At 60.8% G+C, this 114,858-nt stretch carries 101 protein-coding genes (2 of these 101 cut by a window edge); 57 read left to right on the top strand and 44 right to left on the bottom strand.

Translation table 11 applies throughout. The annotated features are described in order from the left end of the window. Nucleotides 1–358, bottom strand: the 5' portion of a protein-coding gene (locus Q1B40_RS15425; protein WP_299816301.1) for a DUF1134 domain-containing protein. 248 nt of this gene lie to the left of the window's left edge; the window shows 358 of its 606 coding nt (coding positions 1–358); it begins with the start codon at nt 356–358; its stop codon lies beyond the left edge, outside the window. A 126-nt stretch (nt 359–484) separates the two neighbouring features. On the opposite strand from Q1B40_RS15425, the gene Q1B40_RS15420 reads away from it, so the two are divergent. The 8 genes from Q1B40_RS15420 to Q1B40_RS15385 all read left to right on the top strand — a co-directional run bounded on the left by Q1B40_RS15420 (nt 485) and on the right by Q1B40_RS15385 (nt 8,960). Further along, nucleotides 485–970 (top strand): YHS domain-containing (seleno)protein, encoded by a 486-nt coding sequence (locus Q1B40_RS15420; protein ID WP_299816299.1) that lies wholly within the window; start codon nt 485–487, stop codon nt 968–970. Nucleotides 971–1,151: 181 nt separating this feature from the next. After that, a complete protein-coding gene (chpT, locus tag Q1B40_RS15415; RefSeq protein ID WP_299816555.1) occupies nt 1,152–1,796 on the top strand; it encodes a histidine phosphotransferase ChpT in 645 nt (214 codons plus the stop codon). Between the two features lie 133 nt (nt 1,797–1,929). Then, entirely contained in the window at nt 1,930–4,701 is a 2,772-nt protein-coding gene (locus tag Q1B40_RS15410; protein ID WP_299816297.1) for a hybrid sensor histidine kinase/response regulator, read from the top strand. Further along, nucleotides 4,698–5,189 (top strand): chemotaxis protein CheW, encoded by a 492-nt coding sequence (locus Q1B40_RS15405; protein WP_299816295.1) that lies wholly within the window; start codon nt 4,698–4,700, stop codon nt 5,187–5,189. Before Q1B40_RS15410 ends, Q1B40_RS15405 begins: the two co-directional genes overlap by 4 nt. 37 nt (nt 5,190–5,226) lie before the next feature. Beyond that, on the top strand, nt 5,227–5,592 hold the full coding sequence (locus Q1B40_RS15400) for a response regulator (RefSeq protein ID WP_299816293.1): 366 nt from the start codon (nt 5,227–5,229) through the stop codon (nt 5,590–5,592). 20 nt (nt 5,593–5,612) lie between these two features. Further along, complete coding sequence (locus tag Q1B40_RS15395; RefSeq protein WP_299816291.1) at nt 5,613–6,827, top strand: chemotaxis response regulator protein-glutamate methylesterase; 1,215 nt, start codon at nt 5,613–5,615, stop codon at nt 6,825–6,827. Continuing rightward, nucleotides 6,824–7,708: a protein-glutamate O-methyltransferase CheR gene (locus Q1B40_RS15390; RefSeq protein WP_299816289.1), complete on the top strand. Its 885-nt coding sequence runs from the start codon at nt 6,824–6,826 to the stop codon at nt 7,706–7,708. Before Q1B40_RS15395 ends, Q1B40_RS15390 begins: the two co-directional genes overlap by 4 nt. A gap of 280 nt (nt 7,709–7,988) precedes the next feature. After that, the gene (locus Q1B40_RS15385) at nt 7,989–8,960 is read left to right on the top strand and encodes an MBL fold metallo-hydrolase (RefSeq protein WP_299816287.1); all 972 of its coding nucleotides are present in this window, start codon (nt 7,989–7,991) and stop codon (nt 8,958–8,960) included. A gap of 102 nt (nt 8,961–9,062) precedes the next feature. Here Q1B40_RS15385 and ctrA read toward each other — a convergent pair whose 3' ends face one another. Then, on the bottom strand, nt 9,063–9,755 hold the full coding sequence (gene ctrA, locus Q1B40_RS15380; RefSeq protein WP_068406317.1) for a response regulator transcription factor CtrA: 693 nt from the start codon (nt 9,753–9,755) through the stop codon (nt 9,063–9,065). A 374-nt stretch (nt 9,756–10,129) separates the two neighbouring features. On the opposite strand from ctrA, the gene fliI reads away from it, so the two are divergent. The 3 genes from fliI (at nt 10,130) to Q1B40_RS15365 (ending at nt 12,608) form a co-directional block, all read left to right on the top strand. After that, entirely contained in the window at nt 10,130–11,455 is a 1,326-nt protein-coding gene (fliI, locus tag Q1B40_RS15375) for a flagellar protein export ATPase FliI (RefSeq protein ID WP_299816284.1), read from the top strand. A gap of 28 nt (nt 11,456–11,483) precedes the next feature. Next, nucleotides 11,484–11,885 (top strand): flagellar export protein FliJ, encoded by a 402-nt coding sequence (gene fliJ / locus Q1B40_RS15370; protein WP_299816281.1) that lies wholly within the window; start codon nt 11,484–11,486, stop codon nt 11,883–11,885. Nucleotides 11,886–12,161: 276 nt separating this feature from the next. After that, complete coding sequence (locus Q1B40_RS15365) at nt 12,162–12,608, top strand: paraquat-inducible protein A (protein ID WP_299816279.1); 447 nt, start codon at nt 12,162–12,164, stop codon at nt 12,606–12,608. 33 nt (nt 12,609–12,641) lie between these two features. Here Q1B40_RS15365 and Q1B40_RS15360 read toward each other — a convergent pair whose 3' ends face one another. Then, entirely contained in the window at nt 12,642–13,760 is a 1,119-nt protein-coding gene (locus Q1B40_RS15360) for a DUF2336 domain-containing protein (protein ID WP_299816278.1), read from the bottom strand. Between the two features lie 450 nt (nt 13,761–14,210). Between Q1B40_RS15360 and Q1B40_RS15355 the strand changes: the two genes are divergently transcribed. From Q1B40_RS15355 to Q1B40_RS15305, 11 genes are all read left to right on the top strand, one after another. Further along, a complete protein-coding gene (locus Q1B40_RS15355) occupies nt 14,211–16,538 on the top strand; it encodes a mechanosensitive ion channel domain-containing protein (protein WP_299816276.1) in 2,328 nt (775 codons plus the stop codon). 219 nt (nt 16,539–16,757) lie between these two features. Beyond that, nucleotides 16,758–18,278 (top strand): glycerol-3-phosphate dehydrogenase, encoded by a 1,521-nt coding sequence (glpD, locus tag Q1B40_RS15350; RefSeq protein ID WP_299816273.1) that lies wholly within the window; start codon nt 16,758–16,760, stop codon nt 18,276–18,278. A gap of 75 nt (nt 18,279–18,353) precedes the next feature. Continuing rightward, nucleotides 18,354–19,847 carry a glycerol kinase GlpK gene (glpK, locus tag Q1B40_RS15345; RefSeq protein WP_299816271.1) on the top strand — a complete coding sequence of 498 codons (1,494 nt, stop codon included), beginning with the start codon at nt 18,354–18,356 and terminating at the stop codon, nt 19,845–19,847. Nucleotides 19,848–20,147: 300 nt separating this feature from the next. Continuing rightward, on the top strand, nt 20,148–21,752 hold the full coding sequence (locus Q1B40_RS15340; protein ID WP_299816269.1) for an ABC transporter substrate-binding protein: 1,605 nt from the start codon (nt 20,148–20,150) through the stop codon (nt 21,750–21,752). 118 nt (nt 21,753–21,870) lie between these two features. Then, the gene (locus tag Q1B40_RS15335) at nt 21,871–22,878 is read left to right on the top strand and encodes an ABC transporter permease subunit (protein WP_299816267.1); all 1,008 of its coding nucleotides are present in this window, start codon (nt 21,871–21,873) and stop codon (nt 22,876–22,878) included. Between the two features lie 66 nt (nt 22,879–22,944). Then, a complete protein-coding gene (locus tag Q1B40_RS15330) occupies nt 22,945–23,826 on the top strand; it encodes an ABC transporter permease subunit (protein ID WP_299816553.1) in 882 nt (293 codons plus the stop codon). A gap of 5 nt (nt 23,827–23,831) precedes the next feature. Next, nucleotides 23,832–24,668 (top strand): ABC transporter ATP-binding protein, encoded by an 837-nt coding sequence (locus Q1B40_RS15325; RefSeq protein WP_299816265.1) that lies wholly within the window; start codon nt 23,832–23,834, stop codon nt 24,666–24,668. A gap of 2 nt (nt 24,669–24,670) precedes the next feature. After that, nucleotides 24,671–25,501, top strand: coding sequence for a dipeptide ABC transporter ATP-binding protein (locus Q1B40_RS15320; RefSeq protein ID WP_299816263.1), 831 nt, complete (start codon nt 24,671–24,673; stop codon nt 25,499–25,501). 332 nt (nt 25,502–25,833) lie between these two features. Further along, nucleotides 25,834–26,187: a helix-turn-helix transcriptional regulator gene (locus Q1B40_RS15315; protein WP_299816261.1), complete on the top strand. Its 354-nt coding sequence runs from the start codon at nt 25,834–25,836 to the stop codon at nt 26,185–26,187. Nucleotides 26,188–26,381: 194 nt separating this feature from the next. After that, nucleotides 26,382–27,407 (top strand): ACR3 family arsenite efflux transporter, encoded by a 1,026-nt coding sequence (arsB, locus tag Q1B40_RS15310; RefSeq protein WP_299816259.1) that lies wholly within the window; start codon nt 26,382–26,384, stop codon nt 27,405–27,407. Between the two features lie 157 nt (nt 27,408–27,564). Then, nucleotides 27,565–28,806, top strand: coding sequence for an FAD-binding oxidoreductase (locus Q1B40_RS15305; protein WP_299816257.1), 1,242 nt, complete (start codon nt 27,565–27,567; stop codon nt 28,804–28,806). Between the two features lie 224 nt (nt 28,807–29,030). Here Q1B40_RS15305 and Q1B40_RS15300 read toward each other — a convergent pair whose 3' ends face one another. Next, the gene (locus Q1B40_RS15300) at nt 29,031–31,466 is read right to left on the bottom strand and encodes a Tex family protein (protein ID WP_299816255.1); all 2,436 of its coding nucleotides are present in this window, start codon (nt 31,464–31,466) and stop codon (nt 29,031–29,033) included. A gap of 406 nt (nt 31,467–31,872) precedes the next feature. On the opposite strand from Q1B40_RS15300, the gene Q1B40_RS15295 reads away from it, so the two are divergent. Beyond that, on the top strand, nt 31,873–32,523 hold the full coding sequence (locus Q1B40_RS15295; RefSeq protein WP_299816253.1) for a TetR/AcrR family transcriptional regulator: 651 nt from the start codon (nt 31,873–31,875) through the stop codon (nt 32,521–32,523). Here Q1B40_RS15295 and Q1B40_RS15290 read toward each other — a convergent pair. Beyond that, entirely contained in the window at nt 32,507–33,628 is a 1,122-nt protein-coding gene (locus Q1B40_RS15290) for an ATP-dependent RecD-like DNA helicase (RefSeq protein WP_299816251.1), read from the bottom strand. The two genes, Q1B40_RS15295 and Q1B40_RS15290, sit on opposite strands and share 17 nt — an antisense overlap. 88 nt (nt 33,629–33,716) lie before the next feature. Continuing rightward, the gene (locus Q1B40_RS15285; RefSeq protein ID WP_299816249.1) at nt 33,717–35,039 is read right to left on the bottom strand and encodes an FAD-binding oxidoreductase; all 1,323 of its coding nucleotides are present in this window, start codon (nt 35,037–35,039) and stop codon (nt 33,717–33,719) included. Nucleotides 35,040–35,319: 280 nt separating this feature from the next. On the opposite strand from Q1B40_RS15285, the gene Q1B40_RS15280 reads away from it, so the two are divergent. Both Q1B40_RS15280 and Q1B40_RS15275 read left to right on the top strand, forming a co-directional pair. Then, nucleotides 35,320–36,237: a fatty acid desaturase gene (locus tag Q1B40_RS15280; RefSeq protein ID WP_299816247.1), complete on the top strand. Its 918-nt coding sequence runs from the start codon at nt 35,320–35,322 to the stop codon at nt 36,235–36,237. Continuing rightward, nucleotides 36,234–37,061: a PhnD/SsuA/transferrin family substrate-binding protein gene (locus Q1B40_RS15275; RefSeq protein WP_299816245.1), complete on the top strand. Its 828-nt coding sequence runs from the start codon at nt 36,234–36,236 to the stop codon at nt 37,059–37,061. Before Q1B40_RS15280 ends, Q1B40_RS15275 begins: the two co-directional genes overlap by 4 nt. An 18-nt stretch (nt 37,062–37,079) precedes the next feature. Here the strand turns inward: Q1B40_RS15275 and Q1B40_RS15270 are convergent, their stop codons facing one another. Further along, nucleotides 37,080–37,214, bottom strand: coding sequence for a hypothetical protein (locus Q1B40_RS15270; RefSeq protein ID WP_299816244.1), 135 nt, complete (start codon nt 37,212–37,214; stop codon nt 37,080–37,082). A gap of 162 nt (nt 37,215–37,376) precedes the next feature. Between Q1B40_RS15270 and Q1B40_RS15265 the strand changes: the two genes are divergently transcribed. From Q1B40_RS15265 to Q1B40_RS15255, 3 genes are all read left to right on the top strand, one after another. Then, on the top strand, nt 37,377–38,279 hold the full coding sequence (locus Q1B40_RS15265) for a LysR substrate-binding domain-containing protein (protein WP_299816242.1): 903 nt from the start codon (nt 37,377–37,379) through the stop codon (nt 38,277–38,279). A gap of 183 nt (nt 38,280–38,462) precedes the next feature. Then, nucleotides 38,463–38,771, top strand: coding sequence for a hypothetical protein (locus Q1B40_RS15260; protein ID WP_299816240.1), 309 nt, complete (start codon nt 38,463–38,465; stop codon nt 38,769–38,771). 209 nt (nt 38,772–38,980) lie between these two features. Beyond that, nucleotides 38,981–39,496, top strand: coding sequence for a cyclic nucleotide-binding/CBS domain-containing protein (locus Q1B40_RS15255; RefSeq protein WP_299816238.1), 516 nt, complete (start codon nt 38,981–38,983; stop codon nt 39,494–39,496). A 54-nt stretch (nt 39,497–39,550) separates the two neighbouring features. Here the strand turns inward: Q1B40_RS15255 and Q1B40_RS15250 are convergent, their stop codons facing one another. Together Q1B40_RS15250 and Q1B40_RS15245 are read right to left on the bottom strand one after the other, a co-directional pair. Beyond that, nucleotides 39,551–41,986: an FAD-dependent oxidoreductase gene (locus Q1B40_RS15250; RefSeq protein ID WP_299816236.1), complete on the bottom strand. Its 2,436-nt coding sequence runs from the start codon at nt 41,984–41,986 to the stop codon at nt 39,551–39,553. Nucleotides 41,987–42,055: 69 nt separating this feature from the next. After that, nucleotides 42,056–43,633: a trimethylamine methyltransferase family protein gene (locus Q1B40_RS15245; RefSeq protein WP_299816234.1), complete on the bottom strand. Its 1,578-nt coding sequence runs from the start codon at nt 43,631–43,633 to the stop codon at nt 42,056–42,058. 266 nt (nt 43,634–43,899) lie between these two features. Here Q1B40_RS15245 and Q1B40_RS15240 point away from each other — a divergent pair, with 266 nt between their 5' ends. After that, nucleotides 43,900–44,817 carry a phosphotransferase gene (locus tag Q1B40_RS15240; RefSeq protein ID WP_299816232.1) on the top strand — a complete coding sequence of 306 codons (918 nt, stop codon included), beginning with the start codon at nt 43,900–43,902 and terminating at the stop codon, nt 44,815–44,817. A 53-nt stretch (nt 44,818–44,870) separates the two neighbouring features. Then, on the top strand, nt 44,871–45,917 hold the full coding sequence (locus Q1B40_RS15235) for an ABC transporter ATP-binding protein (protein WP_299816230.1): 1,047 nt from the start codon (nt 44,871–44,873) through the stop codon (nt 45,915–45,917). Between the two features lie 76 nt (nt 45,918–45,993). On the opposite strand, the gene Q1B40_RS15230 is transcribed toward Q1B40_RS15235, so the two are convergent. From Q1B40_RS15230 to Q1B40_RS15220, 3 genes are all read right to left on the bottom strand, one after another. Continuing rightward, a complete protein-coding gene (locus tag Q1B40_RS15230) occupies nt 45,994–47,694 on the bottom strand; it encodes an iron ABC transporter permease (RefSeq protein ID WP_299816228.1) in 1,701 nt (566 codons plus the stop codon). 137 nt (nt 47,695–47,831) lie between these two features. Then, on the bottom strand, nt 47,832–48,812 hold the full coding sequence (locus Q1B40_RS15225; RefSeq protein WP_299816226.1) for an ABC transporter substrate-binding protein: 981 nt from the start codon (nt 48,810–48,812) through the stop codon (nt 47,832–47,834). Between the two features lie 192 nt (nt 48,813–49,004). Beyond that, nucleotides 49,005–49,925, bottom strand: coding sequence for an MBL fold metallo-hydrolase (locus Q1B40_RS15220; protein ID WP_299816224.1), 921 nt, complete (start codon nt 49,923–49,925; stop codon nt 49,005–49,007). Nucleotides 49,926–50,028: 103 nt separating this feature from the next. Between Q1B40_RS15220 and Q1B40_RS15215 the strand changes: the two genes are divergently transcribed. Further along, nucleotides 50,029–50,868 carry a LysR family transcriptional regulator gene (locus Q1B40_RS15215; RefSeq protein ID WP_299816222.1) on the top strand — a complete coding sequence of 280 codons (840 nt, stop codon included), beginning with the start codon at nt 50,029–50,031 and terminating at the stop codon, nt 50,866–50,868. Nucleotides 50,869–50,972: 104 nt separating this feature from the next. After that, nucleotides 50,973–52,397 (top strand): NADP-dependent phosphogluconate dehydrogenase, encoded by a 1,425-nt coding sequence (gene gndA, locus Q1B40_RS15210; RefSeq protein ID WP_299816220.1) that lies wholly within the window; start codon nt 50,973–50,975, stop codon nt 52,395–52,397. 346 nt (nt 52,398–52,743) lie between these two features. Here gndA and Q1B40_RS15205 read toward each other — a convergent pair whose 3' ends face one another. From Q1B40_RS15205 to Q1B40_RS15195, 3 genes are all read right to left on the bottom strand, one after another. Continuing rightward, the gene (locus tag Q1B40_RS15205; RefSeq protein WP_299816218.1) at nt 52,744–53,562 is read right to left on the bottom strand and encodes a sugar phosphate isomerase/epimerase; all 819 of its coding nucleotides are present in this window, start codon (nt 53,560–53,562) and stop codon (nt 52,744–52,746) included. 86 nt (nt 53,563–53,648) lie between these two features. Continuing rightward, entirely contained in the window at nt 53,649–54,596 is a 948-nt protein-coding gene (locus Q1B40_RS15200; RefSeq protein ID WP_299816216.1) for a glyoxylate/hydroxypyruvate reductase A, read from the bottom strand. Further along, nucleotides 54,593–55,006 (bottom strand): VOC family protein, encoded by a 414-nt coding sequence (locus tag Q1B40_RS15195; protein ID WP_299816214.1) that lies wholly within the window; start codon nt 55,004–55,006, stop codon nt 54,593–54,595. The genes Q1B40_RS15200 and Q1B40_RS15195 overlap by 4 nt, the downstream gene beginning before the upstream one ends. Before the next feature lie 593 nt (nt 55,007–55,599). Here Q1B40_RS15195 and Q1B40_RS15190 point away from each other — a divergent pair. The 3 genes from Q1B40_RS15190 to Q1B40_RS15180 all read left to right on the top strand — a co-directional run bounded on the left by Q1B40_RS15190 (nt 55,600) and on the right by Q1B40_RS15180 (nt 58,582). After that, nucleotides 55,600–56,592 (top strand): ABC transporter substrate-binding protein, encoded by a 993-nt coding sequence (locus Q1B40_RS15190; protein ID WP_299816212.1) that lies wholly within the window; start codon nt 55,600–55,602, stop codon nt 56,590–56,592. 78 nt (nt 56,593–56,670) lie between these two features. Then, nucleotides 56,671–57,555 carry a proline/glycine betaine ABC transporter permease gene (locus Q1B40_RS15185; RefSeq protein WP_299816210.1) on the top strand — a complete coding sequence of 295 codons (885 nt, stop codon included), beginning with the start codon at nt 56,671–56,673 and terminating at the stop codon, nt 57,553–57,555. Then, nucleotides 57,548–58,582, top strand: coding sequence for a glycine betaine/L-proline ABC transporter ATP-binding protein (locus tag Q1B40_RS15180; protein WP_299816208.1), 1,035 nt, complete (start codon nt 57,548–57,550; stop codon nt 58,580–58,582). Before Q1B40_RS15185 ends, Q1B40_RS15180 begins: the two co-directional genes overlap by 8 nt. Before the next feature lie 108 nt (nt 58,583–58,690). On the opposite strand, the gene Q1B40_RS15175 is transcribed toward Q1B40_RS15180, so the two are convergent. The 4 genes from Q1B40_RS15175 to Q1B40_RS15160 are packed head-to-tail and all read right to left on the bottom strand — an operon-like array spanning nt 58,691 to nt 62,683. Then, the gene (locus Q1B40_RS15175; RefSeq protein WP_299816206.1) at nt 58,691–59,614 is read right to left on the bottom strand and encodes a metal ABC transporter permease; all 924 of its coding nucleotides are present in this window, start codon (nt 59,612–59,614) and stop codon (nt 58,691–58,693) included. Between the two features lie 4 nt (nt 59,615–59,618). Then, nucleotides 59,619–60,845, bottom strand: a complete 1,227-nt coding sequence (locus Q1B40_RS15170; protein ID WP_299816204.1) for a metal ABC transporter permease — start codon at nt 60,843–60,845, stop codon at nt 59,619–59,621. A 6-nt stretch (nt 60,846–60,851) separates the two neighbouring features. Beyond that, nucleotides 60,852–61,691 (bottom strand): metal ABC transporter ATP-binding protein, encoded by an 840-nt coding sequence (locus Q1B40_RS15165; RefSeq protein WP_299816202.1) that lies wholly within the window; start codon nt 61,689–61,691, stop codon nt 60,852–60,854. After that, complete coding sequence (locus tag Q1B40_RS15160; RefSeq protein ID WP_299816200.1) at nt 61,691–62,683, bottom strand: zinc ABC transporter substrate-binding protein; 993 nt, start codon at nt 62,681–62,683, stop codon at nt 61,691–61,693. Before Q1B40_RS15160 ends, Q1B40_RS15165 begins: the two co-directional genes overlap by 1 nt. A 394-nt stretch (nt 62,684–63,077) precedes the next feature. On the opposite strand from Q1B40_RS15160, the gene Q1B40_RS15155 reads away from it, so the two are divergent. Next, nucleotides 63,078–63,749 (top strand): GntR family transcriptional regulator, encoded by a 672-nt coding sequence (locus tag Q1B40_RS15155; protein ID WP_299816199.1) that lies wholly within the window; start codon nt 63,078–63,080, stop codon nt 63,747–63,749. A 31-nt stretch (nt 63,750–63,780) separates the two neighbouring features. Here Q1B40_RS15155 and Q1B40_RS15150 read toward each other — a convergent pair whose 3' ends face one another. Next, nucleotides 63,781–64,824, bottom strand: coding sequence for a LacI family DNA-binding transcriptional regulator (locus Q1B40_RS15150; protein ID WP_299816197.1), 1,044 nt, complete (start codon nt 64,822–64,824; stop codon nt 63,781–63,783). Between the two features lie 265 nt (nt 64,825–65,089). Between Q1B40_RS15150 and Q1B40_RS15145 the strand changes: the two genes are divergently transcribed. From Q1B40_RS15145 to Q1B40_RS15095, 11 genes are all read left to right on the top strand, one after another. Further along, nucleotides 65,090–66,448, top strand: a complete 1,359-nt coding sequence (locus tag Q1B40_RS15145; RefSeq protein WP_299816551.1) for an ABC transporter substrate-binding protein — start codon at nt 65,090–65,092, stop codon at nt 66,446–66,448. Nucleotides 66,449–66,638: 190 nt separating this feature from the next. Beyond that, nucleotides 66,639–67,877, top strand: coding sequence for a carbohydrate ABC transporter permease (locus Q1B40_RS15140; RefSeq protein WP_299816195.1), 1,239 nt, complete (start codon nt 66,639–66,641; stop codon nt 67,875–67,877). A 12-nt stretch (nt 67,878–67,889) separates the two neighbouring features. Beyond that, on the top strand, nt 67,890–69,038 hold the full coding sequence (locus tag Q1B40_RS15135) for a carbohydrate ABC transporter permease (protein WP_299816193.1): 1,149 nt from the start codon (nt 67,890–67,892) through the stop codon (nt 69,036–69,038). A gap of 33 nt (nt 69,039–69,071) precedes the next feature. Further along, nucleotides 69,072–70,163, top strand: coding sequence for an ABC transporter ATP-binding protein (locus tag Q1B40_RS15130; RefSeq protein ID WP_299816191.1), 1,092 nt, complete (start codon nt 69,072–69,074; stop codon nt 70,161–70,163). A 509-nt stretch (nt 70,164–70,672) separates the two neighbouring features. Next, nucleotides 70,673–71,455: a DeoR/GlpR family DNA-binding transcription regulator gene (locus Q1B40_RS15125; RefSeq protein ID WP_299816190.1), complete on the top strand. Its 783-nt coding sequence runs from the start codon at nt 70,673–70,675 to the stop codon at nt 71,453–71,455. Nucleotides 71,456–71,460: 5 nt separating this feature from the next. Further along, nucleotides 71,461–72,531, top strand: coding sequence for an ABC transporter ATP-binding protein (locus Q1B40_RS15120; RefSeq protein ID WP_299816188.1), 1,071 nt, complete (start codon nt 71,461–71,463; stop codon nt 72,529–72,531). Between the two features lie 68 nt (nt 72,532–72,599). After that, complete coding sequence (locus Q1B40_RS15115; RefSeq protein ID WP_299816186.1) at nt 72,600–73,883, top strand: ABC transporter substrate-binding protein; 1,284 nt, start codon at nt 72,600–72,602, stop codon at nt 73,881–73,883. A gap of 120 nt (nt 73,884–74,003) precedes the next feature. Beyond that, nucleotides 74,004–74,891 carry a carbohydrate ABC transporter permease gene (locus tag Q1B40_RS15110; RefSeq protein WP_299816184.1) on the top strand — a complete coding sequence of 296 codons (888 nt, stop codon included), beginning with the start codon at nt 74,004–74,006 and terminating at the stop codon, nt 74,889–74,891. Then, nucleotides 74,888–75,709: a carbohydrate ABC transporter permease gene (locus tag Q1B40_RS15105; protein WP_299816182.1), complete on the top strand. Its 822-nt coding sequence runs from the start codon at nt 74,888–74,890 to the stop codon at nt 75,707–75,709. The genes Q1B40_RS15110 and Q1B40_RS15105 overlap by 4 nt, the downstream gene beginning before the upstream one ends. Before the next feature lie 170 nt (nt 75,710–75,879). Then, nucleotides 75,880–76,788, top strand: coding sequence for a sugar kinase (locus tag Q1B40_RS15100; protein ID WP_299816180.1), 909 nt, complete (start codon nt 75,880–75,882; stop codon nt 76,786–76,788). Nucleotides 76,789–77,002: 214 nt separating this feature from the next. After that, nucleotides 77,003–79,423 (top strand): methyl-accepting chemotaxis protein, encoded by a 2,421-nt coding sequence (locus Q1B40_RS15095; RefSeq protein ID WP_299816178.1) that lies wholly within the window; start codon nt 77,003–77,005, stop codon nt 79,421–79,423. 216 nt (nt 79,424–79,639) lie between these two features. Here the strand turns inward: Q1B40_RS15095 and iolB are convergent, their stop codons facing one another. The 8 genes from iolB to Q1B40_RS15055 form a co-directional block, all read right to left on the bottom strand. After that, nucleotides 79,640–80,458: a 5-deoxy-glucuronate isomerase gene (gene iolB, locus Q1B40_RS15090; protein ID WP_299816176.1), complete on the bottom strand. Its 819-nt coding sequence runs from the start codon at nt 80,456–80,458 to the stop codon at nt 79,640–79,642. Continuing rightward, nucleotides 80,455–81,351, bottom strand: a complete 897-nt coding sequence (gene iolE / locus Q1B40_RS15085; protein WP_299816174.1) for a myo-inosose-2 dehydratase — start codon at nt 81,349–81,351, stop codon at nt 80,455–80,457. Before iolE ends, iolB begins: the two co-directional genes overlap by 4 nt. Nucleotides 81,352–81,654: 303 nt before the next feature. Beyond that, nucleotides 81,655–83,496 (bottom strand): 3D-(3,5/4)-trihydroxycyclohexane-1,2-dione acylhydrolase (decyclizing), encoded by a 1,842-nt coding sequence (gene iolD, locus Q1B40_RS15080; RefSeq protein ID WP_299816172.1) that lies wholly within the window; start codon nt 83,494–83,496, stop codon nt 81,655–81,657. Then, nucleotides 83,493–85,439 carry a 5-dehydro-2-deoxygluconokinase gene (iolC, locus tag Q1B40_RS15075; protein WP_299816170.1) on the bottom strand — a complete coding sequence of 649 codons (1,947 nt, stop codon included), beginning with the start codon at nt 85,437–85,439 and terminating at the stop codon, nt 83,493–83,495. The genes iolD and iolC overlap by 4 nt, the downstream gene beginning before the upstream one ends. Before the next feature lie 139 nt (nt 85,440–85,578). Beyond that, nucleotides 85,579–86,358 carry an ATP-binding cassette domain-containing protein gene (locus Q1B40_RS15070; RefSeq protein ID WP_068406168.1) on the bottom strand — a complete coding sequence of 260 codons (780 nt, stop codon included), beginning with the start codon at nt 86,356–86,358 and terminating at the stop codon, nt 85,579–85,581. 2 nt (nt 86,359–86,360) lie between these two features. After that, nucleotides 86,361–87,467 carry an ABC transporter permease gene (locus tag Q1B40_RS15065; protein ID WP_299816166.1) on the bottom strand — a complete coding sequence of 369 codons (1,107 nt, stop codon included), beginning with the start codon at nt 87,465–87,467 and terminating at the stop codon, nt 86,361–86,363. 69 nt (nt 87,468–87,536) lie between these two features. After that, a complete protein-coding gene (locus tag Q1B40_RS15060) occupies nt 87,537–88,463 on the bottom strand; it encodes a sugar ABC transporter substrate-binding protein (RefSeq protein WP_299816164.1) in 927 nt (308 codons plus the stop codon). Nucleotides 88,464–88,806: 343 nt separating this feature from the next. Continuing rightward, the gene (locus tag Q1B40_RS15055) at nt 88,807–89,649 is read right to left on the bottom strand and encodes a MurR/RpiR family transcriptional regulator (protein ID WP_299816162.1); all 843 of its coding nucleotides are present in this window, start codon (nt 89,647–89,649) and stop codon (nt 88,807–88,809) included. A gap of 116 nt (nt 89,650–89,765) precedes the next feature. Between Q1B40_RS15055 and iolG the strand changes: the two genes are divergently transcribed. Both iolG and Q1B40_RS15045 read left to right on the top strand, forming a co-directional pair. Then, the gene (gene iolG / locus Q1B40_RS15050) at nt 89,766–90,764 is read left to right on the top strand and encodes an inositol 2-dehydrogenase (protein ID WP_299816160.1); all 999 of its coding nucleotides are present in this window, start codon (nt 89,766–89,768) and stop codon (nt 90,762–90,764) included. A gap of 223 nt (nt 90,765–90,987) precedes the next feature. After that, nucleotides 90,988–91,656: a DsbA family oxidoreductase gene (locus Q1B40_RS15045; RefSeq protein WP_299816158.1), complete on the top strand. Its 669-nt coding sequence runs from the start codon at nt 90,988–90,990 to the stop codon at nt 91,654–91,656. 52 nt (nt 91,657–91,708) lie between these two features. Here Q1B40_RS15045 and Q1B40_RS15040 read toward each other — a convergent pair whose 3' ends face one another. The 9 genes from Q1B40_RS15040 to Q1B40_RS15000 form a co-directional block, all read right to left on the bottom strand. Beyond that, on the bottom strand, nt 91,709–93,610 hold the full coding sequence (locus Q1B40_RS15040) for a beta-galactosidase (protein WP_299816156.1): 1,902 nt from the start codon (nt 93,608–93,610) through the stop codon (nt 91,709–91,711). 44 nt (nt 93,611–93,654) lie between these two features. Further along, complete coding sequence (locus Q1B40_RS15035) at nt 93,655–94,494, bottom strand: SMP-30/gluconolactonase/LRE family protein (RefSeq protein WP_299816154.1); 840 nt, start codon at nt 94,492–94,494, stop codon at nt 93,655–93,657. A 4-nt stretch (nt 94,495–94,498) separates the two neighbouring features. After that, nucleotides 94,499–95,113: a 2-dehydro-3-deoxy-6-phosphogalactonate aldolase gene (locus Q1B40_RS15030; protein ID WP_299816152.1), complete on the bottom strand. Its 615-nt coding sequence runs from the start codon at nt 95,111–95,113 to the stop codon at nt 94,499–94,501. Next, nucleotides 95,110–96,018: a 2-dehydro-3-deoxygalactonokinase gene (locus tag Q1B40_RS15025; protein WP_299816150.1), complete on the bottom strand. Its 909-nt coding sequence runs from the start codon at nt 96,016–96,018 to the stop codon at nt 95,110–95,112. Before Q1B40_RS15025 ends, Q1B40_RS15030 begins: the two co-directional genes overlap by 4 nt. A 23-nt stretch (nt 96,019–96,041) precedes the next feature. Then, a complete protein-coding gene (locus Q1B40_RS15020; RefSeq protein WP_299816148.1) occupies nt 96,042–96,806 on the bottom strand; it encodes an SDR family NAD(P)-dependent oxidoreductase in 765 nt (254 codons plus the stop codon). A gap of 52 nt (nt 96,807–96,858) precedes the next feature. Then, complete coding sequence (locus Q1B40_RS15015; RefSeq protein ID WP_299816146.1) at nt 96,859–98,940, bottom strand: alpha-galactosidase; 2,082 nt, start codon at nt 98,938–98,940, stop codon at nt 96,859–96,861. A gap of 48 nt (nt 98,941–98,988) precedes the next feature. After that, nucleotides 98,989–99,837, bottom strand: a complete 849-nt coding sequence (locus tag Q1B40_RS15010; RefSeq protein WP_299816144.1) for a carbohydrate ABC transporter permease — start codon at nt 99,835–99,837, stop codon at nt 98,989–98,991. Nucleotide 99,838: 1 nt separating this feature from the next. After that, nucleotides 99,839–100,756, bottom strand: coding sequence for a carbohydrate ABC transporter permease (locus Q1B40_RS15005; RefSeq protein WP_299816142.1), 918 nt, complete (start codon nt 100,754–100,756; stop codon nt 99,839–99,841). A gap of 89 nt (nt 100,757–100,845) precedes the next feature. After that, nucleotides 100,846–102,105, bottom strand: a complete 1,260-nt coding sequence (locus tag Q1B40_RS15000; RefSeq protein WP_299816140.1) for an ABC transporter substrate-binding protein — start codon at nt 102,103–102,105, stop codon at nt 100,846–100,848. Between the two features lie 118 nt (nt 102,106–102,223). Here Q1B40_RS15000 and Q1B40_RS14995 point away from each other — a divergent pair, with 118 nt between their 5' ends. The 8 genes from Q1B40_RS14995 (at nt 102,224) to Q1B40_RS14960 (ending at nt 110,640) form a co-directional block, all read left to right on the top strand. Beyond that, nucleotides 102,224–103,012 carry an IclR family transcriptional regulator gene (locus Q1B40_RS14995; RefSeq protein WP_299816138.1) on the top strand — a complete coding sequence of 263 codons (789 nt, stop codon included), beginning with the start codon at nt 102,224–102,226 and terminating at the stop codon, nt 103,010–103,012. Nucleotides 103,013–103,037: 25 nt separating this feature from the next. After that, nucleotides 103,038–104,099: an ABC transporter ATP-binding protein gene (locus Q1B40_RS14990; protein WP_299816136.1), complete on the top strand. Its 1,062-nt coding sequence runs from the start codon at nt 103,038–103,040 to the stop codon at nt 104,097–104,099. A gap of 542 nt (nt 104,100–104,641) precedes the next feature. Further along, the gene (locus tag Q1B40_RS14985) at nt 104,642–105,838 is read left to right on the top strand and encodes a substrate-binding domain-containing protein (protein WP_299816134.1); all 1,197 of its coding nucleotides are present in this window, start codon (nt 104,642–104,644) and stop codon (nt 105,836–105,838) included. Between the two features lie 391 nt (nt 105,839–106,229). Beyond that, complete coding sequence (locus Q1B40_RS14980; RefSeq protein WP_299816548.1) at nt 106,230–107,030, top strand: ABC transporter ATP-binding protein; 801 nt, start codon at nt 106,230–106,232, stop codon at nt 107,028–107,030. Further along, on the top strand, nt 107,030–107,755 hold the full coding sequence (locus Q1B40_RS14975) for an ABC transporter ATP-binding protein (protein ID WP_299816546.1): 726 nt from the start codon (nt 107,030–107,032) through the stop codon (nt 107,753–107,755). Before Q1B40_RS14980 ends, Q1B40_RS14975 begins: the two co-directional genes overlap by 1 nt. Continuing rightward, the gene (locus tag Q1B40_RS14970) at nt 107,752–108,780 is read left to right on the top strand and encodes a branched-chain amino acid ABC transporter permease (protein ID WP_299816132.1); all 1,029 of its coding nucleotides are present in this window, start codon (nt 107,752–107,754) and stop codon (nt 108,778–108,780) included. Before Q1B40_RS14975 ends, Q1B40_RS14970 begins: the two co-directional genes overlap by 4 nt. 7 nt (nt 108,781–108,787) lie before the next feature. Beyond that, nucleotides 108,788–109,849 (top strand): branched-chain amino acid ABC transporter permease, encoded by a 1,062-nt coding sequence (locus tag Q1B40_RS14965; protein ID WP_299816130.1) that lies wholly within the window; start codon nt 108,788–108,790, stop codon nt 109,847–109,849. Next, a complete protein-coding gene (locus Q1B40_RS14960; RefSeq protein WP_299816128.1) occupies nt 109,846–110,640 on the top strand; it encodes an alpha/beta hydrolase in 795 nt (264 codons plus the stop codon). The genes Q1B40_RS14965 and Q1B40_RS14960 overlap by 4 nt, the downstream gene beginning before the upstream one ends. 28 nt (nt 110,641–110,668) lie before the next feature. On the opposite strand, the gene Q1B40_RS14955 is transcribed toward Q1B40_RS14960, so the two are convergent. The 7 genes in view from Q1B40_RS14955 to Q1B40_RS14925 are tightly spaced (at most 48 nt apart) and all read right to left on the bottom strand, a layout consistent with a single transcriptional unit that may run on beyond the window. Next, complete coding sequence (locus Q1B40_RS14955) at nt 110,669–110,914, bottom strand: hypothetical protein (RefSeq protein WP_299816126.1); 246 nt, start codon at nt 110,912–110,914, stop codon at nt 110,669–110,671. Next, nucleotides 110,911–111,672, bottom strand: coding sequence for a hypothetical protein (locus Q1B40_RS14950; RefSeq protein WP_299816124.1), 762 nt, complete (start codon nt 111,670–111,672; stop codon nt 110,911–110,913). Before Q1B40_RS14950 ends, Q1B40_RS14955 begins: the two co-directional genes overlap by 4 nt. Then, nucleotides 111,669–112,736: a Rieske 2Fe-2S domain-containing protein gene (locus tag Q1B40_RS14945; RefSeq protein WP_299816122.1), complete on the bottom strand. Its 1,068-nt coding sequence runs from the start codon at nt 112,734–112,736 to the stop codon at nt 111,669–111,671. Before Q1B40_RS14945 ends, Q1B40_RS14950 begins: the two co-directional genes overlap by 4 nt. Beyond that, nucleotides 112,733–112,903: a hypothetical protein gene (locus Q1B40_RS14940; RefSeq protein ID WP_299816120.1), complete on the bottom strand. Its 171-nt coding sequence runs from the start codon at nt 112,901–112,903 to the stop codon at nt 112,733–112,735. Before Q1B40_RS14940 ends, Q1B40_RS14945 begins: the two co-directional genes overlap by 4 nt. Beyond that, the gene (locus Q1B40_RS14935; protein ID WP_299816118.1) at nt 112,903–113,136 is read right to left on the bottom strand and encodes a hypothetical protein; all 234 of its coding nucleotides are present in this window, start codon (nt 113,134–113,136) and stop codon (nt 112,903–112,905) included. The genes Q1B40_RS14940 and Q1B40_RS14935 overlap by 1 nt, the downstream gene beginning before the upstream one ends. Before the next feature lie 28 nt (nt 113,137–113,164). Beyond that, nucleotides 113,165–114,775: a glutamate synthase-related protein gene (locus tag Q1B40_RS14930; protein ID WP_299816116.1), complete on the bottom strand. Its 1,611-nt coding sequence runs from the start codon at nt 114,773–114,775 to the stop codon at nt 113,165–113,167. A gap of 48 nt (nt 114,776–114,823) precedes the next feature. Beyond that, nucleotides 114,824–114,858, bottom strand: the 3' end of a protein-coding gene (locus Q1B40_RS14925) for a cation:proton antiporter (RefSeq protein WP_299816114.1). 1,219 nt of this gene lie beyond the right edge of the window; only the last 35 of its 1,254 coding nucleotides appear in the window; its start codon lies off the right edge, out of view; it ends in the stop codon at nt 114,824–114,826.

The following is a 114,858-nucleotide window of genomic DNA, read 5'->3' as shown; positions in this document are numbered from 1 at the left end:
CGACGGAGGGACCTTGCCAGAAGACCTTATGGGTTCCGGCATTGCGGGTATAAAGATGGCCTTCGCCGTAGCGCGCGCCGGCGACGAAGGCGCCGGAGCCTTCCTCACCGAGGATGTAACCGTTTGGCTCGCCGTAGCTCGAAAAGGCTTTTTCGACGACCGAGGCCAGTCCGCCGGACACGGAGCCGAAAAACTGATGCCCGGTCTTCATGATCTCGTCTTCGCCGTAGGTCTGATCGGGCGGGATCGGTTCGTTGCCGGAGGTCTGGGCGTATGCCGGTTGGAGACCGGTCTGGAAAACCAGGCACAGAAGCACCGCGGAAATCAGGGACGCCACTCGCAGGGAACCTTGCGCCATTCGATAAATCTCCTCGTCACAAACCCGACCGCGCTCAAAATTGCCGTTCGGCGAAGCTGCGATGCTAAACTGACGTTACCTCATGCTGATTCGCATGTGTCCATGCATCTTACATAAGCCGAATCGATGAAAAGCTGGCCCGAAAAAAAGACATGGATGTGTCTTTCCCTGGTATTGACGCTTCATCTGTGTGTTTTTGCAGGTGAGAGTCTTGCCCGTCCCCAGGTTTTTGTCCCCGATACGATCAGCGGTTATGCGATCGGCGGGCATGACCCGGTAGGTTATTTCGTTGACAATCGCCCGCGCCAGGGAGACCGCCGCTTTGAATACGAGTGGGGTGGCGCCGAATGGATCTTTGTCAATGAGGGCAATCTCGCCGCCTTTCAGCGCGATCCGGAAGCCTATGCGCCGCTTTTTGCCGGATGTGGCGGTTATGCGCTGTCCGAAGGGTTTGCGGCGGCCGGTAACCCCTTCATCTACGCTATCGTGGAGGGCAAGCTCGTGTTCTTCCATTCCGTCGTCAACCGGTTCCTGTTTCTGGTCAACGGCACGCAGCTGATGAAAGCTGCCGAGGAAAATGCAGAAAAGGTCGGGTGCGTTCCCGAACTCTAGGGCAGCCCTGCCGGATGACGGGGCGACTGTCTTTCCGCCGCTACAGTGACAACTTTCATCTGGAAGACCCTGCGCGCCCGGTAACCGCGCCTTGGCACGGGCCTGCGGGATGTGTAAATCTTTTGCCAATTATCGCGAATCATGTCCTTGCCGGGATTTTCAAGAAGAGCTTCATACCGCCATGTCCGCACTTAAAGAGCTATCCTCCCTGGACCTTGCCGCCCTCGTGGCAAGCCGCGTTTGTCACGACATCATCAGCCCCGTCGGCGCAATCACCAATGGACTGGAGGTTCTCGACGAAGAGGGCTCCGAGGACATGCACGAGTTTGCGATGGACCTGATCCGCAAGAGTGCGCGTCAGGCCTCGGCGAAGCTGCAGTTTGCGCGCCTGGCTTTCGGAGCTGCCGGTTCGGCGGGAGCGGAAATCGATCTCGGCGACGCGCAGGTCGTTGCCACCGGTTTCATGGAAAATGAAAAATCCGACCTGACCTGGCAAATCGACCGGCATCTCATGCCGAAGAACTACGTCAAGCTTCTGCTCAACCTGATCCTGATCGCCAATCAGTGCGTTCCGCGCGGTGGCGAGATCAAGGTGACCATGGAAGGCGAGCCGAAGGCACCGGCCTTCACGCTTCATGCAAGCGGTCTCAATCCGCGCATACCGCTCGGAATGAAGGAAACTCTGAGCGGTGAAGAGCCAGAAAGGGTGGACGCGCATTCCGTGCAACCGATCTACACGTTGCTGCTTGCGCGGGAATCCAACATGGTATTAACGATAGACAAACAAGAAGAATTGGTAAAAATTACAGCCTTTTTGACAGAATAGAGATGTTGAATAAAAGTTTCGACCTGTTTCAGCGTATCTTAACTGTTTGCCCCCAACCTGCTCTCATGGACTTCTCGGTCCAGACATCCTTTTCGGGATGCGGAACCAGTAACAAGTCGGGTGAGAGCGGGCCATGGATGACCTCCTCAGGGAATTTATTACCGAGACCAATGAAAGTCTCGATGTTGTTGACGTAGAGCTCGTAAAGTTCGAGCAGGAACCCAACAACGCGACGATTCTAGATAACATTTTCCGTCTGGTGCATACCATCAAGGGCACCTGTGGATTTCTTGGCCTTCCCAGGCTTGAAGGAATTGCACATGCTGCGGAAACGCTCATGGGCAAGTTCCGTGACGGCGCGCCCGTCACTCAGGAAGCCGTGTCGCTCATTTTGATCTCTATCGACCAGATCAAGGCCATTCTCGGTGAGCTTGAGGCCGGCGAAGGCGATGAGCCTGCCGGTGACGACAGCGAACTGATCTCGAAGCTGGAAGCGATGTCAGCCAAGGCGGATGCCGCGATGGCCGGCGAAAGCGCCGAAGCGGAAGTTGCCGAAGAAGCTCCGGCGGAAGCGGAAGCTCCTGCTGCGGAACAGGAAATTGAACGGGCCCTGCGTCCCGGCGAAGTTTCCCTCGACGAACTGGAGCGGGCCTTCCGCGAAACGGAAATCGAAGTCGAAACTGCCGAAGCGGAAGTTGCCGAAACACCGGAAGTTCCTGCCGAGGCTGAAAAGCCCGCACCGGTGGAAGAAGCGGCGCCTGCTGCGGAAGTAAAGAGCGCACCCCCGGCTCCTGAGAAGAAAAAGGCTGCTGGCGGAGACGGCGAGAAGAAGTCCCAGAGTGGCGGAAGCATCCGGGTCGCGGTCGACACGCTTGAACACCTCATGACGATGGTGTCCGAGCTTGTGCTGACCCGCAACCAGCTTCTTGAAATCGTGCGCCGTCACGAAGACAGTGAATTCAAGGTTCCGCTGCAGCGGTTGTCCAACGTGACCGCCGAGTTGCAGGAAGGCGTCATGGCGACGCGCATGCAGCCGATCGGCAACGCCTGGCAGAAGCTGCCGCGGATCGTCCGCGATCTGAGCCAGGATCTCGAAAAACCGATCGAACTGGAAATGATCGGCGCGGATACCGAACTGGATCGCCAGGTTCTTGAGATGATCAAGGATCCGCTGACCCACATGGTCCGCAACTCTGCCGACCACGGCCTGGAACGCCCTGAAGCGCGCCGGGCGGCCGGCAAGGCCGACAAGGGGACGATCACCCTTGCCGCCTATCACGAAGGCGGCCATATCATCATCGAGGTCCGTGACGACGGTGCGGGCATCAATGTCGAAAGGGTGAAGGCAAAGGTTGTGGAGCGTGGCCTGGCCACCGAAGCCGAAGTCGACAAGATGACTGACGCGCAGATCCACAAGTTCATCTTTGCAGCCGGGTTCTCGACTGCCGCGGAGGTCACCAGTGTCTCCGGCCGTGGCGTCGGCATGGACGTGGTGCGCAACAACATCGAGCTGATCGGCGGTACTGTTGACCTGCGTTCTACGCAGGGCAAGGGATCCACCTTCATTATCAAGATCCCGCTGACCCTCGCGATCGTCTCGACGCTGATCGTCGAGGCGGGCGGTGACCGCTTCGCGATCCCGCAGCTGTCCGTGGTCGAACTGGTCCGCGTACAGACCAATTCGGAACACAGGATCGAGCGGATCAAGAACACTCCGGTCCTGCGCCTGCGCAACAAACTGTTGCCGCTGGTGCCTCTCTCCCAACTGCTTGGCACCTACGAGGGCGAGCTCGAGGAAGAGGCAATCGAATCGGACAACGGTTTCATTGTCGTCATGCAGGTCGGCAGCCAGACTTTCGGTGTTGTTGTCGACGGTGTCTTCCATACGGAAGAAATCGTGGTCAAGCCAATGTCGACCATGCTGCGCAATCTCGGCATGTTCTCCGGAAACACCATTCTCGGAGATGGGTCGGTTATCATGATCATCGATCCGAACGGCATTGCCAGTGCCATGGCGAGCGCATCCAGCTCGGTGGCGGAAAACGAGGAAGACGAACAGGAGAGCCTGCAGAGCAAGGCGACTTCCGGGCAAAGCTCGATCTCGCTTCTGCTGTTCCGTGCAGGTGCACCAGAACCGAAAGCGGTGCCGCTTTCGCTGGTCACGCGCCTGGAGGAATTCGAGGTTTCGAAAATCGAGCGGTCCAACGGACGCGATCTCGTCCAGTACCGCGGAGCGCTCATGCCGCTCGTCTATATCAACGAAGGCGACCGTCACAAGATCGAAGGCACGCAGCCCATGCTGGTCTTCTCCGATGCGGGTCGTTCCATGGGCCTCGTCGTCGACGAGATCGTCGATATCGTCGAGGACCGTATGAATATCGAGGTCGGTTCGGAACGTCCCGGTGTTCTCGGCTCTGCCATCGTCAAGGAACGGGCGACCGAAATCATCGATCTGGGCTTCTATCTGCCACAGGCCTTCGAAGACTGGTTCATGCGCAAGGAAATGGACATCGCGTCCCTGACGAAGAAGGTTCTCTTCGTTGACGACTCGTCCTTCTTCCGCAACATGCTGACGCCGGTTCTGAAAGCGGCTGGTTACGACGTGACCACCTGTACCGGTCCTCAGCAGGCCCTGGATCTTCTGGAAGACGGCGAGACGTTCCATGCGGTCGTGAGCGACATCGAGATGCCGGAAATCAATGGCTTCGAGTTCTGTGAATCGCTTCGTCGCGATCCACGCTTCCGCCAGATTCCGATCCTCGCCCTGTCCTCGATGGTCACACCCGCTTCGATCGAGCGTGGGCGCCAGGCCGGCTTTGACGACTATGTCGCGAAGTTCGACCGTCCCGGCTTGATTGCCGCTCTGAAAGATGTCTTCTCCGGTGAAATGGGAGCTGCAGCATGAATGTGCTGGAACACAAACACAACGCGGATCACAACGCTGCAAGTGACATGATCCAGTATGTGACCGTCGTGATCGGAGGCCAGCTCTTTGGCCTCCCGATCTCCCAGGTCCATGACGTCTTCGTCCCCGAGAGCGTGACCCGCGTGCCGATGTCCGCCCCGGAAGTCCAGGGCGTGCTGAACCTGCGTGGTCGTATCGTTACGGCGATCAACATGCGCCGCCGTCTTCACCTGCCGCCCCTCAAGGAAGGGCAGATGATGGCTGTCGGCATCGAATACAAGCACGAAAGCTACGGACTGGTCATCGATACTGTCGGCGAAGTGCTGACACTTTCGTCCTCTTCGGAGGAGCCCAATCCGTCAAATCTGGATCGTCGCTGGGCGGAAATTTCAGGCGGTGTGCACCGTCTGGACGGCAAGCTGATGGTGATCCTGGACGTAGACCGCCTGCTCGGTTCCATGTTCACTGAACCGATGGTTGCGGCATAAGCAGGCCTGAAGCGGCCGTTGAGTGGAGTTACGCCTGATGAAACAGTGCCTTGTAGTCGATGACTCAAGCGTTATCCGTAAGGTCGCCCGTCGGATCCTGGAGGATCTGCAATTCGAGATCACCGAAGCCGAAGACGGCCAGCAGGCGCTCGATGAATGCAGGAAAACCATGCCCGACGCGATCCTTCTGGATTGGAACATGCCGGTGATGGACGGTCTGGAATTTCTGACCAGCCTCAGGTCCGAAGAAGGTGGGGAAAGCCCCATCGTCGTTTTCTGCACGACGGAGAACGACGTGGCGCACATCGCGCGCGCCATTCGGGCAGGTGCCAACGAGTACATCATGAAACCCTTCGATCGGGAAATCGTCGAAGCCAAGTTTCAGGAAGTTGGTCTTATCTAGTCTCCAGTTGGGCGGTCTCAATGGCATTTGCGCAAAGAATTTCTGCCGGCGCCAGCACCGGCAGCGATCCCATCAAGGTGATGGTGGTCGATGACGCTGTAGTGATCCGTGGCTTGCTGACACGGTGGCTCGGAGAGGACAAGGGCCTCAAGGTCGTCGGCTCGCACCGAAACGGCAAACTTGCCGTGGAAGATATCGAGAAAAGCGACCCGGACGTCGTCGTGCTCGATATCGAGATGCCGGAAATGGACGGCATGACCGCCTTGCCGCTGATGCTGGCAAAAAAGCGCGATCTTATTGTAATCATGGCATCGACGCTGACCCGCCGGAATGCGGAAGTCAGCCTGAAGGCCCTGTCTCTGGGGGCGTCCGATTATGTTCCCAAGCCGGAATCCACTTCCGAGGTAACGACGTCGATCGATTTCCGCCGCGAACTCGTGGAGAAGGTCAAGGCGCTCGGAGCGCGGGCCCAGCGGATGCGCGGGCCGGTACGCACCATGCGCGCCTCAACCAGCGCCGGCCAGGTCTCGCAACCGTCGGCACCGGTCACGGCGCGGCCGACGACGGATACGCGGGCAAGTTTCCGTGGCGCCGGACAGCCGGCGGCTGCCGCAGCCAAGACGCTTCAGACACGGCCCTATTCCTCGGCTCGGCCCCGGATACTGGCCATCGGTTCGTCAACCGGCGGGCCGCAGGCCCTGCAGGAAGTGATGAAAGAAGTGGGTACGGCAATGAATGAAGTCCCGGTTGTCGTCACGCAGCATATGCCGCCGACCTTCACCGCGATCCTTGCAGAGCACCTGGGCAAAGCCGCCCTGCGTCCCTCAAAGGAAGGCGAAGACGGCGAAACCCTTCAAGCGGGCACCATCTATGTGGCGCCTGGCGGGAAGCACATGATCCTGGAAAAAGACGGCGGTGCGGTGAAGATCCGCCTGACCGATGGACCTCCGGTGAATTTTTGCAAGCCCGCCGTCGATCCGCTGTTCGACAGCGTTGCGAAGGCTTACGGGTCCGCGTGTCTCGGGGTCATTCTGACCGGAATGGGACACGACGGCGCGGATGGTGTCAAATCCATCACCGCAGGTGGTGGCAGCGTCATCACGCAGGACGAGGCAACCAGTGTCGTCTGGGGTATGCCCGGTGCAGCCGCGCAGACAGGAATGTGCAGCGATATTCTGCCATTGAAAGACATCGGCCCGAAAATCGGACGCGTATTGAAGGGGAATACGAGATGACCCCTGGTGAGTTCGAGTTTCTGAGAAACTTTCTGAAGACCCGCTCCGGCCTGGTTCTGTCGGTCGACAAGCAGTATCTGGTGGAAAGCCGGCTTCTGCCGATTGCCCGCAATTCGAAGCTGGAAACCCTGAGCGCGGTTATTCAGGCCCTTCAGCGTGGTGGGAACCGACAGCTCGAAACGGACGTGATCGAGGCGATGACGACAAACGAGTCGTTCTTCTTCCGCGACAAGACGCCCTTCGACAATTTCCGGGACACAATGCTTCCGACGCTTCTGCAAAGCCGGTCCAGCCTGAAGCAGCTCAAGATCTGGTGCGCTGCGGCGTCCAGTGGACAGGAGCCTTATTCCCTGGCGATCTGCCTGAAGGAAGAGGCGGCAAAGATGCCGGGCTGGAGGACACGGATCCTTGGCACCGATCTTTCCCTTGAAGTGCTGGAAAAAGCGAAAGCCGGATTGTACAGCCAGTTCGAGGTACAGCGCGGCCTGCCGATCCAGATGCTTCTGAAATATTTCGAGCAGAAGGGTGACATCTGGCAGATCGATGCCGGCTTGCGGTCGATGATCGAGTGGAAAAAACTCAATCTGCTGGAAAACTTCTCCCATCTGGGTGAGTTCGACATCGTGTTCTGCCGCAATGTCCTGATCTATTTCGATCAGGCAACCAAGTCGGAGATCCTGACGCGGATTGCGAAATCGCTTCCGGAGGACGGATACCTGGTCCTTGGAGCCGCCGAGACGGTCGTTGGCCTGACTGAAGCGTTCAAGCCGGTTCAAGGCAAACGCGGACTGTTCCAGAAGAAAACGGCAGCCCAATCGGCGACCGGAGCGGGCGCTGGCGTACGCTTCGCTGCCGGCGGTGTGGTCGGACTGCGGCGATAGGTTCATTGCCGGCGAGAGATAAACAAAAGGCGGCCACTGGCCGCCTTTTTTATTTTCACGCGATCGTGACCAGGTCTTCCGTATTGGCCTGGCAGCGTAAGTTACTCTGATCATTTGCGAAACTCTCGCGTGCGGCAGCTATCCATGGAACCTGTGCCTACTCCACTTGCCAGGCAGGCGAGGCTTTCCATCTTTTTGCAGATAAGTTTTGGTTCTCGGAAAGACACGGTTTTCTTCAAGAGGGCCGGGTGAGGTATGTGCATCAGCAGAAAGTGGGAAAATGAGCGAGATAAAAGTTGAACTGACACGCCGCGCGGCTCTCCTTGGGGCAGGTGGCGCGATCGCCGGGGCAGGCATTGCTGCATCCATGCCGGTGCATGCGGCTGCGGCGAAGCAGGATTCTCTGGCCGCGCCGGTGGCGCGCTATCCGGTTGGCGAATTTGAAGTCAACACGCTCCTCGACGGAGCAGTGACCCTTCAGGAGCCCCAGAAAACTTTTGCCATGAATGTCGAGGCGGACACATTTTCGGCCGCGTCTGCGGAAAATTTCATCCCAAGTGATTCGTTTCAGATCAGTTTCACGCCGACCCTGATCAATACAGGCAACGAGCTGATCCTGTTCGATACCGGCAACGGCGAAGGCGCCCGTCCCGGGCGCGGCAACATGCGCGCGGCGCTGGAAAATGCCGGCTATACGCCCGAACAGGTGGATGTGGTGGTGTTGACGCACATGCACCCCGATCATATCGGAGGGCTCATGGAGGGCGGCGCACCCGCTTTTGCCAACGCGCGCTACGTGACCGGCCAGAAGGAATACGATTTCTGGGCGGCGATGGATGCGGAAGCCAATGGTGTCACCAAGCTGATGGCATCACATGTCAAACCGCTGGCCGAGAAGATGACCTTCCTGAATGACGGCGGTGCGGTCACTTCGGGAATAACGGCGATGTCCGCGCCCGGCCATACGCCCGGTCACATGATCTACATGATCGAGAGCGACGGCAAACAGCTTGTGCTGACAGCCGATACCGCGAACCATTTTGTCTGGTCGCTGGCTCATCCGGACTGGGAAGTCAGGTTCGACATGGACAAGGAGGCCGCGGCCTCCACGCGCAGATCGGTATTCGGCATGCTGGCCGGCGACAAGCTCCCGTTCGTCGGCTATCACATGCCGTTCCCGGCCGTCGGGTATGTGGCGCAGGAAGGGGACGGTTTCCGCTACGTGCCTGCCTCGTATCAGCTGCATCTGTGAGCCTGGCGGCCACGCGCTGAAAATCAGTCATCAGTCTTGAAGGCAACAAAAAACCCCGGGCGAACCGGGGTTTTTTAATTCTTGCCGGATGCCCTTTCAGGCTCAGGCAGCCGCTTCTACTTCCGGCTCGCGCAGCACGTAGCCGCGTCCCCACACCGTTTCGATGTAGTTCTTGCCGGAGGTGGCCGCAGCCAGCTTCTTGCGCAGCTTGCAGATGAAGACGTCGATGATCTTCAACTCCGGCTCGTCCATGCCGCCGTAGAGATGGTTCAGGAACATCTCCTTGGTCAACGTGGTGCCCTTGCGCAGCGAAAGCAGCTCAAGCATCTGGTATTCCTTGCCGGTCAGATGAACCCGCTGACCGCCGACTTCGACAGTCTTGGTATCCAGGTTGACCTTGAGGTCGCCGGTAATAATGACCGACTGGGCGTGGCCCTTGGAACGACGGACGATTGCGTGGATACGCGCGACCAGTTCGTCCTTGTGGAACGGCTTGGTCATGTAATCGTCCGCGCCGAAGCCGAGCCCCCGGACCTTGTCCTCAATCCCCGCGTTCCCGGAAAGGATCAGGATCGGTGTCTTGACCTTTGAGACGCGAAGTGTCCGAAGAACCTCATACCCGGACATGTCCGGCAGGTTCAAATCCAACATGATGATGTCATAATCGTACAGTTTGCCGAGGTCGATACCTTCCTCGCCAAGATCTGTCGTGTAGACGTTGAAGTTCTCGGACTTCAGCATCAGTTCGATGCTCTGCGCTGTCGCGCTATCATCCTCAATCAACAGTACACGCATTGCCAATCCCCTTATTCTGCCTTTTCTGGGCAAGTCGCAACGGCTCTGTCGGTGTGCGCTACGAAGGACTGCTTGTTAACCCCGACTCAAAGCTATCGGTTAATGGTTAACAAAATATGATTCGTAGCGGCAAGCGCCGATTGGAGTAATCTGTGAACAACAGTCAACTTGTTGAATCCCCAGAAAAAACACTGATTCACAAATCTTAATGTTGCACTTTAAGAAACGGATCCAACTGACTCCGTTCAGATTCCTTTCGACTTAACCGTTGTGTCTTCGAAATGGCTCTCGCTTGTCGGCCTTCCAAAGGTTAAGATTAACCAGAGTCGTAAACGATCGGTTACCAAAACCGTTAACAGGGGAAGGAATCTTAATTGAAGGCGCTTTTTGCCGAGATTGATTCGCTTTTGCCGACCGAAATTTACGGTCGGGTGACGGCTGTTAAGGGGCTTCTGGTGGAAATCGCCGGACCGATTCACGAAATGAGTGTCGGTTCGCGCCTTTTGATCGACAGCGGCGAGGACAATCCGAAAGTTCCGGCCGAGGTTGTCGGCTTCCGCGATGGGCATGCGCTTTGCATGCCGTTTTCCGGGCTTGAAGGCGTGCGAATGGGCTGCAAGGCGGTGATCAGCGCCCGCGAAAGCGTGATGCACCCCGACGATGCCTGGCTTGGCCGGGTCGTTAACGCACTTGGTGAACCGATTGATGGTAAAGGACCTCTTTCAAATGGCGGAGTGCCTCGCAAATTGCGAAGTCCGCCCCCTCCAGCCTCCGAACGTAAACGGGTTGGACCGCCTCTCGATCTCGGCGTAAGGGCACTGAACAGTTTCGTAACCTGTTGCGAAGGCCAGCGCATGGGCATCTTTGCGGGCTCCGGCGTCGGCAAATCCGTGCTGATGTCGATGCTCGCACGCAACACCCGCTGCGATATCGCCGTGATCGGCCTGATCGGGGAGCGGGGCAGGGAAGTCCAGGAATTCATCGAGGACGATCTTGGCGAGGATGGCCTGGCGCGCTCGGTGGTCGTGGTCGCCACATCCGACGAAAGTGTTCTCATGCGCCGTCAGGCGGCCTATCTGACCATGACGGTCGCCGAGCACTTCCGAGACGAGGGCAACAATGTCCTGTGCATGATGGATTCGATTACCCGATTCGCCATGGCGCAGCGGGAAATCGGCCTGTCGATCGGCGAACCGCCCACGTCCAAGGGCTACACCCCGACGGTTTTTACAGAATTGCCGCGCCTGCTGGAGCGCGCTGGCCCGGGAGTGGAAGGCACAGGATCGATCACCGGTCTGTTCACGGTGCTTGTGGAAGGTGATAATCACAACGAACCGGTTGCCGATGCGGTTCGCGGGATCCTGGATGGCCACGTGGTAATGGAGCGGGCGATCGCGGAACGCGGCCGCTATCCTGCAATCAACGTGCTGAAGTCGGTCTCGAGAACCATGCCCCGCTGCGTGCCGCCGGAACAGCTTCCGGTTCTGCGCAAGGCAAAGCAGCTGTTGTCCACCTATACGGACATGGAAGAGCTGATCCGCCTCGGGGCCTACCGCAAGGGATCTGACCCGATGGTCGATGAAGCCATTCACCGGTTCGAGCTGATAGACGATTTCCTGAATCAGGGAAAAGACGAGGCAACGAGTCTTTCTGAAGGATATCTGCAACTTGCCAACCTTTTGGAAATGACTCTGGACTAGACTGCCCTTGCAAGGGGAGTATTGAGTAATGAAAACCCGAGACAGTTTGATCCGTTTGAAGCGGTTTCAGGTTGATGAAAAGCGGCGGCAGCTTGCTCAGATCGAGAGCATGATTGCCGAGTTCAATCGCATGGCCGATGAACTTGACGAGCAGATCCACTCCGAGCAGGACCGGGTCGGCATCACCGATGTCACGCATTTTGCCTATCCGACATTTGCCAAGGCCGCGGCGGACAGGCGCGACAACCTGCGCAATTCCGCGCATGAGCTGGACGATCAGCTTCAACGTGCCCAGGACGAGCTGAGCGAAGCGATCGAAGAGCTCAAGAAATTCGAGCAGCTGGAAGAGCGCGATCAGCAGCGTGAGCGGACAGCCCAGGAAATTGCCGAACAGGATCAGCTTGACGAAGTCGCCTCGCGGCTGCGATAGCGCATCCGCGGGCGACGCCCCTGTTCCCGCGTATCGGTAGATTTCCAGCACACCTTCCTCCCGGAAGGCGGACCAATTTTACCTGACCGTTCGAAAGAGCGGTCGGGTTTATGCTTTTTGAGCGAAATGCTATAGGGAAAGGACGGTCGCCGATGCGGGCGTGACCGTCACTTGTCTCGCCAGCCTGAATGCAGGTTACTCAATTTCAAAATGCCGGAGCAATCCGAACGCCGCCACCCGGGCGCAGGATGTTCTGCCGAAGCACGGCACTTCTTCATGCGGTTTTTCCTGGCTCTGCTCCTTCCAGTTTCGGCCTTTTCCTTCGCTTTGGGTCTCACGCAGCCGCTGATGCTGTTCGAAAGGCTGTATTTTTTCGAAGACCGGCCCTCCCTGGTGGAAATGATTTTCAGCCTCTGGCGTGAAGACGAGACCGTGCTTGCCGCCATCGTGGCGCTGTTTTCAGTGGGGTTCCCGGCGGCCAAGATAATTCTCACCCATGTTGCGGTCATGACCGGCGGAAAGAGCCGTTCGCTCTCATTGCTGTCCATGGTCAGCAAGTGGTCGATGCTGGATGTGATGCTGGTGGCGCTGGTTCTGTTTGCAGCAAAAACCAGCGGCCTGGCCGCGGCAACCATCCTGCCGGGATTGTGGTTTTACGCGGCGGCGACACTTACGACGGCGGTGGCTGCAAGTTTGTGCGCGCGCGCCCATACCCGCATCTGATTTCGAACTGACCGATCTTGCTATCGACGTGAACTATTCCGCCGCCGGCTGGGGCGCAGCTGCCTGTAGCAGCGGTTTGGGTTTTTTTGCCCCGCGGTTCGCCTGAAAGTCACCGCAGCGGGATTGTCTGACCGAAGCGGTGCTTTCCAGATGCTTCTTGTAGGCAAGGGTCCATTCAGGCCCGTGCGAAGCAGGAAGCTTCAGATAATTGCAGCGGATCTTTGAAAACATCGCAAAGGTAGACGTTTCCAGTCCCGTCTTGGCAGCGGTTTTGAGGACCAATTCCGGCTTTCCGTTGTACACCGCTTCCTTGAGGACCTTCGAAGACGTCCTTCCACGTGCGCTGAGCAATTCCATGGCGTGTTCAAAGCGTCCGTCCTGCAGCAGCAGGATCATCAGTTCATTGACGGTCATGCCGGCCCGATCGGCATCCTGCCAGAGCGTGTTTACATCCGGGTTCGCCAGGGCGTCGCCGAAATCCTGGCGCAATGCTTTCAACCGGGCGATCTGATCGAGCTGCTCCTGCGTCAGTGACCCTTCAATAAGTCCGTGCAGATGTTTCCTGTTCTCCTCGCTTACGAGGGGAAGCAAGGCCCGGCATGCGGCAGGGGACAAATCGGATCTCAAGGCCAGGTCTTCCCGCAGCACCACGTCTTCTTCTGCAAGCTTGACATAAACGAGCAGCGTTTCGCGGGACAGCCGGATGTCGCGATTGCCGGCAAGTATGCGGTTTACCGTCCTGTCATTCCTGGCGGCCAGGGCATCGGAGACCTCGGCGGAGAGATCTTTCCGATGGGCGATCGCCTGCAGATGGGTCGAGCTGAACCTATCTGCGAAATCAAGCAGGTCTTCCTGGGTGAAGGCGGGACAATCCGACAATACGGGCATCGCCACGGCGATGTCGTCCTCGGCTATCCGGCACGCAAGATCATGAGGAACGTTATCCAGCGCTGCCAGTTTGCTGGCAAGAATTGTCCTGTCTGACAGGGAGCCGGTGTCGTAGAGTTTCAGGATGACTTCCGCGAAGATCGCAAGTTCCTGCTCCGTCCGCTGATCGAGGTCGGAAAACACAAGTTCGCTGACCTCGGCAAACAGGTGCTTGCGAGATTCAAGTGTGCCGATCTGGGCAAGTTTTAGTATGGAACTCGCCATTTTTCCTCCACTAGGAGGCACATTGGGTTCAATATTGTTATCAATACGTTACTCAAATAGAATTTCGCAGAAATAACATATCATTTTTTGAACAGATGATTGTCTGTATTGTCAAAAATACGTAGTTTTTACACCCCAACGTCGCAAAATGGGAGATTTTTCAAGATATCTCTTTGAAGGCAGGAATTTGCTGAAACGCGGGTTCGGAGCACCGATTCACATATGTTTCGGGCGAGGCGCTGCGCCATGAAGCCCTTCCGGTGCCCTTGGGGCAGTCATACGGTCAAATGGTTTCCTGTAGCGGATCACGTGCAGGCCGGAGCAAACCGCTGCAAAACAATTCATACCCAATTAAAGATCGGGCGGTCTTTCCTTAACCAACGGTTCTTCCTTATTGTCTGGACCGTGACGAGAGATGTTCACGCTGTTCAGAAACGGATTGAATTTGAAATGAGACGTTTGCGCCCAAGCCTTGCCGTCCTGATCGGGCTGATGTTCTTTTGCGTGGTGCCGGCTGCGGCCCAGAACGCCGATGCCCAGCAGAGCAATTCCGCAGATGTCACGCAGGCGAGCGATGCGCTCATCAATGTTCTGAACGATCCGAAGAGCCGGGCAGCTCTGATCGAACTTCTCAAACAGAACGCAGGCGAGAGCAGTGCTGCGGGGGAGGAAACCACTACCCCGGGCGATTCGATCCTGCCCTCATTGAGTGGCAGCAGCTCGTCCGATGCGCCGGCCGCCCAATCCGACCAGAGCGCGAGTACAGGCACAGGCGAGAATTTCGCGCTCAAGGTTGGAGAATACACGCGCGCGCTCGTCGATGATGCGGGAGTTGTTCTCACCCAGTCCGTAAGACCCCTTCACGGCCTGCTCCGGATCGTGCGCGGAGAGATTCCGATCAAGTGGGAGCAGCTGAAACCGATAGCCCTTCATGTTCTTGTCGTGCTTCTGGCCGCTTATGCCGGTCTGCTCATCAGCAAGGCTGCGATGAAGCTGCTCTATCCGAAGATGTCCGCTATCGCCGGGAAACGCGGCGGGCTGATGCGCAGCTTCCTTCTCATCGTGACGTCGGGAATGGACGCGATAGCGGTCGGACTGGGCTGGGCAGTCGGCAATGCAGTCGCGCTTGCCGGCTATGGTGGCCTGCAGGCCGGTGTCACCTTGCAGGAAAGTCTGGCGCTGAATGCGTTTTTCATTGCCGAACTGGCGAATGTCGCCTTGCGGTTCATCTTCGTGCCGGCGCACCGGCAACTGCGCCTCCTGCCGTTCACGGACGAAGCTTCGCGTTACTGGAGCAGCCGTCTGCATCTCTTCGTCTACTGGATCATCTACGGCTTGTTCCTCGTGGTGCCGGTTGCCAATATCGCGGCGTCCTTCGTCCTGGGCAACGCGTTGCGTTTTCTGGTGGTGTTCCTGGGAACGATCTACCTTTTTGTTCTCGTTCATCGGAATCGGCAGTATGTCTGCCAGGGCGTGAGCGATTATGCGCAAACCATGCATAGCGCGCTGGCAAGCCGTGTTCTGGCGGTCGGCGGACGCATCTGGCATTTCGCTGCCTACGGATATCTTGCCGCCGTCTTCATAATCTGGGTAACCCGCCCCTTCGATGCCACATCCATCATTCTGAATGCCACCGGTCAGTCCATCGTGGCTATTGCCACCGGGATCTTGGTGTCGCTGGTTCTCACCAGCGCTATCAAGGACGGCATTCCGCTTCCGGACAGCATGCAGACAAGCCTGCCGGCGCTGCACAGGCGATTGAACGCCTTCGTTCCCAGGATACTGAAGTTCATCAGGTTGGCCGTTTTCCTGGTAACGGTTCTGGCCCTGCTGGAAATCTGGGGCATCCTGAGTGTGCTCGACTGGCTCGCAAGTGAGGCCGGCTTCCAGCTGCTGAGCGGCTACGGCTCGGCGCTTCTGGTGGTCCTGGTGGGTTTCCTGATCTGGCTGGCGGTGATGTCCTGGGTCGATCTGCGCCTGCAGGAACGGTCCGGTCGCCTGGTGACTGCCCGCGAAAGAACGTTGTTTCAACTGTTCCGAAACGCTTCCACAGTCGTCATCATCGTGATGGTGGCGCTGCTGGCCTTGTCCGAAATCGGCGTGAATATCGGGCCGCTTATCGCCGGTGCCGGTGTTGTCGGTCTGGCGATTTCCTTCGGGGCGCAAACGCTGGTGAAGGATATCATCACAGGCGCCTTCATTCAGATCGAGAATGCCATCAACGAAGGCGACGTGGTGACGGTTGCCGGCATCACGGGGACCGTGGAAGGGATCACGGTCCGTTCGGTGCGTATCCGGGATCTTGACGGCACGACCCACATCATTCCTTTCTCTTCCGTCGACATGGTGTCGAATTTCATGCGCGGCTTCTCCTATCATGTCGCACTGATCGGCGTGTCCTACGACACGGATATTCCCAATGCCAAGGAGGCCATGACGGAAGCCTTCCGGCGCCTGAAGGCGACAGACTACAGTCCCAAGATCTTCGGGGACCTGGAGATGCACGGCGTGACGAACTTCGGCGCAAGTTCGATCGATATCCGTGCGCGTATCAAGACCACGCCGGGCGACCAGTGGTCGGTCGGCCGGGCCTATAACGAGTTCGTTAAACAGGTTTTCGACGAACGCGGTATCGAAATTCCATTCCCGCAGGTTACCTATCATGCCGCAATACCGCCCTACGGGGGCGAGGCCAAGGGATCGAAAAAACGCGGCAAGCCCGAAACCGACGCAGACGATCCGGCGGACGATGCTCCTTCCCAGGATGAGCCCAACTAGGGTGTGGACCCATAAATGAAGACGAAATGGCATGGGAAATGGCGAAACCCCGTTAGGAACCATGGCCGGGTTTCAACGTTTCCCGAGTCCCGGCCATAGGCAGTAGCCGGGTGCGTTGCTCTACGCTGGCACGAAAATGTTGATTGAATTTCGCGATGTTTCGCTTTATTTTCATTTCATGCTGAAATCGCATATGAGCGCAAGCCGGAGACGGAAACCATGACGGCTGATTACGACCTGTTGATCATTGGCGGGGGCATTAACGGAACGGGGATTGCCCGGGATGCGGTGGGCCGCGGTGCATCGGTCATGCTCGTTGAAATGGGAGACCTCGCCGGAGCGACATCCTCGGCGTCGACGAAACTTATTCACGGCGGGCTGCGCTATCTGGAATATTACGAGTTCGGTCTCGTCCGCAAGGCGTTGAAAGAGCGCGAAGTGCTGTTGCGCGCGCTGCCGCACATCGCCTGGCCGCTGCGTTTCATCCTCCCGCATCACAAGGACCTGCGTCCTGCCTGGTTGCTGCGTCTCGGTCTTTTTCTCTACGATCATCTGGGCGGCCGAGAGCTGTTGCCGGCGACCAAAACTGTGCGCCTCGACAGCGGTGTTTTCTCCCGAGGCCTCAAGCCGCTGTTCAAAAAGGGATTTGAATATTCCGATTGCTGGGTGGACGACGCACGTCTGGTGGTTCTGAACGCACTGGATGCTTCCGATCGGGGGGCAAAGGTGCTCACGCGGACCAAATGCATTGCCGCGCGCAGGGACGGGGATCTCTGGAAAGTCGTGCTGCAGGATCTTGCCTCTGGCGAGGAGAAGACGGTGAGCGCGCGCGTGCTTGTCAATGCCGCCGGTCCCTGGGTCGCCGACATGTTGCAAGGCATTGCCGGGGCGAAGAGCAAGGCAAAGGTCCGCCTCGTCAAGGGCAGTCATATCATCGTGCCGAGCCGGTTTGACCACGATCGTTGCTTCATTTTCCAGAATGGCGATGGCCGCATAGTCTTTGCGATCCCCTACGAGGGGAAGTTCACGCTGATCGGCACCACCGATATCGACTATCAAGGGGATCTGGGTACGGTTCGCATTACCGATGACGAGATCGACTATCTGTGCAAGGCCGCCAGCGAATATCTGGCTACGCCGGTCACGCCCGAAGAGGTGGTGCATACCTATTCCGGTGTCCGGCCGCTCTATGATGACGGCGCAAAGGACGCCAAGGCCGCGACTCGGGACTACGTGCTGGAGATGGAAGGCGGGGAGACGGAGCCACCGGTGCTTTCGGTCTTCGGAGGCAAGATCACGACCTACCGCAAGCTGGCGGAAGAGGCCTTGAAGAAGCTGGAAGCGTATCTGCCGTTCAAGCGGGGAGTGTGGACAGCCTATGCGCCCTTGCCGGGCGGCAATTTCAAGGTGGACGGGTTCGACGAGGAAGTGGCGCGGCTTGAAAAGGACTTTGCTTTCCTGGACACGGCTTTCGCGACCCGCCTGATCCGTCTTTACGGGACCGATGCGAGGCTTTTCCTGATGGAAGCTGCCTCGCTGGAGGATCTTGGCCGCTGTTTCGGTTCGAATCTTCATGAGGCCGAGGTGAAGTGGTTGATCGATCGGGAATGGGCGCGCACAGCTGACGACGTTTTGTGGCGGCGGACCAAACTCGGCCTGGTGTTGAGCGCGGAAGAGGCCGGCGAACTGGAAAGCTTCATCTCCGGTTATCTTGCAGAGCGGCCCGGCGCTGCGGCATAGTCTGCCGCAGATGCGCGATTTTCCGGGTTTGCCGGCAATCGCGATGAAACAAGAAAGAACAAGGGGAGGAGCACCATGGCCGGATTTGTTTTGGCAATCGACCAGGGCACGACGTCAAGCCGCGCGATTGTCTTCGGAGAAGACTTCACCCGCGTCAGCTCCGGGCAGCAGGAATTCAAACAATATTTTCCAAAATCGGGCTGGGTGGAGCATTCCCCTTCCGATATCTGGGACAGCACGCTGGAAGTCTGCCGGGAAGCCCTGGAAAAAGCGCCGCAAGGGGGCGCGGGCGTTGCCGCGATCGGGATCACCAACCAGCGCGAGACAACCCTGATCTGGGACCGGTCCACCGGCGTGCCGGTGTATAATGCAATCGTCTGGCAGGACCGCAGAACTTCGGACACCTGCGCCAGACTGCGGAGCGAGGGGCTGGAGGAGACCTTCTCGGCCAAAACCGGACTGCTCCTCGATCCTTATTTCTCCGGCACGAAAATCGCCTGGATACTGGACAACGTCGAGGGTGTCCGGGCCAGGGCGGAACGGGGCGAACTGGCTTTCGGGACGGTCGATACCTGGCTGATCTGGCAGCTCACCGAAGGCAAGGTGCACGCCACCGATGCCACCAATGCCGCGCGCACCCTGATCTACAACATCCATGAAAACGCATGGGACGGAGACCTCTGCCGACTGCTGAATATCCCCATGAGCCTGCTTCCGCAGGTCAAGGACAGCGCGGACGACTTCGGTTCCAGTGCGCCGGACCTCTTCGGTCGGCCGCTGCCGATCCTGGGTGTGGCGGGCGATCAGCAGGCGGCGACGGTTGGGCAGGCCTGCTTCAGGCCGGGCATGGTGAAATCCACCTACGGGACCGGGTGTTTTGCGCTGATGAACACCGGTGAGACGCCGGTCCTGTCGAAAAACCGCATGCTGACGACGATCGCCTACCGGCTTGACGGCAAGACGACCTATGCGCTTGAGGGATCGATCTTTATTGCCGGTGCCGCGGTGCAGTGGCTGCGGGACGGACTTGGCCTCATCGACAGCGCCGGCGAGACACAGGGCTTGGCGGAACAGGCCGACCCGAATCAGGATGTTTATCTGGTGCCCGCCTTTGTCGGGCTCGGGGCGCCGTACTGGGACGCGGACGCCCGCGGCGCGATGTTCGGGCTGACCCGGAACACAGGCCCGAAGGAGATTGCCCGTGCCGTCCTGCAGAGTGTCGGCTTTCAGACACGCGATCTGGTGGACGCCATGCGTGCTGACTGGCCGGATGCGGAGCCGCCGGTCCTGCGGGTCGATGGCGGCATGTCTGCGTCCGACTGGACGATGCAGTTTCTGGCCGACATTCTGGGGGCTCCGGTCGATCGGCCTACCGTTGCGGAGACGACGGCGCTCGGGGCTGCCTGGCTGGCCGGATCGAAAGCCGGCGTCTGGCCGGGAGCGGATGCTTTTTCCGCGCAATGGAAGCTGGAAAGACGGTTCCAGCCCGGGTTACAGGAAAGTGAACGCCGTCGCCTGGTGTCCGGCTGGAAGGATGCGGTCAACCGCACAAGATCTACTCTCGATTGATAAACCTATAGACTCACGTCAATTCGAGAGTCTTTTTGTTTTCAACGATTTGAATTGATCCGGAAAACACGTTCCCATACGGTATCAGTTTCCATTGTGGTGTCGATATATCGTCAAAATATTACGTCAGCATGGTTTACCCAGAAAAATTATTTCAAAAATCGGGCCAAATTAGAAATATGTTGGTAGTTGATTTTCGATCAAAAAACCGCCTTAGTTTGCGCTGGCTCGGGCTTAATTCCATTGCACGATCTTAACGATGCAGGGCCCCAGCTTCTTCATCAAGGGGAGAACAGTTTGATGAATTTTCAAAAAACCTTGAAGGCAACCCTTCTTGGCGCAAGCCTTGCCGTGATCGCGGCAACGGGCGCTTCCGCAAAAACCCTGGTTTATTGCTCGGAAGGTTCGCCTGAAGGCTTCGACACCGCCCTCTACACCGCCGGAACGACCTTCGATGCGTCCTCCAAACCCGTTTACAACCGTCTGGTTGAATTCAAACGCGGCACGACAGAAGTGCTGCCGGGTCTGGCAGAAAGCTGGGACGTTTCCGAAGACGGTCTGGAATACACGTTCAATCTCCGCAAGGGCGTGAAATTCCACACAACAAGTTTCTTCACGCCGACGCGTGATTTCAATGCCGACGACGTGGTTTTCTCGTTCGAGCGGCAGCTGAAGAAAGACAACCCGTGGCATGAATATACCCCGGGCGCTGCGTGGGAATATTTCAACGGCATGTCGATGCCGGATCTCATCAAGGAAATCGTGAAAGTTGACGATTACACGGTGAAATTCGTGCTGAACCGGCCGGAAGCTCCGATGATCGCCAACCTGGCGATGGACTTCGCGTCGATCCTGTCGGCTGAATACGCCGACCAGCTGGAGGCTGCGGGCACCAAGGAACAGCTCAACCAGGAGCCTGTCGGAACCGGCCCGTTTGCGTTTGTCGGCTATCAGAAAGACGCGGTGATCCGCTATGAGGCTTTCGCCGATTACTGGAACGGCAAACAGCCTGTCGACAACCTTGTCTTCGCCATCACGCCGGATGCAGCGGTTCGCCTGCAGAAGCTGAAGGCAGGCGAGTGTCATGTGATGCCGTACCCGGCTCCGGCCGATGTCGCCGACATCCGTGACGACAGCAACCTGACGCTGATGGAACAGCAGGGCCTGAACGTCGGCTACCTTGCCTATAACACCAAGGTGGCTCCGTTCGACAAGGCGGAAGTCCGCAAGGCGCTGAACCACGCGATCAACAAGCAGGCGATCCTCGACGCCGTCTTCCAGGGCTCCGGCCAGGCGGCCAAGAACCCGATCCCGCCGACCATGTGGTCCTATAACGACGCGATCGAGGACGACGACTACAATCCGGATCTGGCCAAGGAAATGCTGGAAGCTGCCGGTGTGTCCGACCTGTCCATGAAGATCTGGGCAATGCCTGTCCAGCGGCCCTACAACCCGAATGCCCGCCGTATGGCGGAAGTCATTCAGGCCGACTTCGCGAAAGTCGGGGTTAATGTCGAGATCGTTTCCTATGAATGGGGTGAGTACCTGTCCCGTTCCAAGGAAGTCGATCGCGACGGAGCCGTTCTGCTTGGCTGGACCGGCGACAATGGCGACCCGGACAACTTCCTTGCCGTTCTGCTCGGCTGTGACGGTGTTGGCGGTTCCAACCGCGCACAGTGGTGTGACGAGAACTTCGAAGCTCTCATCCAGAAGGCAAAGACCGTGACCGACAAGGCAGAGCGCACCAAGCTCTACGAAGAGGCGCAGGTTGTCTTCAAGGAACAGGCTCCGTGGGCGACCATCGCGCATTCCGTCGTCTTCATGCCGATGTCCTCCAAGGTCACCGGTTATGTCATGGACCCGCTTGGCGGCCATTGGTTTGACGGTGTGGATATCGCGGAGTAAATCCGCCTGAATCCCCGAAGGCGCTGGCAGCGATGCCGGCGCCTTCAGACATTATGACCGGTGGAAGCCATCATGACATGTGACGGCTTCCGCTGGTTCTTCGTATCTGGAATCTGACATGTTTCGCTTTCTTTTCGGCCGGCTCGGACTTTTGATACCGACGTTTTTCGGTGTCACCCTGGTTGCCTTCTCGTTCATCCGTCTTCTGCCGGGCGATCCGCTGGATCTTCTTGCCGGAGAACGCGGCATTTCGCCGGAACGCAAGGCCCAGCTTCTGGAGCAGATGGGTTTCGACCAGCCGCTCTGGCGGCAGTATATCGACTACATCGCCGGCATTTTTCAGGGTGACCTGGGGACGTCCTTCGCATCGAAAAAGCCTGTGCTCGACGAGTTCATGACGCTGTTTCCCGCCACCGCCGAACTTGCGCTCTGCGCCATCATTCTCGCGGTCTGCCTCGGCATTCCCGCCGGTATCTACGCTGCCGTCAAACGCGGCTCGATTGCCGACCAGGCGGTCATGGGGACGGCGCTTATCGGCTATTCCATGCCGATCTTCTGGTGGGGCCTGCTGCTGATCATCCTTTTCTCCGGCATCCTGCAGTGGACTCCGGTGTCCGGACGGATCTCGCTTCTGTATTTCTTTCCGCAACCGACCGGTTTCATGCTGATCGACAGTCTGTTGTCGGGGGAAAAGGGTGCATTCCTGTCCGCGGTCCGGCACCTGATATTGCCGTCCATCGTGCTGGCGACAATTCCGCTCGCGGTGATCGCCCGCCAGACCCGCTCCGCCATGCTTGAAGTTCTGGGCGAGGATTATGTGCGCACCGCCCGGGCGAAGGGGCTGCCGCCGAGATCGGTGATCGGTCTTCACGCGCTACGCAACGCGCTCATTCCCGTGGTGACCACCATCGGTCTCCAGGTCGGGGTGCTGCTGGCCGGCGCCATCCTCACGGAAACCATCTTCTCATGGCCGGGCATCGGCAAATGGCTGGTCGACAGCATTTCACGCCGGGACTATTTCGTCGTTCAGGGCGGCCTTCTGATGATCGCCGGCATCATCATGCTGGTCAATCTGATCGTGGATGTGCTCTACGGCCTGATCAATCCGCGCATCCGCTACAACTGAGCCGAGGGTTTAAGAACAATGACAAAAACCTCCCCGGCCACGAAGGCCGATACATCCAGGCTCGAAATGGAAAGCCGCAATGCCACCAAGGCGCAGCTTTACGAATTCTGGTATTATTTTTCGCAGAACAAAGGTGCCGTTCTCGGCCTGATCGTCTTCACCCTGCTGGTTCTGATGGCGGTGTTCGCTCCCTTTGTCGCTCCGCATAATCCGGACGTGCAGTACCGGGACAGTTTCCTGGTGCCGCCGGTGTGGGAAGAGGGCGGCAAGGCTGCCTTCCTTCTGGGGACGGACGCGGTCGGCCGCGACATGCTCTCCCGCCTGATCTACGGCGCGCGCTTCTCGCTGTTCATCGGCGTTGTCGTCGTCAGCATCGCCCTGGTCGGCGGGATCGTTCTCGGCCTCGTCGCCGGGTATGTGCGCGGTGCGGTTGATACGTTCATCATGCGGATCATGGACATCATTCTGGCCTTCCCCTCGCTGTTGCTTGCCCTGGTGCTTGTGGCGATCCTCGGGCCGGGTCTGGTCAATGCGATGATTGCTATCGCCCTGGTGCTGCAACCGCATTTCGTGCGTCTGACCCGGGCCGCTGTCATGGCGGAACGCTCGCGCGACTATGTGATCGCGGCCAAGGTGGCCGGTGCCGGGCATTTCCGGCTGATGTTCAAGACGATCCTGCCGAACTGCCTTGCACCGCTGATCGTTCAGGCGACCCTGTCGTTTTCCAATGCAATCCTGGATGCGGCCGCGCTCGGCTTCCTCGGCATGGGCGCGCAGCCGCCCACGCCCGAATGGGGCACCATGCTGGCCGAGGCACGCGAATTCATCCTGCGCGCCTGGTGGGTCGTCACCTTCCCGGGCCTTGCCATCCTGATCACCGTGCTTGCCATCAACCTGGTCGGCGACGGATTGCGCGATGCGCTCGACCCGAAACTGAAGAGGAGCTGAGGTCCATGTCTCTTCTTGAAATCAGGAACCTGAGGATCGAATTCGACACCGCGAAAGGGCCGTTCAGGGCGCTCGACGGTGTCGACTACATGGTCGATGCCGGGGAAGTTCTGGCCATTGTCGGAGAGTCCGGTTCGGGGAAATCCGTTGCCATGCTGGCGACCATGGGGCTCCTGCCGGACAGTGCAACGATCACCGCGGACAAGATGGATTTTGAGGGCACGGACCTCAGGACCCTGTCCGTCCGGGAGCGCCGGAAAGTGATCGGCAAGGACATTTCGATGATCTTTCAGGAGCCCATCGCCAGCCTGAACCCGTGCTTCACGGTCGGCTTCCAGCTGGGGGAAACTCTGAAGACCCATACAAGCCTGAGGGGCAGGCAGGTCAAGGACCGGGTCGTCGAGCTCTTGACCTCGGTTGGCATTCCCGACCCTGAAGGACGGATCAATGCCTTTCCGCACCAGATGTCCGGCGGGCAGTGCCAGCGCGTGATGATCGCCATGGCGATCGCCTGTGCCCCGAAACTTCTGATCGCGGATGAGCCGACCACGGCGCTGGACGTTACCATCCAGAAACAGATCCTGGATCTTCTGGTTCAGTTGCAGCAGGACAGCGGCATGGGCCTTATCATGATCACCCATGACATGGGTGTCGTTGCGGAGACCGCAGATCGCGTGATCGTTCAATACAAGGGCCGGAAAATGGAGGAAGCCGATGTGCTTTCACTGTTCGAGAGCCCGCAGAACCCCTACACACAGGCACTTCTTTCGGCGCTGCCGGAAAATGCAACCGGCGACCGTCTGCCGACGGTCAGCGACTTTGCCGAAGCGGGAGGGTTTTGAAGATGTCAGACGATGTAATTCTCAAGGTCCGAGACCTCTACCGCACCTATGACATCAGCGGCGGGATGTTCAAGAAGGGCTCGACACTGACTGCAGTCAAAGGTGTCAGTTTCGATGTGAAGCGCGGTTCGACGCTTGCCGTCGTGGGCGAGAGCGGCTGCGGCAAGTCGACCCTGGCGCGCATGCTGACGATGATCGACGCGCAGAGTTCCGGCAGCATCGAGATCGACGGCCTTTCGATGGATATCGCCAGAACCGGCATTTCCAAGGAGATGCGTCAGAAGGTGCAGATCGTTTTCCAGAACCCCTACGGCTCGCTGAACCCGCGACAGAAGATCGGTCACGTTCTGGAAGAACCGCTGCTGCTGAACACGGACATGCCGGCCGCCGAACGCCGGGACCTTGCGCTCCAGATGCTGGAGAAGGTCGGTCTGCAGCCGGAACACTACGGCCGTTATCCGCATATGTTCTCCGGCGGTCAGCGCCAGCGTGTCGCGATCGCCCGGGCCATCATGCTGCAGCCGAAGCTGCTGGTTCTCGATGAGCCGGTCTCCGCCCTGGACCTCTCCGTCCAGGCGCAGATCCTCAATCTGCTGGCCGACCTGCAGGACGAGATGGGGCTGACCTACGTGTTCATCTCCCACGACCTGTCCGTCGTGCGCTATCTCGCCGACAAGGTGATGGTGATGTATTTCGGCGAGGTCGTGGAATACGGCACGCGGGACGAGGTGTTCGACAATCCGCAGCACGATTACACCAAGACCCTGTTCGCGGCGACGCCGCGCGCGGATGCCGAAAGCATCCGTAAGCGGTTGGCTGCCAAGGCTGCCTGAGGCAGTTACCCGGCGATAAGCGTTTTGAGCGGGCACATCCTTCTTGACCGGTCCGGCTCGGTTTTGTCGAGCCTGATTGACGAGGATGGCTTTGCTCGGGCGTGCTCCGACCGGAGCGGTCTTCGGAGACACACAGGCGACTCTCTGGAAACGAGTGGACCCCGGCTCAGCGCTGCGCTTGGCCGGGGAGTCACGCAGAAGAGGTTCCTGCGAGCAGGAGGCTGCTCTCCGGGCAACGTTTGTGTGTGCTTGCAGGGCGTCTTTCTCGTATCCGGTGAAAAACAGGCATCCGGGGGAGTTGTTTTATTCGTTAATTCGGGTATTCTCGAATTATGGAAAAAGAAGAAGCCCTGAATGCGTTGGCGGCGCTCGGCCAGGAAACGCGCCTCGACGTCTTTCGCCTGCTGGTGAAGGCCGGAGCCGACGGCATGACAGCCGGGGCGATCTCCGATGCGCTGGACGTTCGTCCCAATACCCTGTCGACCCATCTGGGCGCCCTGTCCCGTTCCGGCCTTGTGCAGGCCGAGCGGGACGGGCGTTCGATCTGTTACCGCGCGAACCTGCGCACCATGCAGGATCTGGTGACCTATCTGCTGCAGGACTGCTGCGGCGGCAACCCGGAGCTCTGCGCTCCATTTCTCAACATGATGGGACCGGCGTCCCGTGACAGCGCGAATGATTGCTGAGAGCCCGGCAAGGTGGCCTCGTGAAAGAACGCGGTGTCCTGTTCGTCTGCGCAACGGTCCCTCACTGAATATCCCCGGTCCGGCGAAAAACCGGGACCGGAAAGCAGGGTCGGGGTTGTCTTTGACGCGGCCTTCGAGCCGCTCGAAAATCGAATAACGAAAGAATGGTCATGAGCAAGGAAGCATCTTCACCCATGGGACTCTTCGAGCGATATCTGTCGCTGTGGGTCGCGTTGTGTATCGCCGCGGGCGTCGGTTTCGGCGCGGTTTTTCCGGCAATCTTCGAGACGATCGCATCGTTTGAATATGCCAGCGTCAATCTCGTTGTTGCCGTTCTCATCTGGGTGATGATCTACCCGATGATGGTGAACGTCGATTTTGCGTCCCTGAAGGACGTCGGCAGGAAGCCCAAGGGCCTGTGCATCACCCTTGTCGTCAACTGGCTGATCAAACCGTTTACGATGGCGGCGCTCGGCATTCTGTTCTTCGAGCATGTCTTCGCGGGTCTTGTCGATCCGCAGACCGCGAAGGAATACATCGCCGGCATGATCCTGCTCGGGGTTGCTCCCTGCACGGCCATGGTGTTCGTCTGGAGCCAGCTGGTGCGCGGCGATGCCAATTACACGCTCGTTCAAGTCTCGATCAACGACATCATCATGGTCTTCGCCTTCGCGCCAATCGCGGCCTTGTTGCTTGGGGTGACCGATATCATTGTCCCGTGGCAGACTCTGCTTCTGTCGGTGATCCTTTACGTCATCATTCCGCTCATCGCCGGGTATCTGACGCGCAAGGCGCTGGATGGAACCGACAATGACGCACGCATCGCCGCGTTCACGGGAAAGGTCAAACCCTTCTCGGTGATGGGCCTGCTGGCGACGGTGGTTCTGCTGTTCGGATTTCAGGCGCAGACCATTCTCGACAAGCCGATGGTCATCGTGCTGATCGCGGTGCCGCTGCTGATCCAGAGCTACGGCATATTCTTCATTGCCTATGGCTGGGGCTATCTGTGGCGCGTACCGTTCAACACCGCGGCCCCGGCGGCGCTCATCGGGACGTCAAACTTCTTCGAACTCGCGGTTGCCGTCGCCATCAGCCTGTTCGGGCTGAATTCCGGTGCCGCGTTGGCGACGGTTGTCGGGGTGCTGGTGGAAGTGCCGGTGATGCTGTCCCTTGTGGCCTTCGCCAACAGGACACGATCCCATTTTCCGGTGACCGCGTAGGGATGGGAATACCCATCTGTTGCCGCCGGAGTCATCCGGTTGCGATGCCGACTTGATAAATGGCGTGCCGGCTGACAGAACGGTTCCGGCCTCTTGAGAGCGGACGGCAACCTGTCGCCGCGCTGGTTCGGGGAAGCGGGAAAACGGTCGGAGCAGCATGAGCAAGGGACGTGTCCATATCGCCGGTGCGGGTATTGTCGGCCTCGCCACTGCCGCCATTCTGGTGCAACGCGGCTATCAGGTGACCATCCTCGACCGGGAAGGGCCGGCGGCCGGCGCGAGCCAGGGGAATGCCTCCGCGATCGCCTGGACGGACGTGGCCCCGATAGCCTCGCCGGGGCTGTGGAAGCAGGCGCTTAAATGGCTCGCCGATCCTCTCGGGCCACTCTCGGTTCGGCCAGCCTATGCGCTGAAGATCCTGCCCTGGATGCTGCGTTTTCTGGCGGCGTCGAACCCCGAACGCGTGGCGCGCAGTACCGCAGCCCTTGTGGACATCAACAGCGGGGTGCTGCCGGCCTGGGAACGGCTCTGGCGCGTGTCCGGAACCCACAACCAGGTGCGCCGCGATGGCTGTCTGGAACTTCTGGATACGGCCGCATCGCTTGAGAAAGCCCGGCAGGCCTGGGCTGAACAGCGGGACCATGGCATCGCGGTCGAAGAGCTTGCTGCCGGGGCCATCCGCGAGCTTGAGCCGGATCTGTCGACCCGGGCAATCGGTGGTGCTCTGGTGCCGGACTGGATGCAGGTCGACGATCCGAAGATCCTGTGCCTGTCGCTGGCGGACTGGCTGAAAGGGCAGGGTGTGGACTTCACGGTTGCCGAGATCGACCGTCTTGAGCCGAACGGCAACGGGTGCGGGCTCATTTTGAAATCGGGTGAGCGGATCGAAGCAAGCCGGCTCGTCGTCGCCTGCGGCGCCTGGTCGAAGCATCTTGCGGCCCAACTCGGCGACCGGATCCCGCTCGATACCGAACGCGGCTACAACATCACCATTCCCGCTCCGTCCATCACCGTGAAGAGGTTCATCATGCTGCCGGGGCACGGCTTCGTGCTGTCTCCGCTATCGACCGGCCTGCGCGTCGGCGGCGCGGTTGAATTCGGAGGTCTGAACCTGCCGCCCAACTGGAAGCGCGTCGATGCCATGGTCGCCAAGGCGCGGCTGTTTTATCCCGGCCTCAAGACGGAAGGCGGCAAGCGCTGGATGGGCTTCCGTCCCTCCCTTCCCGACAGCCTGCCGGTGATTTCTCCGGCAACACGTCATGACGGGATTTTCTATGCTTTCGGCCACGCCCATCACGGCCTGACACAGGCGGCTGTCACCGGCGAGATGATTGCCGACATGATCGAGGGCAAGGCGCCTGCAGTCGATCCGAAGCCGTTTGCGGCGGGTCGGTTCTAGCGGCGGAGTTTTCCCGTGAGATACCCCCACCCCTAACCCTCCCCACAAGGGGGAGGGGGATGCGGCCCCGGTGTTCGTGATGCTGTTTGCTTGTCTGCGAAGTTCGTCGAGTATGAGTGACCAGCCAGATCGGCAGTCTCGACCCCTCCCCCTTGTGGGGAGGGGATTGGGGTGGGGGTGCCTGCCGTGCCGGCGACGGAAGCGCCCGGCAGTGTTGTGCCGGGCTACTTCTTCTTGTTCATTGCCGCCGCCAGGGCTGCTGCCAGAGCATTGTTGCCGCCGTCAGCGCCGGAAGATTTCGGCGCGCCTCTCTTTCCGCCACCGGGACCACCACGCGGAGCGTTGCCGCCGGGGGCTCTGCCGCCCGGACGTCCCTGGTTCTGGCCACCTCGCTCCTGACCGGTACGTTCCCGCTGGCCCTGATAGTCGGCCTGGCTCTTCATGGTCATGGAGATGCGCTTGCGCGGGACGTCCACGTCCAGAATGGTCACGCTGACGATGTCGCCTGCCTTGACGATCTTGTGCGGGTCGTCAACGAAGCGGTCGGCGAGCTGGGAGACATGCACCAGACCGTCCTGGTGAACGCCGACATCGACGAAGGCGCCGAAGTTGGTGACGTTGGTGACCGTGCCTTCCAACTTCATGCCCGGTTTCAGGTCGGAGATCTCCTCGATGCCGTCCTGCAAGGTTGCTGTCTTGAATTCCGGGCGCGGGTCACGGCCCGGTTTTTCCAGTTCGGCGAAAATGTCCTTCACCGTCGGCAGGCCGAATTTCTCGTCCGTGTAGTCGGCCGGATCCAGGTTGCTCAGCAGTGAACCGTTGCCCATGATCTGGCGGACATCGCGGCCGCAGGCCTTCACGATGCGCTTGGCCAGCGGGTAGGCTTCCGGGTGAACGGAAGAGGCGTCGAGCGGCTCCTTGCCGTCGTTGATGCGCAGGAAGCCTGCGCAGAGTTCATAGGCCTTGGCGCCGAGACGCGGCACCTTCTTGAGCTGTGACCGGCTGTCGAAGCGGCCGATTTCCTCGCGGTGCTCGACGACGGCGCGCGCAAGGCTGTCAGACAAGCCGGAAATGCGTGACAGAAGCGCCGGGGAGGCAGTGTTGAGGTCGACCCCGACGGCGTTCACCGCATCTTCCACCACCGCATCAAGCGCGCGGGCGAGCCGGGTCTGGTTGACGTCGTGCTGGTACTGGCCGACGCCGATGGATTTCGGCTCGATCTTGACCAGTTCGGCCAGCGGGTCCTGCAGGCGGCGGGCGATGGAGGCCGCGCCGCGCAGGGAGACATCGACGCCCGGCATTTCCATGGCCGCCAGCTCGGAGGCGGAATAGACAGAGGCACCGGCTTCGTTGACGATCACCTTCACCGGGCGTTGTGCTGCCGGGATATCGGCGAGGACGTCGCCCGTCAGCTTGTCGGTTTCGCGGCTGGCCGTGCCGTTGCCGATGGCGATCAGGCCGACCTTGTGTTTTGCGATCTGGGCAAGCAGCGCGGCGCGGGCGCCGGAGACATCGTTGCGCGGCTGGAACGGGTAGATCGTTGCGGTGTCGATCAGCTTGCCGGTTTCATCGACAACAGCAACCTTCACCCCGGTCCGGATGCCTGGATCGAGGCCGAGCGTCGCCCGGGCGCCGGCGGGCGCGGCGAGCAGCAGGTCCTTGAGGTTCCTGGCAAAGACCTGGATGGCTTCCTCTTCGGCCTTGTCGCGCAGTACGCCCATCAGGTCGAGTTCCAGATGCAGCGCGAGCTTCACCTTCCAGGCGAAACGGGCCACTTCCATCAGCCATTTGTCCGCCGGGCGGCCCCGGTCGGCGATGGCATAGGTGTCGGCGACCATCCGTACCGCGGGCGGGACGGGGGCGACATCATCCGCGTCCACCGTCAGGTCGACAGAGAGAATGCCTTCGTTGCGCCCGCGAAACAGGGCCAGGGCCCGGTGGCTCGGGATCTTCGACCATTTTTCCGAATAGTCGAAATAGTCCGCAAATTTCGCGCCTTTTTCCGTCATGCCGTCGATCAGTTTCGCCTGTACGACGCCGCGTTCCTCGACATGTCTGCGCAGCCGGCCGACGAGTTCGGCGTTCTCGGCAAAGCGCTCCATCAGGATCTGGCGGGCGCCGTCGAGCACAGCCTTGGTATCGGCATACCCCTTGTCCGCATCCACGAATGCAGCGGCTTCGGTTTCCGGTGTCCTGGCAGGATCGGAAAGCAGCAGGTCGGCGAGCGGCTCCAGTCCGGCCTCGCGGGCGATCTGGGCCTTGGTGCGGCGCTTTTTCTTGAACGGCAGGTAGATGTCTTCAAGCCGGGACTTGGTTTCGGCGGCCTGTATGCCGGCGATCAGGTCATCGGTAAGCTTGCCCTGTTCCTCGATGGATTTGAGAATGGCGCCGCGCCGGTCTTCCAGTTCACGCAGGTAGATCAGCCGCTCCTCGAGCTTCCGCAACTGGGTGTCGTCCAACCCGCCGGTCGCCTCTTTCCGGTAGCGGGCGATGAAGGGTACGGTCGAGCCTTCGTCGAGAAGTTCGACGGTCGTGTTGACCTGGGCTGCCTTGCAGCCGATCTCGTCGGCGATCAGTTGTGCGATGCGCAAGGCGGTGTCGCCGGACTTCAGGGCCTGGGAACCGGGTTTTGACGGATCGGAAACTGTAACACTGGCCATTGACGCGGTAACTTTCGGTGGAGATAAATGTCAGCCGCCGACGATAATGCGCCTGAAGGGGGCGGGGAAGACAAAGAGCGGTTCCGTCCACCGGCAATTGTTGTACGCATTTACGCAAAGCAGACGCATATGCGGCATTCAATTGATTATTATGCGGATGAAAATTGTACTCTTGCGGCAGGGTGTAATTCCTGCACGATTTTTTAATCGCGCGATTTACGTCCTATGAACGCAATGTAACAAAAATCGTTCTCTCGAACGTCAATTGCCGTATTCCTTTGGTGAACTCGTTGTGATTTGCTGTGAAATCTGAAATATCCGGCCTGAAGGGTTGAATTGGTCCTGCGAATTACGACATCGAACATGCAGAATTCATCAAGCCGATTGTAAAATGGAGGCGTTGCCAATGGCCCGCGGACGGCCGAGAAAAGTAGATCTGAAAGATGCCCTTCAGTCGGTGATGATCGCTTTCTGGCAAAACGGCTATAGCGGAACCTCCATGAACGATCTGGCGGAAGCCTCGGGCATGGCCAAACCCGGCCTTTACGCGGCTTTCGGGGACAAAGAGACAATTTTCGAGAAGGCGCTTCTGCATTATTTCGAGACGTTCGGAGGTCCGGTCTTCGCGCGGCTTCACGCGGCGCAAAAGCATGTCATTGAGGACTTGCGGGATTTTCTGGGGGCCGTTGCCGAACTGACGACAGACCGCAACACGCCGTCTGGCTGTTTTCTCGTCAATGCGCTTGTCGACTGCACCTATGGAGTGCAGAGGCACCGGGAACTGGTCGAAGGGCTCAGGGACTCGCGGTTTACGGCGATCAAGGAACGTCTTTTCAAAGCGGTCTCAGCCGGGGAAATGCCGGCAGACATGGATGTCGATCGTGTGGCGACATTCGTGGATGGTCAGTTTTCGGCAATCGCCGTGCTTGGGCGCAGCGGAAGCACCGAAGCGGATCTGTCGACCTTTATCGAAACGGGGCTGCGTGCCCTGCCGGTTTGCGGCAATCCGCAGGTGTTTGCAGACGCCGAGCCGGGCGACACTATCTTACGACAGTGATGCGTTCGGCCGCGCGAGTGACCGCCGTATAAAGCCAGCGGCTCTTGTGCTCGCGGAACGCCCAGCTTTCATCGAACAGAACCACATCGTCCCATTGCGACCCCTGCGCCTTGTGCACGGTCAGGGCGTAGCCGTAGTCGAATTCGTCGGCCTTGCGGCGGATCGCATAGGGTATGGCTTCCGCACCGTCTTCGAACATCGCCGGAAGTACCTTCACCTTGACGGTTGTTTTGGCGAGATCGTCCTCGGTGACGACATCGAACCGCAAGGTGTTGCCGCGTGACTGGCGCAGCCGCTTCACGGTCCACAGTCCGCCGTTCAAAAGGCCCTTGGTCTTGTCGTTGCGGAGGCAGACGAGCTTGTCGCCAACGGCGGGCATCGGCGTCGTGAAATCCTTCAGTTCGCGGATGCGGCTGTTGTAAAGCCGCCGGGTCTTGTTGGTGCCGACCAGCACCTGGTCCGCCGCCAGGATCTGCTCCCTGTCGATCTCGCGGCGATGGATTACCTTGCTTTCACCGAAGACGCCGTAATCCAGTTCGCCGCCGTCGCGGATGGTCATGGACATGCGCACGATCGGATTGTCCTGCGCCTGGCGATGAACTTCCGTCAGCATCACGTCCGGTTCGGCATCGGTGAAATAGCCGCCGCCCTTCACCGGGGGGAGCTGCGCGGGATCCCCGAGCACCAGCACCGGCGTCCCGAAGGACAGGAGATCCTTACCGAGATCCTCGTCCACCATGGAACACTCGTCGATGACGATCAGGCTCGCTGTTGCGGCGGCGCTGTCCCGCTTGATGGCAAACTGCGGACCTGCGTCCTCTTCATCGTCGTCCGTCGTCTCTTCTTCCTTCGCGGAGCGCGGGCGGTAGATCAGGGAGTGGATGGTGCCCGCGTCCTCGCAGCCCTTCTGGCGCAGCACATGGGCAGCCTTGCCGGTGAAGGCGCCGAAACAGACATCGCCGTCGATGCCTTCGGCCAGATGGCGGGCGAGCGTTGTCTTGCCGGTGCCCGCGTAGCCGAACAGCCGGAACACCTGCCGGTCGCCGCGCTGGAGCCAGGCGGCGGTCGCTTTCAGGGCTTCATCTTGTTGCGGGGACCAGGCCAAGGAACGTTCCTTCAGATTGCAGACCCGGTTGCTTACCCTGATTTGGCTGAGTCGGCCAAGGGCGAATCCCGTGTTTGCACCGCGCCTGTCACCCCAGGACGGAAAACGAGCTTTCCTTCGTCAGGTCGCGCTTGCGGGAAAACGTTGCGGTGTTCAGGGTGTGACCGGCCTTTTTGAGCGGGAAGCGGAACGGGGAGGCGTCGTGATCGTTGCCTGTTTCGCAATAGTCGACGAGATCCGCCATCAACCGTCCGGCGACCGGGGCATTCTTGAACTGGTTGCCGCTGGTGCCGATGGCCAGGTAGTAGCCGTCGATATCGCTGCGGTCATAGATCGGCAGCCAGTCGTCGGTGGCGTCGTACAGATCGGCGATGCCGACAGGGTGCTGCGAGACGCCGAGGTCGGGCAGGCGCTGGGAGTAGCGGTAGGCATAGGTCAGTGCGCGGTCGGTGAGGTCGCGGGGAAAGTCATCCGGGTCTTCTTCCAGCGGCGGATCGCAGGGCGGGTTTTCGCTGCCGAGCATGAGCTGGCCGCCGCTGCCCGGCTTCAGGTAGACGGCAATATCGCTATCGGAGACGATCAGACCTTCGCGGGAATAGCCGAGCCGTTCCGGTGGTTTGATCTGCACCACCTCCTGGCGCAGCGGTCTGTGTCCGATGCGGATGCCCGGGTCGCCGTCCAGCAGGTCGTTGACCTTGCCCGAGTGGGGACCGGCGACATTGATGACGATGGCTGAGTGGAGTTCGCTGCCATCGGCACAGACGATCCCGCTCACGCGGTTATCCTCGACCTGAATTTTCACGACCTTGGTGTTGAACCGGAATTCCGCGCCGTGGCGGCTGGCGGCATCTTTGAGATTGCGGGCCGCGAGCTGCGGATCGTCGACATAACCGCCCGCGGGGAAAAACACACCGCTGCGGATTTCTCCGCCGGTCGGGGCGCCGAAGTCGTCATGGTCCATCTTTTTGGCTGGGGCGAAGCATTCCAGATTGTATCCCGGCATGCGCTCGAGGATCTTTTCCGCGGACCAGTGCTCATAGGCGATGCCGAGGGTGTCGGCGTGTTTCAGGACGCGCTCGAGATAGTTGTTGGCCGCGGTTTTCATGACCAGTGTTCCGGTTTCGACAAACCTGGCCAGGCCTTCCGGGTCTTCCATGCCAAGGCAGGACTGCCAGTTCTTCCAGTCGTGATATCCCTCCAGCGCCATCGCGGTGCCGTCCAGCGTGGAGTAGTAGGTGCGGATGACCGCTGCCGATGAAGAGGTTGAACCGTAACCGGCCGCGGGCAGGGCGTCGACATTCAGCGTCCTGCGGCCCTTGCTTGCCATCGCATGGGCAATCGCGCAGCCGATGATACCGGCGCCGATGATGATGGCGTCATAGGGGGTCTTCTGGCTCTCCGGACTGGCCATTCAGCGTTCCTTCTCGCGTTTCGGACCACAACAGGCGAGCCGTCCGGGTTTGTCCAGAGGAGAAACCGCCAGAGATTGTTCTGAAACAGCCGAAACATGCTCGATAAAATCAATAATTGTCTATTAAAAACCAAGCACATGAATTTTATAAACATATGGAAGATTGTGAAAACGATTGTAGAATTTGTTCCCTAGTCTCCTGTTGAACCCAACGTCTCTCCCGGACATAGTTTGCGGAGTTCGTTTCCGAACGCCGATTCAAAATCAACTGGAGAGACGTGTGCCACGCGCAAAAGCTTGCGAATGGCCGACGCTGGCATTGATTGCCGCCACGTCGGCAGTCTGGATTCTACTGGTCGGATTTTATGGTGTTTTGGGCGCCTGGGTCGTCTGCCCGATGGCCGCGGTTCTGGTGACGCTGCAGTCCTCTCTGCAGCACGAGGTCCTGCACGGTCACCCGACACGCAACCCCGCATTCAACGAGGCGCTGGTCTATTTCCCTCTCGGGCTGTTCATTCCCTACCGCCGGTTCAAGTCGCTGCATCTGCGTCATCATAACAATGACCGGCTGACCGACCCTTATGACGACCCGGAGAGTTCCTATCTCGCCTGGCGCGACTGGAAAAGGCTTCCCGCTGTCATTCGTTTCGTTCTCACGGTCAACAATACGCTTCTCGGCCGATTGCTGATCGGTCCCGCCGTGTCTCTCGTCGGGTTCTACGGTGCCGAGATTCGAAAGTTGTGTGCGGGCGACAGGGCGGTTCTGAGAGCCTGGGTGCATCATCTTGCAGGGCTGCTTCCAGTCATTTTCTTCGTGACGGTGATTGGCGCAATGCCGTTCTGGCTCTATGTTTTCGGCATAGCCTATCCCGCAATGAGCCTGCTTATGCTGCGTACCTATGCCGAACACCGGGCCCATGAAAATGCCGAAGCGCGTTCCATCGTGGTCGAATTCTGCCCGGTCTTTTCGCTGCTCTTCCTGAACAACAATCTGCATGTCGTCCACCACGCCCATCCGAGGGCGCCGTGGTATCGGCTGCCAGGCATTTACCGGGCCGCGCGGGACGAGTGGCGGCGGCGCAACGAAGGATATGTGTTCGCCAGCTATTTCGATCTGGCACGGCGGTATCTCTTCAAGGTCAAGGAGCCCGTTCCCCATCCCCTCAGGCGCCGGGATACGGACGAGGCGGTTTCTTGACGGGGGACGAATGTTTTCACGTCCGGCTGCCGATGTACGACTGGCCGGAGGTGCGGAACGCGACTGCCGATCTTGAAGCCGCCCTGCAGACCGCACTCGTGGAAGCGCTCGGGCTGACACCTTCCCAAATTGCTGAGTGGCCGGAGCATCTGGATCTTGGCGAAGCCTGGGCCCGTCCGGACGTGCTGCTGACGCAGACCTGCGGTTATCCGCTGACACATGCGCTGAGCGGCAAGGTCAGGCTACTGGGGGCACCGCATTACGCGGCACCGGGCTGCGACGGGCCGAGGTATTGCAGCCAGATCGTTGTCAGGCGCGACAGCCCTCTTGAAAGGCTTTCGGACCTGCGCGGTGCACGGGTGGTCTTCAACAGTCCGGACAGCCAGTCGGGTATGAACGCCCTGCGCCATAGCGTGGCCCGGCTCGCAGACGGAAAAACGTTTTTCTCGAGCGTTACGGCCAGCGGCGGGCATCGGGCCTCCCTGACCGCAGTGGCGCGGAAAGATGCCGACGTGGCCGCCATCGACGCGGTCTGCTGGGATCTCGCCTGCCGGTATCTGCCGGACCTTGCGACGCAACTCAGACCGATTGACCGGACGGCGTCCGTCCCCGGTCTGCCGCTGATCACATCCTTGCGGTTTTCCGACAGGCAAGCCGATCTCATCGCGGAAACGGTTGCGGCGATTTTCACGGCACCCGAAACGCGGAAAAGCCGCGAACGCCTGGGCATTCACGGCTTCTCACGATTGTCTGTTGCGGACTATGCGCCAATTCTCTCCATGGAAAGAGAGGCCGCCGGACTGGGCTACCCCGGTCTGGCGTAAGTCCGCTACGTCCGCGTTTCAGCGGGCGGAATTCTGTTTCCGGGCGATTTCGCGCAGACGCAGAGCTTCGTCCATGCGGGCCAGGTGAGAGGCGGAGTTGCCGTGGACGAGACCCATGAGGTTCGTGCCGAGAGCTTGTGCAAGATAGGTCATGGCGTTTCCAATCCTGATCTGTTCGATGTGAAAGTTTCTCGGCCACTGCTGCGAAAATGGGCCGCTTGCCTTCCATATGGGCAAAACTTGCGCTTCAATCAAACGAATTGTATTCATGCTATCGTTCAAAAAAATTGATCCGAATAACCGCAAGGTACGATCATGGCAAAACTGCCCGGCGCCGGCACGCCGCTCATAGATCTCGATCTCTACCGCACCTTTGTTGCGATTGCGGAAACTTCAAGTTTTACAAAGGCTTCCGAACTTGTCGGGCGCACACCTTCCGCTGTGTCCATGCAGATCAAGAAGCTGGAGACGCTGCTGCAGGTTTCGGTGTTCGCGCGGGAGGGGCGCACGGTGCGTCTCACCCCGGAAGGCGAAGCACTGCTTGGCTATGCCCGGCGGATCCTGATGCTGAACGAGGAAGCGGTCGGATTGTTCGTTTCGCCGGAGGTCGAGGGGGAGGTCAGGTTCGGCGCGCCGTCGGATTTCGGCACCCGTTTCCTGCCCAACATCCTGTCGCGTTTTGCCCGGACCCATCCGGGCGTCAATGTGGATGTGCATCTGGACGGCAGTCCGAAACTGGATGAGAAGGTCAGGAAGCGCGAACTGGATCTTGCTCTCTTCACCGCGCGGCCGGGATCTGGTCTGGCGCGGAGCGGCGAAGTGGTCTTCAGGGAACCGCTCGTCTGGGTTGGACTGGAGGGCGGCATCGCCTATGAGCGCGAGCCCGTGCCGCTGGCGGTCTCCACGCCCGGTTGCCCGTGGCGCCGGGCGGCGCGGGTGGCTCTGGACGACGCGCAAAAACCCTACAGGATTTCCTACACCAGCTTTCACAGCGCCGGTCAGGAAGCGGCCCTGCTTGCCGATCTTGCCATAGCGCCCTTTCCCGCTAGCGTCGTCGCGCCGCCCCTGCAGGTGCTGGACAGCCGTCACGGACTTCCGGAAATCGGCGACTATCACATCATCATGGTCGAACGGCCCAGCGCGGGCAGAGCCACGCATGCCTTCGCCAAGCATGTGGAGGAGAGCTTTCGCGAGCTCAGCCTCAGCCTTCCGAACTGAACAACCCGCCTTGGGCAAACAGTTTGAACCTCCCGTCCGGTCGGTCTTTCGGCACGCGGCCATGTCCGCCTGGTTGTTTACCATATGCGGTCTTTTCCGGGACAAACCCGCACAACCACTGGCGCAAAAGTTAACAAGCGGTTACGATTCTTGGTAAACCAATCGTTAACAGCGAGACGCGTCATGAAACTGGTCTGCAAATCTCTTCTGGCCGCCGCCGGCCTCAGCCTCGTTCTGGGAGCTGCCGCACAGGCCGAAAGCGGCACGGTCCGCATCCTGCATGACGAGCCTTACGGCGCTGTCGTCACAAAGGAAGCCGGTGTGCTGGTGTTCCGCGCCCTGCCGCCGACCCGCAAGGTCGTCGTCAATCCGGACGGCAAGACGCCGCTGGAGCTGAAGCAGACGGAAGTGCGCGAAACCAATGTGGTGGTGATCGCCAACCAGAGCGACTATGTCCGTCACCTTGGCGCGAAGATCATCCGGCTGAAATAAGTAGATAGTACAGGCCGGATCGGCTTCACCTTGCGGTGTCACCCCTCTTGACGGGGCAAAAGTCCACTCTGCAAACGCTTCCTCGCGAGGTTTTTCAAGACTTCGCAATAGTCGCTGCCATTTCCTTTTCATTTATGAGCATTTGACCCTTAGTAAACCGGCTTGCCGCCCACGGCGTATGTCCTGTGAAGCAACACAGGAGTTCGACCATGAAGATCAGAGAACGGATCGAGTATCTTTCCAAACCCAAGCCCTTTACCGCAGGACCTGACCAGACCGTCCTGGAGGCCGCGAGGGAAATGTCGTCCCGGAACATTGGGTCCGTAATCATCACGGATACGGAAAACAAGGTTATCGGGCTGGTCACCGAGCGCGATCTCATGCGCCGGATCGTGGCCGAGAACAAAAGGCCGGATGAGGCCAAACTTTCCGAAATCATGACAACCAATCTGCGTGTGGCACGCGAAGGCGACAACGTCATCGACTGGTTGCGGGTGATGTCGAACGAGCGGTTCCGACGTCTTCCGGTCGTCGACGACGAGGGAAAACTCGTGTCGATCATGACCCAGGGCGATTTCGTCTCCTACACGTGGCCCGAACTGTTGAAGCTGTTTTCGGATCGGGTGGAGAAGAAGCTTGGTTTCAACAATCAGCATCTTTGGATCATTGGTGGCGTGCTGGTCTATGGCATCGCGATGGCCGTGATCCTGGTGACGGCCATGTGATCGTTACGGCCGCCAAAGCGCGCAAGGGCCGTCGGGCTTTTTTGAAGGCAATGACTACATGCGCATGCGTTCGGCTTTCGGGTCGAATAGGGGTTCGATGATCAGGGTCGCCTTGCGGCGGTCTCCGAGGATCTCGATCTCGAATGCACCTTTGCCGGTCTCTTCGGCCAGTGCCGCCGGCACGTAGCCCTGGGCGAGGGATCTTCCGATAAAATGCGCATAGCCGCCAGAGGTGATCCAGCCGATCACCTTGCCCTGGTGCCAGACCGGTTCGTCGCCCATGACATCGGCGTCCAGGGCATCGACGACAAAAGTGACCCGCCGCCGCTCCGGTCCTTCCTCGAATTCCGTCCGGGCCGCTTCCTTGCCGATGAACGTCTCTTTCGACAGTTTCACGAAGCGGCCGAGGTCGGCCTCATACGGGCCGTAGATCGGCCGGAACTCTCGGAACCAGGTGCCGAAATTCTTTTCAAGGCGCAGGGACAGGAGAGCCCGCATGCCGAAATTGCGGATGCCGAATTCCGCGCCTGCCGCCATCAGCGCGTCATAGACCTGACGTTCGTATTCCGGAGCCATCCAGATCTCGTAGCCAAGATCGCCGGTATAGCTGATGCGGTTGACTTTGCAGGGCGCGCTGGCGACATCCATCTCGCGAAAATCCATGAAACGGAAGGCTTCGCCCGAGACGTCGTCGCCGGTCACCTTTGCCAGAACCTTGCGGGCATTCGGGCCTGCGACGGAGAGGCCGACCCAGCCGAGATTGAGGGCGCGTATGGCCACCGAGCCATCCGCGGTCAGGTGCTTTTCGAACCAGCGCATGTGCGTGATCTCGGCCTGGGACGAGCCGAACATGTAGAATTTTTCCTCGCCCGCGCGGGCAATGGTGAAATCGCCGATGAGCTTGCCGCTGGTGTTCAGCATCGGCGTGAGGACGATGCGGCCCACCTTCGGCATGGTGTTGGTCATCAGTCTCGACAGGAAGCCTTCCGCGCCCGGGCCGGTGATCTCGTATTTGGCGAAGTTGGCGATCTCGGTGATGCCGACGCTTTCACGTACGGCGCGGCATTCCGCGCCGATGGCATCGAAGTCGTTGGAGCGGCGGAAGGACACGACGTCTTTCGGCTCCACGCCTTGCGGGGCGAACCAGAGCGGCGTTTCCAGTCCCCAGCTGTCGCCCATAACCGCGCCCTGGGCCAGCATGCGATCGTAAAGCGGCGTCGTCTGGTGCGGTCGTCCAGCGGGAAGCTCCTCGTTGGGGAAGCGGATGCGGAAGCGGCGGCGGTAGTTTTCCCGGACCTTGGCGTTGGTGTAGGAGAGCGTCGCCCAGGAACCGTAGCGGGCGACATCCATGCCCCAGATGTCATAACCCGGATCGCCATTGATCATCCAGTTGGCGAGCGTCAGGCCGACGCCGCCGCCCTGGCTGAAACCGGCCATGACGCCGCAGGCGACCCAGTAGTTCCTGAGGCCCCGGACAGGCCCGACCAGTGGGTTGCCGTCGGGCGCGAAGGTGAAGGGGCCGTTGATGATCTGCTTGATGCCGGCATTCTGCAACGCCGGGAAATGCTCGAAGCCGACTTCCAGTTCCGGGGCGATGCGGTCGAGATCGGGCGGAAGCAGCTCGTGGCCGAAGTCCCAGGGTGTCTCGCGCGGGCTCCAGGGGCGGCAGTTCTGCTCGTAGGTGCCCAGCAGGATACCCTTGCCTTCCTGGCGGGTGTAGATCTCGCCGCCGAAGTCGAGCACCCCGATCAGTTCCTTGCCGGTGGCTTCGTTGTGGGCGGTGACTTCCGGCATTTCGTCGGTCAGCAGATACATGTGCTCCATGGCAAGGACCGGCAGCTCGATGCCGACCATGCGGCCGCATTCGCGTGCCCACAACCCGCCCGCATTGACCACATGCTCGGCGCGGATGGTGCCCTTGTTCGTAATCACGTCCCAGGTTCCGTCGGGGGTCTGGACCAGCTCTTCCACCTTTGTATGCCGGTAGACGGTGGCGCCGTTGACGCGGGCGGCCTTGGCATAGGCGTGGGTTGTACCGGAGGGGTCGAGGTGGCCTTCGACCGGATCCCACAGCGCGCCGATGAAATGTTTCTCGTCGAGGATCGGGAACATCGCCTTGGCTTCGCTGACCGAGATCAATTCCAGGTCCATGCCGAGATAACGGCCCTTGGCCTGGGCAAGACGCAGGAAGTCCATGCGCTCGGGTGTGTCGGCGAGCATGACGCCGCCGGTCAGATGCAGGCTGCAAGACTGGCCGGAGATCTCTTCCAGCTCCTTGTAGAGGTCGACGGTATAGCTCTGCAACTGGGCAACGTTCGGGTCGCCGTTGAGAGTGTGGAACCCGCCGGCGGCATGCCAGGATGAGCCGGAGGTCAGTTCGTCGCGCTCGACCAGCGTCACGTCCTTCCAGCCGAGCTTGGTCAGATGGTAGAGGACACTGCATCCGACGACACCGCCACCAATGACAACGACCTGCGTGTGGGTTTTCATGAAGCTTGCTCCGGAGGCCCTTCCTGGCGGGAAGGCTGATTGTTCGTTCGGGTTCGGATTTCGGTAAGGTCAGAAGTCGGTAGGGGCTCCGCCTTCCTCCTTGCGTCTTTCGACAAAGGCGGTGATCTCATCGTCGATCGCGGGATCGAGCAGCGGCGCCTCATAGGCTTCCAGCGCTTGTTTGTAGAGCCTGTTGGCCTTGTCGTAGGCGGTCGGGCTGCCGGCTTCCACCCAGGTCTCGTGGTTGCGCCAGTCGGAGACAATCGGCGCATAAAAGGCATCCTTGTAACGGTCCTGGGTGTGCTGTGTGCCGAAGAAGTGTCCGGCGGGGCCCACGTCCCGGATCGCATCGAGCGCCAGCGCCTCTTCGGAGACATCCAGCGGCGTCATGTATTCGGCGAGCATCTGCAGAAGGTCGACATCGGTGATGAATTTCTCGAAGCCGGCGCTGAGGCCGCCTTCCAGCCAGCCGGCGGCATGTTTGATGATATTGCCGCCGCCGGTGACCGCACCCCATTGGGAGAGCGTGGTTTCAAGCGCCGCCTGATAATCGACCGTGTTGGAAGCGCAGACCCCGGAGGAGCGGTAGGGCAGCTTATAGCGGCGGGCGAGCTGGCCGCCGACGATGGCCGCCTTCATGTATTCCGGGGTGCCGAAGGCGGGCGCCCCCGACTTCATGTCGACATTGGAGGTAAAACCGCCATAGACGACCGGCGCGCCGGGGCGGACGATCTGTGCGAATGCGATGCCGGCGAGAGCTTCCGCGTTCTGCAGGGTCAGAGCGCCTGCGACGGTCACCGGCGCCATGGCGCCCGCCAGGGTGAAGGGGGTGACGATGGACACCTGGCCGGCCCTGGCCATCTCGATCAGGCCCTGCAGCATCGGCGTGTCGAGACGCAGGGGAGAGGAGGTGTTGATCACCGTGGCGACACAGGGTGTGCTGATGAACTCTTCTCTGGAAAGGCCGTTGGCAATGCGGGTGATTTCCAGACCGTCCAGGTTCCGCTCCCGGCCGAGGGAGTAGATGTGAAACACCTTGTCGGTCATGCGCGCCATGTCGGCAACGCAGTCGAGATGCCGGATGGAAGCGTGCAGATCGACCGGCTCGACCGGATAGCCCAGCACACAATGAATGATGTTGAAGAACTGGGAGAGTTTGAGGAAATCGCGGAAATCCTGCTGGTTGCCGGGACGCCGGCCCCTGTCGCGGTCGACCGCGTTGGGGGCGCTGGCGACACAGGAAAATGCGATGGCGTCGCCGCCGATATGAAGGTCATGGGCGCGGTTGCGGGCACGCATGGTGAATTCGGCCGGCGCTTTTGCGATGAGTTCCGTGACCATGGCGCGATCCATGCGCACGCGGTCTTCTCCGGGCTTCACGTCCGCGCCCGCGGCCTTCAACAGCCCTCTTGCCTCTTCGTGCAGGAAATCGATGCCGATTTCCTCAAGCACCTGCATGGAAGCGTCGTGGATGGCTTCCAACTGGTCGGCGGAAACGGCTTCCAGCGGCTTGTAGATATGCCGGGGTTGTCTGAAGGGTTTCTGGGGGAAGAGCTCGGGGCCGGCGCTCGTGCCGCCCCTGCGCCGCCGTCCGCGCCGGGCCGGTGCCGTGTCGCTCACGGGAGCTGCGTCAATATCCGCCGTCATCTGGTCCGCCATCCTGTTTGGTGAGGCCGCTTGCCGGATGGCAGCGGCGGAGGGTGTCCGCACTGCCGGACCGTGCCGTCCGGTTTGAATTTACCGGAGGTGGCGGATTTGCCGTGCAGTCTCAGAGCGACGGTCAGTGCTACGACTCCGACATCGCCGGATTTCGAACTGCCCTGGCGGCGAGGCCATGAAACTTTGGCTTGACGGCCTCGACAGGATCGGAGCATCAGGGTTCAGAAGAATCCGCCGCGGGACGAGAGGTACAGGTGAGCGAACGGCTTTCGGACACGCAGTTGCTGGCCTTCCTGAAAACCCGTTTGCCGGTGGCGGACTGGTCCACCGCGTTCCTGCGCCCCTTGCCGGTCAATTACACCAGCCGTTTCTGGCGTCTGGACGCTGTCGAGCGGGTCTATGTCATCAAGGAATTCTTTCCCGGCAACGAGGACAACCCGCTTTATCCGACCTTGCCGCAGCAGGAAGCCGACGCGCTGAACGTGCTGGCCCGGCACGCGCTTGCGCCGGATCTGGAGAGCTTCGTGACCAGTCCCACCGGTACGCCTTTGCTTGTGTATGGCTACGATCCCGCGAAATCGGACGAGATCGATGTCGGCGAGGCGGCGGATCTGATCGGGCGCTTCGCGGCGCTGAAGGAAACCATACAAGGCCACCAGACGGTTCCGGCGGGATTTCACGAGGTGCTGGCGCGCGGGGATGCCATGCTGGCCGCCATTCCGGACAGCCGCAAGGCCGCCAATCTCAAGCGCCTGCGTCCGGCCGATACGCTGGTCGAAAAGCGTGTTGTCGCGCGGTCGCTGGTGCACCGCAGTTTCTGCCTCGGCACCATTCTGGCAACGGCAGGCGGGGCGCGGCTGATCGACTGGCAGTATGCAGGCCTTGGCGATCCGGTCGAGGACATCGCTGGCTTCGTGTCGCCCGGTCTTGCCACTCTCTACGGTCTGCACCCGCTGGTCGCCCATGCGGAGGAGCTGTTTCTGAAGCACTATCCGGACCGGGAGACGGTCGGCCGGTTCCTGGAAGAACGCAGCGCCTATCACTGGCGGCTGGCGGCCTATTGCCTGCTCCGGCAGGAAACCCTGACGCATTCCAACGCCCCGGCGGCCCGCGCCTACGGCCGGGCGCTGGAAGAAGAGGTCGATCTGCTGCTGCGCCTCAAAAACCGGTAGGTCTGGCCGGGCCGGTGTAATCGTTCTGTCACATGGGGACGATACCGGGAAGCATGTCCATTCATCTCTCTTCCGTCACCCGGTCTTTCGGCGCCCACAAAGCCCTGAACAATGTCTCGCTCTCTATAGAGGACGGCATGTTTTTCGTGGTCGTGGGGCCGTCGGGATGCGGCAAGTCCACGCTTCTGAGAGCAATCGCAGGGCTGGAGCCGATCGATCGCGGAACCATCTCTCTGGACAATTTGCCGGTTGCTGGTGACGGGCTGCATGTTCCGCCGGAGCAGCGGCAGGTCGGTGTGGTGTTCCAGTCCTATGCCCTGTGGCCGCATATGAATGTCGGTGCCAATGTGGCGTTTCCGCTCGAATCCGCGGGGATGAAGCGGTCCGCGGTTGCAAAAAGGGTCGCCGAATGCCTCGAGACGGTTGCCCTGAGCGAGTTTCGCCAGCGCAAGCCGGCGGAACTTTCCGGCGGTCAGCGCCAGCGTGTGGCTCTTGCCCGCTGCCTGGCGCAGGGGGCGGGGACGGTTCTGATGGACGAGCCGCTGGCCAATCTCGATCCGCATTTGCGCAGCGCCATGGAGGAAGAGCTTGCCGCTTTTCATGCGGCGAGCGGCGCAACAACCCTGTTCATCACTCACGATCAGCGCGAGGCGATGGCGCTTGCCGACAAGGTCGCGGTGATGTGGGACGGCGAAATCCTGCAGGTGGCCGATCCGGACACGCTCTACCGGCGGCCGCTGTCCAAACGTGTCGCGGGCTTTATCGGCCGCAGCACCCTGGTGCCCGTGACAGTCATGCGCACGGAAGGGGATGAAGCGGAGGTCAGGCTCGGCGGGGACACCCTGGAAGTGGCATGCCCCAAAGAAACCGTTCCCGGACCGGCAACGCTGCTGCTGCGGCCGGAGCATCTGGTGCTGGCGACCGGGTCATACGGATTTGCCGCCACGGTTCAAAAGACGATTTACCGGGGCGGGTACTGGGAAGTCTTCGTGACGCTCGAGGGCCTGCAGGACCCGTTGCTGATGGTCCTCCACCGCAAGGCGGCGCCGGGCGACACGCTTCGGCTGGAGATTATCCGCGGCTGGGTGTTGCCGCAGTAGCCATCGTTTTCGTTCTCCTGAATCCGGCTTTCTGCCAGGCGTCGTCCTGACCGCAGGCATCGGAGAAAGTTGCCCCTCAATCCTTCCAGGGGATCGTTCCGGCGGGAACCCTCCCGGCCAGAGCGTTCATGCCCAGCATGATGACGATGGTGGCGAGGACGACGACGGTGGACATGGCTGCCGCCAGGGTGGTGTAGCCGCCGTCCTCATAGTTGAAGATGGTCGTGCCGATGGTCTCGTTGCCGGTCGACCAGAGCAGGGCGGAGACCGTGACTTCGTTATAGGCCGTCAGGAAGACGAGAATGGCGCCGGAGGCTGCCGAGGGTGCGGCGAGCGGGGCGAAGATCCTGCGCATGCGCCGGAAGAAACCTGCACCGGAAACTCTGGCCGCATCCTCCAGAGAGGTGTCCATCTGCAGGAAGGCGGCGGTGACCGGTTTGAGGCCGACGGCGAGAAACACCGAGACATAGGCGATCAGAATGATCCAGAGCGTGCCGTAGATGGAGACGCCGAGGAACGGCAGCGGCCGGATGAAAGCCAGTATGAAGGCGATCGACATGACGAGGCCGGGCACCGCGAAGGCGATCTCGGACTGGGTGAAGGCGGCGCCTGCCCAGCGGCGGTGACCCGCATGCCGGTGGGCCAGATAATATCCGAGCAGCAGACTGATCAGGGCGATGACCGCCGCTGCGACACCGGCAATGAATGTGGAGTTGGCAAAGGCGCGCAGGGTCACCGATTGCCGCCACAGGACCTCGATGAAATTGTCCAGCGTCAGCGTTTCGGCCGAGAGCGGCAGGCCGTAGGTTCTCACCAGGGAGGTTGCCAGCAGGGAGGCGGCGGGCAGCAGGAGCACGGAGGCGACGAAGAGCCAGACCAGGGCTTCCACCCAGGGTTTTTTGCGGCCGAGGGAAATGGCGAGCGGGTCCTGGGGCAGGCCGATCAGGCCGGTGCGCATTCGCTGCTGCAACAGGCTCTGGATCACGATGGCCACCAGCGCCACCAGCGCCAGAATGACGGAGATCACCGCGACGTTGGGCAGCACGTCCGGGCCGAAACTGGCCAGCCGCCGCCAGACCAGAACCGGCAGGGTGGTGTAGCGGGCGGGAATGCCGATCAGGGCATTGATGCCGAAATTTCCCAGGGCGGCGACGAAGGCAAGCGCGAACCCGGCCAAAAGGGACGGGCCGAGCAGCGGAAGGGTGATACGCCGCAGCATGGTTAGGGCCGGAGCCCCGGAGGTTCGCGCTGCATCCGACAGTTCACGCGGAAACGATCTGAGGGCCGCCCGCACCAGAAGAAACACCAGCGGAGCGTGCTGAAGCGTCAGGAGGAGGACAAGGCCGGCGCGCGAATACAGCGGATGGGTGGAGCCGATCTCCGGCGCCAGACCCAGCCAGCGCAGAACGGGACTGGCCGGTCCGAGCGTCTGGATCCAGGCGATGGCCGTCACATGCGGCGGGATCATCATCGGCAGCAGGATGAGGAACACCAGATAGCCCTTGGCCCGGATATCGGTCAGGCCGATCAGCAGCGCCAGAAAGGTCCCGAGCAGCGTTGCGGCGAGTGCGGATAGGAAGCTGCTTTCGATGGAATGCCAGAGCGCGCGCTGCACCGACCGGTTCTGAACGGCCTCAAGCAGCGGGCCGAAGTCGAGGCCGGTCGCACTTGTCAGGCCGGTTTTGAAAAGAAGAAGAAGCGGCAGGCCGCAGATCAGCGTAGCTCCTAGAACAAGGAGCAGGAGTGTTGATTTTTCGGCTGTCGGCAGGGTTTGCAACGGTCTTACCGCCGTTTCCGGACGTCATTCCGGATCGGCGCGCAGCTTTGGCTGCGTTTGTCCGGAATGACGTTTGGGTGTGTGTGGGAGACAGCGCGGAAAATCCGCGCTGCCCGGTTTGGCATGCCTTGAGTGGATCAGCCGCCGAAGATTTCGGTGAACTTCATCTTGTTGGCCTGGTCCTTTTCCAGCGCTTCGGCCGGATCGAAAGCCATGAGCTTGATCTGGTCGCGGGCGGGGAAGCCCTCGGGAGCCTGTATACCCGGGTGGGCCGGAAGATAGCCTTGGGAAGCTGCCAGCTTCTGGCCGTCTTCGGAGATCAGGAAGTCGACGAAGGCTTTCGCCGCAGTGGTGTTCTGCGCGGTGGAGAGGATCGCTACCGGCTCGGTGACGGCGGAGACGCCTTCCTCGGGGAAGACGAACTCGACCGGAGCGCCCTTGAGTTTTTCACGGATCGGCAGGAAATCGACGACGAAGCCGTAGAGCTTTTCACCGCCGGCGATGGCCTTGTAGGTGCCGCCGTTGCCGCCCTTGGGATTGGCACCCTGGTCCGCGAGACCTTCATAGTATGCCCAGCCGAGATCCGGATTGGAGGTCAGCGCCGTCATGTGAATGGTCGCGGCACCGGACGTCAGGGGCGAGGGCATGGCCAGCTTGTCCTTGGCATCCGCCTTCAGCAGATCCTTGTAGGAGGTCGGCTTCATCGGCGCATTGGTGTTGTACATGATGCCGGTGGTGATCAGCTTGGTGGAAAAATAGCTCTTGTCCTTGTCCATGATCGCCGGATCGTAGGCGGAAACATTGGCGCCTTCGTGGGGCATCAACCGGCCTTCCTTCTTCAGGCCTTCCATGGTCACCATGTCGGCAATCAGCAGAACGTCGGGCTTCGGCGCGCCGGCTTCGAATTCCGCCCGCAGCTTCGCCATCACCTTGGTGGTGCCGTCGCGAACCCAGTCGACTTCGACATCCGGATACATGGCGGTGAAGGCGTCAACGGTCGCCTGGGCGTCCGCGTTCGGCTGGGAGGTATAAAGGACGAGCTTGCCGGTAATATCATCGGCGAATGCGGACGTGGACGCCGCTGCCAGAAGGCTGGCTGCGATCAGAAGATTTTTCATGTGACAGATCCTTTGCGCAGAACCGCGAAAATGAAGATGCGGATGCAAATCGCCTATCAGGTGAACATGACAGTTTTATTCAAGAAATCGACAATCGCGTCAGATGCTTAGCCGGGAAATTATTTTGGCGCTTCGCCATTGTGCCGAAGGCCGCCCGCCGGCCGCACTTGGGCGAGACGGGCGGCGAATGCTTCAGGTGTATCGGAGGCAGGTGCCTTCCGAGACGAGATCCAGGCCCTGAGACCGGTTTTCAAGAGCGGCGGGCAATCCGTACACCGGTTCCAGATATAGCGCGTAGGTGGAGTGATGCACCGGCAGGATCTTGCCCGGCTTCAAGCGGTCGACAAAGTCGGTAACATGATTGGATCCCATGCTGATCTGGCCAAGCGGTCCCGTAGTGCCGACACCGCCCAGATGCGGTATGAAGATGTCCGGCCTTCCAAGCGGCGCGACTGCTTCGAGGACTCTCGGCGTCGGGAACGTGTCACCGGTCCAGTAGACCGTCTTCTGCCAACTGTCCTGCTCAAAGGTCAGCCAGTAGCCGTTGCCTGGTCCAAGAATGCCTGCAATTTCCGGGTTCTCGGAATGCTCCGCCGGAACCGCGCTGATGGTCACCGATACCTTGCCCTTTTTCAGAACCTGATGCTGGCCCCAGTCCGCCTGCCGCGTGTCCGAGAACCCCTTGGCGGCAAGTTTGGCGCGGTCATGAGCCGGCACGAAGAACGGCATCTCCTTCGGGAGCATCCGTTCCGCTTCCTGGTCGAAATGGTCCTCATGGAGATGGGAGACCAGCACGTGATCCACTGGTGCGAGATCGATGCCCGAGAACGGCGTGTTGCGCTTGTGGAAGATGACATCCGGGCCCTTGGCGAGATCGAACATCGCATTCGGATTGCCCATTTGAAAAGCCCTGTCGCCCTCGCCGAAGGCGGGATCGGTCAGCAGGGTCAGCTCTCCGCAGATCAACAACATGGTCGCACCTCCAAGCCAGGTGATGTCCAGGCTGGGGACGTCCTGACCGGGGGCTGCGCCTGCATCAAAGGATGTTCCCAGAATTGCGGGGGTGGCCAAAGTCATCGTGCCGGCTGATTTCAGGAAAGTGCGCCGTTTCATCTTGAGACCTCATCGAGTGTGGTGGATGCCGATTGAGGTAGACCCTTATGAAGGTTCGGAGTAGTTAGATAATTATGAGTAGATTGGCTGAAGTATTCGTTCAATGAGGGCGCTCACGCATCTGGAAACTTTCGTGGAAGTGGCCGGCAGCGGCAGCTTTGCGGAAGCTGCGCGCAGGCTGAAATTGCCGCGCTCCACCGTAACGGCGCGGATCAAGGCGCTGGAGGAAAACCTTGGCGTGGCGCTCTTCCGCCGCACCACCCGCCAGGTTCGTCTGACCCAGGAGGGCGAGGCCTATCTGTCCGGTGTCGAGCCGGCAATGAAACAGCTCGAAGAAGCGGGTGAGCGGTTGCGCTCGGCGGGCGCACCGCAGGGCCCCGTCCGACTGTCCGTTCCGGTCGACCTGCCGCTCGACCGCCTCGCAAACGCGATAAAAGACTTCAATGGTCTTTATCCGAAGGTGCAGATCGAGGTCCATATCAGCGACCGGCCTGTTGATCTGACGGGTGAACGGTTCGATTTCGCCCTGCGCGGCAATCGTGCGGCTTCGGAGAATGTCGTCATTCGCAAGATTGCCTCCAGTCCTCTGGTTGCTGTTGCGCCGCCGGAACTGGCCACTGGAAAGCCTTTCGACGCGCTGGTTCGGGAGGGGCGTGTGCTGGATCCCGCAGGCGTGCTTGAAGACGCGGGAGACACATCCGCGCCAGCCATCTTCCGAACGCGCAATCTCCAGCTTGTTCGGGCGCTGGTTCTGACCGGCGGCGTTGCAGCGATCCTGCCGCGATCGATATGCGCGGACGCTTTGGAGGTGGGTGCACTCGCGGAAATCAGTTGTCCGCAGTCCTTGCCCGATCTGCCGCTCTACCTGGTGCTGCCATCACGCAAGTTCATCCCCAAGCGGGTGCGCCTGCTCATGGAACACCTGGCTGCGGTCTTTGCCTGAGGCCGCAAATATTGTGTTCGCTCGTATGCAAGGATTGCCGTTCTAGTGCTTGTCGGCTATGACCGCGCGACTACGTATTAATCGATTTATGAAAGGCAATGTTCATGAGCTCACAGGGCGCTGTTGCAGAAATCGGCCTGATTGGCCTGGGGACCATGGGCGGGAATCTGGCGCTCAACATTGCCGAACACGGTTTTCAGATCGCGGTCTACAACCGCACGACCGAGAAAACCGGCCAGTTCATCGCAAAGGCCGGCGATCTTGCCGGAAAACTCGTACCCACCGAGACTCTCCAGGACTTCGTTGCCGCGATCAAACCGCCGCGCGCGGTGATCCTGATGGTGCCGGCCGGCGAGGCGGTCGATGCGCAGATCGAGGCGCTGCGTCCGCTGCTGGACAGCGGAGACCTGATCATCGACGCGGGCAACGCGAATTACCACGACACCAACCGCCGTGCCGCCGAAGCTGCCGAAAAAGGCCCGCGCTTCATGGGTATCGGCGTTTCGGGTGGCGAGGAAGGCGCTCGCTTCGGTCCCTCCATCATGGGCGGCGGTGCGAAGGATGCCTGGGACCAGGTCGGTCACATCCTCGAGGCGATTTCCGCCAAGCACGAGGGCGAACCCTGCGCGGCCTATCTCGGGGAGGCCGGGGCGGGGCATCTGGTCAAGACTGTCCATAACGGCATTGAATACGCGGACATGCAGATGATTGCCGAAGTCTACGGCGTCATGCGCGACGGTTTCGGCCTGTCATCGGAGGAGATTGGCGGTGTTCTGGAAAAATGGAACGGCGGCATCCTGCAGTCCTACCTGATCGAGATTTCCGGCAAGGTCGCGAAAACGGCGGACCCGGAAACCGGTAAGCCGATGCTGGACATCATTCTGGACAAGGCAGGCCAGAAGGGCACCGGTCGCTGGACGGCCATCGAGGCCTTGATGCTGGGCACACCGGCCAGCGCCATCGAAGCGGCTGTCGCGGCCCGCAACATGTCGGCCCGGCTGGACGAGCGCAAGGCGGGTGAAAGCGAATTCGGCGCCTCTCCGACAGAGATGGACCGCGAAGCAGTGACCATCGACGCACTGGAAGCCGCGCTGGTTGCCGGCAAGATCATCTGCTACGCGCAGGGCTTCGGGCTGATCCTGGAAGCGGCCAAACAATATGGCTGGGCCATGCCGCTGCCGCAGATCGCCCGGATCTGGCGCAACGGCTGCATCATCCGCTCCGCCATGCTCAACGACATGTCGTCCGCCCTGGCCGACGACGCGGAGCGCAACCTGATGCTGGCGCCGTTCTTCTCCGAAAAGCTTAAAGAGACCGAGGCCAGCCTGCGGCAGGTTGTGGCGCAGGCGGCACTGCACGGACTGCCGGTTCCGGCGCTTTCCGCCGCGCTGTCCTATTTCGACATCATGCGCACGTCCCGCTCCACCGCCAACATGCTGCAGGGCCAGCGCGACTTCTTCGGTGCGCACGGTTTCGAGCGCACCGACAAGGACGGCGGCGGTTTCCATGGCCCCTGGGCGATGGGGTGAAGGACGCCTGCCTACTGCGGTCCATGATTTGCGGATGGTAGGGAGATAAACGCGCCGCCCCGGCCCTGAGCCGGGGGCCCTCCCGCGTAACCCGCTATGAAGGTCCCGGCTCATGGCCGGGACAGCGCGGTGGGAGATCGTTGGCGCCCGTATCCGCAACGAGGCTCTCCGGACAAGCTGTGCGCCGATCTGAGACCCGGCATATCATCCGAGCGTTAGCGGGTTTCTTGTCAAACAGGTGTTCGCTGCGCTCACGCTGATGCGCTGGATCCCGGATCTACGTGCAGCCTTGCTGCACTTGTCTGGGATGACGGCGCGCGCCGAAGGGCGGCTTTTGCTTTCTTTCCTACTGGGCCAGGCCCAGTGCCGCCATGTTGGCGATGGAGGCGGGCAGGCCGGAGTGGTCGCGGAGTTCTACGATCAGGCGGGGGCTGCTGTCGAGCTGGCCGAGGGCGCCGAAGACGGCGTGCCAGTTGATGGTGCCTTCGCCGAGGGTCCAGTGGCGGTCGGCGTAGCCGTCCGCGTCCTGCAGGTGGATGTGCGCCAGGCGATTGCCGGCGGCCTTGACGAAATAGTCGACCGGCGGGGCACCGGTGGAGCCATGGGCGTAGTGGGCGTGGCCGGTGTCGATGGAGATCCTGACCGCGTCGGAGCCGAAGCTTTCGGCCAGTTCGATGCGGGCGTGGGGATCCTTGTCCTCGATGTTCTCGATGACGAGTTCGCAGCCGATCTCCTCGGCGCGCCTGACTGCGTCCGCCATGGTCAGGTGGCAGAGCTCGATCTTGTTTTCGCGGGCCCTGTAGTCATTGTCGAGATTGTTGTGGTCCCAGGTGGTATAGGGGCTGTGCACCACCATGTGGGTGCCGCCGAGGGCTTCGCAGACCTCAAGGCCTTGCAACAGCCGCTTCCTGACGATCTCGCGGACCTCGACGTCGAACGAGTCGATGGAGAGCCCCATGAACGGCCCGTGGATGCCGACGCGTCCCTGGTGGCCGTCGAGAAGGTGTTTTGCCCTCTCGACCAGCGGTTTCCAGTCCCCGTTGAGAACTTCGGCCTGCCAGAAGTCCTGCAGCTCCAGATCCCGCGGCTTGTCGAGCATCAGCTTGCGGTGGATTTCCAGGGAGGTGAGGTTGAGTGCGGCACCAAGGACGGGAAGGTCGGACATGAAGCTACCTGCTATCTGAAACGGTAAGGTTGCCCGGGTGATACGTCGGCATCCTTGACACTATTGCGACGCACTTTCCAAAAGACTCAGTATCCCCGTGTCCTGTCGACGCTCGGCGGGATTTCCCCGGTGGCGAAATAACGTTCGATATTGCCAGCGACGATCCTGGATGCCGTGCTTCTCGTTGTCGGCGCCGAGACATGCGGAAGCACGGTGACTTTCTCATGCTGCCAGAGCGGATCGGACGCGGGCAAAGGTTCCTTTTCGAACACGTCGAGCACCGCATGATCGAGCGGCCCATCTTCGAGCGCCGCGATCAGCGCCTGCGTGTCCAGGATCGGGCCACGGGCGAAGTTGATGAGACAGGCCCCCTGTTTGCAGGCCTGCAGTTCCGCAGCGCCGATCATGCCGCGTGTCTCGTCTGTCAACGGCATCAGAAGAACAGCGATGTCCGACCGGCTCAGGACCGCGTGCAGCCCTTCCGGGCCATGGTGGCAGGAGATGCCGTCCAGCTTCTTTTCGCTGCGGCTCCAACCAAGCACGTTGAAACCATTGGCGCGCAGACGCTGCGCGGCAGCGTTGCCGAGATTGCCGAGACCGAGAATGCCGACCGTGCGGTCCGCCGCTGCCAGATAGTGATGCTCGTGCCAGATCTTCAGGCGCTGCTGGGCCATGTAACGCGGCATGTCGCGGTGGAGATAAAGCGTCCAGGCCAGCACGGCCTCCGACATGGTCTCCGCCATTTGCGGGTCGGTGAGACGCACGATCAAGGGGCCGTCTTCAGGCAGTTCTGCCGTCAGCCGTTCGACCCCGGCCCACAGGCTCTGAACCCAGGTGAGGTTGGGAAGCGCGGCGACTTCCGCAGGATCGGGGTTGGCGACGATTGCCACAGTCGCGGCACGGCGCTCTTCGTCCGTCAGGTCGGCGAAGGGCTTGATTTCGGCGATCCCTGACAGGGCTCCGGGCAGGACCTCCTCCCAGGCCAGCCGGTCACCGGAAGTCGACTGGGAGACAAAGGGGATGAGTGGTTTCATGCGGCGAATACTCCGGCCTGGTCGGCGAACCCCTTAATTTCGATCGGGTTTCCGGACGGGTCCCTGAAAAACATGGTGCTCTGTTCGCCCGGCTGGCCTTCAAAGCGGATCGTGGGGGCGATGATAAAGGCAAGTTTTGCCTCTGTCAGCCTGTCTGCCAGGGCGCGCCAGTCGGGCATGGCGAGAACCACGCCGAGATGTGGCATCGGCACCATATGGTCGCCGACCTTGCCGGTATTCGTCGTTTCGAACGGCTTGCCGAGATGCAGCGACAGTTGGTGGCCGAAGAAGTTGAAGTCGACCCAGGTGTCGGTGCTGCGGCCTTCCTTGCAGCCAAGCAGACCCCCATAGAAGGCGCGGGCTTCGTCCAGATCGGTGACGTGATAGGCGAGATGAAAACAGGGCTGCATCGGTTTCTCCTTCGAAAAGACACAACGCTCATAGCATTTCCTTCCCGGTTGCAAAGCCGCGATCTGATGCGCTGGAGAAAATCGGCGGCGAGCGATGGTGCGGGATCCCGGCTCCGTCCTTCGAAAGGCGATGCAGGAGGCCTTTTTCGCGCGGATCGGAGCAACTTCAAGAATCACCGACCGAAAGAAAATTAGGGTATGTGGCGATTACAGGCACGAAAATGTCGTTTGCAGACATGTCCGTGAAATTAGTCGTATGAATGGTATGAGAAGTGCGGCTATACTGTTGTGCTAAAGGCAACATAATGCAATTGTATTGATCGTAACGCCCCTGGCCGGATCATAATACCCGATATGACCTTCCAGCTGACTGGAGAGGTTGAGGTAGGGGGTGTCAGAGCAAGAATAGCGTATATGCGTAACATGAAGGCATTGTTGAACAAAAATAATCTCACAGCCTTCTTGGTTTTTATGCGTTCTTTGCTCGTAATACCTTTTCTTTGGATGTGCCGGGAAGTCAATACTTCTAAGGAAGTGTTTTCTTGTCGTGCCCAATGCAAAATCAAGCAAACAGACTACACAGGAGTACACTCATGAAGAAGTTGTTAGTCTCGGTCGCCGCGACCGCTCTGATCGGTATGGCATCTTCCGCCATGGCAGAAGAGTGCGGCACGGTTACTGTTGCCGAAATGAACTGGGCATCTGCCGGCGCGATCGCGCAGATCGACAAGCTGATCCTGGAAAACGGCTATGGCTGCAATGTGGAGCTGGTTACCGGCGATACCATGCCGACCTTCACCTCGATGAACGAAAAAGGTGAGCCGGACATGGCTCCGGAGCTCTGGATCAACGCCGTGCGCGAGCCGCTCGACGCAGCCGTTGCCGAAGGCTCCCTGATCATCGGTGGCGAGATCCTCAATGAAGGCGGCGTCGAAGGCTTCTGGGTTCCGACATATCTCGCCGAGGAACATGACATCTACACGGTCAAGGACGCGCTGGCGCATCCGGAACTGTTCCCGGGCGCGGAAGACGACAGCAAGGGCGCTTTCTACAGCTGCCCGACCGGCTGGAACTGCCGCATCACCACCGGCAACCTGTTCCGCGCCTTCGGCTTCGATGAAGGCGGATTTGAAATCGTCGACCCGGGTTCCGCAGCAGGCCTCGACGGCGCGCTCGCCCGTGCCAACGAGCGCAAGGAAGGCTGGCTCGGCTATTACTGGGCGCCGACCGCCATTCTCGGCAAGTACGACATGACCCTGCTCGACTTTGAAACGCCGCACGACAAGGATGAATGGGACAACTGCACCGTGGTCGAAGACTGCGCGGATCCGAAGCCGAATTCCTGGGTGAAGTCCGAAGTCTACACCGTGGTGACCAAGGATTTCGCCGAAAAGGCGGGTCCGGCGATGGACTACGTCAAAGGCCGCACCTGGGATAACCGGACGGCCGGCAAGGTCCTGGCCTGGATGACGGACAACCAGGCGAGCAACGAAGACGGCGCTTACTACTTCCTGGAAAACTTCCAGGACGTCTGGTCCAAGTGGGTCAGCCCGGAAGTTGCGGAGAAGGTAAAAGCCTCTCTGTAAAAAGGCAGAAAAGACCGAGGCCGCGCCTGAGGCGCGGCCTCATCCATAAGGGGCAATAATACCATCGGGACAGATAAGATGGACTGGATAGAATTTCCCTCGCTCAGCCGGGGCAGTTTGCTGACAATCAAGAAAACCATCGATGGATCGTTCAAGGAGTTCACCAGAGCCTACGGCGATCTGATCGACAAATTCTTCGACCCTCTGCAAGACTTCCTGGTTTTGCTGGAACGGCTTCTGATCACCTCGCCCTGGCCACTCGTGCTGGCGTTCTTTGCGGGGATCGTCTTTCTGATGAGCCGCAAGGTGAGCATCACCGTCGGGACAGTCATCGCTTTGTCCCTGATTGGCGTTTTCGGCCTGTGGGAAGACACCATGCGCACCATCGCCATGGTCACGGTCTGTACCTTGCTGGCGATCGTGCTGGGTATTCCCATCGGAATTTTCATGGCGCGTTCCGATCGCGTCCAGCGGCTGGTCAATCCGGTGCTGGATCTCATGCAGACCATGCCAAGCTTCGTCTACCTGATCCCAGTCGTCATGATATTCGGTATCGGCAAGGTTCCCGGCCTCATCGCCGTGGTGATCTACGCCATTCCGCCGATGATCCGCCTGACCAATCTCGGCATCCGCCTGGTTGACCAGGATGTTCTCGAAGCGGCCGACGCTTTCGGGTCCAGCGGCAGCCAGAAGCTCATGAATGTTCAGCTGCCGCTCGCGCTTCCCACCATCATGGCCGGTATCAACCAGTGCATCATGATGTCACTGTCCATGGTGGTCGTTGCCTCCATGATCGGCGTGAAGGGGCTCGGGCAGGAAGTCCTGAACGCAATCAACAATCAGTATCTGACCGCAGGGGTCCTCAGCGGCCTCGCCATCGTGTCCATTGCGATCATCTTCGATCGGGCCACACAGGCCTATGGCAAGCGCCTTCAGAAGCATTCGGAGGTCGTCCATGGGTGAGGCAACAGGCATAGAGATCAAGAACCTCTATAAAATCTTCGGTCCGAACGGCAAGGAGATGGTTCAGAAGGTCAAGGACGGCATGTCCAAGGCCGAACTGAATGAAAAGTTCAACCATGTGCTTGGTCTGAACGACATCAACATCTCCATGCCCGGTGGCAAGATCGAGGTGGTGATGGGCTTGTCCGGGTCGGGCAAATCCACACTGATCCGGCATATCAACCGGCTGATCGATCCGACCGACGGCGAGGTTCTCTACGGCAGCGAAGACGTCTGCAAGATGTCCCAGAAGGAACTGCGGGAGTTTCGCCGGCACAAGACCGCGATGGTGTTCCAGAAGTTTGCGCTTCTGCCGCACCGCACGGTGATGAAAAACACCGTCTACGGTCTGGAGATCCAGGGCGTGCCGATGAAAGAGGCGGAAAAGCGCGCCGCCCGCTGGATTGCCCGCGTCGGACTGGAAGGCTTCGAGGATCATTACCCGAACCAGCTGTCCGGCGGGATGCAGCAGCGTGTGGGGCTTGCCCGGGCGCTGACCAACGATGCCGACATCCTGCTGATGGACGAGGCGTTTTCCGCGCTCGATCCGCTGATCCGGATGGACATGCAGAGTGTGCTCCTGGATCTTCAGGAGGAACTGCACAAGACGATCGTCTTCATCACCCACGATCTGGACGAAGCCCTGCGCCTGGGCGACAAGATCGCCATTCTCAGGGACGGCGCGGTGATCCAGCAGGGGACCGGTCAGGAGATCGTTCTCAGGCCTGCGGATCAGTATATCGCCGACTTCGTCAAGGAAGTGAACCGCGGACGGGTGATCCTGGTCGATACCGTCATGGACAGGACCAGGACGGTGGAAGAAGGCGGCCTGACGATCTCCAGCGGCATCATGCTGGAGGAGGCGGCCAAGACCTTCGCCGAGACCGGCCTGGGCGAGGCGAGCGTCGTCAGCGGTGACGGCCGACCGGTCGGCGTCCTCAATGTGCAGGACACGATCAGTGCAATGGTAACACCGGCAACACATTGACGCCGGTATCCGGTTCCGCCATCCCGGCCTTGCGCCGGGAGCGGCCTGAAAGCAAAAGCCCCGGAGATCTCTCCGGGGCTTTTTTGCGGCGCCTCTTTGTTCTGCGTCCTAATTTCCGCTCGCTGTAACCCTTGACCTTGCAGGTGCGTAGAGACAGGCAATCCCCAGAACGAGACCCGAGACGGTTGCGATCATTCCGGCGGCGCTCACCGCGTTGGAACTGCCCAGCCAGAGGGGGCCGTAGCCGGCCAGGACATAGCCGGCGACAGCAGACCCCGCGCCGAAGAATATGCTCCACAGGATCTGGTGTTCCAGCTGGTTGGTCATGAGGCGGGCCGTTGCCGGTGGGCAGATGAACATGGCGATGACGATGATCGAGCCAACGGCGTCGAAGGCGGCGACCGCGGCCACGGCCGAGACGATGACGAGACCGAAGCCGATGGTTTTCACAAGTATGCCGATGGAGTTGGCGTAGCCCTCGTCGAATGTGGAGATCTTGAGCGCTCGCCAGAAAACGGCCGTCAGCAGGGCGATGACAAGGGTCGTCACCGCCATGCGCGTCAGTTCCGGAGGCAGGTCCGCCAGAGCTACCGGATCCCAAAGGGAGGTCCAGCCGGTCGCCGACAGCCAGATAAGGCTTTCCAGATTGCCGTAAAGCGCATGTTCGACGTCCAGATGTACCGAACTGGTGTCTGTCTGCTCCAGAAGCAGAACCCCGGCGGCGAAGAGGGTGGTGAAGGTCACCCCCATGGCGGCGCCTGTCTCGATCCGGCCAAGCCTGCGGATGGCCTCGATCATGACCACGGCGACGACCGCCGCTCCGGCGGCGCCGAGCATCATCGGCCAGGTCGAGATGGTGCCGGTTATCAGGAAGGCGGCGACGATGCCGGGCAGGACGACATGGGAAATGGCATCGCCGATCAGGGCCTGCTTGCGCAGCAGCAGGAAGTTGCCCGGGATCGCGCAGGCGATTGCCGCCAGGACGCCGATCAGGATTGGTGTGAGGCTCAATTGAACGAATTCGGCGCCCATTCCTTTATCCTTCCGCCGGAGAGGAGAGGGGCGACGGCGCGCCGAGCGCGGCATCGATGTCCCTGATCTGGTCGCGCGTGAGCACCGCCTCGATCGGGGTGAGGCCGTCATAGCTGGCGAAGATCGCCTCGTCCTGAATGATCTGCCGCGCCTTCGCCCAACGGGCCTCGTCAAGAACGGTCTTGGCCGCTGCGGCGCGGCCCTTGCCGGTCGCGACCAGGTCCTCGCGGATGTAACCGGCGCGGCGCATCATCTTCTGCGTCAGCGGCTCGCGGATGGTTTCTCCCCGGGCAAGAGACGTCAGGCCCTGATGGAGATGGACATCCGCCTGAAATTTCCTGTGCCGGAGAAATGCCGCCAGAACGCCGCGCTTCGGCGACAGCAGCATCGAGATGGAGAAGAACGCGAAGTTGACGAGAACGATGATCGGTCCCGTCGGCAGGTTGGGTGCGGTTGCCGACACGGCCGTGCCGAGATAACCGGCAAGCCCGCCGGTGAACGCGGCGATGACCAGCAGCCTGTCGGACCGGTCCGTCCAGAACCGGGCGGAAACCGATGGGATGATCAGGGAGGAGACGATCAGGATCAGCCCGACCAGCTTCAGCCCGACGACGGTGACCATCATCACCACGCCCATCATGGCAAGGTCGATGAGGCGGACCGGCACGCCGGTGGCTCCGGCATATTCGGGGTCGAAGGCCACCAGGGTCATGGGGCGGCGCAGAACCAGAATGATAGCCGTCGAGAGGGCGCCGCCCACGGCGATGATCACCGCATCCTGGAAAAGCATTCCGGCGGTCGAACCGAGCAGAAATCCTTCCAGTCCTGCCTGCTTGCCGTGCGACAGGGTCTGGATGACGGTCAGGAGAACGACACCGAGCCCGAAAAAGACCGATAGCACCGCTCCGATCGCCGCGTCTTCGCTGAGCCGGGTCTTGCGGGTGATCCAGTCCACTGTCAGAAGGCCAAGGCCGGCGGTTACCGCGGACCCGGTCAGCAGACCGACAAGGTTGCGGCCGTCGCCGCCAAGAAACACCATCAGGATGAAGGCGAAGCAGACGCCGGGCAGCGTTGCGTGGGCAACCGCGTCGCTGACAAGCGTGCGTTTGCGCAGGAACAGGAAACAGCCGGCACAGCCACCTGCAATGCCCAGCAATGTTGCGCCGACGGAAACCAGCGCGGCGTTGTAGCCGGCCTGCAAGGTGAGTGCATCGAGGAACGCGGAAAGCATGTCGATCTAATCCAGCTTGAGCTGATCGATATGTGCCGTTGCCAGCCGCCCGCCATAGGTTTCCTGCAACATCGGTCCCGTGAACGTGGTGGAGACCGGACCTTCGGCGATCTTGCGGATGTTCAGCATCAGGACGTGATCGAAATAATCGGTCACCGTTGCAAGGTCGTGATGCACACAGACCACGGTCTTGCCCTCTGCTTTCAGGCCTTTGAGAACATCAATGATGGCTTTTTCGGTGGCCGCGTCGACGCCCGCGAAGGGTTCGTCCAGCAGGTAGAGACCGGCGTCCTGCGCAAGGGCGCGGGCAAGGAAGACCCTCTGCTGCTGCCCGCCGGAGAGCTGGCCGATCTGCCGGTCGGCAAAGTCCGCCATGCCAACCCGTTCCAGGCAATCGAGTGTCTTTTTCCGGTGCGCCGGGCGGATGAAGCCGAGCAGACCCAGTCCCCGGAACTGGCCCATGGTGACAACATCGCGCACACGCGTCGGGAAATCCCAGTCAACGGAGGCGCGCTGGGGCACATAGGCAATTGCCCTGCGCATGGTCTCAAGCGGTTTTCCGTCGACATAGGCAGCGCCGGAGAGGCGCGGAATAATGCCGAGCACGGCTTTCAGGAAGGTCGATTTTCCAGCGCCGTTGGGGCCGACAATCGCGGTCATGCTGGCTTTCGGCACGGTCGCATCGATGGAGAATACCGCCGGCTTGGTTCCGTAGGACACGGTCAGTCCCCTGACCGCCAGGGCGCTGCCGGCAAGTCCGGCGTCCCGGTCGACGTCCTTGTCGCTATCGGCGGTACGGCCGTCGCTTGCCGCAAGTTCCAGTGCCGGGTGTGTGGTCGTGGTCATCACATCGTTACTGCCAGTCGGCCGAGACGGCCTTTTTGAGGTGCTTCGCCGCCGAGCGCGCGGGCGATCGTGGTGACGTTGTGATCGATCATGCCGAGATAGGTGCCTTCATAGGTTCCCGGTTCTCCCATCGCGTCGGAATAAAGCGAGCCGCCGATGACGATCTCATGTCCCCTGGCCGCCGCACCTTCTATCAAGGCTCTGACGCTCCGGTCGGAAACGGAGGATTCCACGAAGACCGCCCTGATTTCGCGCTCGACCAGCAGATCGACCAGTTCCGCCACCCGGTGCAGGCCGGCTTCGCTCTGGGTGGAGATGCCCTGAATGCCGATCACGTCGAAATCATAGGCTTCGCCAAAATAGTTGAAAGCGTCATGCGCGGAGACCAGCACCCGGCTGTCTGCCGGAATCGTTGCCAGGGTATCGGCCGCGAAAGTGTCCAATGCGGCGATTTCCTGAAGATAGGCGGCCGTGTTGGCCTCGAACACGGCCTTTTGGTCGGGCAATGCCTCGATCAGCGCATCGCGGATGGCTTCGGCGACATAGCTCCACCGGCCCGGGTCCATCCACACATGCGGATCGTATTTGTTGGCGTAGACGTCATGGGAGATCAACTGGTCTTTCGGCATGGCCTCGGCGACCGCGACGACATTGCGCGACTTGCCGAGTTTGCGGAAGAAATCCTCCATCTGGGCTTCGAGAAACAGGCCGTGCCACAGGATCAGATCAGCCTTTGTCATGGAGACGATATCGGACCGGGTCTGGCGGTAGGCGTGCGGATCGACACCCGGACCCATCAGCGCCTTGACGGTGACGCTGTCGCCGCCGATTTGCGTCGCAGCGTCCGCAATCATCCCGGTGGTGGCGACGATGTTCAACTGACCGGCCCGGGCGGTCGGCGGGCTGGTAAGGATCAGCAGAGCTGAAACAAGAACACCGAGAACTGCGGAGGAGAACCGGATGCTGCGGGCGTCGAAAATTCGGTTGAACATGGCTTCGAAGGATCTCCAGGCGATTTTTGCTTTTGCGAGTTATTTGCAACAATAATGCTTTTAAGAACGATTTGCAACAACTACCTCCGGCGCTTGTCGGCTGCAGAGATTTGAAGGTGGTCGAACCGGCTTGCCGGAGGAATTCCTCGTTATTTTTAACAATAAATTACCGCCGGTATTAAGCCATATTCGTGTGCAATATCAATAAGTAACGACGTGCTCGCGATCCGGCGTCGAGCGCGCTTTTCCGCAAGGTTGAGCTTTTGGATAAAATTGAAACGATAAAATTATCCGGGCGGAATTGATTTCCTTTCAAAACAACACCGTAGCCCGCATTCGGTGACGGGCTCGTGCAATCCACGGTGATATGGGTAGGAGTCGGGTGCTTTCCGAAATGCCATCGAAAGACAAATCCACGCGGGTCGATAAAGCCTATGCGCGTCTGAAGGCCGATATACTGGCCGGACGACTGCCGCCGGGCTTTCAGGCGCCGGAACCTGATATTGCCGGACGACTCGGCATGAGCCGGACCCCCGTGCGTGAAGCCCTGATCCGTCTGGAGGCGGAACGGCTTGTTGATCTCATTCCGCGGCGCGGTGCCAAGGTTCTCGCCATTTCGAAAAAGGACATCTGCGAGGTCTTCGAAATCCTTTCCGCTCTCGAGGCACTTGCAGCGGGCTCGGCCGCCAAGGGTGAATGCAGCGACCGGGTGCTCGCCGGCATTGAAGAGGCAGTGATCTCCGCAGAGAAGGCTCTGGCCGAAGCTGACATGGAAAGCTGGGCGATGCTGGATGATCGCTTTCACCGGTTGATCGCCCGCAGCGGCGGGAATGTGCGGCTCGACGAAATGATATCCAGCCTGCTCAATCAGGTCTTCCGCGCAAATATCGTTCTGCTTCGGCTCAACAAGGGGCCGGCTGCCAATTCAGACGAACACCGGGAGCTTTATGATGCGATCCGGGCCGGCGACCAGGACAAAGCCGCGGCAATCGCCAAGGCGCACAGGCTGGCCGGCCTTGCCACCATGCACAGTGTTCTGGAAGCCTGTGGTCTGACCCACGTATAGGCATCTGTTTTCAAGTTACTGCCGACGAGCTTCAACTTTCCCTCACCGGGGCGGGGCCGGTCGACTGGCCGATGATCAGTTCCGCGTCCATATGCAGGGAAGCGGGTTTGGCGGTCGGGTCGGCAATCATCGCCAGAAGCAGTTCCGCCGCCTTCTGTCCCGCATAGCGGACTGAGGAACGCGTGCAGGTGAAGATCGGCACCTCGCCGCAATTGGGCAGGAAGGACAGGGCATCGTCGTGGGTGATGATGGAGACGTCCTTGCCGGTCTTCAGGCCGCATTGACCGATGCCACGGGCAACGCCGATGGCTGAAATCATCGAGGAGACCAGGAACGCCGTCGGCGGATTGTCTCCCTTGAGCATCGCCACCGCATTTTCGCAGCCATAAGGTTCGGTCATGTCGGCACTGCGCATGAGCGCGGGATCGGCAGACAGCCCGCGGCCTGCCAGCGCATCCTCGAAGCCTCTGCGGCGCCGATGGGCAAAGTCCATGTGCTCCAGACCATTGAGAAGGGCGATCCGGGTGTGGCCGAGGTCGAGCAGGAGGTTGGTCGCCCGTTCGAAAGCCCGGCGGTTGTTCATGTCGATCCAGGAGGTTTCCGCCTCGGCGCCCGGGATCCGTCCGTGCACGACGAACGGCAGATTGAGTTTCTTCAACAGCAGGTGCCGGCGCTCGTCGTTGGCGGGGCCGTGAATGATCACGCCATCGGCTTTCTTGCGTGAGGCGATCTGCCTGTAGGCGTCTTCCTCATGCGCGTCATCGACGACAGACAGCATCATGTCATATCCGTGCCTGGAATAGGTTTCGCCCGCCCCGGCGATGAACTCCAGAAAGATCGGGTTCATCATTTCATGGATCGAACGGGGTATGACATGGCCGATCGCCATGGACCGGCCGGTCGCAAGACGTCTTGCCTGGCTGTTCGGCGCGTAACCCAGCTGGTCCGCCATTTCGGCAACGCGCCGCCGTGTTTCGGCGCTGACCTCGGGATAGCCGTTCAAAGCACGGCTGACTGTCGTCTGTGACAAATTCAACCGATGTGATAATTCCTTAAGGTTTACACCTCTGGTCATATATGCCCAAAACGCTTTGAAAGCGCCCCTCCCGACAGGCTTCTATTGAAATGCAACACTAATTCGTCAGTTGTCTGCTTGACAAGGCCGAAGCGTAACGACATGGTGTCAGCCAAATCCAAAGCGGTTTGGATGGCCAATACCGGGAGAATAACTGCCCTCACGATACATGTGGGTATTGCTGGCGGGCAGGTGGATGTGCCACTTTAAATTGAAGGTCCTGGGACGAGGACGATCTGGGAGGATTGACATGAAAACACGTTTGATGACCTGCACAGCAGGTATGGCGCTGGGCGCAGCTTTCTGCATCAGTGCTGCAGCGGCGGCTGACCTCATGTATGCGCCGGGCGAAGACACACGCTTCAACTGGGACAGCTACAAGGCCTATGCCGAGTCCCACGATCTTGGCGGTGAGCAGCTCACCATTCTGGGGCCGTGGCTCGGACCGGACCAGGACGCTTTCGACTCTGTGCTCGCCTATTTCGGTGAAGCGGCCAATGTGGATGTCCGCTATACCGGTTCCGACAGCATGGAGCAGCAGATTGTCGTCGACGCGGAAGCCGGTTCCGCCCCGAATGTCGCCGTCTTCCCGCAGCCGGGCCTTGCGGCCGATCTTGCCAAACGCGGTTTCCTGACACCGCTCGGTGCCGATGCCGAGGCATGGATGAAGGACAATTATGCCGCCGGCCAGTCCTGGGTCGATCTGGGCAGCTACGAAGGCAAGGACGGCAGCAAGACCTTCTACGCTTTCCCCTACAAGGCCGACGTTAAGTCGCTGGTCTGGTACGTGCCGGAGAATTTCGAGGACGCGGGCTATGAAGTTCCCTCCACGATGGAGGAGCTGAAGGCCCTGACCGAACAGATCGTCGCGGATGGCGGTACCCCGTGGTGCATCGGGCTCGGTTCCGGTGCTGCAACGGGCTGGCCGGCGACCGACTGGGTCGAGGACATGATGCTGCGCACCCAGCCGGCCGATGTCTACGACCAGTGGGTGACCAACGAGCTGCCGTTCAACGACCCGAAGGTGGTTGGCGCCATCGAGGAATTCGGATGGTTCGCCCGGAACGACGATTTTGTCGCCGGTGGCGCCGGTGCCGTGGCGTCGACCGATTTCCGCGACAGCCCGAAGGGCATGTTCTCATCGCCGCCGCAGTGCTACCTGCACCATCAGGCGTCCTTCATCCCGGCTTTCTTCCCGGAAGGAACGGAAGTGGGTCTTGATGCCGACTTCTTCTACTTCCCGGCCTACGCAGAAAAAGATCTCGGGTCTCCGGTTTTGGGCGCGGGTACGTTGTTCGCCATCACCAAGGACAGCCCGGCCGCGCATGCCTTCATCGAGTTCCTGGAAACGCCGATCGCGCACGAGCTCTGGATGTCCCTTGAAGGCGGCGGTTTCCTGACACCGCTTAAGAGTGTGAACAAGGACGTCTATGTCACGGAGACCCGCAAGGCTCTCGGCGACATTCTTCTTGACGCAACCACCTTCCGTTTCGACGGTTCCGACCTGATGCCTGGCGGCGTCGGTGCTGGAACCTTCTGGACCGGAATGGTCGACTATGTGGGCGGCAAGCCGGCTCAGGAAGTTGCGGATAATATCCAGACGTCCTGGGACGCCTTGAAGTAACTTTCCGTTTCATACGAAAATGATCTGTCCGGGGTGCGCTGTACTCCGGACAGATCCGGCATCCCCGGAAGGTGCCGGAAGATGCTCATAATAACAGGCGTCAAAAGCCTGGAGCGCCGGTCAGCCTTTCACTTTCAGGCATGATCATGAAAGCGGGCCGATACTGAGGCAGGTTCTCGGGGAGGAGAGCATGAATCCGGCACTACAAGGTGTGATAACGATCATCGTCGGCGTTGGCGGTTGTATCGGCTATTTCTACCTGTCCAACCAGTTTCTGGACAAGGTCCTGTTCCCCGCCCGCGGCAAGCATATCGGCCGGAACATCAACCGCGCCAACATGATCCGCCCCTGGCTGTTCCTGTTTCCGGCGATTTTCGCGCTCGCGCTGTACCTGGGCTACCCGGTCATCGAGACCCTGCGGCTGTCGTTCACCGATCGCAGTCTCGACGGCGCGTTCGTCGGTTTCGACAATTACGCCCAGATGGCGAGCGAGCCGAAATTCTGGGAAGCCATGCGCAACAACATGCTCTGGCTAATCATCGTGCCGGCCATGTCGACCGCCTTCGGGCTGCTCGCCGCGCAACTGACCGACCGCATCGCCTGGGGAAATGTCGCCAAGTCGTTCATCTTCATGCCCATGGCGATCTCCTTTGTCGGCGCGTCGGTGATCTTCAAGCTCATCTATGACACCCGTCCCGCCAACCAGGACCAGATCGGCGTGCTCAACGCCATCTGGCTGATGTTCGAGGGCGGGCCGGGTTCCTACCTGTTTCTTCGCCTGTTGCCGGCCGGGATCGTGATCTGTTTCGCGCTTCTCATGGCCTATGTCCTTTACCTCGCGCTGAAACCGCTTTTCCGGCGTGAAGCCGGCGCGGGCGGGTCCTGGTGGTCCGTGCCGCTGCGTCTGTTCGCCGGGTTCGTAGCCGCCTGGATGATCTGGCTGTCCGCAAAGTCGGTGTTTTCGGTGTTGGCGGCGGAATTCGCCTACGGATCCCCGCAGACCTGGCTGACCCTGCCGTTCTGGAACAGTTTTTTCCTGATGGTGGTGCTGATCTGGATCCAGACCGGATTTGCCATGGTCATCCTGTCGGCGGCACTGCGCGGCATTCCCGAAGAGACGATCGAGGCGGCGATCCTCGATGGGGCCAACCCGTTCCAGATTTTTTTCAGGATCAAGGTTCCGCAGATCATGGGCACGATCGTCGTTGTCTGGACCACCATCACGCTGGTCGTCCTGAAGGTCTTCGACATCGTCTTTGCCATGACCAACGGACAGTGGGAGACGCAGGTTCTGGCGAATTACATGTATGACAAGCTGTTCCGGGCGAATGACTGGGGCGTCGGCTCGGCCAGCGCCATCGTCATCATGGTGCTGGTGCTGCCTATCCTGGTCTGGAATGTCTACAACGCACGCAAAGAGATGAGCTGAGGGGGAGGGACCATGTCGTCAATCGCAGGTACCAAATCCGGCCTCACCTGGGCCGTGCAGATTTCCGTCGTGCTGCTGGTCGCGCTCTGGCTGTTTCCGACCGTCGGGCTGTTCGTGTCGTCCTTCCGGACGGCCGACCAGATCTCGTCCAGTGGCTGGTGGGCATCGATGCTGCCGTCGGAACGCAACGAGACCTTGCGCACCGCCAATCCCGATACGCAGGTTCAGGAGAACGGGACCTGGGTGATCCAGGGCAATCTTTTCGAAGCGGACAGACAGGCGGAGATCTCCGCCTGGGGCATAACGAGCCAGGACATCGCCGCCTATACGCCCGGGGAAACGGCGGACATGGGCGAGGACGGGCGCCTGACGGTCGAGGCAAATGGCGACTACCGGCTGGTGAACGAGACGGAATTTTCCGGCCGGCGCGGCGAGCGGGTGTTCGTGACGGCAAGCTCGCCTCCGGAATTCACGCTCGACAACTACCGGGAGATGCTTTTCGATCCGTCAAACCGGGAGGGCATGACCAAGGCCTTCTTCAACACGCTGACCGTGGTGATCCCGGCGACCATCATTCCGATCGTCATTGCCGCCTTCGCGGCCTACGCGCTGGCCTGGATGCGGTTTCCCGGCCGGGCGCTGCTGATCGCAGCGGTTGTCGCGCTCCTCGTGGTGCCGCTGCAACTGGCGCTGATCCCGCTTCTGAAGCTGCATCTGGCGGTCGGGATCGGCAAGGGCTATCTGGGCGTCTGGCTGGCGCATACCGGCTTCGGCCTGCCGCTGGCGATCTATCTCCTGCGCAACTACATGGTCGGCCTGCCGCGTGACATCATCGAAAACGCCAGGGTCGACGGCGCGACGGACTTCCAGATCTTCGTCAAGATCATCCTTCCGCTGTCCTTTCCCGCGCTTGCCTCCTTCGCGATCTTCCAGTTCCTGTGGACGTGGAACGATCTGCTGGTGGCGATGGTGTTCCTGATCGACGCCACTGGCGAGACCACCGTCATGACCAAGCAGATCGTCGAGCTGCTCGGCACCAGAGGCGGCAACTGGGAAATCCTGGCAACGGCGGCATTCGTCTCGATTGCCGTTCCGCTGGCGGTGTTCTTCGCCCTGCAGCGTTATCTCGTCCGCGGCCTTCTTGCGGGATCGGTGAAATAAAATGAAAAACAACCAATTTGGGGAGCAGCCGGCATGTCCTCTCTGTCTTTGAAAGATGTCTGCAAATCCTACGGCAGCGTTGAAGTCCTCCGGGACATCAATCTGGAGATCGACCAGGGCGAGCTGATCGTCTTCGTCGGTCCGTCCGGCTGCGGCAAGTCCACGCTCTTGAGGATGATCGCCGGCCTGGAGACGATCACCGGCGGGACGCTGGAGATCGACCACGAGCGCATGAACGACGTGCCGCCGGCACAGCGCGGCATCGCCATGGTGTTTCAGACCTACGCGCTCTACCCGCATATGACGGTGCGCGACAACATGGCTTTCGGCATGAAAATAGCCAAGAAATCACGCTCGGAAATCGATGCAGCCATAGCCAACGCGGCGCGCATCCTGCAGCTCGAACCCTATCTGGACCGCCTGCCGAAAGCGCTGTCCGGCGGACAACGCCAGCGGGTCGCCATCGGCCGTGCCATCGTGCGCAATCCGAAAGTCTTCCTTTTCGACGAGCCGCTGTCGAACCTCGATGCGGCGCTGCGCGTGGCGACCCGGATCGAGATCGCGCAGCTCAAGGAAAGCATGCCGGAAAGCACCATGGTCTATGTGACGCACGACCAGGTGGAGGCGATGACCCTCGCCAGCCGCATCGTGGTGCTGCATGGCGGCAATATCGAACAGGTCGGCGCACCGCTCGACCTCTATGAACGTCCGGCGAACACGTTCGTCGCCCAGTTCATCGGCTCACCGGCCATGAACCTGCTTGACGCAAAAATCACCGCAGCCGGCGAGACGACATCGGTGCAAATGCCCGACGGCGGCCGTGCGACCGTGCCGATCGCCTCGCAAGGCAGCGATGCCGGAAGTTCAGTCAGGCTGGGCGTGCGGCCGGAAGACCTGACGATCACCGAAAGCGACGAGTTCCTCGTGTCGGCCGATGTCGATATCGTCGAGGCGCTGGGCGAAACAACGGTGCTCTATTTCATGTCCAAGAACGGCGAGGCCGCGCTGATCGCCAAACTGCCGGGCATTCACAAGATCGCCAAGGGCACCAATATCCGCCTGACCGCAGCCCCGGAAAAACTGCATCTCTTCGACGATAAGGGGACGTCGTTTTTCTACCGGTAGGCGGTGAGGGACAGCTATCTGATTTTGTTGGTGGAGACCCCCACCCCTAACCCCTCCCCACAAGGGGGGAGGGGGATGCCGCTTTGTTCTGAGCGTGCGCTGAGGACCTTCAACGAGGGTTCCCCAAAGCTACGCCGCACCGGAAACCAATGGGTCCCGGATCACGTCGGAGATGACCTCCGGCAAGCAATTTGACGCGCCGCGCTCCAAGTCGAGCGACTTTGTTCCTTTTCAAAAAAAACAGATCCAATCCTTGGTCACCGGCTGCAACCTGTTTTCGGTTGCCGGAAGCGTCCGGTGAAACCGGTGGATGCTGCGCTGCGGGACAGTGAGCCGGTGCGACGGGGTCCGGATTGTCATATCATGTTCATATGAGCTTCGAATAAAGTTCATATGAACATGATTTATGGGGGTTCGAAGTTGGCCGTTTTGAGTCAGCGCGAAGTCCCAGGACGAAGTCTGATCCTGTTGGCAGCAGGGGCAGACAGGATGAGGTCGGGTTAAAAAAGATGCTTGGTCAGTTAGACATTTCAAAACGGCAGGCGGAAATTGCCGATCTGGTGCAAAAGACGGGTTTTGCATCGGTGGAGGAGCTGGCCGAACGATTTGACGTGACCACCCAGACCATCCGCCGCGACGTGAACGGCCTGTGCGAGCAGGGGATCCTGCGGCGGACGCACGGCGGTGTCGAGCCTCCCGCGCCCGCATCAAATATTCATTATTCCACCCGGCAGATCCTGAACCTTCCGGAAAAACAGCATATAGCGACGCTTGTGGCGGGCGAGGTCGAGAACAACAGTTCGCTGGCCTTTTCGATCGGTACGACGCCGGAGATCGCCATGCAGGCCCTGACGGGCCACGAGAACCTGGCGATTTTCACCAACAACCTGAATGTCGCCTTCACGGCGTCCGTGAACGCGAGCTTCCAGGTGACTATCGCGGGCGGCCGCTTGCGGCATGGCGACCGGGACGTGCTTGGATCATCGGCGCAGGCCTTCTTTGCCAACTACAAGGTCGATATCGGCATCTTCGGCGTTGCCGGCGTCGATGACGACGGAACGCTGCTGGATTTCCATGAGGACGAGGTGGCGGCCCGCCAGTCGATCCTCGCCAACTGCCGCAGGTCTTTCCTGGTGCTCGATCACAGCAAGTTCGGACGCAGCGCGCATGTGCGCGGCGGGCACTTGAGCGATGTCGATGCGGTTTTCACGGACCGGTCCGTACCGCCCGGTATTCTTGCCAGTCTTCAGGGTACGAAGACGGTGGTGCATGCCGCCGACAACGGGAGCTGATTGCGATGACCGGTGACCTGCAGCCGCGCACCGGCAAGCCTATCCAGCTGGAGAATGTCACTCGCAGGTGGGGAGAGATAACGGCTGTCGACGGGGTCTCGATCCATATTCCCGAAGGATCCTTCACTGCCCTTCTCGGACCGTCCGGTTGCGGCAAGTCCACCACCTTGCGGATGATCGCCGGCCTGGAAAACGTCAGCGAGGGGAAGGTCCTCATCGGCGGCGAGGATGTGACGGGCCGGCCGTGTTCCAAGCGCGACCTGTCCATGGTTTTTCAGTCCTATGCGCTGTTCCCGCATCTGAGTGTCGCGGAAAACATCATCTTCGGTCTGAAGGTCCGGCGGGTCGGCCGGAGTGACCGGGATGCGCGGCTCGCGAAAGTGGCGGGCCTGCTGGGTCTTTCGGACCTTCTGGAGCGCAAGCCGGGACAGCTTTCCGGCGGCCAGCAGCAGCGTGTCGCGCTCGGCCGCGCCATCATCGGCGAGAAGCTGATCTGTCTGATGGACGAACCGCTTTCAAATCTCGATGCCAAGCTGCGTCATGAAATGCGCGTGGAAATCCGCGCCCTGCAGAAGCAGCTCGGTTTCACGATGGTCTATGTGACCCACGACCAGGTGGAGGCCATCACGATGGCGGATCAGGTCGTGCTGCTGAATGCAGGCCGCCTGGAACAGGCTGCCACGCCGCGCGACCTCTATGAGAAACCGGCAACCCCCTTCGCCGCCCGGTTTGTTGGCACGCCGCCAATGAACCTGTTTCCGGCAAGGGTCTTCAGTCGGCTTGCAAATGCGCCGGAGCACACGCTCGGTATCCGTCCCGAGGCGATGCACCTTGAGGAGGGCGGGCCGGTGTCCGCTTCGGTCCAGGCGCTTGAATATCTGGGTGCGGATATCCTGGCCGACTGCGTGATTGGCGGAACCCCGTTCCAGGTGCGGCTGCCGACGACAAAAAGCGTCGTCCCGGGTCAGTCCATCGATCTTGGGTTCGAGACGTGCGCCCTGCATGTGTTCGACGGACAGACCGGCAGGCGCCGGGACGAACTGGTTTCGGAATATGGAGCGCAATTGCGTTCCTGAATGAACTGCGTGGGCTCGCGCAGACAGACCGCAGTGGTGCGGAAGCTCAAACCTTGGGAACTGAACCGATGTTGAAGTCCTTTTTCCTGAAAGCCGTTGCCGCAACGGCGCTTTCATTCAGCACCTGGGCCTCCGCTCAGGCTGTTGACCTGCAATTCTATTTTCCTGTCGCCGTCGGCGGCAAGGCAGCTGAAACCATCCAGGAACTGACCGACGAATATGTCGCCCAGAACCCGGATGTGAACATCGATGCCGTCTATGCCGGGTCCTACCAGGACACGGTCGCCAAGGCGATCACCGCCTCGCGCGGCGGCAATCCTCCGCAGCTTTCGGTGATCCTGTCCGTCGACATGTTCACCCTGATCGATGAAGACCTGATCATACCGTTCGACGATTATCTGACCACCGATGAAGACAAGACATGGCTGGAAGGCTTCTATCCGGCCTTCATGGAAAACAGCCAGACCGGCGGCAAGACCTACGGCATTCCCTTCCAGCGTTCCACGCCGGTTCTCTACTGGAACAAGGCAGCGTTCGAGGATGCCGGTCTGGATCCGGACGTCGCTCCGGCAACCTGGGACGAGATGGTTTCATTCAGCAAGAAGCTGACCAAAAAGGATGCCTCGGGCAAGGCCACCCAGTGGGGTGTGCGCATTCCCTCTTCCGGCTTCCCTTATTGGCTGTTCCAGGGGCTCGCCATCGAGAACGGTGCGGTCCTGGCGAACGCGGAAGGCAACAAGACCTACTTTGACGATCCAAAGGTTGTCGAGGCACTGCAGTATCTCGTCGATCTCAGCACCGAATATGGAGTCATGGCACCAGGCATCATCGAGTGGGGCGCAACCCCGAAGGCATTCTTCGAGGGCCAGACCGCGATGATGTGGACCTCGACCGGCAACCTGACCAACGTGCGCGACAACGCGCCCTTCAAGTTCGGCGTTGCCATGCTGCCGGAGAAGGTTCAGCGCGGGGCTCCGACCGGGGGCGGCAACTTCTATCTGTTCAAGGGCGCTTCCGACGAACAGAACAAGGCCGCGGTGAAATTCGTCCAGTGGATCACCGCGCCGGAACAGTCGGCAAAATGGACCATCGCGACCGGCTACGTCGCACCGCGCCCGGAAACCTGGGAAACGGATACGATGAAGGCCTATGCGGCCGACTTCGCTCCGGCCCTGGTCGCCCGTGACCAGCTGGAATTCGCCAAGGCGGAACTCTCCACCTATCAGAACCAGCGCGTCACCGGCATCTTCAACGATGCCCTGGCAGCCGCCATTACCGGCAAGAAGGATGCCGAGACGGCTCTGAAGGAAGCACAGGCCGAGGCGGACAAGATCCTCGCCGAGTACCGCTGATACGCCGGAAGGGCGGCGCGCCGGGCTCAGCCCCGGCGCATCGCCTTTCCCTCATTTGAAACATCGTCCGGGAATGACCGGAACGAAGGTAAAATCAACAGGGCTTCGGATATTTCTGCAATGCGGGGTTTGATCTTCAGGCGCGAATGGATCACGGGCTGGCTGCTGCTGCTGCCGGCACTGGTGTTTCTGTTTGCCTTTACCCATATCCCCGCGGTCACAACGATCCTGAACAGCTTCTTTTCCACGCCGCGCGGCCGGCGGCAGGCAAAATTCATCGGTCTCGACAATTACGAGCGCATGATCGCTGACCCGGTGTTCTGGAAGGTGCTGTGGAACAATCTCTGGTTCGCCCTTGGGACGATCCCTGTCTCGGTCGCGCTGGCGATCATCATGGCGCTGTGGGTCAATGAAAAGCTGCTCGGGCGCAGCTTTGTGCGCATGGCCTATTTCACACCGACGGTCCTGCCGCTGATCGCGGTCGCCAATATCTGGCTGTTTTTCTATACGCCCGGTTTCGGCCTGTTCGACCAGATCACCGGAACCCTGTTCGGCTGGCCGGCAACCAACTATCTCGGCAACCCGGACACCGCGCTCAACGCGATCATCGTCGTGACTGTCTGGAAGGAAGCCGGTTTCTTCATGATCTTCTATCTGGCGGCGCTGCAGTCGATCCCGGTCAATTTGAAGGAGGCGGCTCAGATCGAGGGAGCGGGACGTTGGACGATCTTCCGCAGGATCACCTTTCCGCTCTTGATGCCGACGACGTTGTTCGTGTGTGTGAATGCGGTGATCAACTCCTTCCGTCTTGTCGATCACATCTTCATTCTGACGGACGGCGGGCCTGACAACGCCTCGGCGCTGCTGCTGTTCTATATCTATGAAGTCGCCTTCCGTTTCTGGGAGACCGCCTACGGCGCGACGCTCACCGTGGCGCTGCTGATCCTCCTCAGCCTGCTTGCCATCAGCCAGTTCTTCTTCTTCGACCGCAAGGTGCATTACAAATGAGCGGGCTGGCGACGTACCTGGACAGGTTCCTGAACGTCTTTGCCGCCTGGGTCCTGGCGCTCATCTGGGTTCTGCCGCTGTTCTACGCGGTGTGGACCGCCTTTCATCCCGCCGCCTATGAAGCCCGGTTCGAGTTGTTCGCGCCGCTGACGCTGGAAAATTTCGTCAAGGCTTGGGACGCGGCGCCTTTTGCGCGGTATTTCCTCAACACGTTCATTCTCGTGACCATGATCCTGGCCGGTCAATTCATCCTGTGCACCCTGGCGGCCTATGCCTTTGCCCGCTTCGAGTTTCCCGGCCGCAACATCCTGTTCGCGCTCGTGCTGCTGCAGCTACTGGTGATGCCGGACATCCTGATGGTGGAGAACTATCAGACCATGCGCCTGCTGAACCTGGTGGATACCATTCCGGCCATCGCTCTGCCTTACATCGCCTCGGGCTTCGGCATCTTCCTGCTTCGCCAGACGTTCATGACCGTCCCGAAGGAACTGGACGAGGCGGCACGCATTGAAGGAGCTTCCTTCCTGACGGTCCTGTGGAAGGTCTATATCCCGCTCGCGAAGCCGACCTATCTGGCCTATGGCCTTGTGTCGGTCAGCCACCACTGGAACAACTTCCTGTGGCCGCTGATCGTCACGAATTCCGTCGAAACCCGCCCGGTCACCGTCGGGCTCAGCGTGTTTTCCGCGATCGACAGCGGGGTCGAGTGGTCGGTCATCAATGCGGCCACGCTGATGACGTCAGGCCCGCTGCTGATTGCTTTCCTGCTGTTCCAGCGCCAGTTCGTCCAGAGCTTCATGCGCGCCGGAATCAAGTGATTTCCACCGAACTGTAACTTTCAGGATCTCGTCAAACCGCTTTGAACGAGGAGATTGACTTTTGGGTACTATGTCTTCGACGGCTTCCTATGCTAATGGATTTAAATCGAGCTTTCCCGCGGATTGTCCGCCTTAAATTTTTCCGGTTTTTCCGGTGAAGGAGTGCCCCCTTGTCAAGAACGTTCCTGGCCATTGGTGAGTGTATGGTTGAAATGGCCCCGAGCGGCAGCGGCACCTACAAGATGGGTTTTGCAGGGGATACCCTGAACACGGCGTGGTACGCGCGCAAATATCTCGGCAACGATTGGAACGTCGGTTATTTCACCGCAGTCGGCACGGACCAGGTGTCGAGCGAGATGCTCGAATTCCTTCAGACCGCGAACATCGACGTCAGCGGCATCCGCAGGCTGGATGACCGCACCCTCGGTCTTTACCTGATCCAGCTGAAGGATGGAGAGCGAAGCTTCGCCTACTGGCGCTCGCAGTCCGCGGCCCGCTGTCTGGCGGCGGACCGGCAGGCCCTGGAGGCTTCGCTCGGGCAGGCAGGTTTGATTTATTTCAGCGGGATCACATTGGCGATCCTGCCCGCGGATGACCGGCTGACCTTTCTGGAAGCCCTGCGTGCTGCGCGAAAGAAAGGGGCTCAAGTCGCCTTCGACCCCAATCTCAGGCCCCGGCTGTGGGAAGATGCGGAGACGATGCGGGCTTGTGTTACCGAAGCCGCCGGTGTCTGCGATTTCGTGATGCCGTCCTTCGAGGACGAGCTCACTCATTTCGGGGACGCCGATCCGAAGGCAAGCGTGGAGCGGTATCTTGCCGCGGGGGCGGGGGCGGTCGTCGTGAAGAACGGGCCTGAGGAAGTTCTCTGTGCCCGGCAAGGTGCTCTGCGCGCCTTCCAGCCGAGGCCGGTCAGCACCATCGTCGACACGACGGCGGCCGGAGACAGCTTCAACGCCGCGTTCCTTGCGGAATATCTCAAGTCGGAGAATCTGGAAGCAGCGGTCGCGGCGGGCGCCGGGCTTGCCGGCAGGGTCATCCAGCACCGTGGCGCGCTGGTGGAATGTCTGGAATCGGTGTGACCAGCACCGCACCGATGTTCGCAGCCGCCGACACAGACCATCGTAATACTTGGCTATATATATCAGGGGTTGCGCCTGAAAAACCTTGTCTTAAATAACTAAGTAATTGATCTATAAGTACAAATTAAGTTTTTGTTTCCCTCTGATCTCTAGTTTTTGACGAAATTGGCGGTTGCCGCTTCATTTCGTCAAACTGTATCGGATGGTTTCAAATATGCGCTTGTCAAAGAAGATACCGGCTCTTGTGATCGGTGCTGCCGCTGTCGTGGGTATCGGAATCGGTGTTTCCAGTTACCTGACTACCGTGGATGGTGTCGAAAAGCTGACCCGCGACCGGCTGAAGACCGCCGCGACGACGAGTGTCGAGGAAATGCTGTTCTATCTGAACACGATTGAAAGCGAACTCGTCCTGACAGCCGAAAGTCCCGGCACCAAGACAGCCGTTCTGGAATTCGCAGCCGCCTGGAAAGAAATGAAAGCCTCCGGCGGCAATCCCGAGACGACGCTACAGACGGCCTATATCACGGACAACCAGCACCCGACCGGTGAGAAGCATCTGCTTGATCGCGGAGACAGCGGTTCGGCATATGATGATGTCCACGCCAGCTACCATCCCTGGCTCCGCAAGCTCCAGCAGGACCGGGGCTACTATGATGTCTTTCTGTTCGATACCGAGGGCAACCTGGTCTACTCGGTGTTCAAGGAATTGGACTACGCCACCAACTTCAACCAGGGCGGTGGCAAGTGGGCGGACACCGACCTTGGAGAAGTGTACCGCAAAGCGATGTCGATCACGTCCCATGATGAGGTGGCGTTCGAGGATTTCGCACCCTATGGCCCGAGCTTCGATGCTCCGGCAAGCTTCGTCGCGCATCCGATACGCCTCGGCGGCGAGACCTATGGCGTGCTGGCTTTCCAGATGCCGGTCGATATGATCAACGAACTGATGCAGCATGTACGGGGCCTGGGTGAAACCGGTGAACTGGCTCTGATCGGCGAAGATCGCCTGATGCGGAACAATTCGGGGAAGAATCCGGATCAGTCCGATATTCTGGTGACGAAACTCGACAGCCCGGTGATCGACAAGGCTTTCGCCGAGGGAATGGCGTTCGGATACGACACGCTCAACGGCGACGAAAAGCTGGATGTCGAAGCGGCTAAATTCGACTACCACGGCAAGACATTCGCCGTGGTTGCCTCGCAGTCCTATGCGGAGGCTTTCGCCTCGGTTGTCGATATCAGGAACCGCATGCTGATTACCGGCCTCGTACTGCTTGGCATCGCGGCCATTGCCGGGATGTTTGCGGCTAGAACCATTACAGGTCCCATCAACAAGGTCGTCGATGCCATGAAACGCCTGGCGACAGGGGATACCAAGGTGGACGTCGAGGGCGGAACCCGGGCAGATGAAATCGGCGAGATGTTCCAGGCCGTTTCCGTATTCAAGGACAACGCCATTCAGCGCAAGCAACTTGAGGACGGTGCCAGGTTGGAGCGGGACAGGGAACGCCAGCGTCAGGTCGTCATGGAAAACCTGATAGCCGATTTCAAGACTGTCATGTCCGAGCGGCTGTCGACTGTTTCCAATCAAATGTCCCTGATGCGCCGGGCTGCGACCACGCTGGAGGACATTGCCAGCAAAGCCAGGACCGAGTCGGACCATGCGGGCGGGGCGGCCGGCAGCGCTTCAGAAAATGTTTCCGCGGTTGCTGCGGCGACCGAGGAAATGACAGCTACCGTTCAGGAGATTGCCAATCAGACGGAGGCCACCGCACGGATTGTGGCGGAAGCCGTGGTTGCTGCCGAAACCACCAATCAGGACGTGAAAACCCTGTCCGATGCCGCCGAACACATCGGCAGCGTCGTCAACCTGATCCGCGATATCGCGGAACAGACCAACCTTCTGGCACTGAACGCCACGATCGAGGCGGCGCGGGCCGGAGATGCGGGCAAGGGCTTTGCCGTGGTGGCATCCGAGGTCAAACAGCTCGCCGAGCAGACGTCGAAGGCAACCGACGAGATTTCCGACCGTATTTCGGGAATTCAGAATTCGGTGAAGGATGCGGCCGGGTCCATCGATCATATCGCCAACAAGGTTTCGGAGATCAAGGAACTGACAAGTTCCGTCGCCGGTGCGATCGAGGAACAGCGGTCCGCGAACCAGGAGATTGCCCGCTCCGCGAAATCGGCAAGCGACAGCACGGGTGTTGCCGCTGACAGCCTGACGACGGTCTCCAGCGCGGTTCAGCAGACTTCGGAAGAAGCAGGCCTGGTGAACAATGCCTCGAACCTGGTTTCTTCAGCCAGCTCAAGCCTGGCGGAGGAAGTTGAAAAGTTCCTTGAGGGCGTTACCCTCGACGTTGAGGACAGGCGCAGCGCGCAACGAAATGTCATCTCCGAGGACGTTACCATCGAGACAGCGGATGGCCGTTCGCACAAGGCCCGTATGGTCGATGTCAGTGCCACGGGTGCACAGATCCAGAATCTGGCGGGCGTGAACATCGATGAGCAGTTGACGATCAGACTGTACGACGGGACGAGCCTTCACGGCGCTGTCGTGCGACTGACAGGGAGCGGATGCGGAATCCGGTTCAGCGCACAGCTGGCGGAAGACCATCTTCTCATGGCTGCCTGATCAGACGGAAACGGAAAAGTCATAGATTTCCCGCCGTCATCCCGGCCAAGCGTCGCGCGAGCCGGGATCGGAGAGCCGCAAGTCCTTATTTTTGGATGAGTCTGTTCTACAGACAATCCCGGCTCACCGATCCCGGATCTTCGCTGCGCTGCGTCCGGGATGACGAATCGAAGATTTGCCAGCAGTTTGAAAGGCGCTCAATGCGCCTTTTCCTTGTCAGGCATCGCGTTGGGCGATCCAGTCGTGGTCCGGGTGGTTCCGGAAGCGCCACTTGCGCATGGGCCCGGCCATGACATTGAGATAGTACATGTCATAGCCGTAAGGAACTGCGCAGGGGTGATGACCCTTGGGGACAAGCACCACGTCGTGGCTGCTGACGGACACCGTTTCATCGAGCGCGCCATCTTCGGTGAACACCCGCTGATGACCATAGCCCTGGTCCGGATCGAGGCGGTGATAATAGGTTTCTTCCAGATAGGTCATATCCGGATAATTGTCCTCGTCGTGCCGGTGGGGCGGATAGGACGACCAGTTTCCCGACGGCGTGAACACTTCCGTGACCAGCAGACTGTCGGCAACATCCGTTTCTTCCATGGCAATCGGGAAGATGTAGCGGGTGTTGGCGCCCTTTCCTCGGACCACCTGCTCGGGAACCGGCAGGACGCGCGCCTTGTGGCCGCCCTTGCCCGGGGCGGTGCAGACGCCGATGGTGCAGTCGGTGGTGGCCGTCGCCGACCAACTGGTGCCATTCGGGACGTAGACACTGTGCGGCGGCAGCTTTTCGAACACGTTCATGCGCTCGCCCTGCTCGCCGAAGTCCTCGCCGCCGGCCGAGATCTTCGCCTTGCCTTCGACCATCACCAGAATGATCTCCAGATCGCCGGTGTCCTCACCGACGATCTCGCCCGCCTTCAGCCGGTAAAGGCCGAAACCGACGTATCCCCAGTCGGGCGACTTCGGTCCCCTGGCGCTTTCGACGGTGATATCGTGAACCTTGCCATTTGTTCCGGCCGGTTTGCGGAGCAACTCGCTCATGTCAGGTTCACCTTTCCTGCGATCTGTTTCAGCGTTTTCAGTCCCAGGCTCTGATACTGGAAGGGATTGCGCACTTCCGGGTCCTGTTCGGCCTCGATGACGATCCAGCCTTGATAGCCCGTGTCCTTGAGGATTTGAAGCAGCGGCTCGAAATCGACGCCACCGTCTTCGTCACCGGGCACCGTGAAGACACCGGCGCGCACGCCGTCCATGAATGATTTTCCGCTGTCGCGGACGTCCTTCATGACGGAAGGACGCACGTTCTTGGCGTGGAAGTGACGGACACGGCCCGCATGTCTTTCAAGTACAGGCGCCGGGTTGCCACCGTCGGAGCCGAAATAACAATGGCCCGCATCGAACAGCAATTTGGTTGCCGGGCCGGTCGCCGCCATGAAAGCGTCGATCTCCGCCGGGGTTTCCACGACTGTGCCCATGTGGTGATGATAAACCAGATCGATGCCCTGCTGCGCGCAGAAGGCCGCGAGTTCCTCGACCTTGGCACCGAAGTCCTTCATCGCCTCGGCGCTCAACACCGGGCTCCCGGAGATGTCGACGTCGGATCCCTGGATGGTGTTGGAGGTTTCGCAGGCGATGCAGACCGAACAGCCATTGTGCTTCAGCTTGTCCAGATGCGGCTGAATCGCCTTCTTCTCTACCTCGACGGAGTGCGTCAGCAGGTTCAGGGAATACCATCCGGAAATGAATTTCAGGTCGTAGCTGCCCAGAAGCTGCTTCAGCTCTTCGGGATCGTTCGGCCAGCGGTGGCCGTTCTCTATACCGTCGAAGCCGATATCGGAGGCTTCCTTCAGGATCTGTTCTGTCGGGATATGCGCGCCGAGCGTCTGGTCGTCGTCGTTGGCCCAGGCAATCGGGTTGGTGCCGTAAAGGATCATGGGTCGTGTCCTGTAACGTTCGAAGGAACGTCTGGGTTGTCTGTATTCTTTCCCAGGCCTCATCCTTCGATATGACCTGTCGGTCGTCGTCGGGATGAGGAGGAAGAAGTGGTTAAGTGCTGAACTGGTTGGCTCGAGGTCTTTCCGTTCTCCGCCATTGCCGGGTTTGACCCGGCAACCCGTGCCGTGACCTTGCAAAAAGCATGATCCGACGGGAAGGAGCAATCGGCAGGGATCCCACGCTCAAGCCATGGGATGACGCCGGGATCGGACGGTGTCTGGCCTGTCTGTCGTCCGTCCTCCTCAATCCACGAGGTTCTGGTGTTTCAGTGCATCGACGTAGCCTGCGCGCGCCTTGTTGACCTCGGCGCGGGAGGAGATTTCCGGCACCGCGACATCCCACCAGGCACCGCCGCCATTTTCCCCGGGGCCGTGCATCGGGTCGGTATCGATGACGATGACCGTCGGGAGCGATCTGCCGCGGGCTGCAAGGATTTGCGTTTCAAGATCGGCTATATCCTTCGCCTTGACCGCATGGGCTCCCATGGCGGCGGCATGCGCCACGAAGTCGATATCCGGCTGGGCCTCGACGTTGCAGTCCTTATAGAGGTTGTTGAACTGCTCGCCGCCGGTGCCCATCTGCAGGCGGTTGATGCAGCCATAACCGCGGTTGTCGGTCAGAACCACCGTGAACGGCACCCGGCGCATGACCGCGGTGGCAAGTTCGGAATTGGCCATCATGTAGGAGCCGTCGCCGACGAAGCAGACGACGTCGCGATCCGGGCAGGCAAGCCTGATACCCATCGCACCGGCGATTTCGTAGCCCATGCAGGAGTAACCGTATTCCATGTGATAGCCGCCCTGTGGCGATTGCCAGAGAAGCTTCAGGGCACCCGGCATCGTGCCGGCGGCACACATGGCGATGGTTTTTTCGGTGGCTGTGCGTTGCACGGCACCGATGACCTCCGCATCGAGCGGCAGATAGTCTTCCGGCACATCGGTTCGTGCGCTGCAATGGGCGTCGACCCTGGCGAGCCAGTCGAGACGGGCAGCGGGATCGAAAGAAGCTGACTTGTGAGCGCCGAGTGCCGCGGAGATCCTCTCAAGAGAGACTTTCGCGTCGCCCACGATGCCGGTCGCTCCGTGCTTCAGGGCGTCATAGCTCTGCACGTTGATGGAGACCAGCTTGCGGCCGGGTTGTCTGAACAGGGACCAGGACCCGGTGGTGAAATCCTGGAAGCGTGTGCCGACGCCGATCACCAGATCGGCTTTTTCAGCAAGCCTGTTCGCGCTCTCGGCGCCGTCCACGCCCGCTGCACCGAAATTCATCGGATGGGACTGGGCGAGAGCCGACTTGCCGGCCTGGGTCTCGATCACCGGGATGCCGTGCCGGGTGGCAAACTCCGCGAGCGTGTCTTCAGCCTGTGAATAGATGACGCCACCACCGCAGACGATCACCGGGTTTCGGGCAGCCCTGACAAGTTCGGCAACCTCGGCAATGTCACGGCTGTCCGGTTCGGGGCGGCGGATCCGCCAGACCTTCGGCTCGAAAAAGCTTTCGGGATAATCATAGGCCTCGGTCTGGGTGTCCTGGCAGAAGGCGAGGGTGACGGGCCCGCAGTTGGCCGGGTCCGTCATGACCTGAAAAGCCCGGGGCAGGGCAGTCAACAGGTGTTCCGGCCGGCTGATCCTATCGAAGTAGCGCGAGACCGGGCGGAAGCAGTCATTGGCGGAAACGGTGCCATCCGCAAAATCCTCGACTTGCTGGAGCACGGGGTCGGGCGCGCGGTTGGCGAAAACATCGCCGGGGATGAGAAGCACCGGCAGGCGGTTCACATGGGCAAGCGCCGCAGCAGTGACCATGTTGGTCGCTCCCGGCCCGATGGAGGATGTGACCGCCATGGCGCGGGTGCGTTTGCTGGCCTTGGCAAAAGCGATTGCCGTATGGGCCATCGTCTGTTCATTCTGGCCGCGCCATGTAGGCAGGGCATTGCCGGCCTGTTCCAGAGCTTCGCCCATGCCGGCGACGTTGCCGTGACCGAAAATTGCCCAGACACCGTCGATGAAGCGATCTCCATCCTCGGTCAGTTGCGCGGCGAGAAAGCGGACCATGGCCTGAGCGGCTGTCAGACGGATGCTGCTCATTGCTTCTGTCCTTCATCTGAGTTGAGGCGCGCCTGTGCGCGGGCGGTGTCCCATATGCGGCACAGGCGTTCGTAGCGGGTGGACATGTCGACCACCGCGTCTTCATTCGAGACGCGACCGGCGAGCCAGCCGCGAGCGGCATCGGCGAAGATCGTGCGGCCGACCGCGAACCCCTTGACCAGACGGAATTGCGCGGCTTCGGCGAAGCTTGCGGCCAGTTGATCTTCCGGGGCATCCAGACCGAGCACGACCACTCCACGTGTATGCGGATCATTCTCGATAATGGCACCGCAAGCTTTTGCCCAGGCCTCTCTTGACGTCAGCGGTTCCAGCTTCCACCAGTCGGGATAGATGCCGATCTCGTAGATCCGCCGGATAATGTCCGCCGTGGTGTCGTCGTCGATGGCGCCGACCTTGGAAGGAATAACTTCCAGAAGCAGTTCCAGGCGGTTGCGGCGGCAGGCGGCGAACAGCCGTTGCAGGAGGTCCTCCTGCTCGGCCTTCATCGCATCGGTGTCGTCCGGATGGTAGAAACACAACACCTTGACCACATGTTCGGCGGGCCATTCGGCCAGGCCGCCGAAATCCGGACCGATTTCCGGCTCCAGCGTGAGCGGCCGGGAGGACGGCCACTCAACGGGATGTCCGATCCAGAGGCCGGTTCCGGCGGCCTGATACAGGGCCTCGCGGCCGAGACGGCTGTCGCAAAGAATGCCGTAGCCGGGTTGACCGTCCGCGACGGTGAGCGCCGCGTCGAGGCACAGTTTCTTGAAGGCGCCGATATGCTCATGAGTGACGCCGGCCTCGTCGGCCATCTGTTCGAGCTGAATACGGTGATCGAAAGCGAACACCCGCATCGTCGACCAGTCGCCGCCATGGGTCCGGTGCCGGTTGGTGGACCAGTGAATCTGTTCCAGCGCCGGGTCCTTGCGCAGCGCCTTGTCCTTCACGCCGCGCTTGAGGAAGAACTGCAGCTCCTCCCAGCTCGGATAGGCGGGCGTGCAGCCATGACGCGACACGGCGAAGGCACCGCAGGCGTTGGCATAGGTCAGTGCTGTCACCCAGTCCTCGCCGGTGATCCAGCCCTTGAGCAGGCCCGACATGAAGCCGTCACCTGCACCGAGCACGTTGAAGACCTCGATCGGGAAACCGGGACCGGATATGCCGTCGTCCAGACTGTCCGGGATGTCGCCCGTAAAGGCTGAAGCGCCCATGGGGCCGCGTTTGCACACAAGGGTCGCACCGGAAACCTTGCGGACGTTTTTCAGTGCCTGGATTGTATCCGTGGTGCCACCGGCGATATGGAATTCCTCTTCCGTACCGACGATGAGGTCGAAGAGATGCAGCGTGGCTTGCAGCTTCGCGGTCACCTTTTCGGAAGCAATGAAGCGGCTCTCGCCGTCGCCATGGCCGGCAAGGCCCCACAGGTTGGGCCGGTAGTCGATATCGAGCGCGGTTTGTGCGCCGTGTTCGCGGGCAAGCGTAAGGGCTTTCAGAACGGCGGCTTCAGTCTGCGGGTGGCTCAGATGTGTGCCGGTCGCGACCACCGCTTTGGCCGATGCGATGAAGGCCGGATCGATATCGTCCTCGCACAGGGCCATGTCGGCACAGTTCTCGCGGTAGAAGATGAGCGGGAACTGTTCCTGGTCACGGATGCCGAGCAGGACCAGGGCGGTCAGGCGTTCCCTGTCGGTGACGACACCGCTGGTGTCGACGCCGTGCCGTTCCAGCTCCTCGCGGATGAAACGGCCCATATGCTCATCGCCGACACGGGTGATCAGGCCTGACTTCAGGCCGAGCCGTGCCGTGCCGGTGGCCATGTTGGTGGGCGAGCCGCCGACATACTTGTTGAAGGACGCCATGTCCTCCAGCCGCCCGCCGACCTGCGCTCCGTAGAGATCGACCGAGGACCGGCCAATCGTGATGACATCAAGTTTCTTCACATGCTCGTTCCGTCAGTTCAGGTCATGGACCCATGAAAGAGGATGATACCGGTCCGTGACCTGGAACATCTTGTCGGTGATTGGTCGCAGCCAGACAAGATGTTCCAGCGTTTTAAAACCGGTCAACCGGGCAGCCGGATCAGATCGTTCCGCCCAGGGATCCTTCCAGCTGAGCCAGTTCCTGTCCACCCGCCATCAGGTCCTGCAATTCCTCGGCCTTGATTTCCCCCCGCTTTGCCGTGCCGTGGGTCTTGCCGCGGTTCAGGACGGTGAACCTGTCGCCGACGGCCATGGCATGGCGCACGTTGTGGGTGATGAAGACAATGCCGATGCCGTTCTTGCGCACCTTGTCGATGGTCGCCAGGACATTGGATGTCTGGCGGACACCAAGGGCGGAAGTCGGCTCGTCGAGAATCAGCACCTTGGCGCCGAAATGAACAGCACGGGAAATGGCCACCGTCTGACGCTCTCCGCCGGAAAGCGTCCCGACAGCCTGGTCCGGCGAGCGCAAGCGGATGCCCATGCCGGCCATTTCCGTCATGGTGATCTCGTTGGCCCTGGTCGTATCGAAACGCTTGAAGATCCCCCAGCCCTTCGTCGGTTCCCGGCCCATGAAGAAGTTCCGGGTTACCGACATGAGAGGGATCATCGCCAGATCCTGATAGACCGTGGCGACACCAGCCTCCATCGCATCGCGGGGGCTGTCGAAGGACATTGGTTTGCCTTCAAGAAAGATCTGGCCGCTTGTCGGTTTGTGAACGCCGGACATGGTCTTGATGAAAGTGGATTTGCCCGCGCCGTTGTCGCCCAGGAGGCAATGGCACTCTCCGGGAAAAACATCGAAGCTCACGCCGGCCAGGGCAATGATGTTGCCGAAGTGCTTTTCGATCTGGTCCATATGGATGATTGGCTCTGACATGATCAGCGTTCTCCCGTAACACGCTTGCGAATGGCGTTGTTGAAGAGGACGGCGATCAGCAGCATGCCGCCAAGGAAAACCTGGAACCAGTCCTGGTCGAAGTTGGTGTAGGTCAGGCCGATGACGACCATGCCGAAGATGATCGATCCGAAAAATGCGCCAATGGCGGATCCATATCCGCCGGTGAGGAGACAGCCCCCGATCACGGCGGCGATGATGGCCTCGAATTCCTTCTGAAAACCGCGCCGCGCATCGGTGGAGCCGGCATCCATCACGGTGATGATGGCAACCATGGCAGCGCAGCAGGCGGTCAGCATGAACAGCGAGATCTTGACCTTGTTGACCGGCACGCCGGAATTGGAGGCCGCAACCCTGTCGCCGCCGGACGCGAAGATCCAGTTGCCGACGGGGGTGCGTAGCAGGACATAGGTCGCCAGCAACGCGACGAGGACGAACCAGATGATCTCGACAGGGATACCGGGAACCTTCGGGGTTCCGTTCTTGAAGGTTTCGATCAGGCCGGTCTCGGCAAGCCAGGCGAACAGGGGGCCGAAGGCCTCGCCGGAAAAGAACGGGGCAAGCCAGTCGCCTTCCACGGCCTCGCGGACACCGCGAAGCTGGGTGGATCCGCCGGTGGCCAGTTTGAGGCCGACGAGGGAGAGACCGCGCAGGATGAAAAGGAAAGCCAGCGTGACGATGAAGGAGGGCAGTCCCGAACGGATCACGATGGTGCCGTTGACGCCACCAACCATGGCGGCAAAGACGAACGTGAGGGGGATCGCCAGAACGAGGGGCAAGCCCCAGTTGACGACGCAAGCAGCGAAGAACAGGCCCGCAAAGGCGACCATGGAACCGATGGACAGATCGAACTCACCGCCGATCATCAGCATGGCCGCACCGATTGCCAGAATGCCGAGTTGAGCTGCGGGGGTCATGAAGTTCATCACGCCGGAAAGCGTGAACATGCTGCTGTCTGCGGTGGCAAGAAAAAACAGCACGACCAGAATGACACCGGCGATAGCGCCGAGTTCGGGGCGTTTCATGAGTTTCGCGCCAAAGGACTCTGCCTTCAGGCGTTCATCCCCGACGGATGTGGTTACTTCGCTCAATGTTCCCTCCCTTGATTATGGCACGGTCCAAGGAACGGCGGCCCTGAGGCCGCCGCCCTTTTGGACGTGTTAGCGGATGCCCTTCGAGGACAGGTCGATGACCTGGGAAGCCTTGTCCTTGGTGATCAGGTTCGGGCCGGAGGGAACATCGCCGCCCGGGATCAGGCCGTATTCGGCGTTCAGCGCCAGGAACACGACCGGGAGATAGCCTTGCAGGAACTGCTGCTGATCGATTGCGAAAGCGGCTTTTCCGTCGGCAACGGCCTTCAGGAAGTTGGCGGACAGGTCGAATGTCGCGATATTGACCTCGCCCGAGCGGCCGAGGGCTTCGACGGCGGCGATTGCGGGCTCACCCACCGTCGAGGCGCCGAGGCCCATGATGGTGTCGATGTCCGGGTTGGAATCCAGCGCGGCACGTACCTTGGCTTCCACTTCCGCCGGGTCGTTGGAAGTCGGCAGCACTTCAACCGTTCCGCCGAAACCTTCGGCAAAACCGGCGCAGCGCAGGTCGAGCGAGACGTTGCCGACTTCCTGGTTGACGCAGATGCCGTTGGAACCACCCATTTCGGCCAGCTTGGTCCCGGCTGCCTTGCCGGCGGTGAATTCGTCCTGGCCGACATGCAGCAGGGCGCCGAGCTTGGCGGCGACATCCGAACCGGAGTTCATGGAAATGACCGGAATTCCGGCTGCCACGGCGCGCTCGATGGACGGGCTGAGGGCGTCGGCATCCGGAATGGATACGACGAGACCTGCCGGTTCCTGGTTGACCGCGGCATCGATGAGCTGGCTCATCGCAACCATGTCGAAGGTTTCCGGCGAGCGATAGCTGACGTTCGCGCCGGTGTCTTTCGCGGCCTTGTCGACGCCGTTCTTGACGACTGACCAGAACGCGTCATTGGCCTGACCGTGGGATACGACGATAATGTCGGCCGCCATGGCCGGCATTGCCATTGCGACAGCGCCTGCGACCAGTGCGCCCTTGATGAAGTTTTTCATATCTACTCCTCCCGAGTGTGAAGAAAACCACCGCATGATTACGGCTGTGGACTTCGGCCTTCGACCGAATTTCTTGCTCCCGGTATCCCGAGTTCGATCGCGGAAGCTGCAAGATGCGCATCCACGATGTCCTCGAGGCCGGTGCCATTGTCAGATGTGAACGGATTGGAATCGAAAGCGCGTCACCAGGCTGTGGGCGCCCTCTCGCGCTACAGCATCGTTCAATGCCATCATTCCTCCCGATCCATTTTTTTGCGAGGGGCACGTGCACAGCGCCGTTGTCTTATTTTTTTAGAATATAAATTCCATTTCTATTTTCTTGCAATACATTTTTTTCAAAAATTCAAATTCGGTTCCGCTGCGCACCGACGGACACGGCCAGGGCTATGGCGAGCGACAGGGTTGCGGACAGAGCCCTGAACGCGCCGACATCCAGTTCTGAGACCAGGAGCTGAATGGCTTTCAGCCGGGCCAGAGGGCTTGTGACAACGTCGGTGATCGCCACGATGTCCGCCCCGTTGCGGCGGGCCTGTGTGGCCATGTCTACCGTGATCTGCGAATAGGGCGCGAAGGTTACCGCGATCACAGCGTCGTTCGGCCGGATCAGATGCTCCATGTTGATGTTGGCGATGCCGGAATGAAGTACCGCCGGTACGTTCATTTTCTCGAAGGCATAGGCAAGATAGGAGGTGACGGGAAAGGCGCGCCGGAAGCCGATCATGTGAATGGTCTCGGCCCGGGCGAGAACATCAACTGCCTGTTGCAGAGCCACCGGATCCACGGTTGTCAGCAGATTTTCCAGCGAAGAGCGGCCGACTTCGACGAATTCCGCCAGCAGCGCCGAGGGGGTTTCCGTACCGTGTTCACGAAGTTTCGCCAGACGGGTAGTATAATCGGGCCATTTCTGGGAATAATCGGACCGGAACAGTTTCTGCATCTGGGAATAGCCGGAGAATCCCATCTCTTGGCAGAACCGCATGACCGCGGAGGGTTGCACATCGGCACCTTCGGCGAGTTCGGCCACTGTCGAGACGGGGACGCGGTCCGGGTTGGCGGCGATGAAGTCGGCGAATTGTTTCAGCCGTTTGGGGAGGTGCTCCGCCGTGCTTCCCAAACGCTCGAAAAAGGCATCGATGGTTGCGGGCGGCGAAGTCGGGGGACAAGGGTCCGATTCTGTATCCGGCATCTGTTTCTTCTTTTCCAGCTTGACACATTCCGTTTAAAGTGATTTTGGAATTTTTATTCTAGCTTGGCAAGCAGCGATCACTGTCGATGCGCTGCTTCACGCCCCGGGAGGAAAACATGGCTATCAAGGTTGCGCTGCTAGGCGCCGGACGTATCGGCAAGGTGCACGCCAAGGCGGTTTCCGCCTCAGAGGGCGCCGCGGTCGTCGCAGTTGCGGACGCTTTCCCGGAGGCTGCCGAAAGTCTCGCCGCCGCGTATGGCGCGAGTGTCCGGACGATCGACGAGATCGCGGCATCGGAAGATGTCGATGCGGTGGTGATCTGCACGCCGACCACGACACATGCCGATCTGATCGAGCAATTCGCCCGTGCCGGCAAGGCGGTGTTCTGCGAAAAGCCCATCGACCTGTCGCTTGACCGGGTGAAATCCTGCCTGAAGACAGTCGAGGATCTTGGCGCGACACTGATGATCGGTTTCAACCGGCGGTTCGACCCGCATTTCAAGGCGGTGCGCGATGCTATCGACGCCGGCCGGATCGGCGAAGTCGAGATGGTGCAGATCACGTCGCGAGATCCGGGCGCGCCGCCGCCGTCCTACATCCAGACATCCGGCGGCATTTTCAGGGACATGACCATCCATGATTTCGACATGGCGCGGTTTCTGCTGGGCGAAGAGGTCACGACCGTCTATGCAACCGGCTCGGTTCTGATCGATCCGGAAATCGGCAAGCTCGGCGACTATGACAGTGCCATGGTGGTGCTGACCACCGGGTCGGGCAAGCAGTGTTCCATTTCCAATTCGCGCCGCGCGTCCTACGGATACGACCAGCGTATCGAGGTACACGGTTCCCTGGGTGCGGTCTCCGCGGAAAACATCCGCCCGGTGTCGATCGAACTGGCAACGCGGGACGGCTATACCCGTGCTCCGCTGCATGATTTCTTCATGACCCGCTACCTGGAAGCCTACGCGGCGGAGATTGCCGTCTTCGTCGACACCATCGTCAGCGGCAAAAAGCCGTCTCCAAGCGGTGACGACGGCTTGAAGGCACTGGCTCTGGCGGAAGCTGCCCTCAAGTCTGTCGCCGAACGTCGCGCTGTCGGTATGGACGAGATTTGAGGCGGATAGCCTTTCCACCGAAACGCTGTTTTTCGAAGCGGTCGTTCATGTCATCGCGGGCAGAGGCCGCGGCGGGGTGGAATAGAGTATTCCTGAAATAATCACAATCTATCCGTGCCGCGCATTGTCCCCTATATCTGCGCCAGATAACAACAGAGCGAGATCGATCCGGAGCGTGGCGAACAGCCGCCGGCGCCGTAAGGACTTGCGGAAGGGACACGACATGACGACAGACGCGGACAACCTAGAGAACATTCTCCAGATCGACATCGTTTCGGACGTTGTCTGTCCCTGGTGCATTGTCGGTTTCAAGCAGCTGGAACAGGCGATCGAAGAAACCGGGGTGCCTGCGGCGATCAAGTGGCATCCTTTCGAGCTCAATCCGGACATGCCGCAAGAGGGCGAGAACCTGCGCGCGCATATCATGCGCAAATACGGGGTGAGCGCTGAGCAATCCCAGGAAACGCGCGAGCGGCTGACGGAACTTGGCGCCGGCCTCGGGTTTGATTTCCGCTTTACCGACGGCATGCAGATGGTGAACACCTTCAAGGCCCATCAGCTGCTTCACTGGGCCGGACCGGAAGGCAAGGAACACCCGTTGAAGATGGCGCTGTTTGAAGCCTATTTCAAAGACGGCAAGGATGTCAGCGACACGGAAACCCTGGCGGACATGGCGGCAGCTGTCGGCCTCGACCGCGAAGAGGCCGTTCAGGTTCTTCAGGACGGACGATTTGCCGAGGTGGTGCGCGAAGAGGAAAGTTTCTGGAGACAGAACGGGATAGAGGGCGTGCCCGCCGTCATCTTCGAACGCCGCCACATGATCTCCGGGGCGCAGGGAGCCGAAAACTACGCCGCAATCATCAAGCAGCTCGTGGATACCGAGGCGGCCTGACCCGAGAGGGATTGAAACCGGCTTCTTCTTGCGATGCGGCTGTTTCCGGTTCTCAGATCTTCTCCAGCAACACCCCGGCCGCCTCTATGCGGCCGGCAGGTGTGTCCGCGGGTTCAGCACCGTAGTTGGTCCAGATACGAATGCCATCCGTGTCCCGGCAGCGCACACCGCCTTCGAGGTCCAGCGTCTCGATGCCGACCTCCCGGCAGAGTTCCGAATAGAGGCGCTTCAGGGCAACTTCATCAAGCCATCCGCCGACATAGGTCAGGTGGTCGGTGCGCATGACGGCGGGTTGGCCGTCTTCCAGTTCGAAAACGCTCTCCGCGGCGCCTTCAAGCTCCTCACGGTAGCCGGAAAAACAGCCGCCGCCCTTCAGCGGCATCGGCATGTCGGGCCGCATGGTTTCGACGCGGGAGACGGTGACATCCAGTCCCGGCATGTCCGGGGGAAGGGGCACGGGGATCACCATGTCGGCATTGCGGGCCGCCGTGCGCGGCCCCAAAACAACTTCTGCATCTGCCTCGGCCAGAATCTTCTTCAGATCCTGGGGCATGTAGATGAGGCCGGGGGCCGCGACGATCTTGTAGCCGGAGAAGTCGCGTGTCTCGCCGCGCAGGATGTCGACGGACAGACCGAGTTTGCGTAGCGCCCGGTATGTGTCGAAGACCAGCTGGAAATAGCTGAGACCGGCGCCGTGCGGCTGGGTGGTCCAGGCGAAGTCCGCGTCGTAATCGAAAACAAGCGCCACCTGGGCCCGGGGCGCCGACACATCGGGGGCTTGCCGCAATTCATCGGCGACCTGACGGGCCTCCAGCAAGGCCGGGGCGTCGGCGTTGTCCGGGCGCAGCATGCCCGCATGCATCTGTTCCTGCGCGAAGGGCGCCTGACGCCAGCGGAAATAACTGACCGCCTCGGCGCCATGTGCATAGGCCTCCCACGCCCAGAGCCGCATCATGCCCGGCAGAGGTGCGGGATTGTGCGGCGCCCAGTTCACCGGGCCGGGCTGCTGTTCCATCACCCACCAGCGCCCCTTGCCGACGGCGCGGTAAAGATCGTGATGGAAAGCCTGGAAGTCCGGATCACCTTGTCGGGCAAAAGCTCGCTGATGGGCGTCGTCGGCGCCGACACGGTCTTCCAGGAAGCCGAGCGGATAGCTGTCCCAGGTCGCGATCTCCAGATCGTCGCCGACCTTGAAGTGGTCGAAATCGGTGAACCGGCCCATGTAATTGTGGCTGATCGGTGCGTCGGAGAATGTGCGAATGATCTCGACCTGCCGCCTGTTGAAGCTGACGACCTGATCGGAGAAAAACCGCCGGAAGGCCAGCGTGTGCGACGGGTTGGGTTCCGTTACGGTCAGGTTCGGCAGCCCGATCTCGTCGAATGAGGCATATTCCATCGACCAGAAGATGTTGCCCCACGCCCGGTTCAGGGCCTCGACGCTGCCGTAACGGGCTTCGAGCCAGAGGCGGAAAGCCTTCAGCGCGGCATCCGAATAGGAAAGCACCGTGTCGTGACAGCCGTATTCATTGTCTGTCTGCCAGGCGGCGACATAAGGATTTCTGCCGTAGCGCCCGGCGATCTGTCCGACGATGCGGTCGCTTTCCCGCTGGAAGCCTTCATGGGAAAAGCAGTAGTGGCGGCGCGAGCCGAAACCGCGCGGTTTGCCCTCGGCGTCGATGGCGATCATGTCCGGATGTTTTTCCACCACCCAGCGGGGCGGCGTGGCCGTCGGCGTGCCGAGGACGACCTTCAGTCCTGCCTGGCCAAGCGTTTCGATGGCCCGGTCGAGCCAGTCGAAATCCGTTTTGCCTTCGGAAGGTTCGAGGCGCGACCAGGCGAATTCACCGATCCTGACCCAGGTAAGGCCGGTTTCCGCCATGCGGCGCGCGTCGGCCTCCCAGATTTCTTCCGGCCAATGTTCGGGATAATAGCAGGTGCCCAGAGTACGTTTCATTTGATCACCTTGATCGATCCGCGGAAATTTCAACGCGGGAAGCTCTAGAGAATTACGCGGTGTTCAGCCTGGCCGCGAACACCGGTTGGGCTGGACCAGGTCTTGCCTTCAGATTCGCCGGACAGGCCGATTGCCGCCGAGGTCACGAACAGCGTCTGCATGTCGGGACCGCCGAAGGCCGGGCAGGTGGTCTGGCCGGCAGGAAAGGAGACTTCCCCGGCAAAACCGCCATCCGGCGCGTAGCGGGCAACGCGCCCCGCGCCCCATTGGGCATTCCATAAAAAGCCTTCGCTGTCGACAACCGCGCCATCGGGAAAAAGGCCTTCTTCGGAAAAATCCCTGAACAGCGCCGGTGCTCCCACCGGCCAGCCTTCCTCGTCCAGGGCGATCTGCTGAAGCAACTGCTTGTCCGTATCGGCGAAATAAGCGGTCCTGCCATCGGGAGAGAAGCTGATGGCGTTGGTGATGGTGATGTCGCCGAACAGCTTGCGCAGCTCACCCTTGTAAAAGCGATAGATCGATCCGGCGCCCGGCTCCGCGTTGAAGCCCATGGTGCCGATCCAGAACCCGCCCCTGGGGTCGGCGCGGCCGTCATTGGACCGGGTCACCGGATTGTCGGCCTCCAGATCGGTGAGCTTGCGGGATGTGGCGGTTTCCAGATCGAACAGGAACAGCATGCTGGCGCTGGCGATCAGCAGTTCCGTCTTGCTGACCCAGCCGGCGGCGGAGACATACTCGTCGAACTGCCAGGATTTCTGCGTGCCGTTCTCATTGCTCATCAGACGCTTGTTGAGAATATCGAACCAGAACAGCTGGCCGCGCTCCGGATGCCAGAGCGGGCCTTCGCCCAGTTCGCATCGGCGGTCATCGAATACTTCGGTCATGGGGTCACTCACAGGCCGATACCGCCGTGTCATAGGCGGCAACGATCTTCTTCGCACGCTCGCTTATTTCCGAAACCGTGAAGCCGGGCTTGAAAAGCGCGGTACCGATGCCGAAACCGGTGGCGCCGGCCGTGATCCAGTCGGCGAAATTATCGGGGCCGGCGCCACCGACCGCATAGGTCGCGGTTCCTTTCGGCAGGACCGCAAGCATGGCCTTCAGACCGTCCGGGCCGATGAGCGATGCCGGAAAGAACTTCAGGCCGTCCGCTCCGCTACGCAGGGCGGTGAAACATTCGCTCGGGGTCATGACGCCCGGAAAGGAGGCCATGCCTTCCGCTTTCGTGGTCGCGATCACTTCCGGATTGCAATCCGGCGAAACGATCAGCGTTCCCCCGGCGGCCTTGACGTCACGGACCTGTGCGGGCTCAAGCACGGTTCCAGCGCCGATTTCCGCTACATCGGAAAACTTGTCGGCCATGGCGGCGATGCTTTTCAGCGGTTCCGGGGAGTTGAGCGGGACTTCTATCCGGGTGATGCCGGCATCGATCAGGCATTCGGTAACGGGCAGCGCTTCGTCCGGGGTCAGCCCGCGCAAGATCGCAATAAGGTTGCGGCTCATGAGGATACCTTTGAACAGGAAGAATGGGCGAGGGTGAGGCCTTGCAGGGTGATGGTGTCCGCATCCAGCAGCTCGGCGTCGTGGCCGAGGCTCTCCAGGGCGGTCCGGTAGGTTCTTGCCAGGCGGTCGCTGCCAAGGATCTTGATCGGCAGGTCTGCGATGTCTTCATGCACTGCGGCCAGTTCCGCGCCGATGAGCAGCCCGGACAGGCGCCCGAGGGCCTGCTCGGGACCAAGGCCCGCGATCAGGCCCGCTGCCCGAATGCCGAAGAGTTCCGCCGCGAACTGTGCCGGTTTCTTCACGATGTCGCCGACGGCCTTGGTGAAGGCATCGAGGTCCATCTCTTGCTGCGAGAGGCCGTGGCGCAGGACAGACTGGCCGGACAGCAGCGCGAAGAGTTCGCCGGTCATGAAGGTTCTGAAAGAGGTTATCCGTCCGCCGTCCAGAAACACCCACTTCGTGTGCGTTCCCGGCAGGCACAGCAGGCCCTTGAAATCGGTGTCACTGGCAAGAAACCCGGCGATCTGTGTTTCTTCGCCGCGCATGACATCGGCGGGCTCGAGCTGCTTGATGCCCGGCAGGATGTGCACCTCGATCCGGGTATCCCGGGTGGCGACAAGCGTGGCGTCCCCGATAGAGGGCGGCGGGCAGGGCGTCGTCTTGTACGGCGCCTCGGCCCAGCCCTGACGGGAGCCTGCCATGCCACAGACGATGACCGCCGTCCTGCGGTCCTTGCCAAGAAGATCCTCCGTCAGGTCGAGAAGCGCGGGTTCGAATTCATGCGGGGCGAGTTTGCCCATGCCCTTCGCGGAGCTGCGGTGGGCGATTGTCTTCCCTGAACCGTCGATAGCCCAGATACGCAGATTGGTTGTTCCCCAATCCACCGCGATCCAGTCTGCCGTCATCGGTCCTGGGTTTTCCTGGGGTGTCATCCGGTCACCACAACTCCGCCATCGACCACGAGGGCCTGGCCGGTCATCGCCTTGCTGGCGCGGGAGGCGAGGAACAGCACCGGGTCCACCATGTCTTCGGGCACAAGCTCCACCTTGAGGCACTGGCGGTCGATATGGGCCGCCAACCCTTCGGGCGTTACCCAGAGGTCCTTTTGCTTTTGGGTCAGCACCCAGCCCGGGGCCATGGCGTTGACGCGGATGTTGTCCGGTCCGAATTCGCGCGCCAGGCTGCGGGTCATGCCGTTGATGCCGGAATTTGCCGTCGTGTAGCACGGGAAACCGTCCCCTCCCATCATGTAGGAAATCGAGGAGAAGTTGACGATCGAGCCCCCTCCGGCGGCGCGCATGCCGGCGATCACCTGCTGGCAGGCGAAGAAATAGGATTTCAGGTTGATGGCCTGGGACCAGTCCCAGAACGCCTCATCGACCTCTTCGGTCTTGTGGCGTTTGTCGTTGGCGGCGTTGTTGACCAGCACGGTGATGGCGCCCTGGGCTTCCGCCGCTTCTGTCATCGCACGTTTCAGCGCGGCAATATCCGTGATGTCGCAGGGCAGAAAGAGGGGGCGCCGTCCGTGTTTTTCCTGCATCTCGTCGCAGAAGGCGGACGCATCCGAGCGCTGGACGAAAGCGACCTTGGCACCCTGGGCGAGGAAACCGTCGGTGAGCGCCGCGCCGATGCCGGACCCGCCGCCGGTGATGAAGACCGATGCATCCTTGAGATCCGGAAAGTTGGCGTACATTTGAGTTTCCTTCGTTCAGTCTTGCGGCTTGAACCGGGTGCCTGGAGACGGCTCAGAGCCGCCTTCCTTCCAGCACCCAGATCGTCTGCGGGAACCGCCAGGGGAGTGTCAGGCCGTGGGACATGAGATATTGTCCGCTGGCATCAAGATCTGTTTGCTTAAGCAGTGGCGCGCCGCGTGACAAGCGCGAAGCATCGTCCCGATTGGTCAGGGTAATCCTGTATGTCGTCTCCGGGTTCAGGCCGGTGAGGCGAAGCGGATGCGGCAGGATCTGGTCGGAGGTGCGGGTCTGCGCCGCGAAAACCGCGAAGCGGCCGCCGTCTTCCGAAAGCTGCTGTTCAGCGATCACGGCGGGATCGGAGCTGTCCAGGCGCAGGATGTCCGCCCGCATCATCCAGTCGCGGTTGGCCTTCCACCAGCTTGTCACCTGGCGCAATGTGGCTGCTTCATCCTCCGTCAGTTCGCGCGGATCCATCTCGAAACCCATGTGCCGCTGGGCCGCCGTCCAGGCGCGGATGCCGATATCGAGCACCCGTCCGGAGGTATGGCAGTGGCGCGGACCGACATGGGAGCCGGTAACGGAGGCCGGCAGGAACAGAGCCGCGTCATGCTGGATGCGCTGGCGCTCCAGCGCGTCGTTGCTGTCGGAAAGCCAGACGCGCTGGGTACGCTCCAGAATGCCGAAATCGATCCGCCCGCCGCCGGACGAGCAGCTTTCGATCTCGACATTCGGAAATCCGGCGCGGAGCCGGTCGAGCAGCGCGTAAACACCGTCCGTCTGGGCGGCGTCGACTAGCGGGAGCACCCTGTTGTGGTCCCACTTGATGTAGCCGATGTCGTTGTTCGCCAGGATGTCGGCAATCCGGTCATGGAGACAGTCGCGGACATCTTCGCGCGCCATGTCGAGCACAAGCTGCTGGCGGCCGCGGGTCTGGTCGGCAGGTCCCAGCACCCAGTCGGGATGGGCGCGGTAGAGGTCGCTGTCCTCGTTGATCATTTCCGGTTCGAACCAGATGCCGAACTCCAGGCCGAGCGCTTTGACGTGGTCGATCAGCGGGGTCAGGCCGTCCGTGTATTTGCGCCGGTCGATGACCCAGTCGCCCAGAGACGAGGTGTCGTCGTCGCGCCTGCCGAACCAGCCGTCGTCGAGGACGAAGCGCTCGGCTCCCAGATCCGCCGCCCGGGAGGCGATGGCCTTGAGTTCGTCGAGCTTGTGGTCGAAATAGACCGCTTCCCAGCAGTTATAATGCACCGGGCGCGGAGTGCGGGCGCCCTTGACGATGTTGTCACGAACGTGCCGCTGGAAGAGAACCGCCGCGCCGTTGAGGCCCACCGGGGAATAGGCGGCATAGAGAGGAGCGGTCTGAAAGCTCCGCCCCCTGGCCATGCTGGCGGAGGCGTGGCCGAACTGGATCTGCCGCCGCCCGTCGGCGAGTTCCTCGGCCACCATCCTGTGCCCGCCGGACCAGCCGTAGTGAAAGGCATAGGCCTCGCCCCGGGTGTTGCCGGTCTCTACGCCGCAGACGATCAGCCCGGGAAAATGCGCGTGGTCCGTCCGGCCGGTGCGGTTGTCACGCAGGCGCGCGCCCGGCGCGAAGGGCAGGCGGCGGGTCAGGAACTCGGCGCACCAGCGGCCGGAAAACTCGATCATCTCGTCCAGATGGGCGGGCGCGGGCAGGACCGGTGCCGCCAGCCAGTCCACCTGGATTTCGTCGGCGCTGTCGAGCCGTGTCTGAAGCTTCAGGAGCGAGGTCTCCGGCGTCAGTGCCAGATCGAAACTCAGGCTGAGGCCAAGGTTGCTGTCGGTGAAGACAAGCGTGTGTCCGTGCTCCGACGTCGTCTCGCTTTCGAAACGGAAGGACGGTGCCAGCGGCTGTCCGGCGGCGTCGCGGGCGGTCAGGCCCGTCTGGCCGGGGAAGGTGCGGGAGGCTTCCGGGTTGAGGCTTATGGGAGCGTTCGCGTCGATCATGCCGCCGGTGACGTCCATGATCGAGGCTGCGGCCAGGGTCTCGATATGCTCGCTTTCCGGCAGGGGCGGCCCCCAGTAGACGACCTCCGGCAGGCGGTCCTCGAAACTTGCGAGAACCAGGCTCTGGCGGGTGTCGCTCAGGTGCCAGGTCCTAGTGGCCTGCATTTCTCACGCTCCCCGCGCCCTGCGTCGTCTGTTGGCGAAATGGGCGGCTCATTTGACGGCTCCGAGCGTCAGGCCGGCGATGAAGTGGCGCTGCATCAGGAAGAACATGGCGACCGGCGGCAGGGCGGCGACGATGGAGCCGGCGCTCATCAGGTGGTAGGCGGCGCGGTACTGGGCGTTGAAGGAGGTGATGCCCGCCGTGACCGGCTGGCTCTCGACGCCCTGGGTCAGCACCACGGCCCAGAAATAGTCGTTCCAGATGAAGGTGAAGATCAGGACGGAAAGCGCGGCGATGGCCGGTTTCATCAGCGGCAGGACCACATACCAGAAGATCCGCCATTCGGCGACGCCTTCCACCCGGGCGGCCTCGATCAGCTCGAAAGGCAGCGCGCGGATGAAGTTGCGCATGAACAGCGTGCAGAAACCTGTCTGGAAGGCGATGTGGAACAGGACCAGACCGGTGATGGTGTTGTAGAGGCCCATCTGCAGGGTGAGGTCGCGCACGGGCACCATCAGGATCTGGAACGGCACGAAGTTGCCGGCCACGAACATGAAGAAGATCCAGATGTTGGCCTTGAACTTGTAAACGCCGAGGGCGAAGCCGGTCATGCACGAAAGCGTCACCGCGCCGATCACCGTGGGAATGGTGATCTTGAACGAGTTCAAAAGATATTGCGGCATGTCCGAGCCGGTGAACACCAGCGCGTAATTGGTGAAGCCTTCGAAGGAGGTCGGCCAGCCCCAGTAGTTGGCGTTGGCGAAATCGATGTCCGGTTTGACGGAGAAGATCGCCACGGCGATCAGCGGCAGCAGCCAGAGGATCATGGCCAGCGGCAGCAGGGCCTGATAGCTGATCTGCCAGGTGCGCGAGGTGCGTGCAATCGGTGTGGGAAACATCTCAACGCGCCCTTTCTTCCTTGTACATCGTCCAGAGGAAATAGGCGATGAAGGTCAGCATGATCATGAACAGCACCACGGCGATGGCCGCGCCGTAGCCCATGCGGAAGCCGTATTCGGACAGCGCCACCTCGAACATGTAGAAGCTGAGAACCCGGCTGGAGCCGAAGGGGCCGCCGTTGGTCATGACGGAAATCAGGTCGAAGGAGCGCAGCGCACCGATGATGGTGACCACGAAGGCGATGAAGGTCGCGGGGCGGAGCTGTGGCACGATGATGTACCAGAGCATGCGCCAGCCCTTGGCGCCGTCTAGACGTCCGGCTTCGATCTGCTCGGGGTCGACGGCGTTGAGACCGGTGAGATAGAGGATCATGCAATAGGCGGTCTGCGGCCACAGGCCGGCGACAATGATGCCGACCGTGACCCAGTTCTCGTCGCCAAGCACGTTCATCGGCGGCAGACCGACCGCGCCCAGCATCACGTTGAGAAGGCCGAACGTCGGGTCGTAGAACCAGGTGAACACCAGGCCGACAACGACCTGTGAGATCACGAAGGGAAAAAAGAAGAGCGACTTGTAGAGCCGGATGCCGGTCACGGTCTGGTTCAGGAACAGCGCGATGAAAAGACCTGCCGGAATGGCGGCCAGATACAGAACCAGCCAGATGACGTTGTTCTTCAGCGAGGTGTAGAAGGCCTCGTCCCAGTAGAGTTCTTCGTAGTTGTAGAGCCCGACATATTCCGCCTCGCCCAGTCCGTCCCATTCGAAAAGCGACAGGTTGAAGGACTGGAAGATCGGAAAGATCACGTAAAACAGGAAAAACAGGATTCCGGGGGCCAGGAACAGCCACGGGGTGAGTTGCTGCTGGTTACGGTGCCACCAGGAATTCTGCCGCGATGCGGCGACGGACGCTTGGGCCATGTTGGGGCTCTTCGTGAGGAACGGGCAAAGGCTTCGAAAAGCGGGACAGGGTGCCGTGGCACCCTGTCCTGTTCCGGGTCAGGCGGAGCCTATTTGTAGATGCGCTCGCGGGCGCGATCGAGGCGAGCCAGGATCTTGTCCAGGTTGTCCGGCTTGACCATGAATTCCTGCAAGCCTTCCATGGCGACCTTTGCCATTTCAGCCGGTGCGTCGCGGTCGAAGAACTGGGCGACGCCGCCCGGGGAATTCGTGGACAGCATTTCGAAGCCCTCGACGAGGAACTTGTCGTTGTCCACCGAGGACTTGGCGTTCACCGGCAACTGGCCGAGATGCTTGCCGTCGTTGATCTGGGTCTGGACGTCCGGCGACACCACGAACTTCAGGAATTCGCGGGCGTTTTCCTTGTTCTCGGCGTTCGCCGGAATGTGGAACGTGTCGGTCGGCGCGTCTTCCGCCTTTTCGACGCCCGGCGTGATTTCGACGAACTGGTAGAAATCGATCTGGTCGTCGGTGAGGCCCGCGTCACGCAGAGGCGCGACGGCGAAGTTGCCCATCAGGTAAGCGGCGGCATCGCCCTTGACCATGAACGGCAGGGCTTCCTGCCAGCTGTAGGTCTGGTGGTTGTCGATGAAGGCGCCCATGTCGATGAGCTCACGCCAGTTGGCGAAAGTCTTGCGGACTTCGTCGGACTGCCAGGAGGCCTTGCCCGTGAGCAGGTCCATGTGGAAGTCGAAGCCGTTGGTGCGCATGTTGAGGTAGTCGAACCAGCCGCCAGCGGTCCAGAGGAACTTGGTGCCGATGGTGTAACACTTCTTGCCGGCATCGATGATCTTCTGGCAGTTGGCCTTTTCCTCTTCCCAGGTTGCCGGTTCGCTCAGGCCCAACTCGTCGAAGATGTCCTTCCGGTAGTAGACGCCCCACTGATAGTAGGTATAGGGCACGCCCCACTGCTTGCCGTCGATGGTCAGCGCACCCTTGGTCGAGGCCAGGTTGTCGGCGATTTCCGGTTCCGCCCACAGGTCGGACACATCCTCGAAGAGGCCCGCTTCCACATAGGGACGCATGCGGTTGGCCGCGTACCAGGTGGCCACGTCCGGCGCATTGGCGGTCAGGAAGTTGCGGATCTGGGTCTTGTAGGCTTCCCGGTCGATCACCGTCGTTTCGATGGTCAGATCCGGGTTCTTTTCGCCGAACTGGGCAATCATTTCTTCCATCGTGGCGCGCGGCGCCGGGTTCGATGTGTCGAGGAAGATTTTCAGGTTGCCCGTCAGACCGTCGGCGGAGGCTCCGCCAAGTGTCGCTGCCAGAATGGCAATCGCAGCAGCAGACGTCTTCATTATGGAACGCATGGTGTCCTCCCTATAGGTTCCATTATTTGAAACTTGGTTTTGTATATTGATACTTTGCTTTGGCCGGGTTAGGTTGTCAACCGGTCCGGCGCAAAGAAACGGACGGATGGAGGAATTCGTGAACAAGCAGGCAGTCCCGGGAAGCGGCGACGGAACGGTCGGAAAGGCGCTGGAAGTGCTCGACAAGGTTGCGGATGTCGGACGGCCGGTCCGGTTTTCCGAGCTTCTGTCAGGCAGCACCCATCCCAAGGCAACGCTTTACCGCCTGCTTCAGACCCTGGTGAGCCAGGGCATGCTGGCCTATGACGACCGCCATCAGACCTACACACTGGGCATTCGTCTCGTGCGGCTGGCGCATGCCGCCTGGCGGCAGAGTTCGATCGCCCCGATTGCGCGGCCGTTCGTCAACGCGCTTGCCGAACTGGCCGGTGAAACCGTTCACCTGGCGCAGTTGGACAGCGGGCAGGTGCTCTATGTGGACAAGCGCAACGCCAGCAGCCCCATCGACATGTATTCGCAGGCCGGCAAGGTCGGGCCCGCCTATTGCACCGGCGTCGGCAAGGCCCTGATGGCCTTTCTCGATCCGGCGGCGCTGGAGCAGGTCATCCAGAAGCAGTCCTTCTATCGCTACACGCCGGGGACGCTGACCACGGAGGCGGAGCTGCGGGCGGAGCTTCAGGAAATCCGCCAGGCCGGGGTGGCCTTCGACCGGGAAGAGCATGAGCCCGGCATCATCTGCATCGCGGCGCCCATCCTGTCGGCCGGCGGCCGGCCGGTCGGTGCGCTGTCCGTTACAACGACCACACGGCGGAAAAGCCTGGACGCGCTGATGGAGATGCGCCCGGCGCTTCTCGACACCGCGTCCCACATAGCGAAAGCTGTCGAAGACTGGCAGTTCCCCGCCTGAACATTTCCCAGGGAGATTGAAATTCATGTCCGGCGTCACACTGAACAAAGCGGTCAAGAAATACGGCGACATGCAGGTCGTGCACGGTGTCGATCTTCAGATCGACGACGGCGAGTTCTGCGTCTTCGTCGGGCCGTCGGGCTGCGGAAAGTCGACGCTGCTGCGCATGATCGCCGGGCTTGAGGAAACCACCTCGGGAACCATCGACATTGGCGGCCGCGATGTAACCCGGATGGACCCGGCCGAGCGGGGCATCGCCATGGTGTTCCAGACCTATGCGCTCTACCCGCATATGAGCGTGGAAGAAAACATGGGCTTCGGCCTGAAGATGAATGGTCATCCGAAAGCGGAGATCGCCGCCAAGGTGGCCGAGGCCAGCCGCATCCTGAAACTCGACCCTTATCTGAAGCGCAAGCCGAAGGCGCTCTCGGGCGGCCAGCGCCAGCGCGTCGCCATCGGCCGCGCCATTGTGCGCGGGCCGGACGTGTTCCTCTTCGACGAACCGCTGTCGAACCTCGATGCGGAACTGCGCGTCGACATGCGCGTGGAGATCGCCCGCCTGCACAAGGAAATCGGCGCGACGATGATCTACGTCACCCACGATCAGGTCGAGGCGATGACGCTGGCGGACAAGATTGTCGTGCTGCGCAGCGGCCGTATCGAGCAGGTCGGCACGCCGATGCAGCTCTATTCCGACCCGGACAACCGCTTCGTCGCCGGCTTCATCGGCTCGCCGAGCATGAATTTCGTCGAGGGTGTCGCGGGTGATGGCACGGTCACCGTCGCCGCCTTCGGTGGCGTCACCGTCCCGGTCTCCGTCGCCTTGCCTGCCGCTGGCAAGAAAGTCCTCGTCGGACTCCGCCCCCAGCACCTCGACATCACCCCGGCCGCAGATGGCGCTCGCGTTGATCTCTGCGAACAACTCGGCGGTGTCGCCTATTCATATCTCGTCTGCCCGACAGGGGAGCGGGTGATCGTCGAGACGAAGGGGGAGGAGGCACCGGTGTCCGAGGGCACGGTTGCCGTCAGCTTCGATCCGGCGGCGGCGTTGTATTTCGATGCGGAGACGGAGGGGCGGTTGCGGTGAGGCTGCCCTTCGCACTGGCCTGAAACTATCCGTCGTGCCCGTCATTCCGGACAAGTGAGGCGCAGCCGAACGCTGATCCGGAATCTAGACATATTTCGCGCCACAGGCGCGGCCTTTTCTACAGAATGAGTTCGCTCCGCTCACGCTGATGCGCTGGATTTCGGATCGGCGTGCAGCATTTGCTGCACTTGTCCGGAATGACCGGGGGGGGTGGAGAGGTAGGAAATGCCAACGGCGCTGTGGAAAGAGCGAAATGCGTCGGGAGAGGGTGTTGTCTCTGAAGGTGCTGAAGAGACGCGTTCATGGCGTTGTCCGCGTGCACGCACCGTGCGGAGAAGCCTGCGTGCTAGGTCCCGCCCACTGTCTGGATCGACCGGTACAGTCGAAAACCCCGGCTTGGCTGATCCGTATCTCGTCTTGACATGAATACTGATTCAGGTTTCATATATGGCTCGGCGCCGGACGATGTGGCGGCCCTTGTCAGGCTGTGGGAGTAGCCTGATACTGTTGGCCGGGTCTCGCGCCCATCGGGAGGAAAATTCATGATTAAATGCGTTATACGCCAGGCATTGCCGTTGATGGCTGCCGTTGGCCTGACGGCCGCAGGCGCTGCAGGTGCGCTGGCTGAAGATATCAAGATCGCCCATGTTTACGGCCAGACCGGCGCGCTGGAGGCTTATGCCAAGCAGTCGCATACCGGGCTGATGATGGGGCTGGAATATGCCACCGACGGGACGATGGAAGTGGACGGCCGCAAGATCGTGGTCATCGAAAAGGACACGCAGCTGAAGCCGGATATCGGCAAGGCCGTACTGGCCGAGGCCTATGGCGACGACGAGGTCGATATCGCCGTCGGGCCGGTGTCCTCCGGCGTGGCGCTGGCCATGCTGCCGGTTGCCGAGGAATACGAGAAGCTGCTGATCGTGGAGCCGGCGGTGGCCGACAGCATCACCGGCGAGAACTGGAACCGCTATGTCTTCCGGACTTCGCGCAATTCCTCCCAGGACGCCATTTCCAATGCGGTGGCGCTCGGTCAGGAAGGCGTGTCGATCGCAACTCTTGCGCAGGATTACGCCTTCGGACGGGACGGCGTTGCTGCTTTCCGCGAGGCGCTGGAAGGCACCGGTGCCAAGCTCGTGTTCGAGGAATACGCACCGACGGACACCAAGGATTTCACCGCCAACGCGCAGCGTATCTTCGATGCGCTGAAGGACGAACCGGGCCGCAAGTTCCTGTTCGTGATCTGGGCCGGCGGCGGCAATCCGATCAGCAAGATCAAGGCGATGGAGCCGGAACGTTTCGGTGTGGAGATCGCCACCGGCGGCAACATCCTGGCGGCCATGAAAGCCTACAAGGACCTGCCCGGCATGGAAGGTGCGACCTATTATTACTACGAGATCCCGAAGAACCCGGTGAACGACTGGCTGGTGTCCGAACATCAGAAACGGTTTGACGCGCCGCCTGATTTCTTCACCGCCGGCGGCATGACTGCGGGCATCGCCATCGTGGAAGCGATCCGCAAGGCCGGGTCGACGGACACGGAAGACCTGATCGCGGCGATGGAAGGCATGGAATTCGACAGCCCCAAGGGCAAGATGATGTTCCGCGCCGAAGACCATCAGGCGCTGCAGTCCATGTATCACTTCAAGATCCGCGTCGATCCGGACGTCGAATGGGGCATTCCGGAACTGGTGCGCGAACTGAAGATCGAGGACATGGATATTCCGATCCGCAACTGAGTTCGGGGCAGGCGACCGTAACTGGCCAGAGGCTTGCGGGAAGCCTCAACCTGCCCCGTCATTGCAGGACCTGATCCTGCAATCCATGCCGGTACATTGCACATCAACGGGCGTGAGTTCGTGGCGCTGTATCGGCATGGATGCCATGGTCAAGCCATGGCATGACGGACGAAGGTGAGGCCGGAGTGATAACACGCAGAGCCGGCCAATCACTTGCAAGGCAGCTGCAGTCCAGGGCGGGATCGGTTCGGACAGCGCGGCTTCAATCCGCCTGCTCTCTGGAAATTGCTGGTTCAGGGGTCTCGGCCGCAGGCAACTTGATCGACCGGCCGTGCAATGCTGAAATCGGCCGGGCACCCGCTGTTTCGCTCTTCTCAAACCCGGAAAGCCTATCGTGGCCAAGGAACATCCCATTCTGGAAACGCAGGACCTCACGATCCGCTTCGGCGGGCATGTGGCGGTCGATGGCGTGTCCGCGTCTTTCGAACGGGGCAGCCTGACGGCCATCGTCGGGCCGAACGGCGCCGGGAAGACCACTTATTTCAACCTGATCTCCGGCCAGTTGAGCGCCACCTCCGGCGCGGTGCTGCTGAATGGCGAGGCGATCACCAGGATGTCCGTTCCCGAACGCACGGACAGGGGCATCGGCCGGGCCTTTCAGCTCACCAATCTGTTCCCGACATTGAGCGTGCGCGAGAACGTGCGTCTCGTGGCCCAGGCGAAGGCGCGCAAGGGGTTCGATCTGTTTTCGGTCGCCGAAAGCCATGTGGAGTTGCTGGAGCGGGCCGATCATGTGCTGGCGGAAGTGCGGCTGATCGACAAGGCGGAGCAGACGGTCGCAGCACTGCCCCATGGCGACCAGCGCAAGCTGGAAGTGGCCCTGCTGATCGCACTCGGCTCGCAGGTGCTGATGTTCGATGAGCCGACGGCAGGCATGAGCGTCGACGAGGTCCCGGTCATTCTCGATCTCATCCGCAAGCTGAAGAGCGATATGGACCGGACGATCCTGCTGGTCGAGCACAAGATGGACGTGATCCGCTCGCTGGCAGACAGGATCATCGTTCTGCACAACGGCGCGCTGGTTGCCGATGGCGAACCGGCTGACGTGATCGCGCTGCCGGTGGTGCAGGAAGCCTATCTCGGCAAGGCGCCGGATACGTCTGAAACAGCCGCAGCACCGGAGGTGGCATGATGGCGGAGGCTCTTCTGACGCTTTCCGGAGTTCACACCCATATCGGGCCCTATCACATCCTCCAGGGGGTCGACCTTGTCGTGCCGGAAGGCGGCGTGACGGTGCTTCTGGGGCGCAACGGTGCCGGCAAGACCACCACCTTGCGCACCATCATGGGGCTGTGGAACGCCAGCAAGGGCGATATCCGTTTCGACGATCATCTCATCACCCGGCTTGCCACCCCCGAGATCTCCCGGCGCGGCATTGCCCTGGTGCCGGAAGACATGGGCATCTTCACCGATCTGACCGTGGCGGAAAACATGATCCTTGCGGCGGCCTCCGGGCCGCTGGACGCCAAACGCCTGGAATGGATCAAGGAGCTGTTCCCGCCCATCGGCACCTTCTGGAATTCCTCCGCCGGGACGCTTTCGGGCGGGCAGAAGCAGATGCTGTCGGTGGCCCGGGCGATCATCGAACCGCGCCGGCTGATCCTGATCGACGAGCCGACCAAGGGGCTGGCCCCGGCGATCATCAAGGCGATGACCGATGCGCTCAGGGAGTTGAAGGAAACCGACACCACTATCCTGCTGGTGGAACAGAATTTCGCCATGGCGTCCGGCATCGGCGACACGGTCGCCGTGATGGACGACGGGCGCATCATCCATTCGGGTTCCATGAAGGAGCTGGCAGGAGACGCCGCCCTGCAGGAAAAACTGATGGGGCTGAGCCTGGAGGCGCATCAATGAGCAATACGGCCGTCAAACCGCGGATCGAAAAGATCCCGCTGAAGGAAAAGCTCTTTCAGAAACTGCCGGTGTTCCTCGTGCCGGTACTCGCCCTGACCGGTCTCGCCGCCATCGGCAATCCATCGAGCTGGCTGACGCTGACGGTCGCCGGGCTGGCGATGGGAATGATGATCTTCATCATGGCCTCCGGCCTGACGGTGGTCTTCGGCCTGATGGACGTGATCAACTTCGGGCACGGGGCTTTTGTGGCCGTCGGCGCATTCGTCGGCTTCACGGTGCTGGCCTGGCTGGCGGGCTGGACCGCTTCGCCGAGCGTGATGCTCAACCTTGCCGCCGTGCTGATCGCCATTCTGGCGGCGATGCTGATCACCGGTCTGCTCGGACTGGCGTTCGAGCGGGTGATCGTCATGCCGGTCTATGGCGAACATCTGAAGCAGATCCTCGTCACCATGGGCGGGCTGATCGTCGCGCAGCAGATGATCTATGTGGTCTGGGGGCCGGACGAGCTGCATATTTCGCGCCCGCAAGCCCTGCAGGGGTCCTTCGTGATCGGCGAGGCGGCAATCGAGAAATACCGGCTGGTGGCGGTCGCCATCGGCCTGGCCCTGTTTCTGGCCATGCGTCATATCCTCAAGAAAACCAAGATCGGCCTTCTGGTGCGGGCCGGTGTTGAAAATGGCGAGATGGTCGAGGCGCTGGGCTACCGCATCCGCCGCCTGTTCCTGATCGTCTTCATGACCGGCTCAGCGCTTGCCGGTCTCGGCGGTGTCATGTGGGGGCTCTACCAGGAGACGATCACCGCGCATATGGGCTCGGAAATCATGGTGCTGGTGTTCATCGTGGTGATCATCGGCGGGCTCGGGTCCGTCGAGGGTTGTTTCATCGGCGCGATGCTGGTCGGGCTGCTGGCCAATTACACGGCCTTTCTTGCTCCGAAAGTGGCGCTGATCTCGACGATCGCGCTGATGGTGGTGATCCTGATGTGGCGGCCGCAAGGGCTCTATCCGGTGGTGAAGGCGAAGTGAGGGACCCATGCTGACCAGGCTTCTTTCCGGCGACACGCCGCGCAGCGGGCTTTTGACCGCGCTGCTTTTGATCGTGCTGATCTCGCTGGCCTTCGCGCCGTTCCTGTTTCCCGGCACAAGGTCGCTGGAAACGGCGGCTCGGATCTGCATCTTCATCGTGCTGGTGGCGAGCTACGATCTGCTGCTCGGCTATGCGGGCATTGTCTCCTTCGCCCATACGATGTTCTTCGGCATCGGCGCCTATGGCACCGCGCTGGCGCTGTCCACGACAGGACCGGGCTACGGGTCGCTGATCTGGGGGACGGCGGCGGGCGCCGTGGTGGCGGCCGTCTTCGCCTTGGCAATCGGCCTGTTCTCGCTGCGTGTGAAGGCGATCTTCTTCGCCATGGTGACGCTGGCGGTGGCGAGCGCCTTCGCGGTGTTCGTCTCGCAGATGTCCTGGCTGACCGGCGGCGAGGACGGGCTCAATTACAAGATCCCGCGCGAGCTGACACCCGCCTTCAAGCTCATCGACGAGAAAATCCTCGGCGTGCGCATCAACGGCAAGCTGCTGGCCTATTATCTGGTGTTCTTCGTGTCGGCGATCCTGTTCCTGGTTATGCTGAGGATCGTCAATTCGCCCTTCGGGCGGACGCTGAAGGCGGTGCGCGACAATGCCTTCCGGGCGGAGGCCATCGGCTACCGGGTGGTGTGGTACCGGACGACGGCGACCATATTGTCCGCCGTGATGGCGGCGCTGGCCGGTTCGCTGCTGGCCATCTGGCTGCGTTATACCGGCCCGGCGACGACCCTCTCCATGGAGATCATGATCGACATTCTGCTGATGGTCGTGATAGGGGGAATGGGAACGCTCTACGGGGCGGTTCTGGGGGCAACCCTGTTCATTCTGGCACAGACCTATCTGCAGACGCTGATGGGTGTGGCGGCGGATGCCAGCAGCGCGGTTCCGCTGTTTTCGACGCTTGTCGCACCGGAACGCTGGCTGCTCTGGCTGGGAGTGCTGTTTATCTTGTCGGTTTACTTCTTTCCCTCCGGCATTGTCGGACGGCTTCGGGCGGGACGCGCGTGAGCGATCAAACACTTCACATACGCGACGAGGGAACCGGCCGGCCCCTGGTGATGGTTCACGGCTGGGCCTGTCCCGGCGACTTCTTTCAGGCCCAGACCGACGCATTCAGATCCCGCGCGCGCTGCATTGTTCCGGACTTGCCGGGTCACGGGAAAACCGCCGACCGGCTTCCCCTGACAATCGACTCCGCCGCCGATGCGATCCAGGCTTATCTTGTCGAACACGATCTGAAGGATGTCGTCCTGTGCGGATGGTCGATGGGCGCGCTGGTGGTCTATTCCCTGCTTGAGCGTCATGGCGCGGAGCGGATTTCGAGCGTTGTCGCGATTGACGTATCGCCGAAGATCGTCAACGAAGCGGACTGGCCGCACGGCACGCAAAACGGTCTCACCAAAGAGGTCAATGCGCTGGTTCTGGAGAACATGATTGCTCAATGGGCCGTCTTTCCGGAGCAGGTCGCCAGGCAGATGTTTGCCACGGACCGGCCGGCGGATCCGAACCTTCTGGCCTTCGCGCAGTCGGAAATCGCCAGGGGCGACCCGGCCCTGCTCAAGCCGATGTGGGCCTCGCTCACCGATCAGGATTTCCGTGCCTTCCTGCGCGACTTCCCCGTGCCGCTGCATCTGGCCGTAGGTCTCCACAGCCAGCTTTACGGTCCGGGCATGCACCGCTGGTATGAAGAGACCGTGCCGGATCTCCACCTGCATGAATTTGCGAATTCCGGCCATTCTCCTCACGTGGAGGAGCCGGAACGCTTCAACCGGCTTCTGGCCGGATTGCTTGAGGCTTGAGCGGACTTTTCGCCCGGCGACACAGACCTCAGCGCTTTTTACCAAACCTCGACTTCACGAATCCGATGATCCTGTCGAGGATCGACAGCACGACAAACACCGCCAGAAGGCCGATGAAAAACCGCATGTCGGTGAGCAGAGTGCCCGGGGCGAGTGTCCTCGCGCCGATATTGGCATAGGTCCAGACGTACCAGGCAAGCACTGCGAATGCCGCTGTCAGCACCAGCGAAATGATGAGGATCCGCCACGCGCGCTGGATGGGGGGCTTGCTCATTTCAGAACCCTTGCAGTTGCCAGATCCGCCTTGAAGACCATCAGGTCGTCCAACTGCTCGATCTCGCCTTCAACTTCGATATAGAGCGCCAGCAGAGGATCGAGCTCGTCGCCGAGAAGATTGCCTTCACGGTCCGCCATCAGGAAGAAATTGCGTCCCTCAACAGGACCGGAGGAGACGAAGACCGGCGGGATGCCACCGGTGAGACAGAGATCCGCACAGGCCTTGTGGGCAAGGCCCCGGCCGGGGCGCATGGCGCCGGCGTAACACTTGCCGTCGCAGATCTCTCCGGTCAGTTTCCAGCGACCGAGCGGAACAGGGGCGGAAGGTGTAAAGCCTGTGGTGTCCTCTGAAGCGGCTTCCACCTTGCCGACCTGGATCATGGTGAGGTCGCCGCGGCTGACCGGCACGCCGCGCAGGCTGATGCTTTCTGCCTTGTAGGCTTCGGCCTGTTCGAAGACGCCGCGCTTGCCCTGACCGGCGAGCATGTAGGTGCGGGCAGGGGTGTCTCCATCGGCGGGCACCCGGAAGACAGGATAGGGCCGAAGCTCCAGGATGCCGGTCTGCTCGAACCGGTTGCCCCACTGAAAGCCGCCATCGCCCGGATCGTTTTGCGTAGAAGACAGGGCAAGGGCCGCAAGACCCAGGCCGCCAACAAAACACACCGCAAACACGCAGAGGAAAACCACGAGCGGTTTCGGCACCATATTGAGGTAGCCGACGAAGAAGGGGGCGGCCCTCGTCTGTTTCCAGCTCATGCGCCCGCTCCAATCAAGATGGGGTCTACATGGGTTCCCGGCGGCAGGGCGTTCGGGTCGAGCAGAATGGTCGCGCCGATCAGCTTCAGCCGGTAGGTCGCGATCTTTTCGGTGAAGGGGGCCGGGGCGCGGCCATCGGCGAGATTGTACTGATAGCCGTGCCAGGGGCAGGTGATGCATCCCCACAGCACCTTGCCCTCGCCAAGCGGGCCGTTCTGATGGGCGCAGACATTGGTGACTGCGGAGAGCTTGCCGTCGTATTTGAAGATCGCGACGCGTTCGCCCTCGTCGAGCGTCACGACCCTGGCGCAGTCGTCGTCGATATCGCCGACCTCGCCGGCCACGACCCAGCCAGCGTCCTGCAGCGACGCTTTGGCGGTTTCCTCGCCGCGGTCCCGTCCGGCTTCCATGCGGCCGGTGGCAAAGTGAAGGCCGCAGACCAGAACCACGCTTGCTGCGACGACGGCGGTGAAAATCGGATCACCCGGCCCCTGCAAGGCTCCGAGGGCGACATGCAGAACGATGAAGACGTAGGCCGCGTAGATGAACATATGCAGCGCTTTCCAGAGCGGCGCGCCCAGAAAGCTCAGCCAGAAATCATGGCTGGTTGCGGCCAGCACGAAGAGGATGAGAAGTGCGGCGATGCCAAAGGCTTCGAACGGAAATCCGAGCAGCTGCGTGTAGCTGGTGTTGGAGGACAGCAGCGCAACATATTTGTCGGTCGGCGAGAAGTTGAAGTACCAGCCGAGCACATAGTTGGCGTGAACCGCAGCAATGCCCGCCGTCATGACGCCGAAGTGGCGACGGTTGTACAGCAGCGGCAGAAAGCGGCGGTCGAGACGGGCCAGCGGTCCGATGCACAGGATCACGGTCAGCATCAGGAAGGCGCAACTGCCGAAGGCGCGCATCCTCAGGATCGCGCCGTCAATCGGTCTGGTGACGTCCTCGAACGCTGGAGCAATGCGGATGAAGACATAGAGGTAGAGCGCCACGGCTATCAGCAGGACGGTGTCATAGAGGATCTTGTTCCTGTTCCAGATGACCGGTGTGTACTGGACGCTCATTGCGTGGCCTCCGCAGGGGTGCCGCCTGCGGGCGCTTCGATCAGAACGGCGGGCCGGTCGACCGGGGGTGTCTGGCGGAGAGCGAGTATCGCCAAGAAGGTGAGCGGCAGGAGGAGGCCGAGCACCATCCAGATGCGGGCGTGGGCGGTGCGGTGGGCGCGTTTCATCAGCTGTCCTCCGCCCGGGTCTCGGGTCCGCGTTTTTCAAGCGCGTACCAGCGATAGAGCACCAGCGGCCAGATCAGGCAGATCCCGGGAATGAGCAGCGGCCGGAAGGCATAGGAGCCGCGTGCCGAAGGCTCCACCCGGTCGAGGCCGATCACCAGAAACAGGGCGGCGGCAATGCCTCCCGCCATCAGGTAATAACTGCCGATATCGATCAGCAAAGCTGCTGTCTGCATCTTGACCTCCCCCGAACCGCGCGATCGCTCATGTTACCCCACCATAAGCGACGCCGGAGAGATCCGCCATTTCCCGTTTCCAGGTTGTCAGGTCCTCCGGACGGAACTGGTTGAGGTGCGAATGGCCGCAGGCGCGGGCCATGACTTGCATCAGTTCCACCGACGCCTGAAAGAAATTGGTGAGCTGGCGCGCGGATTTTTCGATCTGCAGGCGGTTCACCAGATGCGGTTTCTGGGTGGCGATGCCGACCGGGCAGTTGTTGGTGTGGCAGGCGCGCATGGCGATGCAGCCGATGGCCTGCATGGCCGAATTGGACAGGGCGACCGCATCGGCCCCGAGCGCAAGCGCCTTGACGAAATCTGCCGGTTTGCGCAGGCCGCCGGTGATGATCAGCGTCACATCGGAACGGCCGAGCCTGTCAAGATGCCGGCGGGCGCGGGCGAGCGCCGGGATGGTCGGCACGGAGATGTTGTCGCGGAAGATGATGGGCGCGGCTCCGGTGCCGCCGCCCCGGCCGTCCAGGATGATGTAATCGACGCCGACGTCCAGCGCCGCGTCGATGTCCTTTTCAATGTGCTGGGCGGAGAGCTTGTAGCCGATCGGGATGCCGCCGGTGCGGCCGCGCACCTCGTCGGCGAAGTCCCTTATCTGCGCGAGGTCCGTCCAGTCGGGAAAGCGCGGTGGCGAGATGGCGTCCTCGCCTTCCTTCAGACCGCGCACTTCGGCGATCTTGCCTTGCACCTTGGCGCCGGGCAGGTGGCCGCCGGTGCCCGTCTTGGCGCCCTGGCCACCCTTGAAGTGAAAGGCCTGAACCCTGGAGAGCTTGTCCCAGCCAAATCCGAACCGGGCCGAGGCGAGTTCGTAGAAATAGCGGGAATTGGCTTCCTGCTCTTCCGGCAGCATGCCGCCTTCGCCGGAGCAGATCCCTGTTCCGGCGAGATCCGCTCCGCGCGCAAGGGCGATCTTGGCCGGTTCGGACAGGGCGCCGAAGCTCATGTCGGACACCATCAGCGGAATGTCCAGCCGCAACGGCTTTTGCGCATTCGGCCCGATGACGATGTCGGTGCCGACCGGGTCTTCGTCCAGAAGCGGAAAGCGCTGCAACTGGGCGGTCAGGATCTGGATGTCGTCCCAGTCGGGCAGGTGAGTGCGCGGAACACCCATGGCGTCGACCTTGCCGTGGTGGCCCGTTCGGGACAGTCCGTCGCGGGCATATTGCCGGATGAGGCCGTTATAGGGCTCTTCCTCGGTTCCGTGGCTGGTGTCGGCATATAGGCCGAGATACTGCTCTCGGTCGAAAGGTTGCGGATTGTCCGAGGCCCAGGCGGCGATTTCGTCTTCGTCCACCAGAACGTCGTCGCCCTCGATCCAGCTGTTGAATTTCGGCAGGGCTTCGGAATTGTTGTATTCGGATACGCCGCTGTCCAACCGGTAGTCCCAATAGTGCACGCCGCAAATGAGATTATGGCCGTCCACGTAACCGTCTGACATCAACGCTCCGCGATGCAGGCAACGGCCATAGAACACGGAAATTTCGTCGTCGAAGCGCACGACGACAAGGTCGACATTCGCCACAAGCGCATATTGCGGATCCCGATCCGGCAAGGCGCTCAGTTTCGCAACAACCTGTCTTTTCATGTCTTCCTCCGGCTACCGGCGTCTCCGCCCTGGCTAAAAAGGTGTCTATCAGGATCGGTCCGTCGAAATTTCCGGACGCATGG

The sequence above is a fragment of the uncultured Roseibium sp. genome, from assembly GCF_947496995.1.
GTDB lineage: Bacteria > Pseudomonadota > Alphaproteobacteria > Rhizobiales > Stappiaceae > Roseibium.
The sequence above is the reverse complement of the archived record's forward strand: the minus strand, read 5'-3'. Positions and strand labels throughout refer to the sequence as shown.

Excerpts from the sequence above, each read along its gene's own strand:
- Q1B40_RS15420 (WP_299816299.1), top strand. The coding sequence starts at position 485 with ATGAAAAGCTGGCCCGAAAAAAAGACATGGATGTGTCTTTCCCTGGTA.
- chpT (WP_299816555.1), top strand. The coding sequence starts at position 1,152 with ATGTCCGCACTTAAAGAGCTATCCTCCCTGGACCTTGCCGCCCTCGTG.
- Q1B40_RS15410 (WP_299816297.1), top strand. The coding sequence starts at position 1,930 with ATGGATGACCTCCTCAGGGAATTTATTACCGAGACCAATGAAAGTCTC.
- Q1B40_RS15405 (WP_299816295.1), top strand. The coding sequence starts at position 4,698 with ATGAATGTGCTGGAACACAAACACAACGCGGATCACAACGCTGCAAGT.
- Q1B40_RS15400 (WP_299816293.1), top strand. The coding sequence starts at position 5,227 with ATGAAACAGTGCCTTGTAGTCGATGACTCAAGCGTTATCCGTAAGGTC.
- Q1B40_RS15395 (WP_299816291.1), top strand. The coding sequence starts at position 5,613 with ATGGCATTTGCGCAAAGAATTTCTGCCGGCGCCAGCACCGGCAGCGAT.
- Q1B40_RS15390 (WP_299816289.1), top strand. The coding sequence starts at position 6,824 with ATGACCCCTGGTGAGTTCGAGTTTCTGAGAAACTTTCTGAAGACCCGC.
- Q1B40_RS15385 (WP_299816287.1), top strand. The coding sequence starts at position 7,989 with ATGAGCGAGATAAAAGTTGAACTGACACGCCGCGCGGCTCTCCTTGGG.
- ctrA (WP_068406317.1), bottom strand. The coding sequence starts at position 9,755 with ATGCGTGTACTGTTGATTGAGGATGATAGCGCGACAGCGCAGAGCATC.
- fliJ (WP_299816281.1), top strand. The coding sequence starts at position 11,484 with ATGAAAACCCGAGACAGTTTGATCCGTTTGAAGCGGTTTCAGGTTGAT.
- Q1B40_RS15365 (WP_299816279.1), top strand. The coding sequence starts at position 12,162 with ATGCGGTTTTTCCTGGCTCTGCTCCTTCCAGTTTCGGCCTTTTCCTTC.
- Q1B40_RS15360 (WP_299816278.1), bottom strand. The coding sequence starts at position 13,760 with ATGGCGAGTTCCATACTAAAACTTGCCCAGATCGGCACACTTGAATCT.
- Q1B40_RS15355 (WP_299816276.1), top strand. The coding sequence starts at position 14,211 with ATGAGACGTTTGCGCCCAAGCCTTGCCGTCCTGATCGGGCTGATGTTC.
- glpD (WP_299816273.1), top strand. The coding sequence starts at position 16,758 with ATGACGGCTGATTACGACCTGTTGATCATTGGCGGGGGCATTAACGGA.
- glpK (WP_299816271.1), top strand. The coding sequence starts at position 18,354 with ATGGCCGGATTTGTTTTGGCAATCGACCAGGGCACGACGTCAAGCCGC.
- Q1B40_RS15340 (WP_299816269.1), top strand. The coding sequence starts at position 20,148 with ATGAATTTTCAAAAAACCTTGAAGGCAACCCTTCTTGGCGCAAGCCTT.
- Q1B40_RS15335 (WP_299816267.1), top strand. The coding sequence starts at position 21,871 with ATGTTTCGCTTTCTTTTCGGCCGGCTCGGACTTTTGATACCGACGTTT.
- Q1B40_RS15330 (WP_299816553.1), top strand. The coding sequence starts at position 22,945 with ATGGAAAGCCGCAATGCCACCAAGGCGCAGCTTTACGAATTCTGGTAT.
- Q1B40_RS15325 (WP_299816265.1), top strand. The coding sequence starts at position 23,832 with ATGTCTCTTCTTGAAATCAGGAACCTGAGGATCGAATTCGACACCGCG.
- Q1B40_RS15320 (WP_299816263.1), top strand. The coding sequence starts at position 24,671 with ATGTCAGACGATGTAATTCTCAAGGTCCGAGACCTCTACCGCACCTAT.
- Q1B40_RS15315 (WP_299816261.1), top strand. The coding sequence starts at position 25,834 with ATGGAAAAAGAAGAAGCCCTGAATGCGTTGGCGGCGCTCGGCCAGGAA.
- arsB (WP_299816259.1), top strand. The coding sequence starts at position 26,382 with ATGGGACTCTTCGAGCGATATCTGTCGCTGTGGGTCGCGTTGTGTATC.
- Q1B40_RS15305 (WP_299816257.1), top strand. The coding sequence starts at position 27,565 with ATGAGCAAGGGACGTGTCCATATCGCCGGTGCGGGTATTGTCGGCCTC.
- Q1B40_RS15300 (WP_299816255.1), bottom strand. The coding sequence starts at position 31,466 with ATGGCCAGTGTTACAGTTTCCGATCCGTCAAAACCCGGTTCCCAGGCC.
- Q1B40_RS15295 (WP_299816253.1), top strand. The coding sequence starts at position 31,873 with ATGGCCCGCGGACGGCCGAGAAAAGTAGATCTGAAAGATGCCCTTCAG.
- Q1B40_RS15285 (WP_299816249.1), bottom strand. The coding sequence starts at position 35,039 with ATGGCCAGTCCGGAGAGCCAGAAGACCCCCTATGACGCCATCATCATC.
- Q1B40_RS15270 (WP_299816244.1), bottom strand. The coding sequence starts at position 37,214 with ATGACCTATCTTGCACAAGCTCTCGGCACGAACCTCATGGGTCTCGTC.
- Q1B40_RS15265 (WP_299816242.1), top strand. The coding sequence starts at position 37,377 with ATGGCAAAACTGCCCGGCGCCGGCACGCCGCTCATAGATCTCGATCTC.
- Q1B40_RS15260 (WP_299816240.1), top strand. The coding sequence starts at position 38,463 with ATGAAACTGGTCTGCAAATCTCTTCTGGCCGCCGCCGGCCTCAGCCTC.
- Q1B40_RS15255 (WP_299816238.1), top strand. The coding sequence starts at position 38,981 with ATGAAGATCAGAGAACGGATCGAGTATCTTTCCAAACCCAAGCCCTTT.
- Q1B40_RS15250 (WP_299816236.1), bottom strand. The coding sequence starts at position 41,986 with ATGAAAACCCACACGCAGGTCGTTGTCATTGGTGGCGGTGTCGTCGGA.
- Q1B40_RS15245 (WP_299816234.1), bottom strand. The coding sequence starts at position 43,633 with ATGACGGCGGATATTGACGCAGCTCCCGTGAGCGACACGGCACCGGCC.
- Q1B40_RS15235 (WP_299816230.1), top strand. The coding sequence starts at position 44,871 with ATGTCCATTCATCTCTCTTCCGTCACCCGGTCTTTCGGCGCCCACAAA.
- Q1B40_RS15225 (WP_299816226.1), bottom strand. The coding sequence starts at position 48,812 with ATGAAAAATCTTCTGATCGCAGCCAGCCTTCTGGCAGCGGCGTCCACG.
- Q1B40_RS15220 (WP_299816224.1), bottom strand. The coding sequence starts at position 49,925 with ATGAAACGGCGCACTTTCCTGAAATCAGCCGGCACGATGACTTTGGCC.
- Q1B40_RS15215 (WP_299816222.1), top strand. The coding sequence starts at position 50,029 with ATGAGGGCGCTCACGCATCTGGAAACTTTCGTGGAAGTGGCCGGCAGC.
- gndA (WP_299816220.1), top strand. The coding sequence starts at position 50,973 with ATGAGCTCACAGGGCGCTGTTGCAGAAATCGGCCTGATTGGCCTGGGG.
- Q1B40_RS15205 (WP_299816218.1), bottom strand. The coding sequence starts at position 53,562 with ATGTCCGACCTTCCCGTCCTTGGTGCCGCACTCAACCTCACCTCCCTG.
- Q1B40_RS15200 (WP_299816216.1), bottom strand. The coding sequence starts at position 54,596 with ATGAAACCACTCATCCCCTTTGTCTCCCAGTCGACTTCCGGTGACCGG.
- Q1B40_RS15195 (WP_299816214.1), bottom strand. The coding sequence starts at position 55,006 with ATGCAGCCCTGTTTTCATCTCGCCTATCACGTCACCGATCTGGACGAA.
- Q1B40_RS15190 (WP_299816212.1), top strand. The coding sequence starts at position 55,600 with ATGAAGAAGTTGTTAGTCTCGGTCGCCGCGACCGCTCTGATCGGTATG.
- Q1B40_RS15185 (WP_299816210.1), top strand. The coding sequence starts at position 56,671 with ATGGACTGGATAGAATTTCCCTCGCTCAGCCGGGGCAGTTTGCTGACA.
- Q1B40_RS15180 (WP_299816208.1), top strand. The coding sequence starts at position 57,548 with ATGGGTGAGGCAACAGGCATAGAGATCAAGAACCTCTATAAAATCTTC.
- Q1B40_RS15175 (WP_299816206.1), bottom strand. The coding sequence starts at position 59,614 with ATGGGCGCCGAATTCGTTCAATTGAGCCTCACACCAATCCTGATCGGC.
- Q1B40_RS15170 (WP_299816204.1), bottom strand. The coding sequence starts at position 60,845 with ATGCTTTCCGCGTTCCTCGATGCACTCACCTTGCAGGCCGGCTACAAC.
- Q1B40_RS15165 (WP_299816202.1), bottom strand. The coding sequence starts at position 61,691 with ATGACCACGACCACACACCCGGCACTGGAACTTGCGGCAAGCGACGGC.
- Q1B40_RS15160 (WP_299816200.1), bottom strand. The coding sequence starts at position 62,683 with ATGTTCAACCGAATTTTCGACGCCCGCAGCATCCGGTTCTCCTCCGCA.
- Q1B40_RS15155 (WP_299816199.1), top strand. The coding sequence starts at position 63,078 with ATGCCATCGAAAGACAAATCCACGCGGGTCGATAAAGCCTATGCGCGT.
- Q1B40_RS15150 (WP_299816197.1), bottom strand. The coding sequence starts at position 64,824 with ATGACCAGAGGTGTAAACCTTAAGGAATTATCACATCGGTTGAATTTG.
- Q1B40_RS15145 (WP_299816551.1), top strand. The coding sequence starts at position 65,090 with ATGACCTGCACAGCAGGTATGGCGCTGGGCGCAGCTTTCTGCATCAGT.
- Q1B40_RS15140 (WP_299816195.1), top strand. The coding sequence starts at position 66,639 with ATGAATCCGGCACTACAAGGTGTGATAACGATCATCGTCGGCGTTGGC.
- Q1B40_RS15135 (WP_299816193.1), top strand. The coding sequence starts at position 67,890 with ATGTCGTCAATCGCAGGTACCAAATCCGGCCTCACCTGGGCCGTGCAG.
- Q1B40_RS15130 (WP_299816191.1), top strand. The coding sequence starts at position 69,072 with ATGTCCTCTCTGTCTTTGAAAGATGTCTGCAAATCCTACGGCAGCGTT.
- Q1B40_RS15125 (WP_299816190.1), top strand. The coding sequence starts at position 70,673 with ATGCTTGGTCAGTTAGACATTTCAAAACGGCAGGCGGAAATTGCCGAT.
- Q1B40_RS15120 (WP_299816188.1), top strand. The coding sequence starts at position 71,461 with ATGACCGGTGACCTGCAGCCGCGCACCGGCAAGCCTATCCAGCTGGAG.
- Q1B40_RS15115 (WP_299816186.1), top strand. The coding sequence starts at position 72,600 with ATGTTGAAGTCCTTTTTCCTGAAAGCCGTTGCCGCAACGGCGCTTTCA.
- Q1B40_RS15110 (WP_299816184.1), top strand. The coding sequence starts at position 74,004 with ATGCGGGGTTTGATCTTCAGGCGCGAATGGATCACGGGCTGGCTGCTG.
- Q1B40_RS15105 (WP_299816182.1), top strand. The coding sequence starts at position 74,888 with ATGAGCGGGCTGGCGACGTACCTGGACAGGTTCCTGAACGTCTTTGCC.
- Q1B40_RS15095 (WP_299816178.1), top strand. The coding sequence starts at position 77,003 with ATGCGCTTGTCAAAGAAGATACCGGCTCTTGTGATCGGTGCTGCCGCT.
- iolB (WP_299816176.1), bottom strand. The coding sequence starts at position 80,458 with ATGAGCGAGTTGCTCCGCAAACCGGCCGGAACAAATGGCAAGGTTCAC.
- iolE (WP_299816174.1), bottom strand. The coding sequence starts at position 81,351 with ATGATCCTTTACGGCACCAACCCGATTGCCTGGGCCAACGACGACGAC.
- iolD (WP_299816172.1), bottom strand. The coding sequence starts at position 83,496 with ATGAGCAGCATCCGTCTGACAGCCGCTCAGGCCATGGTCCGCTTTCTC.
- Q1B40_RS15070 (WP_068406168.1), bottom strand. The coding sequence starts at position 86,358 with ATGTCAGAGCCAATCATCCATATGGACCAGATCGAAAAGCACTTCGGC.
- Q1B40_RS15060 (WP_299816164.1), bottom strand. The coding sequence starts at position 88,463 with ATGAAAAACTTCATCAAGGGCGCACTGGTCGCAGGCGCTGTCGCAATG.
- Q1B40_RS15055 (WP_299816162.1), bottom strand. The coding sequence starts at position 89,649 with ATGCCGGATACAGAATCGGACCCTTGTCCCCCGACTTCGCCGCCCGCA.
- iolG (WP_299816160.1), top strand. The coding sequence starts at position 89,766 with ATGGCTATCAAGGTTGCGCTGCTAGGCGCCGGACGTATCGGCAAGGTG.
- Q1B40_RS15045 (WP_299816158.1), top strand. The coding sequence starts at position 90,988 with ATGACGACAGACGCGGACAACCTAGAGAACATTCTCCAGATCGACATC.
- Q1B40_RS15040 (WP_299816156.1), bottom strand. The coding sequence starts at position 93,610 with ATGAAACGTACTCTGGGCACCTGCTATTATCCCGAACATTGGCCGGAA.
- Q1B40_RS15035 (WP_299816154.1), bottom strand. The coding sequence starts at position 94,494 with ATGACCGAAGTATTCGATGACCGCCGATGCGAACTGGGCGAAGGCCCG.
- Q1B40_RS15030 (WP_299816152.1), bottom strand. The coding sequence starts at position 95,113 with ATGAGCCGCAACCTTATTGCGATCTTGCGCGGGCTGACCCCGGACGAA.
- Q1B40_RS15025 (WP_299816150.1), bottom strand. The coding sequence starts at position 96,018 with ATGACGGCAGACTGGATCGCGGTGGATTGGGGAACAACCAATCTGCGT.
- Q1B40_RS15020 (WP_299816148.1), bottom strand. The coding sequence starts at position 96,806 with ATGTACGCCAACTTTCCGGATCTCAAGGATGCATCGGTCTTCATCACC.
- Q1B40_RS15015 (WP_299816146.1), bottom strand. The coding sequence starts at position 98,940 with ATGCAGGCCACTAGGACCTGGCACCTGAGCGACACCCGCCAGAGCCTG.
- Q1B40_RS15010 (WP_299816144.1), bottom strand. The coding sequence starts at position 99,837 with ATGTTTCCCACACCGATTGCACGCACCTCGCGCACCTGGCAGATCAGC.
- Q1B40_RS15005 (WP_299816142.1), bottom strand. The coding sequence starts at position 100,756 with ATGGCCCAAGCGTCCGTCGCCGCATCGCGGCAGAATTCCTGGTGGCAC.
- Q1B40_RS15000 (WP_299816140.1), bottom strand. The coding sequence starts at position 102,105 with ATGCGTTCCATAATGAAGACGTCTGCTGCTGCGATTGCCATTCTGGCA.
- Q1B40_RS14990 (WP_299816136.1), top strand. The coding sequence starts at position 103,038 with ATGTCCGGCGTCACACTGAACAAAGCGGTCAAGAAATACGGCGACATG.
- Q1B40_RS14985 (WP_299816134.1), top strand. The coding sequence starts at position 104,642 with ATGATTAAATGCGTTATACGCCAGGCATTGCCGTTGATGGCTGCCGTT.
- Q1B40_RS14975 (WP_299816546.1), top strand. The coding sequence starts at position 107,030 with ATGGCGGAGGCTCTTCTGACGCTTTCCGGAGTTCACACCCATATCGGG.
- Q1B40_RS14970 (WP_299816132.1), top strand. The coding sequence starts at position 107,752 with ATGAGCAATACGGCCGTCAAACCGCGGATCGAAAAGATCCCGCTGAAG.
- Q1B40_RS14965 (WP_299816130.1), top strand. The coding sequence starts at position 108,788 with ATGCTGACCAGGCTTCTTTCCGGCGACACGCCGCGCAGCGGGCTTTTG.
- Q1B40_RS14955 (WP_299816126.1), bottom strand. The coding sequence starts at position 110,914 with ATGAGCAAGCCCCCCATCCAGCGCGCGTGGCGGATCCTCATCATTTCG.
- Q1B40_RS14950 (WP_299816124.1), bottom strand. The coding sequence starts at position 111,672 with ATGAGCTGGAAACAGACGAGGGCCGCCCCCTTCTTCGTCGGCTACCTC.
- Q1B40_RS14945 (WP_299816122.1), bottom strand. The coding sequence starts at position 112,736 with ATGAGCGTCCAGTACACACCGGTCATCTGGAACAGGAACAAGATCCTC.
- Q1B40_RS14940 (WP_299816120.1), bottom strand. The coding sequence starts at position 112,903 with ATGAAACGCGCCCACCGCACCGCCCACGCCCGCATCTGGATGGTGCTC.
- Q1B40_RS14935 (WP_299816118.1), bottom strand. The coding sequence starts at position 113,136 with ATGCAGACAGCAGCTTTGCTGATCGATATCGGCAGTTATTACCTGATG.
- Q1B40_RS14930 (WP_299816116.1), bottom strand. The coding sequence starts at position 114,775 with ATGAAAAGACAGGTTGTTGCGAAACTGAGCGCCTTGCCGGATCGGGAT.